At 70.2% G+C, this 115,343-nt stretch carries 48 protein-coding genes and 1 tRNA gene (1 of these 49 running past the window's edge); 32 read left to right on the top strand and 17 right to left on the bottom strand.

What is annotated here, in order from left to right; translation table 11 throughout:
* Positions 1 to 129 precede the first annotated feature (129 nt).
* The 4 genes from ACLJRL_RS22660 to ACLJRL_RS22645 all read left to right on the top strand — a co-directional run bounded on the left by ACLJRL_RS22660 (position 130) and on the right by ACLJRL_RS22645 (position 5,404).
* The gene (locus ACLJRL_RS22660; RefSeq protein WP_410658239.1) at positions 130 to 615 is read left to right on the top strand and encodes a hypothetical protein; all 486 of its coding nucleotides are present in this window, start codon (positions 130 to 132) and stop codon (positions 613 to 615) included.
* Entirely contained in the window at positions 612 to 1,727 is a 1,116-nt protein-coding gene (locus ACLJRL_RS22655; RefSeq protein ID WP_410658238.1) for an MAB_1171c family putative transporter, read from the top strand. Before ACLJRL_RS22660 ends, ACLJRL_RS22655 begins: the two co-directional genes overlap by 4 nt.
* A 176-nt stretch (positions 1,728 to 1,903) precedes the next feature.
* Positions 1,904 to 2,365: a helix-turn-helix domain-containing protein gene (locus ACLJRL_RS22650; protein ID WP_410658237.1), complete on the top strand. Its 462-nt coding sequence runs from the start codon at positions 1,904 to 1,906 to the stop codon at positions 2,363 to 2,365.
* 216 nt (positions 2,366 to 2,581) lie between these two features.
* On the top strand, positions 2,582 to 5,404 hold the full coding sequence (locus tag ACLJRL_RS22645) for a helix-turn-helix transcriptional regulator (RefSeq protein WP_410658302.1): 2,823 nt from the start codon (positions 2,582 to 2,584) through the stop codon (positions 5,402 to 5,404).
* A gap of 60 nt (positions 5,405 to 5,464) precedes the next feature.
* Here the strand turns inward: ACLJRL_RS22645 and ACLJRL_RS22640 are convergent, their stop codons facing one another.
* Positions 5,465 to 6,280: a class I SAM-dependent methyltransferase gene (locus tag ACLJRL_RS22640; protein WP_410658236.1), complete on the bottom strand. Its 816-nt coding sequence runs from the start codon at positions 6,278 to 6,280 to the stop codon at positions 5,465 to 5,467.
* 157 nt (positions 6,281 to 6,437) lie between these two features.
* Here ACLJRL_RS22640 and ACLJRL_RS22635 point away from each other — a divergent pair, with 157 nt between their 5' ends.
* Complete coding sequence (locus ACLJRL_RS22635; protein WP_410658235.1) at positions 6,438 to 7,124, top strand: VC0807 family protein; 687 nt, start codon at positions 6,438 to 6,440, stop codon at positions 7,122 to 7,124.
* Positions 7,125 to 7,233: 109 nt separating this feature from the next.
* The gene (locus ACLJRL_RS22630; RefSeq protein WP_410658234.1) at positions 7,234 to 8,895 is read left to right on the top strand and encodes a flavin monoamine oxidase family protein; all 1,662 of its coding nucleotides are present in this window, start codon (positions 7,234 to 7,236) and stop codon (positions 8,893 to 8,895) included.
* A gap of 89 nt (positions 8,896 to 8,984) precedes the next feature.
* Here ACLJRL_RS22630 and ACLJRL_RS22625 read toward each other — a convergent pair whose 3' ends face one another.
* Complete coding sequence (locus ACLJRL_RS22625) at positions 8,985 to 9,521, bottom strand: DUF1453 domain-containing protein (protein ID WP_410658233.1); 537 nt, start codon at positions 9,519 to 9,521, stop codon at positions 8,985 to 8,987.
* A 151-nt stretch (positions 9,522 to 9,672) separates the two neighbouring features.
* Here ACLJRL_RS22625 and ACLJRL_RS22620 point away from each other — a divergent pair, with 151 nt between their 5' ends.
* Positions 9,673 to 10,344 carry a response regulator gene (locus ACLJRL_RS22620; RefSeq protein ID WP_410658232.1) on the top strand — a complete coding sequence of 224 codons (672 nt, stop codon included), beginning with the start codon at positions 9,673 to 9,675 and terminating at the stop codon, positions 10,342 to 10,344.
* A 166-nt stretch (positions 10,345 to 10,510) separates the two neighbouring features.
* Here the strand turns inward: ACLJRL_RS22620 and ACLJRL_RS22615 are convergent, their stop codons facing one another.
* Complete coding sequence (locus ACLJRL_RS22615; RefSeq protein ID WP_410658231.1) at positions 10,511 to 11,674, bottom strand: sensor histidine kinase; 1,164 nt, start codon at positions 11,672 to 11,674, stop codon at positions 10,511 to 10,513.
* Positions 11,675 to 11,872: 198 nt separating this feature from the next.
* Between ACLJRL_RS22615 and ACLJRL_RS22610 the strand changes: the two genes are divergently transcribed.
* Entirely contained in the window at positions 11,873 to 12,628 is a 756-nt protein-coding gene (locus ACLJRL_RS22610) for a thioesterase II family protein (protein ID WP_410658230.1), read from the top strand.
* 59 nt (positions 12,629 to 12,687) lie between these two features.
* Here ACLJRL_RS22610 and ACLJRL_RS22605 read toward each other — a convergent pair whose 3' ends face one another.
* Positions 12,688 to 13,179 carry a hypothetical protein gene (locus tag ACLJRL_RS22605; RefSeq protein ID WP_410658229.1) on the bottom strand — a complete coding sequence of 164 codons (492 nt, stop codon included), beginning with the start codon at positions 13,177 to 13,179 and terminating at the stop codon, positions 12,688 to 12,690.
* 304 nt (positions 13,180 to 13,483) lie between these two features.
* Between ACLJRL_RS22605 and ACLJRL_RS22600 the strand changes: the two genes are divergently transcribed.
* From ACLJRL_RS22600 to ACLJRL_RS22550, 11 genes are all read left to right on the top strand, one after another.
* Positions 13,484 to 14,806, top strand: a complete 1,323-nt coding sequence (locus ACLJRL_RS22600; protein WP_410658228.1) for a UDP-glucose dehydrogenase family protein — start codon at positions 13,484 to 13,486, stop codon at positions 14,804 to 14,806.
* A 35-nt stretch (positions 14,807 to 14,841) separates the two neighbouring features.
* Complete coding sequence (locus ACLJRL_RS22595; protein ID WP_410658227.1) at positions 14,842 to 16,050, top strand: glycosyltransferase; 1,209 nt, start codon at positions 14,842 to 14,844, stop codon at positions 16,048 to 16,050.
* A gap of 93 nt (positions 16,051 to 16,143) precedes the next feature.
* Positions 16,144 to 17,733, top strand: a complete 1,590-nt coding sequence (locus tag ACLJRL_RS22590) for an AMP-binding protein (protein WP_410658226.1) — start codon at positions 16,144 to 16,146, stop codon at positions 17,731 to 17,733.
* Positions 17,730 to 18,938, top strand: a complete 1,209-nt coding sequence (hemA, locus tag ACLJRL_RS22585) for a 5-aminolevulinate synthase (protein ID WP_410658225.1) — start codon at positions 17,730 to 17,732, stop codon at positions 18,936 to 18,938. Before ACLJRL_RS22590 ends, hemA begins: the two co-directional genes overlap by 4 nt.
* A 13-nt stretch (positions 18,939 to 18,951) precedes the next feature.
* Positions 18,952 to 20,481, top strand: coding sequence for a long-chain-fatty-acid--CoA ligase (locus tag ACLJRL_RS22580; protein WP_410658224.1), 1,530 nt, complete (start codon positions 18,952 to 18,954; stop codon positions 20,479 to 20,481).
* A gap of 349 nt (positions 20,482 to 20,830) precedes the next feature.
* Entirely contained in the window at positions 20,831 to 32,488 is an 11,658-nt protein-coding gene (locus ACLJRL_RS22575; protein ID WP_410658223.1) for an SDR family NAD(P)-dependent oxidoreductase, read from the top strand.
* Between the two features lie 21 nt (positions 32,489 to 32,509).
* On the top strand, positions 32,510 to 49,672 hold the full coding sequence (locus ACLJRL_RS22570; protein WP_410658222.1) for an SDR family NAD(P)-dependent oxidoreductase: 17,163 nt from the start codon (positions 32,510 to 32,512) through the stop codon (positions 49,670 to 49,672).
* A 3-nt stretch (positions 49,673 to 49,675) separates the two neighbouring features.
* Positions 49,676 to 54,901 (top strand): SDR family NAD(P)-dependent oxidoreductase, encoded by a 5,226-nt coding sequence (locus ACLJRL_RS22565; protein WP_410658221.1) that lies wholly within the window; start codon positions 49,676 to 49,678, stop codon positions 54,899 to 54,901.
* Positions 54,902 to 55,108: 207 nt separating this feature from the next.
* A complete protein-coding gene (locus ACLJRL_RS22560) occupies positions 55,109 to 64,852 on the top strand; it encodes a type I polyketide synthase (protein WP_410658220.1) in 9,744 nt (3,247 codons plus the stop codon).
* A 27-nt stretch (positions 64,853 to 64,879) separates the two neighbouring features.
* On the top strand, positions 64,880 to 80,236 hold the full coding sequence (locus ACLJRL_RS22555; protein WP_410658219.1) for an SDR family NAD(P)-dependent oxidoreductase: 15,357 nt from the start codon (positions 64,880 to 64,882) through the stop codon (positions 80,234 to 80,236).
* Between the two features lies 1 nt (position 80,237).
* Complete coding sequence (locus ACLJRL_RS22550; protein ID WP_410658218.1) at positions 80,238 to 86,033, top strand: SDR family NAD(P)-dependent oxidoreductase; 5,796 nt, start codon at positions 80,238 to 80,240, stop codon at positions 86,031 to 86,033.
* Here the strand turns inward: ACLJRL_RS22550 and ACLJRL_RS22545 are convergent.
* Genes ACLJRL_RS22545 through ACLJRL_RS22525 form a run of 5 tightly spaced genes read right to left on the bottom strand, consistent with a single transcriptional unit; the run spans position 86,030 to position 89,953 of the window.
* Positions 86,030 to 86,503, bottom strand: a complete 474-nt coding sequence (locus ACLJRL_RS22545; protein ID WP_410658217.1) for an SRPBCC family protein — start codon at positions 86,501 to 86,503, stop codon at positions 86,030 to 86,032. The two genes, ACLJRL_RS22550 and ACLJRL_RS22545, sit on opposite strands and share 4 nt — an antisense overlap.
* A 31-nt stretch (positions 86,504 to 86,534) precedes the next feature.
* Positions 86,535 to 87,467 carry an ACP S-malonyltransferase gene (locus tag ACLJRL_RS22540; protein ID WP_410658216.1) on the bottom strand — a complete coding sequence of 311 codons (933 nt, stop codon included), beginning with the start codon at positions 87,465 to 87,467 and terminating at the stop codon, positions 86,535 to 86,537.
* A gap of 4 nt (positions 87,468 to 87,471) precedes the next feature.
* Entirely contained in the window at positions 87,472 to 88,908 is a 1,437-nt protein-coding gene (locus tag ACLJRL_RS22535; protein WP_410658215.1) for a class I adenylate-forming enzyme family protein, read from the bottom strand.
* Between the two features lie 56 nt (positions 88,909 to 88,964).
* The gene (locus tag ACLJRL_RS22530) at positions 88,965 to 89,174 is read right to left on the bottom strand and encodes a DUF5988 family protein (RefSeq protein WP_410658214.1); all 210 of its coding nucleotides are present in this window, start codon (positions 89,172 to 89,174) and stop codon (positions 88,965 to 88,967) included.
* 14 nt (positions 89,175 to 89,188) lie between these two features.
* Positions 89,189 to 89,953 carry a thioesterase II family protein gene (locus ACLJRL_RS22525; RefSeq protein WP_410658213.1) on the bottom strand — a complete coding sequence of 255 codons (765 nt, stop codon included), beginning with the start codon at positions 89,951 to 89,953 and terminating at the stop codon, positions 89,189 to 89,191.
* Positions 89,954 to 90,288: 335 nt separating this feature from the next.
* Between ACLJRL_RS22525 and ACLJRL_RS22520 the strand changes: the two genes are divergently transcribed.
* On the top strand, positions 90,289 to 90,777 hold the full coding sequence (locus ACLJRL_RS22520) for a hypothetical protein (RefSeq protein WP_410658212.1): 489 nt from the start codon (positions 90,289 to 90,291) through the stop codon (positions 90,775 to 90,777).
* On the opposite strand, the gene ACLJRL_RS22515 is transcribed toward ACLJRL_RS22520, so the two are convergent.
* The 3 genes from ACLJRL_RS22515 to ACLJRL_RS22505 form a co-directional block, all read right to left on the bottom strand.
* Positions 90,755 to 91,756, bottom strand: coding sequence for an aliphatic amidase (locus tag ACLJRL_RS22515; RefSeq protein WP_410658211.1), 1,002 nt, complete (start codon positions 91,754 to 91,756; stop codon positions 90,755 to 90,757). The genes ACLJRL_RS22520 and ACLJRL_RS22515 overlap by 23 nt on opposite strands.
* Positions 91,743 to 92,360, bottom strand: a complete 618-nt coding sequence (locus tag ACLJRL_RS22510; RefSeq protein WP_410658210.1) for an AmiS/UreI family transporter — start codon at positions 92,358 to 92,360, stop codon at positions 91,743 to 91,745. The genes ACLJRL_RS22515 and ACLJRL_RS22510 overlap by 14 nt, the downstream gene beginning before the upstream one ends.
* Positions 92,361 to 92,446: 86 nt before the next feature.
* A complete protein-coding gene (locus ACLJRL_RS22505) occupies positions 92,447 to 93,517 on the bottom strand; it encodes a substrate-binding domain-containing protein (protein WP_410658209.1) in 1,071 nt (356 codons plus the stop codon).
* A gap of 87 nt (positions 93,518 to 93,604) precedes the next feature.
* On the opposite strand from ACLJRL_RS22505, the gene ACLJRL_RS22500 reads away from it, so the two are divergent.
* Positions 93,605 to 94,015, top strand: a complete 411-nt coding sequence (locus ACLJRL_RS22500) for a MarR family winged helix-turn-helix transcriptional regulator (protein WP_410658208.1) — start codon at positions 93,605 to 93,607, stop codon at positions 94,013 to 94,015.
* A 212-nt stretch (positions 94,016 to 94,227) separates the two neighbouring features.
* Here the strand turns inward: ACLJRL_RS22500 and ACLJRL_RS22495 are convergent.
* From ACLJRL_RS22495 to ACLJRL_RS22485, 3 genes are all read right to left on the bottom strand, one after another.
* Positions 94,228 to 94,301: transfer RNA gene (locus ACLJRL_RS22495), tRNA-Arg, on the bottom strand.
* Positions 94,302 to 94,542: 241 nt separating this feature from the next.
* Positions 94,543 to 94,932, bottom strand: coding sequence for a peptidase inhibitor family I36 protein (locus tag ACLJRL_RS22490; RefSeq protein WP_410658207.1), 390 nt, complete (start codon positions 94,930 to 94,932; stop codon positions 94,543 to 94,545).
* A gap of 188 nt (positions 94,933 to 95,120) precedes the next feature.
* Complete coding sequence (locus tag ACLJRL_RS22485) at positions 95,121 to 96,170, bottom strand: LacI family DNA-binding transcriptional regulator (protein WP_410658301.1); 1,050 nt, start codon at positions 96,168 to 96,170, stop codon at positions 95,121 to 95,123.
* Positions 96,171 to 96,291: 121 nt separating this feature from the next.
* On the opposite strand from ACLJRL_RS22485, the gene ACLJRL_RS22480 reads away from it, so the two are divergent.
* Both ACLJRL_RS22480 and ACLJRL_RS22475 read left to right on the top strand, forming a co-directional pair.
* The gene (locus ACLJRL_RS22480; RefSeq protein ID WP_410658206.1) at positions 96,292 to 97,470 is read left to right on the top strand and encodes an MFS transporter; all 1,179 of its coding nucleotides are present in this window, start codon (positions 96,292 to 96,294) and stop codon (positions 97,468 to 97,470) included.
* A 101-nt stretch (positions 97,471 to 97,571) separates the two neighbouring features.
* Positions 97,572 to 98,771, top strand: coding sequence for a sensor histidine kinase (locus ACLJRL_RS22475; protein WP_410658300.1), 1,200 nt, complete (start codon positions 97,572 to 97,574; stop codon positions 98,769 to 98,771).
* On the opposite strand, the gene ACLJRL_RS22470 is transcribed toward ACLJRL_RS22475, so the two are convergent.
* Positions 98,745 to 99,383: a histidine phosphatase family protein gene (locus ACLJRL_RS22470; protein ID WP_410658205.1), complete on the bottom strand. Its 639-nt coding sequence runs from the start codon at positions 99,381 to 99,383 to the stop codon at positions 98,745 to 98,747. The two genes, ACLJRL_RS22475 and ACLJRL_RS22470, sit on opposite strands and share 27 nt — an antisense overlap.
* Before the next feature lie 42 nt (positions 99,384 to 99,425).
* Between ACLJRL_RS22470 and ACLJRL_RS22465 the strand changes: the two genes are divergently transcribed.
* The 8 genes from ACLJRL_RS22465 to ACLJRL_RS22430 all read left to right on the top strand — a co-directional run bounded on the left by ACLJRL_RS22465 (position 99,426) and on the right by ACLJRL_RS22430 (position 113,095).
* Positions 99,426 to 101,480, top strand: a complete 2,055-nt coding sequence (locus ACLJRL_RS22465; RefSeq protein ID WP_410658204.1) for a cytochrome c oxidase assembly protein — start codon at positions 99,426 to 99,428, stop codon at positions 101,478 to 101,480.
* A 180-nt stretch (positions 101,481 to 101,660) separates the two neighbouring features.
* The gene (locus tag ACLJRL_RS22460) at positions 101,661 to 102,110 is read left to right on the top strand and encodes a single-stranded DNA-binding protein (protein WP_410658203.1); all 450 of its coding nucleotides are present in this window, start codon (positions 101,661 to 101,663) and stop codon (positions 102,108 to 102,110) included.
* 97 nt (positions 102,111 to 102,207) lie between these two features.
* The gene (gene ettA / locus ACLJRL_RS22455; RefSeq protein ID WP_410658202.1) at positions 102,208 to 103,884 is read left to right on the top strand and encodes an energy-dependent translational throttle protein EttA; all 1,677 of its coding nucleotides are present in this window, start codon (positions 102,208 to 102,210) and stop codon (positions 103,882 to 103,884) included.
* A 16-nt stretch (positions 103,885 to 103,900) separates the two neighbouring features.
* Positions 103,901 to 106,387 (top strand): hypothetical protein, encoded by a 2,487-nt coding sequence (locus ACLJRL_RS22450; RefSeq protein ID WP_410658201.1) that lies wholly within the window; start codon positions 103,901 to 103,903, stop codon positions 106,385 to 106,387.
* 345 nt (positions 106,388 to 106,732) lie between these two features.
* A complete protein-coding gene (locus ACLJRL_RS22445) occupies positions 106,733 to 111,706 on the top strand; it encodes an NAD-glutamate dehydrogenase (protein WP_410658200.1) in 4,974 nt (1,657 codons plus the stop codon).
* Positions 111,706 to 112,125 (top strand): acyl-CoA thioesterase, encoded by a 420-nt coding sequence (locus ACLJRL_RS22440; RefSeq protein ID WP_410658199.1) that lies wholly within the window; start codon positions 111,706 to 111,708, stop codon positions 112,123 to 112,125. The genes ACLJRL_RS22445 and ACLJRL_RS22440 overlap by 1 nt, the downstream gene beginning before the upstream one ends.
* The gene (locus ACLJRL_RS22435; RefSeq protein WP_410658198.1) at positions 112,118 to 112,753 is read left to right on the top strand and encodes a hypothetical protein; all 636 of its coding nucleotides are present in this window, start codon (positions 112,118 to 112,120) and stop codon (positions 112,751 to 112,753) included. Before ACLJRL_RS22440 ends, ACLJRL_RS22435 begins: the two co-directional genes overlap by 8 nt.
* Positions 112,754 to 112,816: 63 nt before the next feature.
* Positions 112,817 to 113,095: a hypothetical protein gene (locus ACLJRL_RS22430; RefSeq protein WP_410658197.1), complete on the top strand. Its 279-nt coding sequence runs from the start codon at positions 112,817 to 112,819 to the stop codon at positions 113,093 to 113,095.
* A 77-nt stretch (positions 113,096 to 113,172) separates the two neighbouring features.
* Here the strand turns inward: ACLJRL_RS22430 and ACLJRL_RS22425 are convergent, their stop codons facing one another.
* Positions 113,173 to 113,814: a DUF305 domain-containing protein gene (locus ACLJRL_RS22425; protein WP_410658196.1), complete on the bottom strand. Its 642-nt coding sequence runs from the start codon at positions 113,812 to 113,814 to the stop codon at positions 113,173 to 113,175.
* Between the two features lie 87 nt (positions 113,815 to 113,901).
* Here ACLJRL_RS22425 and ACLJRL_RS22420 point away from each other — a divergent pair, with 87 nt between their 5' ends.
* On the top strand, positions 113,902 to 115,343 hold the 5' portion of the coding sequence (locus tag ACLJRL_RS22420; RefSeq protein ID WP_410658195.1) for an LVIVD repeat-containing protein. 7 nt of this gene lie beyond the right edge of the window; the window shows 1,442 of its 1,449 coding nt (coding positions 1-1,442); the start codon lies at positions 113,902 to 113,904; its stop codon lies off the right edge, out of view.

Below are 115,343 nucleotides of genomic sequence, written 5' to 3'. Positions count from 1 at the left end.
TAGGCTCACTTTTCACTGCCGATTTCCTGCGGTTTCGCAGGTATCGGCATGGGTCATCCAGGGGGCATTTTGGAATCGTTCCGGGAGCTCGTGAGAGTCGCGGGCAGCGAGCGGAGACTCCGGCGGGGTTTGCGTAAAGAACTGGTGCGCCTCGGGGTCGATCGCCCGGTCGGCATGGTAGAACTCTGCCGCGTCCTGGGGGAAAGCCGGGGCAGGGCGATCCGGCTCGTCCCCTTCCCGATGGAGGTGCCGGGGCCCTACGGGCTGTGGATGAGCACGGCCTCCGCCGACTACATCGTGTTCCAGGCCGAAACGACCAAAGTTCACCAAGAACACATCATCGCGCATGAACTCGGCCACATTCTCGCCGGTCACCAGGGGGAAGAGGACGATGAGGAAATATGGGCGCGGCTGATGCCGGACATCGCTCCGGGCGTATTACGACGGTTGTTGAAAAGAACACATTACGACTCCGCCCAGGAACGTGAGGCGGAGACGATCGCGACCCTATTGCTCGAACGGTCGCTGGTCGCCGGGCTGGTCACCGGCCCCGGCCATTCCCTCAAGGCCCGGCGGATGCAGCGCGCCCTGGGTGATTCCCGGAGCTGGTTGTGAGCCTGGCGAAGGAATTCCTCGTCGTCGCGCTCGTCTGGTTCACCGTCCGCCTGCTGCGCTCGCCGCGTGACCTCGCGATCGGTGTGCTCGTCGGCTGCCTGGTGCTGCGGCTGGTGAGCGCGCCGTCGACCATCGTTGCGATCCACGAGTTCGCCGGCGGGACCCTCAACGCCGGGAACGTGAAGCTGGTCCAGAACGTCCTGCTCGACATCAGCTGGTTCTGCCTGCTGCTGTTCTTCCTTCTTTCCGCAGGGGGAACCCGGCGCCGCGCCTGGGTGGAGGCCCTAGTGCTGGCCGCTGTCTGTGTGACGTCGGCGATCTCGATGCTCGCGATCCCGGCGGACGTCCGTGCGCAGGATTTCGCCGCCGGATCGGCGCTACCGCAGGCCTTTCCCGAACCGGAGATGGCCTGGTTCTACCTGATCGACGCCGGTTATGGCGCGTACGTCACGTTGCAGGCGGGGGCGTGGGCTCTGCGTGACGCGGCCGAATCGCCGCCGCGGGTCCGCTGGGGCCTGCGGGTCGCCACGGCAGGGCTGGTGCTCCTGGCGGCGAGCGCGGCGGGACGGTTCACCGCGGTGGTCGTCCGCTGGACCGGCGGTGAGGTTTCCGCCGGTGCGCTGGCCTGGACGAATTCGTTCGTCCACATCGGAGTCATCCTGTTCATGGCAGGCATCACCCTGGTCGGGATCCTGGCGGCGATCACCGCGTCGTGGGTGTGGCTGCGGAACCGGCGCCGGTACCAGGACCTCCGTCCACTGTGGGATCAGCTGCACGATGTCTTCCCCGACGACGCTTTGTACGCCGCTCCGAACCACGCCTGGCTCGACAGGGTCGCGTTCTGGCGGGTGCACCGCCGGTACTGGCGCCGGGTCGTCGAGATCCGGGACGGGCTGGTGCGGTTGAGCCCGTACCTGGCCGACTGCGGGTTCACCGGCCGCGAAGAGCGAGGGAAACCACCGCCGGACATCTTCCGCGAGGCGTTGACGAGGGTGCGCTCGGGGGAGCGGCCGACCTCGCGTCACGCCGTGCTGGTCGCCAGGCCGGACCGGCCGGATCTCGAGGCCGACGTCGGCGAACTCGTCGCGTTGTCCAGGGCGCTGAAGGCCTGATCAGGTGGGTGTCCGATTTTCACCCAGATGCACGAAGTCGAAAATCGGCCCTTCATCTCAGTTGGTGGACGGGGTGATGGCGTCTATACTCCGGTCCATGGGGGGACCTGCTCCGGCACACAGACATCGTGCGGCTCGGGTTCGGTGGAGCCCGGCGATGTTCCTTGGAGGGAAGCATGTCCCGGCAGGAGAATCCAGGTCGGAGCCTGGCCGAAAAACTTGATCACCTGTTCGCGAACGTCACTCGTCGCAACGGTCACGAGTTCAGTTACGAGGAGGTCGCCTCCGCCATCACGGCCGCGGGGGTGACGATCTCCCAGAGCTATGTTTGGCAGCTGCGCAAGGGAAAGAAGGACAATCCCACGCTCAAGCACCTGCAGGGCCTGGCGGACTTCTTCGGCGTGCCGGTCACGTACTTCTTCAACGAGGACGTGAGCGACCGCGTGGACCGGCAGCTGGAATTTCTGCGGGCGGAACAGGCGCGGCTGCGGGAGATGGTGGACACCGACGAGGTCCGCCTGATGGCCATGCGCGCCGGCGAACTCACGACCGATCGCCGCGAACTGGTGAAGAACCTGCTCGACGTCGTCTGGCGTGATCAGCAGGCGATGCGGGAGCGAGAGTCCGAACAGGACTGACGGTTGCCGTTGCCCTGCTGGGATTTTTGCCCCCGGGATACCTGTCGGAGACCCGAAATTCACTCAGGAAAATCGGACTTATCCCCCCATCTGTTCTTGTGGGTCGACACGATGGGGTGACGTCCTCTAGGCTCGCGGGCAAGAGTTCTTGGTGTGGAACGAGAGTCGACTCGCGTCCCTCAGCTCCATGCTGTGGCTTTCTGGGGGCACAAAGAAATGTATTTGAAATTTACACCGACAATAGCCGAAGGCGACCCGGCACGGGCCTATCCCAGTGCCGAATTGGTCGCACTGCAAGGTTTCTTAACAGAATGTGAACAAGGGAACGCGGTGGCCGCGGTGGTCACCGGTACCGCGGCCAGCGGTAAAAGCGAACTGTTACAAGCGTTCACCGAACTGTGCGCCGAAGCGGATGCCACGGTATTGAGCGCGCTTTGCGTGGAAGCGGAGAAAGACCTTCCTTTCGCGGCGGTCCTGCAGCTCTTCCACAGTCCGGCGCTTCCGCCGGCCCTGCGCGGGAGAGCGACGGAACTCCTGGCGGAGGCGGAACGAGCCGGGCTGACCGGGCGGCCGAGCACGCAGCTCATGCTCGACCTGTTCGACCTCGTCCGCGACCTGGCCGACACGCGCCCGGTCGTCGTCACGGTCGACGACTTCCACCACGTGGACACCCCGTCTCTGCACTGGCTCGTGTTCCTCATGCGCCGGATGCGGACGATGAAGGTCGTCGTCGTGCTCACGGAGTCCTTGTCCGCCAAGCAGTCCCTGCCGCTGCTCGGCGCCGAGTTCCTCCGGCTGCCGCACTGCCGCCGGATTCGCCTGAAGCCCTTGGGAAAGGACGAGATCGCGGGTCTCGTCCCACTCGACGGGAATACCGGTGAAGCGAACACCCTAGTAACGAGCCTGCATCAGCTCAGCGGCGGCAACCCGTTGCTGGCACAGGCTTTACTCGAAGATCTCCGGGTTTCGGGCATCCCCCTCGCGCCCGAAACCCGGCCGATCCCCGGTGACAACTACCACCAGGCGGTGGCCGCGTGCCTGCAGCGCGGCGACCAGGACACCCGGGCGCTCGCCGGGGTGCTCGCGGTACTGGGCAAGAGCGAGGCGGTGTGCCTCGCCGTGCGGGTGGCCGGAATCGACCAGCACACCGCGGGGCGCGCGATCACCCTGCTGCATCAGGTGGGCCTGCTCGACGCGGGCCGGTTCCGGCATCCGATGACGGTGACGGCGGTCCTCGCCGACGTCCCCGTTCCGGAGCGGGCGCACCTGCACGAGCGCGCGGCCGTGCTCCTGCACGAGGACGGCGCCAGTGTGCTGGACGTGGCCCGTCATCTCGTCGCGGCGGACCGCGCCGGGCAGCCGTGGGCGATCACGGTGCTGCGCAACGCGGCCGAACTGGCCATGGCGGACAACAAGACGTCGTTCGCCGTGCAGTGCCTGAAACTCGCCTGCCGGGTGAGTGACGACGAGGCACTCGTGATCGAGATGGTGACCCAGCTGGCCGGTCTCGAATGGCGGAACAACCCGGCCATCGGAGCCGCCCATCTCGACCGGCTGTACGAGGTGTTCCGCGCCGGTGAGCTGCCCGTCCGTGCGGCGGCGATCCTGGTGCGGTTCCTGCTCTGGCACGGCCGGGCCGCTGAGGCCACCGAGGTCCTCGACAGTCTCGGCGAGACGGACGGGGACGGTGACGAGCGCACCGAGGCGGAACTGCGGATCACGCGGCTGTTCATCCTCTGTTCGTATCCCACGCTGCGGGGCAAGCTGCCGCAGCCGACGGCGGCCGAACGCGTGCCCGCGCGGTCCTACGATCCGAACGTCCAAGCCGCGATGTCACTGGGCCGGATCGTCACGAGCGGCCCGGACGACGACGCCATCGCTTCGGCCGAGCACGTGCTGAAGAGCATCCAGCTCGGCGACACGATGGTCGAATCCGTGCGCAGCGCGCTGTTCGCGCTCATCTACGCGGACAGGCTGGACAAGGCTGTCCCGTGGTGCGACCTGCTGCAGCAGGAGGCCGCCGACTGCGACGCGCCGAGCTGGCAGGCCGTCTTCGCCGCGGCGAGGGCGGAAATGGCGCTGCGCCAAGGCGATCTGGTGACGGCGGAGAAGCAGGCCAAGGCCGCGCTGACCTACATCTCCCCGCAGAGCTGGGGGGTCGCCGTCGGGGTGCCGCTGGCCACGCTGTGCCTGGCGGCGGCCGGGATGGGCAAGTTCGAGGAGGCGGCCGCGCATATCAATCAGCCGGTGCCCGCCTCGATGCTGCAGACCCGGTTCGGCCTGCACTACCTGCGTGCCCGCGGCCGGCTGTACCTGGAGACCGACCGCGTGCACGCGGCATTGGGCGATTTCGTCCTGTGCGGTGAGCTGAGCAAGAGGTGGGACTTCGATCTGCCGGTGCTGGTGCCGTGGCGCAGTGACACGGCGGAGGCGTATCTCCGGCTCGGCAGGCCGGACAAGGCCAGGGCGCTGAACGAGGAGCAACTGACGAAGCTCACCACCTCGACGTCGCATGTGCGCGGGATTTCCTTGCGGCTCAAGGCGAAGATGGCCGAGCCGCAGAAGCGTCCCGAGTTGCTCCGCGAGGCGGTGAAGATCTTCCAGGCCGGCGGGATCCGGCTCGAACTCGCCCGCGCGCTCGGCGACCTCAGTCGCGCGCACTACACGCTGGCGGAATCGGGCCGGGCGCGCACCGTGGCGCGGCAGGCCTGGCATATCGCGAAGGGTTGCCACGCCGAGGTGATCTGCCGGGATCTGCGACCCGACGGCAACGGCGGTGACGAGCATGCGGCCCCGGCCGCGCTCGAATCCGCCGAGTTGACGGCGGAACGGGAGCTGATCGAGTCGCTGAGCGAAGCCGAACGCAGGGTCGCCGGGCTGGCGTCGTTGGGGCATACCAACCGGGCGATCGCGAGCAAGCTCTACATCACGGTGAGCACCGTCGAGCAGCACCTGACCCGGGTGTACCGCAAGCTGGACGTGAACCGCCGCCGGGATCTGCCGTCCTGGCTGCAGGTCTCGGTCGCGAACAGCGCCTGAGGACGACGAAAAGGGCGGGTGGCGATCAGCCGATCGCCACCCGCCCTTTCGGCGTGCGCCTCATTTCACCGCGGTCACGGCCGCCATCGTGGTGGCCCACCAGTAAGTGCAGTCGGCCGGAGGACGCAGATCGCGGACGACCTCCACCCGGAACGAACTGAAGTGCTCGAACAGCGCGCGCTGGTGAGCGCGGCTCAGCGAGTCGATCTCGTTGGTGTAGTAGGAGAAGATCCCGCCCGGCCGGAGGTGCGCGGCCGCGTGCTCGAAGAAGTCGGCCGCGAGGACGATCGCCTTCGGGCCGAGTGTCCGGACGAATTCCCGTTCATCGGTCGGATACGTGTCGTACAGGATCGCGTCATACTGACCCAAGCCGCTCAGCACGTCCTGCCAGGCGCCGAGTTCCAGCCGGATGTCACGCTCGGGCCATTGCTCACGCCATTTCTCGAACTCCGCCTTGACCTCGGCGTTGATTTCGATCAGCGTATGCGACCTGACTCCGGCCTCCTGGACATAGGTGGCCGAAATGCCCATGCCGAAACCGACTTCGAGGACGTCCCCACCGTGGGCGGCGGCGTTCTCCGCCAGCACCTTCATCAACGGCTGCTCCCAGTTCTGCATCACCTGCTGACCCTGGATGAGCAGTTGCGAAGGATCGCTGTAGTCCGCGCCGCTGTCTTCCCAGTCCTTCCGGATCAACGGACGAGGGGAGCCCTCGACGAACTCCTGCTGGATGGTGTCCAGGTGCTCGAGGTCGCTCGCGAACTCGAACACCGCGCGGCCGAGCAGGAGATTACGCTGGCCGGGTCCTTTGGCCCGTAGGAAGTCCTCCCGCTGGGGGCTCACCGTGATCTCGAATTCCTTGAACTTTCGCTGCATTGCCTCACGGTAACCGGGAATCGGGCGGGGTCTCCGAAATGCAGGGGGTACGTTCGCGGAGAGCGGCGCTCATCGCGGGAATAGGGGTTCATGAATAGGGGGTGAGAGTTTCGTTCACGGCGCCGGGCCGATGTTCGGAATGTGGTAGGAACTTCCCATGCCGGGGGAATCGAAGAACCAGGACGACAGCCGCGGTGCGCGCACGCGCTCCCTTGTTTCGCTGATCGCCGACATCGCCGTACCGATGGTCGTCTACTACGTGCTCGTCGCTTTCGGCTGGAGCAGCGGATCCGCCTTGGTCGCGGCCACGATCGCGATCGGCGTCCTCGTGCTCGCCGTCGCCCTGAAAGACCGGAAGGTCGACGGATTCGGCATTTTCGTGCTCGTCGTCTGCGCGGTCACCCTGCTGGTTTCCCTGGTGAGCGGCGACGAACGCGTCCTGCTCGCGAAGGACCCCGCCACCAGTGGCCTGGCCGGACTCGTCTTCCTGGGCAGCATCTTTCTCGGCAGGCCCGTGACCTTCTTCATCTCACGGCGTATCCGGGCGCTTTCCCCGGCCCGCAAGGCGAGTTGGGACCGGCTCTACGCGGCGGAAGCCGATTTCCGGCGCATGCACCGGGTTTCGACCCTGGGCTGGGGCATCGTCCTCGTGGCCGAGGCGGTCGTCCGGCTCACCCTGATCTACCTGCTGCCGGTCAGCGTGATGGTCGCCCTCTCCACCGCGATCGAACTGGTCGCGATCACCGGCGTCGTCGTCTGGACCGTCTGGTACCGGCGCCGCTCCGCCGGCGGCAATCTGGAGAAGGCGCTCCGCTCGGCGGTTTCCGTACCTGCGGCCGTCTAAAAAGGACCTAGGGGCGCGTAGGGGCGTTTCAGGGGTTGGCGCTTTCCCGGCCCCGCCGTAATTTCCGGGTGAACCAGTGTGGCACCGATGACCAGGGAGATCTGCCACGATGACTTCAGCCGGCTCCGCCCCGCCCTTGACCACGCTCTGTCCCGATTTCCCGTTCGCCTATGACGATTGGCTCGCACATCCGGCCGGCCTCGGTGAAGTTCCCGCCGAAGCGCTCGGCCAAGAGATCGCCGTCGTCGGCGGTGGGATCTCCGGGGTGGTGGCCGCGTACGAACTCCTGCGCCTCGGCCTGAAACCGGTGGTCTACGAGGCCGGCCAGATCGGCGGCCGGATGCGTTCGGTGCCGCTGGCCGGAGAGGCGGGCGCGGTGGCGGAAATGGGCGCGATGCGGTTCCCGCCCTCGGCCACGACGTTGTACCGCTACCTCGACGAGGTCGCGCTGGAGACCAAGCCGTTCGCGAACCCGTTGTCCAGCAGCACTTCCACCACGGTGATCAACCTGGACGGTGTCACCTACCGGGCCCGGACCCCGGCCGACCTGCCGTCGGTGTTCCACGAGGTCGACGACGCCTGGCACAAGGCGTTGCAGGAACTGGCCGATCTGTCCACGATGCACGACGCCATCCGGTGGCGGGACACCGCGACGGTGAAGGCGATCTGGAACCGGCTGCTGCCCGAACTCGACGACCAGTCGTTCTACGGGTTCATCTCCCGGTCGACGGCGTTCGCGTCGTTCCGGCACCGCGAGATCTTCGGCCAGGTCGGCTTCGGTACCGGCGGCTGGGACACGGACTTCCCCAATTCGGTGCTGGAGATCCTGCGCGTGATCTACACCGGGGTCGAGGAGGGGCCGCGCCGGATCGTCGGCGGCTGCCAGCAACTCCCGACGCGGCTCTGGGCACACCAGCCGGCGTCGCCGCGGTACTGGCCCGAGGGGACATCGGTCGCGTCACTCCACAAGGGATCGCCGAGGCCCGCCGTCGTCGGGCTCCGGCCCGCCGGTGACGGGTTCGCCGTCGAGGACGTGAACGGTGAGGTGCGGCACTACCCGGCCGTGCTGTTCACCGCCCAGCACCGGGTCCTGCTCACCAAGATCTCCGGCGCGCGCCCGTTGCTGCCCGCGAACGTGTGGACCGCGCTCGAACGCACGCACTACATGGGTTCGTCGAAGCTGTTCGTCCCGGTCGACCGGCCGTTCTGGCACGACCTCGATCCCCGCACCGGCGAGGAACTGATGGGGATGACGCTGACCGACCGGACCCCGCGCAGTGTCTACCTGTTCGACGACGGCCCGGATTCCCCGGCCGCGCTTTGCCTGTCCTACACGTGGAACGACGATTCGCTCAAGTTCGCCACGCTCACGCCCCAGGCCCGGCTCGAACTGGCGCTGGACGCGCTGGCCGACATCTATCCCGGGGTGGACATCCGCTCGCACATCATCGGTGATCCGGTCACGATCACCTGGGAGAACGAGCCGAACTTCCAGGGCGCGTTCAAGGCGAACCTGCCCGGTCACTATCGCTACCAGCGCCGCCTGTTCACCCATTTCCGCCAGGACGATCTGCCGTCGTCGCAGCGTGGCCTGTTCCTCGCGGGCGACGACATCTCGTGGATGGGCGGCTTCGCCGAGGGCGCGATCACCAGTGCGCTCAACGCGGTGTGGGGAACGGTGCGGCATCTGGGTGGGGCCACCCATCCCGAGAACCCCGGTCCTGGTGACGTTTTCGACGCCATCGCGCCGTTCGAGCTTCCCGAAGCCTGACAGTCCTTAGTAGACAATCCGGTATAGGCGACAAGGCCTGGCCCGGCAAGTGGGGGTGACTTGCCGGACCAGGCGGGGACGGACAGCGCTCAGCCCACGTAGCTGGGAGCCTGAGCCTGCCGGAGTACCTTGGCCCGGTAGACCCAGACCCCCGCGGTGCGGAAGATGACCATCGTCAGCGCCATGGTGACGAAGAACGCGGACACCCCGCCGGCGTCTATCCCGGTGTCCATCAGGAACTTCCCGAAGTTCGCGGCGAACGAGTGGCTGTGCTCGAGGGTGTAGACGAAGATGAGCCGTCCGACCAGGACGAAGAGCCAGAGTCCCAGGTAGACCCATCCCGCTCGCGTGTAGACGGCGGATTTGTCGCGGTCCCACTCGACTTTCGTACCTTTCAGCAGGCCCCAGCCGATGGCGATACCCGCCGCGATGCCGACAAGTCCGGCCATACTGTTCGGTGTGGTCAGCTTGAGGTCGTAGAGGACCGCCCAGCCCACCAGCGCGCACGTGAAGAACGGCAGGATCAGGATGACCAGGTGGGCCTTGTGGCGACCGATGTGCGTGAACAGCACCAGCGCCAGCAGTACGCCGCTCAGGATGAGGGCGTTTCGCATGGCTTCACTCATGAAAACTCCTTCGAAAGTCTCCCCATCCGGCAGTTGAATGCCGGTGACACTGCGAAGATTAGGGCGGCGCGGCGAAAGGAACATCCGCGCGCGGGTGGGATTCCGGGTGTAGATCCGGTCCACCTCGAGGTGGAGGTGCCATGATGCAGTCATGGTCGAAGAAGTGCCTCCTGTCCGGATAGTGATCGCCGAGGATCAGGCGGCGGTACGCGAAGGGCTGGCCCTGCTGGTGGGCACGGTCGCCGGGATCACCGTGGTCGGCCAGGCGCCCGACGGCGACGTCGCGGTGCGGCTCGCCGGGGAACTGCGCCCGGACGTCGTGCTGATGGACCTGAGCATGCCGAGGTGCGACGGCGTGGAGGCGACCCGGCGGATCAAGGAGAACCACCCGGAAATCGAGATCGTCGTGCTGACCACGTATGCCGACGACGACTGGGTGCTGCGCGCGCTGGAGGCCGGCGCGCTGGGCTATCTCACCAAATCGGCGAACAAGCACGAAATCGGGCGCGCGATCCACGCCGCGGCCGCCGGGCAGGCCTTGCTCGACCCGCAGGTGCAGCGCCGCGTGCTGGGAGCGGCCGCCGCCCCCGCCGCACCGCCGCCGTCGCCACCGGAAGACGAAGCCAGGCTCACCAAACGGGAAGTCCACGTGCTGACCCTGATCGCCGCCGGGCGCAACAACAAGGAGATCGCCGCGGAACTGTTCGTCAGCGAGACGACGGTCAAGAGCCATATCAACCGGATCTTCGCCAAGACCGGCAGCCGCGACCGCGCGCAGGCCGTTCGCTATGCCTACCAAGCGGGCTACGTCGAGAAGGACTAGCCGCGCTTCGGGCACCGCACTCGCGTGATCAAGCACCGCACTCGCGTGATCAGAGGCGGAACTCACGTGGTCAGACGACGTACACACGAGTGCGGCGTCCAGTCACGTGAGTTCCGCCTCTGATCACCTGAGTCACGCCTCTGATCACGCGAGTCACGCCTTCGACCTAGCCGGGCACGCGGGCGGAGACGTCCCAGAATCGGTGGCCCGGTTCGCCGCCCAGGCCGGTGACCAGGCTGCCGTCGACCAGTTCGATCCGCTCCCGCATACCGGTCAGGCCGTACCCCGGCGCGCGATCGGGATCAGGCACTGAATCGATGGCATTGCGGACATGCAGGCGGACCTCGCCTTCCGGGTACGTGAGTTCGACGCTCACCGCCTTGCCCGTGGCGTGTTTCCCGGCGTTGGTCAGGGCTTCCCGGCAGATCCGCAGCAGGGCGATCGTCGCGGCCGAAGGCAGATCCCGGTGCTCGCCCACGAGGGTGAATTCGGCCGCGGTGTCGTGTTCGCGGCGGAAAGTGCGGACCAGGTCGCTCAAAGCGTCCGGCAGCGCGCGGACGTCCTCGCGGAGCGCGGCCACCGCATCCCGGACGTCGCTGAGTCCCTGGTCGGCCAGGCTCTGGGAAAGCGCGAGCGAACGCAGCGCGCCCGGTGTGTCGTTCTCCTCGACCAGCAGGGTGTGCATGACCTCGAGCTGGACACGCAGCGCGCCGAGGGAATGCGCGACGACGTCGTGGATCTCGCGCGCGATACGGGTCCGCTCGTCGAGGGTGGCCGCCCGGACGCCTTGGGTGTGCGCCAGCCGTTCCTGCTGCAGCAAGCGTTCCGCCTGCGCGACACGGGCCAGATGCCCCCGGCGGGTGAACCCGACCAGCACCACGATGACGAGGGCGCCGAGCGCGCCGAGCCAGGCGCCCGACGGGCGGTGCCCGAGCAGGCTGGAGACCACGATCGCGGCGGCGTCGAAGGTCATCAGCGCGATGATCGCCACCGTGCCCGGTTCCAGCCGGGAGGCGAACGCGGCCAGGGCGATGCAGGTCATGATCACCGCGGTGCCGTCGGTGGCGGCACCGGCGCCGAACGCGGGCACCGCCGTCGACAGCGCGAGCAGGACCAGCGCGGGGCGGGGGAACCGTTCGTTGAGCGCCACCGAAAGCAGCCAGCTCGCCGAGGACACCGCGTAGAGCGCCCACAGCCAGCCGGACCCCGAAGGCACCGTCGCCGTCAGCTGGGTGACGGCGAGCAGCGCGGTACCGGCGGCCGGCGCCGCCCACCTCCAGCGCCGCTCGCGTTCGCTGACTTCGAACTCGTCGGCCCCTGCTTCCGTCATGGGCTTGATCGTAGAGGCTTCGGTTCTTTTCGATTGACCGTGATCATTCCGGGGGTGGAAATCCGGTCACCGTTGGTACGAGGTTGATCTCCGAGGGTTGTTCCCGCCGGAAGCGGGCGGTTAGTGTTCGCCGAGGCGAAAGAATGCGGTCACCTTGGCCCTCGCGCCGAACTCATCCCTTTTCGGAGGAATACCACGATGACCGCTCGGAGTGGCGGCGCCGCGAACTGGGTCCGCGTTTTTCATCCCGGCGGGCCGTCGGCACCGCGATTGGTATGCCTGCCCGATGCGGGCGAGGCCGCGAATGCGTTCTTCCCGCTTTCCGGCGCGCTCGCGCCCGAGGTCGAAGTACTCGCCATGCAATATCCCGGTCGGCAGGACCGGGCCGCCGAACCGTGTGCGCGGGATATCGCGGAATTAGCCGATCAGGTGACCCACGCGCTCAGCCCGTGGGACGCGGACCCGGTCGCGGTGTACGGCCACGGGATGGGCGCGCTCGTAGGGTTCGAGGTCGCCCGGCGTCTCGAGCAGGTGCTCACCGGGAGTCCGGCGGCGTTGATCGTGTCCGGCTGCCGGGCCCCGTCCCGGCCCCGCGAAGTGGGTCTTCACCTGCTCTCCGACCACGACCTCGTCGTGGAGTTGTCCTCGGCGGGCGAAGCCACGGCACCTCAGGACGAGGTGCTGCTCAAGGCCGCTTTGCCGGTCATCCGGGCCGATTTCCGGGCGTTCGCCGCCTATCGCCCCGAGCCGTCGCCACCGCTGCGCTGCCCGGTCACCGTGCTCGTGGGCGACAGCGATCCGACGGTGTCGATCGACGAGGCGCGGGCCTGGCACGAACACACCACCGGCGCCTTCGACTTTCAAGTCTTCCCCGGTGGCCACAGCTGCCTGGACGCCCAGCGGGAGGAACTCGCCGAGGCCGTCGCGGCGGTGATCGAGGGAAACCGCTGGTGAAACGCCGAAAGGCCTCCCGCTCGGCAGCGGGGAGGCCTTTCGACGTACGAGCCGGGGGATCAGCGCTGCTGCATGCCGCCGCTGATGGCCTTCGTCCCGCCGACGCGGGCGGACAGCACCAGCGTCAGTGCCATCAGGTTCGCACCGAGCGACAGCAGGATGGTGCCGCCGCCGGAGGTCAGCGTCGCGCCGGCGAAATGCCCGATCACGCCGAGGATCCCGCGGACCAGCAGCAGGCCCACCCAGACCGCCAGGCCCAGGGCGCCGATCCGCTGGAAGATCTTGTCCCCGCGCCGCTGGAGCTGGGTCATCGCGCCCATCACCGCTCCGCCCAGCAGCGAGACGAGCAGGCCCACGCCCAGGAAGACGATGTCGGTGGCGCTGATCGACGCGTCCAGGTGCCGCATCTGGATGACGCCGATCGCGACCAGCGTGAGCGGGCCACCCCAGATTTCGACGTTCTCCAGCGGCTTCCAGCTCATGCGCTGGTAGATCACGTAGATCACGACCCCGATGGCGACCGCGATGTTGATCAGCGTGCTGGTGTCCACTGCGCACTCTCCTCGGCTGTGGGCGACCGGTTTCTTCGGTATCGCTTCAGAGCGTAGGAGGCGGGGCCTCGGGCGACGACCAACCACGGGTTGACGTCCGGGTGGAATTCTCCGCTCCACCCGGCCGGGTCGCCCCTGATTAGGGGTGGGCTCCGGTCGCTAGGGGTTGTTGGCCCGCGGAACCCGATTCTAGGGTCGGAAACATCGGCCGGGTTGGAATTCCCTCGTCCCGAGCGGCTATCGCGATCGAAATCGTTCGTGCGGAATTCGCAGCCGGATTTCGCCGCCTGAAAGGTGTCTCGCGTTGCATTCCTACCAAGTGGCCGTCGTCGGTGCCGGATATGTCGGCCTGACCACCGCGGCGTGTCTCGCCTCGCTGGGGCACCGGGTCAGGTGCACCGATTCCGACCGGGCCAAGCTCGACCGGCTCCGGCGGGGTGAAGTCGACATTCTGGAAAAGGACCTGCCCGAACTGGTCGCCGAAGGCATCGCCGCGGGCAGGCTCACGTTCGTCGCGTCCGCCGCCGACGCGGTGGCCGACGCGGAAGCGGTCTTCCTCTGCGTGCCGACGCCGATGGGGGAGGGCGGGATGGCCGACCTCTCCGCCGTCATCGCCGTGGCGACCGAGGTCCGCGACGTGCTTTCGGTGGGGTGCGTGCTGGTGAACAAATCGACCGTGCCCGTCGGCACCGCTGCCCGGGTCGCCACGCTGCTGGGCAGGCCCGATATCGCGGTGGTGAGCAATCCGGAGTTCCTCCGCGAGGGCACCGCCGTCCACGACTTCCTGAACCCGGACCGCATCGTCGTCGGTTCGGACACCCGCGGCCCGGCCGAACGGGTCGCCGCGCTCTACGCCCGTCTGGGCGCGCCCACGGTGCTGACCGACGCGGCCAGCGCGGAGATGGTGAAGTACGCCGCCAACTGCTTCCTGGCCACGAAACTGTCCTATGTGAACGCCATCGCCGAATTGTGCGAGCGGCTGAACGCCGACATCGGCGACGTCACCGAGGGCATGGGCTACGACCGCCGGATCGGGCCGACGTTCCTCTCGCCGGGGCCCGGCTGGGGCGGATCGTGCCTGCCCAAGGACACCATGGCGCTCAAGCAGGTCGCCGACGTCGCGGGCTTCGGCTTCGGCCTGCTCGACGAGGTCATCGCCGGCAACGCGCAGCAGGCCGTCCGGGTCGTCGAGCGGGTCGCCGTCGCTTGTGGACGCGAACCCGGCGCCGAGCTGACCGGGCTTCGGATCGGCCTGCTTGGGCTGACCTTCAAGGCCAACACCAACGATCTGCGGGATTCGCCGGCGCTCAGTGTCGCCCGGCTGCTCGCCGCGCGCGGCGCCGAACTGACCGGCTACGACCCGGGTCTCACCGGCAACGAACCGCCGATCGACGGGGTACGCGTGGTCGACGACCCCTACTACGTCGCGAAAGACGCGGCGGCCTTGGTGCTGCTGACCGAATGGCCGCAGTTCCGCGCGCTCGACTGGCCGCGGATCGCCGGGCTTCTCGAAGGCGCTGTCGTGATCGATACCCGCAACCACCTCGACCCCGACGCGCTGAGCCGCTCCGGGATCGCGTGGCGCGGCTTCGGCAGGCCGCCGGTCGACCCGGTTCTCGTTCCCTGAACATCCTCAAAGGACAGACACGAAAGGTGGACCCCATGCGGGTTTTGTGCACCGTGACGGGCTCGCAGGGCCACGCGCGGGCGGTGCTGCCGCTGGCGCGCGCGGCGGCGAAGGCGGGCCACGAGGTCCTGGTCGTCACCCCGCCGGAGCTCGCCGACGTCTTCGAGCCGGGGCTGATGCGGATCGAGCCGGTGCTGCCGGGGATGGTCGAAGCGATCGGCCGGATGGTCCAGGAACGCGAACAGGCCGAAGCGGGCGGCGCCCCGCGCAGGAAGCTGGACACGCGCGAGCAGCTGATCGCCACCGCGAGCGGCCCGCACGTCACCACCGCCTACCAGAAGCTTTACCCGCTGGCCAAAGAGTTCCAGCCGGACGTCGTACTGCGTGACGGCGCCGAACTGTCCGGCGCGCTGGTCGCCGAGCAACTCGGCGTTCCCTACATCAGCGCACCTTCGGGCGCCGGCAACATGATCGACCCGGCCGGCCTGGTGGATCCGCTGAACGAGCGGCGCCAGGAACTGGGCCTGGCCTCGGAACCGGACGCCGGGATGGTGCACCGGTACGGCCGGTTCGACTGCCTCCCGGTCGCTTCTTCGTTCGCGGCCTTCGACCTGGGCGAGCCGTTCACGTATCGCCAGCCGTCCGAAGTGGCCACCGGCGAGGTGCTCCCGCCGGAGATCGCCGCGCTGCCCACGGACCGGCCGCTCGTCCTCGCGTCGGTGGGGACCGCGCTCCCGATGCTCGGCGCGTTCAAGGCGTTCAACATCGAGCCGCCCGAAGAGATGGAAGACCCGGACGTCACCGTGCGGGCCCTCATCGGCGGTCTGTCCCGGGTGGACTGCTCCGCCGTCGTGGCGACCGCCGGTTTCCCGATCGGCGACGTCGAGGTCGGCGAGAACGTACTCGTGGTCGAGCGCATGCCGCAGCCGCTGCTGCTCGAATGCGCGCAGCTGTTCCTCACCCACGCCGGGTACAACAGCATCCGCGAGTCGCTTCGCGCCGGGGTGCCGATGGCGGCGCTGCCGCAGTTCGGTGACCAGCCGCACAACGCGAAGCGGATCGAGGAACTCGGGTTCGGCAAGCAGATCCCGGCCACCACACCGGAAGCCGTCGCCGAAACCTGCCGCGCCGTGCTGGCGGACGCGTCGATCGCCGCGACCGTCGCCCGCGCCCAGCGGCGGAGCCTGACCCTGCCCGGGGTCGAAGCCGCGGTGGCGCACCTGGAGTCCCTCGCACGGGGCTGACTAGGGGGCCTAAGGGGTGTCGGCGCGTCTCGGCCGACTTTACGTTGAATCGGCGGACCGAACACGGGCGATCCGTGGAAATGGAGCAGAGCGGTGCAGATCGATCACTACGTCGGCCAGTTGCTGGAGGTGCTCTCCGCGCGCCCGGACGAAGTCGCGCTGCGGGCCGGTGACGAGGTGCTGACCTCGGCCGGGCTCGCCGCCGCGATCACCGGCGCGGGGGCCGCGTTGCGGGAGCGGGGGATCGGCGAGACCGGTGTGGTGGCGCTGCTGACCGTGGGGAACAGCCCGGCGACCCTGATCGGCCGGTACGCGGCGAACCTGATCGGCGCCACCGTGGTGCACCTGCGCGGGATCAACGCGGCCGACCCGCTGGACGAACTGCCGGTCGCCACGCAGGTCGACATCGTCGACGACACCGGTGCCACCGTCCTGCTCACCGACGCGGCGAACCTGGCCCGTGCCAGGGAGATCCGCGATCGGATGGCGGAGCCCGCGATCCTGGTGGCGTTCGGGGACTTCGGGGAAGACGTCGCCGACATCACCGGTACCGCAGGCGAGGTCGAAGCGAAGGCCGACGGAACCGCCGTCCTGACCTACACCAGCGGGACGACCGGGCGGCCCAAGGGAATCGGCCGCGGTTTCGGCGGCCTGGGCGCCGTCGTGGCCAAGGCGCGGCATATGACCCAGCGGTGCACGATGCTCGTCACCACCCCGCTCAGCCACTCCGTCTCGTCCACTGTGGACGACGCGGTCGCCTCCGGTGGCACGGTGATCCTGCACGAGGGGTTCGACGCGGGCGAGGTTCTCGCCGCCGTCGAGCGCCACCAGGTCAACCGCGTGTACCTGGCCACCCCGCAGCTCTACGACCTGCTCGACCACCCCGCGCTGGCCGGTACCGACCATTCCAGCCTGCGCGAGCTCTACTACGGCGGCAGCCCCGCTTCCCCGGTGCGGCTTTCCCAGGCGGCCGAGGTGTTCGGCGCGAAACTGATCCAGATCTACGGCACCACCGAAAGCTGGGTGATCGCCGCGCTCTCGCCGGAGGAGCACCTCAAGCCGGAGTTGCTGACCACGGTGGGCAAAGCGGTCCCGTTCGTCCAGGTGAGCATCCGCGATCCGTATGTGCGGCACGAGGTTCCCGCCGGGCGGATCGGCGAGATCTGCGTCCGCTCGCCGATGATGATGGACGGCTACTGGAAGCAGCCCGACCTGACCTCGCGCGTGCTCATCGACGGTTGGCTGCACACCGGCGATGTCGGCTACCTCGACGCCGACGGCTACCTGTACCTGGTCGACAGGCTCGCCGACATGATCAAGACCAACGGCATCAAGGTCTATCCGGCCGAGGTGGAGAACGTACTGCTGGCACATCCGGACGTCGCGCAGGCCGCGGTGTTCGGGGTCGCCGACGAGGACAACGTCGAGTACATGCACGCGATCGCGGTGCCGCGCCGGGGCCGGGACGTCGATCCCGCCGACCTGGCCGCGCACGTCGCCCGCGGGCTTTCCCCCAGCCACGTACCGGCGGAGATCCGTCTCCGCGCCGAGCTTCCGCTGACCGACGCCGGCAAACCGGACAAGCTCCGCCTGCGTGAAGAGGCGAGCACCCGGACGAAGACGAACCGGCGTCCGGTCACGAACCCCAGTCACGCCAAGCCAGAGAGCGAGATGACGTCATGACCACGTACCTGGAATCCTTCCAGAGCACCATGCGGGGCGAGACCCTCCAGAAACGGGACTTCCTGGAGATCGGCAGGCAGGCCGGGCGATTCCCGACGGCCAGCCGGTACGACCAGGGCGACGAGCTCGCCGAGATCAACGTCTGGTGCAGCAACGACTACCTCGGCATGGGCCAGCACCCGGACGTGCTCGCGGCGATGAAGCGCGCCGTCGACACGTTCGGCGCGGGCGCGGGCGGTTCGCGCAACATCGCCGGTACCAACCACTTCCACGTGGCGCTGGAACGTGAACTGGCCGAACTGCACGGCAAAGAGGACGCGCTGCTGTTCACTTCCGGCTACACCGCCAACGACGGTTCGCTGTCGGTGCTCGCCGGCCGCCCGGAGAACTGCATCGTCTTCTCCGACGAGAAGAACCACGCCTCGATCATCGACGGGCTGCGGCACAGTGGCGCGGAGAAGAAGATCTTCCGGCACAACGACGTCGCGCACCTCGCCGAACTGCTCGCCGCCGCACCGGCGGACCGGCCGAAGATGATCGTGTTCGAGTCCGTCTACTCGATGAACGGTGACGTCGCGCCGCTGGCCGAGTTCGCCGCCCTCGCCCGCCAGTACGACGCGATGACCTATATGGACGAGGTGCACGCCGTCGGGATGTACGGCCCCGAAGGCGCGGGAATCGCCGCACGGGAGGGAATCGCCGACGAGTTCACCGTCGTCATGGGCACCCTGGCCAAGGGTTTCGGCACCACCGGCGGGTACATCGCCGGGCCGTCGTCGCTGATCGACGCCGTCCGCACTTACTCGCGGTCGTTCATCTTCACCACCGCGCTCCCGCCCGCCGTGGCCGCGGGCGCGCTCGCCGCCGTCCGGCACCTCCGTGCCTCGGACCGGGAGCGGGAGATCCTCGCCGACAACGCGCAGTTGCTGCACAAGCTGCTGGCCGAACGCGGGATCCCGTTCCTGTCCGACGAATCCCACATCGTCTCGATCCTGGTGGGCGACGACGCGCTGTGCAAGAAGGTGCACGAGCTTCTGCTGGAGCGGCACGGTATCTACATCCAGTCGATCAACGCGCCGAGTGTCCCGCTGGGACAGGAGATCCTGCGCACGGCGCCGTCGGCGGTGCACACCGGTGCCGACGTGCAGAAGATGGTCGACGCGCTGGACCAGATCTGGCTGGACGTCGGCCTTTCGCGTTCGTAGCCCGGAGGCTCACATGTCGTTGTCCGTGGCCGCCGTCCTCGCCGATTCGGCGGGCAGGCGGCCGGAACACCCGGCGCTGGTCTTCGACGGCGAACCGTTCTCCTACCGGGACCTCTGGGCAGGGGCGAGGCGGTACGCCGCCGCGTTCCGGGACCAGGGGATCGACGCCGGCGACCGGATCGTGCTGCTTCTGCCGAACACGCCGGAATTCCCGATGGTCTACTTCGGAGCGTTGGCGCGCGGTGCCGTGGTGGTACCGGTGCACACGCTCCTGGTGGCGGACGAGATCGCCTACATTCTCACCGATTGCGACGCGCGCGCCTTGGTCTGCGGAGCCTCCTTGCTGGAGCAGGGAGGCAAAGCGGCGGAGGCAGCGGGTGTGGATGTCCTGACCTTGCTGGAAGAACGCGATTCCGGACGGCCCCGGCTCGACGCGCTCGCCGCCGACGTCGAACCTGTCGAGCACTACGAACCCCGGGATCCGGCCGATCTGGCGTTGATCCTCTACACCTCGGGGACCACCGGCAAGCCCAAGGGCGCGATGCTGACCCATTTCAGCATCGTGATGAACGTGGGTACCACCATGCTGTCCCCGTTCGATTTCCACGCCGACGACGTCCTCCTCGGTGGTCTTCCGCTGTTCCACACCTTCGGCCAGATCTGCGGGATGGCCACCTGTTTCCGGGCGGGCGCGACGATGGTGCTGATGTCGCGCTTCGACGCGCGGCAGGCGCTGGAGCTGATGGTGACCCAGAACTGTTCGCTGTTCATGGGCGTGCCGACGATGTACGTCGCGCTGCTCGAAGCGGCGGCCCAAGACCCACGGCGGCCCAAACTCGACCGGGCCTTTTCCGGCGGCTCCTCGCTTCCGGTGGCGCTGCTGGAGAAGTTCGAGGCCGTCTTCGACTGCCCGATCTACGAGGGCTACGGCCTGACCGAGACCTCGCCGGTGGTGGCCTACAACCAGCGCGCGTGGCCCCGCCGCGCGGGCACGGTGGGCAGGCCGATCTGGGGCGTGGACGTCGAGATCGCGCGGGCCGAGACCGAGGAGCGGATCGAGCCGCTGCCCGCGGGCGAGGTCGGCGAGATCGTCGTGCGCGGGCACAACGTGATGGCGGGCTATCTGAACCGGCCGGAGGCCACGGCCGCCGCGATCGTGGACGGCTGGTTCCGCACGGGCGACCTCGGATCGAAGGACGCCGACGGTTATCTGTCCCTTGTGGATCGTAAGAAGGACATGATCCTGCGCGGCGGCTACAACGTGTACCCGCGCGAGGTGGAAGAAGTGCTGGCGCGACACCCGGCGATCGCCCAGGTCGCCGTCGTCGGCGTTCCCGACGACCGGTACGGCGAAGAGGTCTGCGCCGTGGTGATCGCCCGGCAGGCCCCCGGCGTGGACCTCGAGGCGGAACTCATCGCCTGGAGCAAGGAGCACGTCGCCGCCTACAAGTACCCCAGGCGCGTCGAATTCGTCGACGCCCTGCCCTTGGGCCCGAGCGGCAAGGTGCTCAAGCGAGAGCTGGCCGCCCGCCTCGCCCGCTGACCGCCCGCTGGGTGACCCTGAGGGCTGGATGGACGGAACGCGTGTCCAGATGGACGACACGCGTGTGTGGATGGACGACACGCGTGTGTGGATGGACGACACTAGGAGGAACTCCGGCTGCGGGTGTGCCGTCCCTCTGGTCACGTGCGTCGTCTGCCTCGGTACAGGGATCCACGCGGACCATGAATGACCCCGGCAGCGAGTTCGCCAACAGCATCATGCGACGCCCCGAAAGTGGCTTTCGCGGCAGGCCCACCTCTCGCCCGCTGCCCCCTCAAAAGCGCGGAAAGCAGCTCGGTAAGGGGCGCATAGGGGTGCGAAAGGGGTCGGTTCCCGGGCTAGCTTCGGTGTGTCGGAGGCCCGAACCGGCCGAGTCCCCACCCTCGAACCCGAAATGCGGACCATGCGAGACGAACTGATTGTGCGACCTCGGCGTGTTCGGCCGGAGTGGGCCACGGTGCTGGCCGAATTCGACCGGACCGCCGACGGGGAACGACACCGGCTGCTCGCCGCACTGATCGTCGCCGAGACCGAGACGGTGCTGGCCGGCAAGCCCGGCGGCGGGTACGACGGCGCTGTCGAGGCCGGGACGCCGTTCGCCGATCTCGGGTTCGATTCCCTGGCCGCCGTGGAACTGCACCGGCGCCTGACCGAGGCGACCGGGCTCGATCTGCCGGTGACCCTCGCCTTCGACCACCCGGCTCCGGCGGCGCTCGCGGGGTTCCTGCGCGACGAGCTTTCCGGCGAGACGGAGACCGTGGCCGAGGTGTTCGTCCCGGTGGTGGACGACGAGCCGATCGCGATCATCGGGATGGCCTGCCGCTATCCGGGTGGGATTTCTTCGCCCGAGGACCTCTGGCGTCTGCTCGCCGAGGGTGGTGACGCGACATCGGAGTTCCCCGGGGACCGCGGCTGGGACGTGGAGTCGTTGTACGACCCCGATCCCGGTGTGCCCGGCAAGACCTACACCCGGCGCGGTGGTTTCCTCGACGGCGCCGGGGATTTCGACGCGGAGTTCTTCGGGATCTCGCCGCGTGAGGCGCTGGCGATGGACCCGCAGCAGCGGCTGCTGCTCGAAACCTCTTGGGAGGTCTTCGAACGGGCCGGGATCGATCCGGCCACCCTGCGGGGGAGTGCCACCGGGGTCTTCGTCGGCGCGGAGACGCAGGAGTACGGGCCGCGTCTCGGCGGTGCGGAAGAAGGACTCGAGGGTTACCTGCTGACCGGCAACGCGGCGAGCGTCGCGTCCGGCCGCATTTCCTACGCCTTCGGTTTCGAGGGACCGGCCGTCACCGTGGACACCGCGTGTTCGTCGTCGCTGGTGGCGCTGCATCTGGCCGGGCAGGCCCTGCGGCTGGGCGAATGCCCGATCGCGGTGGCCGGCGGTGTCGCGGTGATGTCGAGCCCCGGCGGGTTCCTCGCGTTCAGCCGTCAGCGCGGGCTGGCGCCGGACGGGCGCTGCAAACCGTTCTCGGCGGCGGCCGACGGCACCGGCTGGTCCGAAGGCGTCGGAATGCTCTTGCTGGAGCGGCTTTCCGACGCCCGGCGCAACGGGCACACCGTACTCGCGGTCGTCCGCGGCACGGCGATCAACTCCGACGGCGCGAGCAACGGGCTCACCGCGCCCAGCGGTCCCGCGCAGCAGCGGGTGATCCGCCGGGCACTGGCGAACGCGCGGCTCCAACCGTCCGAAGTGGACGTCGTGGAGGCGCACGGCACCGGGACCGTCCTGGGTGATCCCATCGAGGCACAGGCGCTCCTGGCCACCTACGGTCGCGGTCGCGAATCCGGACGGCCGTTGCTGCTGGGCTCGGTCAAGTCGAATATCGGGCACACCCAGTCCGCGGCCGGTGTGGCCGGGGTGATCAAGATGGTGCAGGCGATGCGGCACGGACTGCTGCCGCGGACGCTGCACGCCGAGGAGCCCACGCGCAAGGTCGCCTGGTCGTCCGGAGACGTCGAGCTGCTCGCCGAACCCACGCCGTGGCCGGAGACCGGGGCACCGCGCCGGGCCGGGGTGTCGTCGTTCGGGATGAGCGGCACCAACGCGCACGCCGTCCTCGAACAGGCACCGGTGGAACCCGAACCGGAAGCGACTCCCGCGGACTGGCCGGCCTGGCTGTTCGCGGTCAGCGGTCGGGACGAGAACGCGGTGCGGCGTCAGGCGATCCGGTTGCGCGAGCGAGTCGGGCCGGACACCGACCTGCCCGCCGTCGCCGCGGCCCTGGCCACCACCCGTTCCGCGCTCGAACGGCGGGCAGTCGTGGCGGCCTCGGACCGTGAGGGATTGCTGGCGGGACTGGACGCGCTCGCGGCCGGAACTGATCTCCCCGGTGTCGTCCGGGGCAGTGCGAAAGGACCGGCCCGCGTCGGGATCGTCTTCACCGGCCAGGGCAGCCAGCGATCCGGGATGGGCCGCGAACTCCACCGCCGGTTCCCGGTTTTCGCCACTGCCTTCGACGACGTCTGCGACCATCTCGACCTGCAGCTGGACCGTCCGCTCACCGAGGTGTTGTTCGCCGAGGAGGGCACTGAGGAAGCCGAACTGCTGCACCGCACCGAATACGCGCAGTGCGCGCTGTTCGCCGTCGAGGTCGCGCTGTTCCGGCTCTATGAGCATTGGGGTCTGCGCCCCGATTACGTCGCCGGGCATTCCATCGGCGAGCTGTCGGCCGCGCACGTCGCCGGTGTGCTTTCCCTCGCGGACGCCGCCGCGCTCGTCGCCGCGCGAGGACGTCTGATGCAGGAGACGCGCGAAGGCGGCGCGATGCTCGCCGTCCAAGCGCAGGAGTCCGAAGTCCTGCCGCTGCTGGGCGACCGGCTGTCCCTCGCGGCCGTCAACGGTCCCCGCTCGGTGGTCGTCTCCGGCGACGAGGACGCGGTGACGGAGTTCGCCGAGGCCTTCGCCGGGCGCAAGACCAAACGGCTCAAGGTGAGCCACGCCTTCCACTCACATCAGATGGACGGGATGCTGGAGGAGTTCCGGCGGTTCGCCGAGGTGCTCACCTTCCACCCGCCGAAGATCCCGCTGGTGTCCACTGTGTCCGGTGAGCTGATCACCGAGACGTCGCCGGAGTACTGGGCGGAGCACGTCCGCCGTCCGGTGCGCTTCGCCGACGGAGTGCGGCGGCTGTACGAACTGGGCGTCGGCACGATCCTCGAACTCGGGCCGGACGCCGTGCTGACCCCGATGGCCGCCGAATGCGTCGAGGAGTTCACCGACGAATTCACCGAGAGCCCGGTTCTGGTCCCGAGTCTGCGCGGGGACCGGCCGGAAGCGCTCAGCCTCGCCGGTTCGCTGGCGGCACTGCACGTCCGCGGCACGACGTTGGAGTGGAGGAACGTCTTCGGCGAGCTGACGAAAGTCGACTTGCCGACATACGCCTTCGACAAGCAGCGCTACTGGCTGACGACCCCGGACGCCACCGGCGAGCCCGCCGCGTTCGGTCTCGGCGCCACCGGGCACCCGCTGCTGCGTGCCTCGATCACCCGCGCCGAAGACGGCGCCCTGGTGCTCACCGGCAGGCTTTCCCCGCTCACCCAGCCCTGGCTGGCCGACCACGTGGTGGCCGGCGAAGTGGTGCTCCCCGGCACGGCGCTGCTCGAAGTGGCGTTGCGGGCCGCGGAACTGGCGGGTTTCGCCGGGGTCGAAGACCTGGCCTTGGAAGCACCGCTGGTCATTCCGCCCGCCGGAGTGCAGGTCCAGGTTTCGGTCAGCGACGACGCGGTCCAGGTGTTCTTCCGTGCCACGGAAGACGACGACTGGACGCGGTGCGCTTCCGGTTCTTTCCCGGTCACCGCGGCGGAACCGGCGTTCGGGTTCGCGGAATGGCCGCCCGCCGGTGCGGACGCGCTCGACCTCTCCGACGTCTACCAGCGGCTCGCCGACTCCGGTCTCGACTACGGTCCCGCCTTCCGCTGCTTGCGCGCGGCGTGGCGTTCCGGCGACGAGATGTACGCCGAAGTCGCCGCTGTCCCGGAGATCCAGGGTGAGCTGAGCGCCTTCGGGATACACCCGGCGTTGCTCGATGCGGCGTTGCACGCCCTGGAACTCGGCCCCGCCGACGGGGGTGGGCCCGCCGCGCTGCCGTTCATCTGGTCCGGCGCGACCCTGCACGCCCACGCCGCCGACGTCCTCCGAGTGCGGTTGGGTGACTACTCGCCCAGCGGTGAACCCGGCACGTACTCGGTTTCGATGCAGGTGGCCGATGGTGCGGGCACCGCGATCGCGACCGTCGAGAGGCTGTCGCTGCGCCCAGCGCCGTCGGGACGCCGTGCTCGCGACGGCGCTTTGTTCGGCGTCGACTGGATTCCGCTCCCCGAAACCGTCGCGGCCGTGGAGTACCGGGTCTACCCGGATCTCGACGCCGTGGGGGAGACCGTGCCCCCGGTGGTGGCGATCCGGTGCGACGACGGCGATCCGGCCGAGACGACCGGCCGTGCTCTCGACCTCGTCCGGTCCTGGCTGGCCGAAGAACGGTTCTCGGCGGCGAAACTGGCGCTCCTCACCGATGGCGCCGTCGCCACCGACCTTCCTCGCCCCGGGCTGGCCGCGGTATGGGGGCTGGTGCGCTCGGCTCAGGCGGAGAACCCCGGACGGCTGGTGCTGGCGGACGTCTCCGGCGAATCCCAGCTGGCCGCCGCGTTGGCTTCGGACGAGCCCGAAGTGGCCGTCCGCGAGGGTTCCGTGTTCGCGCCCCGCGTGATCCGGGTGCCGAGCCCGGAACCCGCGGGATTCGACGCGACGGGAACGGTGCTGATCACCGGCGGTACCGGGGGTCTCGCCGGGTTGCTGGCCCGGCATCTGGTCGAGCGGCACGGTGTCCGGCGGCTGGTACTGGCGAGCCGCCGGGGCCTCGCCGCAGACGGCGCTCGGGACCTTGTCGGCGAACTCGCCGCGCTCGGCGCGGACGTCACCGTCGCCGCCTGCGACATCGCCGACCGCGCCGCGGTCGCGGGCGTACTCGCCGCGATCCCGGGGGAACACCCACTCACGGCCGTCGTCCACACCGCCGGTGTGCTCGACGACGGGACCGTCACCACACTCGACCGCGGCAGGCTCGAAGCCGTTCTGCGGCCCAAGGTGACCGGTGCGCTCGTCCTTGACGACCTGACCCGGGATCTCGACCTCTCGGCGTTCGTACTGTTTTCCTCCTCTGCGGCCACTTTCGACGGCGCCGGGCAGGCCAACTACGCCGCCGCGAACGCGTTCCTCGAAGCGCTGGCGACCCGCCGCCGCTCAGACGGTTTCCCGGGAATCGCACTCGGCTGGGGTCTGTGGGCCGAGGCCACCGGCATGGGCGGCCGCCTCGACGACGTGGAGCTGCGCCGCATCGAGCGGTCCGGCCAGGGCGCGTTGTCCGAAGTGGACGGACTCGCGCTGTTCGACGCGGCACTCGCCGCGGACCGGCCCGTGCTGCTGCCGATGCGGATGGACCTCGCCGCCCTGCGTGCCCGGGCCACCGCCGAAGGACTTCCCGCCGTGCTCACCGGACTGGTCCGCGTCGCCCGGCCCACTCCGGCGGCCAAGAGCGTGCTCGACGAGGCCGGCCTGCTCGACCTCGTCCGGGCCACCGTGGCCGCGGTGCTCGGCCACCCGAACGCGAACGCCGTCGAACCGCTGCGCGCGTTCAACGAAGTCGGCTTCGATTCGCTCGCCGCGGTGGAACTGCGCAACCGGCTCAGTGTCGCGACCGGGCTGCGGATCACCCCGACCCTGGTGTTCGACCACCCGAATCCCCAGGCGGTCGCCACGTTCCTGGCCGCCGAACTCGGCGGCGGCACCGCTGCCGAAGAGGTCACAGCGCCTACCGTGACCGACGAGCCGATCGCGATCATCGGCATGGCCTGCCGCTACCCGGGCGACGTCACCACCCCCGAGGACCTGTGGCGGCTGGTCGCGGAGGGAGACGACGGCATCTCGCGGTTCCCGGAGAACCGTGGCTGGGACACGGCCGGCGTCTACCACCCCGATCCCGATCACCGGGGCACGACTTACGTGCGTGAGGGCGGGTTCCTGCACGAGGCCGGACAGTTCGATCCCACGTTCTTCGGGATCTCGCCGCGTGAGGCGCTGGCGATGGATCCGCAGCAGCGGCTCTTGCTGGAGGTCTCGTACGAGGCCGTCGAGCGGGCCGGGATGGATCCGCATTCCTTGCGCGGCAGCACGACCGGTGTCTTCGCCGGGGTGATGTACCACGACTACGCGACCGGCCTGAACCGCGTGCCGGACGACGTCGAGGGCTACCTGGGCAATGGGACGTCGGCCAGCATCCACTCAGGACGCGTCTCCTACACCTTCGGGCTGGAAGGTCCGGCGGTCACCATCGACACCGCCTGCTCGTCCTCGCTGGTCGCTCTCCACCTGGCCGCGCAGGCGTTGCAGCGCGGCGAATGCTCGATGGCGCTGGCGGGCGGGGTGACCGTGATGGCCACGCCCGAGGTCTTCGTGGACTTCAGCCGTCAGCGCGGGCTCGCGCCGGACGGTCGTTGCAAGTCCTTTTCGGACGGTGCCGACGGCACGGTGTGGAGCGAAGGCGTCGGCATGCTTCTGGTGGAGAGGCTGTCCGACGCCCGGCGCAACGGCCACCAGATCCTCGCGGTGGTCCGGGGCAGCGCGGTCAACCAGGACGGCGCGTCGAACGGCCTGACCGCGCCCAGTGGCCCGTCCCAGCAGCGCGTGATCCGGCAGGCCCTGGCGAGCGCCGGTCTGTCCACACAGGACGTCGACGCGGTCGAGGCGCACGGTACCGGCACCCCCCTGGGGGATCCCATCGAGGCGCAGGCCGTGCTGGCGACCTACGGCCAGGACCGCGAGCGGCCGCTGTGGCTGGGCTCGCTCAAGTCGAACCTCGGCCACACTCAGGCGGCGGCCGGGGTCGGCGGGATCATCAAAATGGTGCAGGCCATGCGTCACGGTGTGCTGCCCCGCACGCTCAACGTCGGCACTCCGACGACCAAGGTGGACTGGACGGCCGGCGCGGTGTCGTTGCTCGTCGAGCCGATGCCCTGGCCGGAGCACGACAGGCCGCGCCGGGCGGCGGTGTCGTCGTTCGGGATCAGCGGGACCAACGCGCACGTGATCCTCGAGCAACCCTCGGCCGAGCCGGTGGAGTCCACTTCGGACACTGGGCCGCTCGGCAGTGACGTGTTCCCGTTCGTACTGTCCGGCAAGACCGCCGCCGCGCTGAGCGCTCAGGCGGCGAGGCTCGCGGATCACCTCGACGAGGCCGCGCTGCCCGCGGTGGCCCGCGCGCTGGCCGTGTCGCGGCCGTCGCTGGAACACCGGGCCGTGGTCGTCGCCGGAGACCGTTCCGGGCTGCTGACCGGACTGCGTGCCCTGGCGGACGGCGAGCCCGCGGCGCAGGTGGTGACCGCGGTCGCCGAGACCGGCAAGACCGCCTTCGTCTTCCCCGGGCAGGGTTCCCAGTGGACCGGGATGGCCGTGGACCTGCTGGGCTCCTCCTCGGTCTTCGCGGAGTCGATGGCCGAATGCGAAGACGCGCTGTTGTCCCATGTGGACTGGAAGCTGACCGATGTCCTGTCCGACACCACCGCGCTGGAACGCGTGGACGTCGTCCAGCCCGTGCTGTTCGCGGTGATGGTCTCGCTGGCCCGGCTGTGGCGTGCGTGCGGTATCGAGCCCGCCGCGGTGATCGGGCATTCCCAGGGTGAGATCGCGGCGGCGTACGTGGCCGGTGCCCTCTCGCTCGACGACGCCGTCCGCGTGGTGTGCCTGCGCAGCAAGGCGATCCTGGCGCTGTCCGGGCTCGGCGGCATGGTGTCGGTCGCGGCGCCGGAACAGCGCGTCCGGGAACTGCTGCCCGATGGCGTCTCCGTGGCCGTGGTGAACGGCCCGGCCGCCGTGGTCGTGTCGGGAGACATCGCCGGGCTGGACGCCCTCGTCCAACGCTGCGAAGTCGGGGACGTGCGGGCGAAACGCCTCCCGGTGGACTACGCGTCGCACTCGGCCTACGTCGACGCGATCGAACAGGACGTGATGGCCGCTTTGACCGGTATCGAGCCGCGTGAGGCCACCGTGCCGATGTACTCGACGGTGACCGGCGAACCGATCGACACCACGACACTCGACGCGGGCTACTGGTTCCGCAATCTCCGCCAGACCGTCCACTTCGACCAGACCGTGCGCCGCCTGCTGGCCGACGGGTTCCGGTTCTTCGTCGAGTCGAGCCCGCATCCGGTGCTGACCGCCGGGGTCACGGAGATCAGCGAAGACGCCGTCGCCTTGGGCAGCCTTCGCCGCGAGGAAGGCGGCCCGACCCGGTTCGTCACGTCGTTGGCGGAGGCGCACGCGCACGGGCTCAGCCCCGAGTGGGACACCGTCCTGCCGGAAGCCGGCCGGGTCGACCTGCCGACGTATGCCTTCCAGCATCAGGAGTTCTGGCTCACCGACGCCGGAGGACCGGGCGACGCCGCCGGGTTCGGGCTCGGCGCCACCGGCCATCCGCTGCTCACCGCCGCGACCGCACTGCCGGGCTCGGGCGGAACGCTGCTCACCGGCAGGCTGTCGACGTCGTCCCAGCCGTGGCTGGCCGACCACGCGGTACTCGACACCGTTCTGTTGCCGGGTACGGCGTTCGTGGAACTCGCGTTGCAGGCCGGGGCGCAGGTCGGCTACGGCCGGATCGACGAACTCACCCTCGAAGCCCCGCTGGTCCTGCCCGCCGAGAGCGGAGTGCGGATTCAGGTCGTCCTGGGATCCGAAGTGGACGGACGACGAGAGATCACCGTCCACTCCCAAGACGGCGAAGTCTGGACCCGGAACGCCTCCGGTTTCCTTTCACCCGGCGGAAGCGACGGCGAGAGCCTGACCGAATGGCCGCCCGCCGGAGCATCGCGGATCGATCTCGACGGCTACTACGACGACGCGGCCGAGCAGGGTTACGGCTACGGTCCGGCGTTCCAGGGCCTGCGAGCGGCCTGGAGCCGCGACTTCTCCGTCTTCGCCGAGGTCGCGTTGTCCGAAGCCGAGACTTCCGACGCCGACAGGTTCGCGCTGCACCCGGCTTTGCTCGACGCCGCCCTGCACGCCATCGGCGCCGGTCAGCCCGGCGGCGCGGCGGAACTGCCGTTCGCCTGGACCGGTGTCACGGTGCACGCCGTCGGCGCCACCGCACTGCGGGTCCGGCTCACCCGCGCCGAGGACGCGGTCTCGCTGACACTGGCGGACCCGGCCGGAGCACCGGTCGCCACGGTCGAAGGCCTGGTCACACGGCCGGTCGACGCCGGCCGGCTCGGCACCCGGCAGCCCGATTCGCTGTTCCGGGTCGGCTGGACGCCGGTGACCGCGCCCGAGAGCACGAGCACGCCGTCCATCACGACGCTGGCGAACGGCGACCTCACTTCCCTCGCCGAGGTTCCCGACGTGGTGGTCGTGCCGGTGAAGTCCGAGACCGGTGACCTGACCGAGGTCGTGCACCGCGCCACCGCGCGAGTGCTGGACCTCGTCCGGACCTGGCTCGATGACGACCGTTTCGCCGGCTCACGGCTGGTCTTCCTCACGTCGGGTGCGGTGGCGGACGACGACGTCCGCGACCTCGGGGCCGCCACGGCCTGGGGCCTGGTGCGGTCCGCGCAGGCGGAGAACCCCGACCGGTTCGTCCTTCTCGACGCCGATGGTGAGCCGGACTTCGCGGAAGTCCTGGCCACCGGCGAAGCCCAGCTGGCCGTGCGCCACGGAGAACTGCTCGTTCCCCGGCTCGCCAAGGCTTCCGCCGACGGCACACTGACCCCGCCCGCCGAACCCGCCTGGGCCCTGGACGCCACCCGGCGCGGCACCCTGGAAGGCCTGGCGCTCGTCCCGGCACCCGACGCCGTCCGGCCGCTCGCGGAAGGCGAAGTCCGCGTGGCGGTGCGTGCCGCCGGGATCAACTTCCGTGACGTGCTGATCACGCTCGACATGTACCCCGAGGACAACGCGGTCATGGGCAGCGAGGGCGCCGGCATCGTCACCGAGGCCGGTTCCGCCGTCACGGATCTGAAGCCGGGCGACCGCGTTTTCGGCCTGTTCGACGGCGCGTTCGGCCCGCTCGCGATCGCCGACCGGCGCACCGTGGCGAAGATGCCCGCCGGCTGGTCGTTCACCGACGCGGCCGCGCTGCCGGTCGTCTTCCTCACCGCGCACTACGGGCTCGTCGACCTCGGCGGCCTCGGCCCGAGCGACAAGGTGCTGATCCACGCGGCGACCGGCGGCGTCGGGATGGCGGCGATCCAGCTCGCCCGGCACCGGGGAGCCGAGGTGTTCGCGACGGCCAGCCCCGGAAAGTGGGCTGTACTGCGGGAACTGGGCTTCGACGACGACCACATCGCGTCGTCCCGTTCGGTCGACTTCGAAGACCGGTTCGGCGCGATGGACGTCGTGCTGGACTCGCTCGCCAAGGAATTCGTCGACGCCTCACTGCGGATGCTCGGCCCGGGCGGCCGGTTCGTGGAGATGGGCAAGACCGACATCCGCGACGCGGGCAAGGTGGCCGCCGACCACCCCGGCGTCACCTACCGGGCCTTCGACCTGCTCGACGCCGGACGGCCGCGCATCGGCGAGATCCTCGCCGAACTGCTCGCGCTGTTCGACGCCGATGTGCTGACGCTGCCGCGGACCACCGCCTGGGACGTCCGCCGCGCGCCGGAGGTGTTCCGGCTGATGAGCCAGGCCAAGCATGTCGGCAAGAACGTCCTGACCCTTCCGTCCACCATGGACTCCGAAGGAACCGTGCTGGTCACCGGCGCCACCGGGACCCTGGGCGCGCTGGTCGCCCGGCACCTGGTCGCCGAACACGGGGTGCGGCATCTCCTGCTCGTCGGGCGGCGTGGCCGGGCCGCCGGGGGAATGGCGGAACTGGAAGCCGACCTGACCGCCGCCGGAGCCACCGTCACGATCGCCGCCTGCGACGCGGCCGACCGGACCGCGCTGGCGGCCTTGCTCGCCACCGTCCCGGCCGGGCATCCGCTGACCGGCGTCGTCCACGCGGCCGGTGTTCTCGATGACGGACTGGTCGCGGCACTCACTCCGGAACGGCTGGCGAAGGTGTTGCGGCCCAAGGTCGACGCCGCGGTCAACCTGCACGAACTGACCCGCGACGCGGACCTCGCCGAGTTCGTGCTGTTCTCCTCGGCCGCGGGTGCGTTCGGCGACGCCGGACAGGGAAACTACGCGGCGGCCAACACCTTCCTGGACTCGCTGGCCCGGCATCGTCGCGCGCTCGGCCTGCCCGGCGTGTCCTTGGCCTGGGGTTTCTGGGCCCAGCTCAGTGGAATGACCGGTCACCTCGGTGAAGCGGACCTGGCCCGGCTCAAGCGGTCCGGGATGGCGCCACTGTCCACAGAGGACGGCCTGGCCTTGCTCGACGCCGCACGGGTGGGCTACGAACCCGCACCGCTGCCGATGCACATCGACCTCGACGCGCTCCGCGGCGCCGACGAGGTGGCGCCCCTGTTGCGGGGACTCGTCCGGGCACCGATGCGTCGCGCGGCGGTCGCCGCGGAGACGTCGGGGCTGGCCGACCGGCTCGCGCTCTTGACGCCCGCCGAACGCGGTCGCGCACTGCTCGATCTCGTGCGAGGCCATGTCGCGGCCGTGCTCGGTTTCGCCGCGCCGGATCAGGTCGGCGTCCGGCAGGCGTTCCGTGAACTGGGTTTCGACTCCCTGAGCGCGGTCGAACTCCGCAACCGGCTGAACGCGGCGACCGGGCTGCGCCTGCCCGCCACCGTCGTCTTCGACCACCCCACGCCCACCGCGCTCGTCGAGCTGCTGGGTGAACACCTGGTCCCGGACACCGGGAGCGCCGAAGACGGCGAGGTGGCCAAGATCGGCGCCGCGCTGGCCGCGGTGCCGCTCGATCGGCTTCGCGATGCCGGTGTCCTGGAACTGCTGACGCGCCTGGCCGATCCCGGCTACCGGCCCGCCGAAACCCCGTCCGGGGCGGACATCGACGAGATGGACGCCGACCGGCTGATCGAACTCGCTTTCGACGCTTCCGAACCCGCCTGACGCGAACACCCTGGAGCTGCGATGTCTACGTCCGAGAACAAGGTCGTCGAGGCCCTTCGGGCGGCACTGAAGGAATCCGACCGCCTGCGCGGGGAAAACCGGCGGCTGACCGGTGAGCCCCTCGCGATCATCGGGATGGCGTGCCGCTATCCGGGCGGGGTCCGCTCGCCGGAAGACCTGTGGAGCATGGTCGCCGAGGAACGCACCGGGCTCACCGGATTCCCGGTCGACCGCGGCTGGGATCTCGACGGGCTCTATGACCCCGAGCAGGGCAAGCCGGGCAAGAGTTATGTGCGCGACGGCGGTTTCCTGCACGACGCCGCGCGGTTCGACCCGGCGTTCTTCGGGATCTCGCCGCGTGAGGCGCTGGCGATGGACCCGCAGCAGCGGCTGTTGCTGGAGATCTCGTGGGAGGCGATCGAACGGGCGGGAATCGCCCCGGATTCCCTGCGCGGCAGCCGGACCGGAGTTTTCGCGGGCGTCATCCACAACGAGTACTCCGCCATCGCGGGCACCCCGCCCGCCGATCTGGAGCCCTACCTGGGCAACGGGAGTTTCGCGAGCATCGCCTCCGGGCGGGTGTCCTACACCCTCGGGCTCGAAGGCCCGGCCATGACCGTCGACACCGCGTGCTCGTCGTCGCTGGTGGCCCTGCACCTGGCGGCACAGGCGCTGCGGCAGGGCGAATGCTCGCTCGCGCTCGCGGGCGGTGTCACCGTGATGGCCAACCCGGCGGCCTTCGTGGACTTCAGCCGTCAGCGCGGGCTGGCGGCGGACGGCCGGATCAAGGCGTTCGCCGACGCCGCCGACGGGACGGCCTGGGGTGAAGGCGCCGGCATGCTGCTCGTCGAGCGGCTTTCCGACGCGCGGCGCAACGGCCACCGCGTGCTGGCCATCGTCCGCGGCAGCGCGGTGAACCAGGACGGGGCGTCGAACGGGCTCACCGCGCCGAACGGAGGTGCGCAGCAGCGGGTGATCCGCCAGGCACTGGCGAACGCCCGGCTGACGCCGTCCGATGTGGACGCCATGGAGGCGCACGGGACCGGGACGAAACTCGGCGACCCGATCGAGGCTCAGGCCCTGCTGGCCACCTACGGCCAGGACCGGACCTCGCCGCTCTGGCTCGGTTCGGTGAAGTCGAATATCGGGCACAGCCAAGCGGCGGCCGGGGTCGCGTCGATCATCAAACTGGTCGAGGCGATGCGCCACGGTGTCTTGCCGCGGACGCTGCATGTCGACAAGCCGACATCGCAGGTGGACTGGGCCGAGGGCGCGGTGTCGTTGCTGACCGAGGCCCAGCCTTGGCCGAAGTCGGATCGCCCCCGGCGCGCGGCGGTGTCGTCGTTCGGCATCAGCGGGACCAACGCGCACGTCGTCCTCGAACAACCGGCCACCGATACCGAGACATCCTCCGAAGGACCGGCGCTGGTGCCGTTCGTGCTGTCCGGAAAGACCGAGGCCGCGCTGCGTGAGCAGGCCGTGCGCCTGAGGGATCTGCTCGCCGGTGCGCCGGACCTGGCGGCCGCGGATGTCGCGTTCTCCCTGGCGACGTCGCGGGCCGCGCTGGAACACCGGGCTGCCGTCGTGGGGGAGCGGGACGAGCTGTCGGCCGGGCTGGAAGCCCTCATCGGAGGCGGAGGGCTCACCGGGCGCGCCGTCGACGGGCAGACCGCGTTCCTGTTCACCGGGCAGGGAAGTCAGAGGCTGGGGATGGGCCGGGAACTGGCTGAGATCTTCCCGGTGTTCGCGGAGTCCTTTGAGGACATTCGTCAGCGGTTCGGCTTGCCGGACAAGCTCTCTGTGGAAGAACTGAACCAGACGGCTAACACGCAGTGCGAGTTGTTCGCGCTTGAGGTTTCGTTGTTCCGGTTGGTGGAGAGCTGGGGTGTCCGGCCTGATTTCTTGGCGGGGCATTCGATCGGTGAGATCGCCGCCGCGCACGTGGCCGGTGTGTTGTCGCTGGATGACGCCGTGACTTTGGTGGCCGCGCGGGGCCGGTTGATGCAGGCCTTGCCGTCCGGTGGGGCGATGGTGGCGGTGCAGGCGACCGAGGACGAGGTCGCGCCGCTGCTCACTTCCGGTGTCTCCATCGCGGCGATCAACGGTCCGAATTCCGTGGTGGTTTCCGGGGACGAGGACGCCGTCGCCGCGGTGGTCGCCGCGTTCGAGGGGCGCAAGACGAAGAACCTAGTAGTCAGTCACGCGTTCCACTCGCCGCGGATGGATCCGATGCTGGCGGAGTTCCGGGCGGTCGCGGAGGGCCTTTCCTACACGGCGCCGCAGATCCCGATGGTCACCGGCGGGCGGGAAGACGTCGCCACCGCCGACTACTGGGTCCGGCACGTTCGCGAGGCCGTCCGTTTCCGGGACGTGGTCGGCTTCCTCGAAGCCGAAGGGGTCACGCGGTTCCTGGAACTCGGACCCGACGGCGTCCTGACCGCGATGGCGCAGGACAGCCTGGAGCACGACGCGGTGCTGGCCCCGGCGTTGCGCCGGGATCGGCCCGAGGTCGCGAGCCTGCTCACCGCGATCGCGGGACTGCACGTCCACGGCGCGGAGGTCGACTGGGCGCCACTGTTCACCGGTGCCCGCCGGGTCGACCTGCCGACGTACCCGTTCCAGTACGAACACTTCTGGCTCGAAGCCGGCGCGGCGGATCGCGACGTTTCGGCGGCGGGGCTGACCGCGTCCGGGCACGCGCTGCTCGCCGCCACCGTGCGCCCGGCGGGGTCGGACGAACTTCTCTTGACCGGCCGGATCTCCTTGAGCGGCCAGCCTTGGCTTGCCGACCACACCGTCGCCGGTGCCGTTCTGCTGCCCGGCACGGCGTTCGTCGAACTCGCCCTGGCCGCCGCGGACGAAGCCGGTTGCGCGGCCGTGGAAGAACTGAACCTCGAAGCGCCGCTGGTGCTCCCGGATCGTGGTGGTGTTCAGGTGCAGGTCGCCGTCGGCGCGGCCGACACCGCGGGCAAGAGGTCGATCGCCGTGCACTCGCGACCAGAAGGCGACGACCTCTGGACGCGGCACGCCACCGGTCTGCTCGGCGCCGGACAGGCCACACCGTCCACCGAGGATGATCTGACCGTCTGGCCGCCTCAGGGCGCCGCATCGGTCGACGTCGAAGACTTCTACCCGAGGCTGGCCGCCGAAGGTCTCGACTATGGCCCGGCCTTCCAAGGCGTCCAGGCCGTGTGGACCCTCGGTGCCGATGTGTTCGCCGAGGTGCGGCTGGAGGAGACCCGAGGCTCGTTCGGGATCCACCCCGCGCTCTTCGACGCCGCATTGCACGCCATCGGTGTCGGCGAGTCACGGGCACTCGAGGTGCCGTTCGCCTGGTCGGACGTCCGGCTGCACGCCGACGGCGCGACCGTGCTGCGCGTCCGCCTCAGCCCTGCCGGAAACGGGGCCGTGTCGGTCTTCGCGGCCGATCCGGCCGGTGCCCCGGTGCTGTCGGTGGGCTCGCTCAGCCTGAGGGCGCCCGCTGCGGAAAAGGCCAAGATCCCCCGGGACGCGCTGTTCCGCGTGACGTGGACGCCTGTCGCGATCCCCGCCGGTGAGGACGAAGTACACGTCGAGTCCTTTGTGGACGTAGATGACATTCGGCAAGCCGTCCTTCGGGCGCGAGAGATCGTGCTCTCCTTCGCCGAGGCCGCCGGACCTGAGGTCGTCTTCCTGACCAGCGGAGCCATCGCGGAATCCCCGGCGCAGGCCGCGGTCTGGGGCCTCGTGCGGTCGGCGCGCGAGGAGTACCCCGGCCGGTTCGTCCTGGTCGACGTCGACGACCCGGCCGAGGTCACCCCTGCCGTGCTGGCCGGGATCGTCGCCTCCGGCGAGCCCGAGGTCACCGTCAAGGCCGGGGAGACCCAGGTCCCCCGACTCACTCCGGTCCGCTCGGGCAGCACCGGCGACGGCTGGGACCCCCAGGGCACGGTGCTGATCACCGGCGGCACCGGGGCGCTCGCCGCGGAACTGGCCCGGCACCTCGTCACCGAGCGAGGCGTGGAAAACCTTGTTCTCGCGAGCCGTCGTGGCCCGGCGGCCGAAGGTGCTGAGGAACTGGCCCGGCTCGGTGCCCGCGTGGTCGCCTGCGACGTCGCGAGCCGGGACGACCTGGCGGCTCTGCTCGACGGAATCCCCGCTGACCACCCGCTGACCGCGGTCGTCCATGCGGCGGGTGTCCTCGACGACGGTCTTCTCGCCGACCTGACCCCTGAACGCTTCGAGACCGTCCTGCGATCCAAAGTGGACGGTGCGCTCCTGCTCGACGAACTGGTCGGCGACGCGGCCGAACTCGTGTACTTCTCCTCCGCGTCGGGCGTGCTCGGCAGTGCGGGGCAGGCGAACTACGCCGCCGCCAACGCGGTGCTCGACACGCTGGCGCACCGACGTCGCGCGCGGGGACTCGCCGCGACGTCACTCGCGTGGGGACTCTGGGAATCCTCCGGCGGGATGGCCGCGGCGCTGGCCGAGACCGGCCGCGCGCGGATGGCCGGCTCCGGCCTGGTGCCGTTGTCGATCGAAGACGGCTTGGCGCTGTTCGACTTCGCCGTGAGCGCGGGTGAAGCGCTGTTCGTGCCGATGCGTCTCGACGTGCCCGCGTTACGCGCGAGCGCCACGGAAGTCCCCCTGTTGCGGGCCTTCACGGGCAGGTCCCGGCGAACGGCGTCCTCGGCCGTCGGCGCCCACGACCTGCGCGAGCGCCTGGCCCCGCTGACCACCGCCGACCGGGACCGCGCACTACTGGCACTCGTCCGCGCGCAGGTCGCCGAGGTGCTCGGCCACCAGGGCACGGAGTCCGTCGAGGCCGGCCGTTCCTTCCGTGAACTGGGCTTCGACTCGTTGACCGCGGTGGAACTGCGGAACGGGCTGAACACCGCGACCGGGCTTCGGCTGCCCGCGACCGCGGTCTTCGATCACCCGAGCCCGCGGGCGCTCGCGGATCTGGTGAGCGCCGAACTGTTCGGCGCCGACACCGCGCCCACTCGCGCGGTGAGCGCTGTGAGCACGGTGGGCGCGGACGAGCCGATCGCGATCATCGGGATGGCCTGCCGTTACCCCGGCGGCGTCTCGTCGCCCGAAGAGCTTTGGCGGCTGGTCGCGGAGGGTCGCGACGGTATCTCCGGCTTCCCGATCGACCGCGGCTGGGACCTGGACGGACTGTACGACCCCGACCCGGGCAAGGCTGGGAAGAGTTACGTCCGGGAGGGCGGTTTCCTGCACGAGGCCGGGGACTTCGATCCCGGCTTCTTCGGGATCTCGCCGCGTGAGGCGCTCGCCATGGATCCGCAGCAGCGTCTGCTGCTGGAGGTTTCGTGGGAGGCCTTCGAACGCGCCGGGATCGACCCGGGTTCGTTGCGAGGCAGCGGTACCGGCGTCTTCGCCGGGCAGATGTACCACGACTACATCACCGGCGCGACGGCCGTTCCCGACGACGTCGAGGGCTACCTCGGCACCGGGAACTCCGGAAGTGTGCTGTCCGGCCGGATTTCCTACACCTTCGGGCTCGAAGGCCCCGCTGTCACCGTCGACACCGCGTGCTCGTCCTCGCTGGTCGCGCTGCACCTGGCCGCCCAGGCGCTGCAGCGCGGCGAATGTTCGCTGGCGCTGGCGGGTGGCGTGACCGTGATGGCGACGCCGGAGACCTTTGTGGACTTCAGCCGTCAGCGTGGGCTGGCGGCGGACGGCCGCTCCAAGTCCTTCTCCGACAGCGCCGATGGCACTTCGTGGTCCGAGGGTGTCGGCATGCTGCTGGTGGAGCGTCTGTCGGACGCGCGGCGCAACGGTCACCGGGTACTGGCCGTGGTGCGCGGAAGCGCGGTGAACCAGGACGGCGCGTCCAACGGTCTGACGGCGCCGAACGGTCCGTCACAGCAGCGAGTGATCCGACAGGCACTGGCGAACGCGCGGCTCGAACCGTCCGAAGTGGACGTTGTCGAGGCGCACGGCACTGGGACGACGCTGGGTGATCCGATCGAGGCGCAGGCCTTGCTGGCGGCTTATGGCCAGGAGCGCGAACGCCCGCTGTGGCTCGGTTCGATCAAGTCGAATATCGGCCACAGCCAGGCGGCGGCCGGGGTGGCGGGCGTGATCAAGATGGTCGAGGCGATGCGGCACGGGGTGCTGCCGAAGACCCTGCACGTCGACGAGCCTTCGTCGCAAGTGGACTGGACGGCCGGCGCCGTCTCACTGCTGACGGAGTCCCGGCTCTGGCCGGAGGCGGAGCGTCCGCGGCGCGCGGCGGTGTCGTCGTTCGGGATCAGCGGCACCAACGCCCACATCGTGCTGGAGCAGGGGCCCGCAGAGGTCGCCGGAGCCGGTGAGGGCCCGGCTCCGGCGCCGTTCCTCCTGTCCGCCAAGACCGAGGCCGCTCTGGTCGATCAAGCGGCCCGGCTGCGGGATCTGCTCACCGGAGCCCCGGACCTTACGGTCGCGGATGTCGCGTTCTCGCTGGCGACGTCGCGGGCGGCGCTGGAACACCGGGCCGCCGTCGTGGCGGACGACCGGGACACGCTGCTGACCGGACTCGACACGCTTGCCACCGAGGGAATCACCGGGCGCGCGGCCGAGGGACGGGTGGCGTTCCTGTTCACCGGCCAGGGAAGTCAGCGGCTCGGGATGGGCCGGGAACTGGCCGTGGCTTTCCCTGTGTTCGCCGAGTCCTTTGAGGACATACGCCGACGGTTCGGTCTGCCGAATGATCTCTCGGCGGAGGAACTGAACCAGACGGCTAACACCCAATGCGAGTTGTTCGCGCTCGAAGTGTCGCTGTTCCGGTTGGTGGAGAGCTGGGGTGTCCGGCCGGACTTCTTGGCGGGGCATTCGATCGGCGAGATCGCCGCCGCGCACGTGGCCGATGTGCTTTCGCTGGATGACGCCGTGACTTTGGTGGCCGCGCGGGGCCGGTTGATGCAGGCCTTGCCGTCCGGTGGAGCGATGGTGGCGGTGCAGGCGACCGAAGACGAAGTGACTCCGCTGCTCACCGAAAACGTGGCGATCGCGGCGATCAACGGGCCGAATTCCGTGGTGGTGTCCGGCGAGGACGACGCCGTCGCCACCGTCGTGGCCGCGTTCGAGGGCCGCAAGACGAAGAACCTAGTAGTCAGTCACGCGTTCCACTCGCCCTTGATGGACGCCATGCTCGACGACTTCCGCACCGTCGCGGAAGGGCTTACGTACCAGGCGCCGCGGATCCCGGTGATCTCCGGGAAGCTCGCCGAGACCGGCACCGCGGAGTACTGGGTCCGGCATGTCCGTGACGCCGTCCGCTTCTGCGACACGGTGAAGTTCCTGGAGGCCGAGGGCGTCACCCGGTTCCTGGAACTTGGTCCCGACGGTGTCTTGACCGCGATGGCACAGGACTGCCTCGAGACCGACGCCGTCCTCGTACCGATCCTGCGGAAGGGCCGCGACGATGCGCGCACCGCGATGACCGCGCTCGCCTCGCTGCACGTCCACGGGGTCGCGGTCGAGTGGGCGACGCTGTTCGCCGGGGCCCGCCGGGTCGACCTGCCCACCTACGCCTTCCAGCACCGCCGGTTCTGGCTGTCCTCCGCCGCGGGCCAGACCACCACCGGCCACCCGCTGCTCGATGCCACCGCGGAACTGCCCGACGGCAACGGTTTCCTGCTCACCGGCAGGCTTGCCGGCCACGTCCAGCCCTGGCTGGCCGACCACCGCGTCGGCGACGCGGTCCTGCTGCCCGGCACCGCTTTCGTCGAACTCGCCTTGCGGGCGGGCGACGAGGCGGGCTGTGACCATCTCGACGACTTGACCCTGGAAGCCCCGCTGGTCCTGCCCGAACGCGGCGCGACCCAGCTGTCCGTCCTGGTCGGCGACGAGGGCGGTTCGGGACGGCGGACCGTCGAGATCTACTCGCGCCACGAGAACGAGGGAGGCTGGGGCCGGCACGCCACCGGTCTGCTGTCGGCTTCCGGCGGCACCGAACCGGCCGGGCTGACCGCATGGCCGCCCGCGCACGCCGAGCCGGTCCCGGTCGACGCGGTCTACGACGAACTCGCCGCCACCGGTCTCGAATACGGCCCGGCTTTCCGTGGTCTCCGTGCGGCTTGGCGAGCCGGGGACGATCTCTTCGCCGAGGTTGAACTCCCCGAGGAACAGCACACTGACGCCGCGCGTTTCGGCCTTCACCCGGCGTTGCTCGACGCCGCGCTGCACGCGATCGGCATCGCGGCCGACGACACCGGGACCCGGCTTCCCTTTGCCTGGGCGGGAGTCCACCTGTACGCCGGGGGAGCGACCCGGCTCCGCGTCCGCCTGCGGCGCACCGGCGCAGACGGATTCGCGGTGCTGGTGACCGACGCCGCCGGCCGTCCGGTCGCGTCGGCCGACGAACTGACGCTGCGCGAGGTTTCCCCGGAAGCCAGGCCTGCTACGAACTCGCTGTACCGGCTCGACTGGCGTCCCGTCCCGCTCGCCGAGAGCGGGAAGCCGATCGACGACGTGTTCTCGGTTCCTGCCAGCGACAACACGGCGGCCGGAGTCCACGCGGCCACCGCCGCGGTCCTCGACGTCGTCCAGCGCCGGCTGGCCGACGAGTCGTCCGCGCCGCTGGTCGTGCACACCCGCGGCGCGGTCGCCGCGGCAGACGGGGAGACCGTCGAAGATCTCGCGCACGCCGCCGTCTGGGGGCTGGTGCGGACGACGCAGGCGGAGAATCCCGGCCGGTTCGTCCTGGTCGACTCGGAAACCGTGCCGGACGACCGGGTGACCGCGGGCGACGAGCCGCAGCTCGCCCTGCGGGACGGCCGGGCGTTCGCGCCCCGCCTGACCGCGACCGGGGCCACCGAGCTGACGCCGCCCGCCGAAACCGCGTGGCGGCTGGACATCACCGGCCGCGGCACGCTGGAGAACCTGGCGCTGGTGCCGTCGCCGGAAGCGGTCGCGCCGCTGGCCGAGGGTGAGGTCCGGCTGGCCGTGCGGGCGGCCGGGCTCAACTTCCGCGACGTGCTGATCGCGCTGGGCATGTACCCCGGCGCGGCCACGCTCGGCAGCGAGGGCGCCGGCGTGGTCACCGAAATCGGCCCCGGCGTCACCGGCCTCGCGGTCGGGGACCGGGTGTTCGGCCTGATGTCGAACGGCTTCGGCCCGCTGGTCGTCACCGATCACCGGACGCTCGCGAAGATGCCGGACGACTGGACCTTCGCCACCGCGGCCTCGGTGCCGATCGTCTTCCTCACCGCCTACTACGGCCTGTTCGACCTCGCCCGGCTGAGCGCCGGGGAATCCGTGCTGGTGCACGCGGCGGCCGGCGGTGTCGGCATGGCGGCGACCCAGCTGGCACGCCATGCCGGCGCCGAAGTGTTCGGCACGGCCAGCCCGGGCAAATGGGAAGCTTTGCGCGCCAACGGCTTCGACGACGCGCACCTCGCCTCTTCCCGCAGCCTCGGTTTCGAGGAGAAGTTCCGCTCGGGTACGCACGGACGCGGTGTCGACGTCGTCCTGAACTCGCTGGCGGGGGAATACGTCGACGCGTCGCTGGAGTTGCTGGCCCCGGGCGGCCGGTTCGCCGAGATGGGCAAGACCGACATCCGCGAACCCGGTACGACCGGCGCCGAGTACCACCCGTTCGACGTGATCGACGCCGGTCCCGAGCGCATCCACGAGATGCTGGCCGCTCTGCTGGAGCTGTTCGCCGCCGGTGCGCTGACCCCGTTGCCCGTCACCGCGTGGGACGTCCGGCGTGGGCCCGACGCCTTCCGTTTCCTCAGCCAGGCCAAGCACATCGGCAAGAACGTGCTGAAGATGCCGGTCGCGCCGGACCCGGCGGGCACCGTGCTGATCACCGGGGGCACGGGTGCGCTGGGCGCGCTCTTCGCCCGGCACCTGGTGCGGGAACGCGGCGTCCGGCATCTGCTGCTGACCAGCAGGCGTGGCCGGGACGCGGCGGGCGTACCGGAATTGCTCGCGGAACTGGCGGAACTGGGCGCTTCCGCGTCCGTGGCGGCCTGTGACGCGGCGGATCGTGACGCGCTGGCCGAGGTCCTCGCCGGGATTCCCGCCGAGCATCCGCTGACCGCCGTGGTGCACACGGCCGGGGTGCTGGACGACGGCCTGGTCGAGACGCTGACGCCGGAACGCCTCGCGAAGGTGTTGCGGCCCAAGGTCGACGCCGCGCTCAACCTGCACGAACTGACTCGGCACGCCGATCTCGCCGAGTTCGTCGTGTTCTCCTCCGCGGCCGGCGTATTCGGCAACGCGGGGCAGGCGAACTACGCCGCGGCCAACGGTTTCCTGGACGCGCTGAGCACCCACCGCGCCGCGCAGGGTCTGGCGGCCCGGTCGCTGGCCTGGGGTCTGTGGGCCGAGGCCGGGGGAATGGCGGGTTCACTCGGCGAGGCGGAGCTGACCCGGATGGCGCGCAGCGGAACCGCCGCTCTGTCTACAGAGGACGGTGTCGCGCTGTTCGACGCGGCGAGCGCGCTCGCGGAACCGGTGCTGGTGCCGATGCGCCTCGACGCCGCCGCGATGAGCGCGAGCGCGAGGCCGGACGGGCTCCCGCCGTTGCTGCGTGGCCTGGTGCGCGGACCCGCCCGGCGTTCGGCGTCGGCAGGGGTGGCCGGGAATGCGGACTCGCTGCGGGACAAGCTGCTGGCCATCCCGGCGAACGATCGCGAGTCGCTGCTGGTCGATCTCGTCCGCACACATTCCGCGACCGTCCTCGGGCACACCGGGGCGGACGCCGTCGAGGCGGCACGGTCGTTCCAGGAGATCGGGTTCGACTCGCTGACCGCCGTCGAACTGCGGAACCGGCTCACCGCGGCCACCGGCCTGCGGCTGCCGGCGACGCTGATCTTCGACTACCCGACCCCGGAAACGCTCGCCGCCCACATCTTCGAAGGCGTGCTCGGTTCGGCGACCGTGGCCGAGACCGAACAAGCCGCGTTCACCGCCGACGAGCCGATCGCGATCGTGGCGATGAGCTGCCGGTTCCCCGGAAGGGCGAACACCCCCGAGGATCTGTGGCGGCTCCTGGCCGCCGGCGAGGACGCGCTGGGCGAGTTCCCCGCCGACCGTGGCTGGGACCTCGACCGGCTCTTCGACGCCGACCCGGACCGCCGGGGTACCTCGTACTCCCGGCGGGGCGCGTTCCTTGAGGTCGCGGGCGACTTCGACGCGGGATTCTTCGGGATCTCACCGCGTGAGGCGCTGGCGATGGACCCGCAGCAGCGGCTCCTGCTGGAGACGTCGTGGGAGGCGTTCGAGCGGGCCGGGATCGACCCGGCGACGCTGCGCGGCAGCCGCACGGGCGTGTTCGCCGGGGTGATGGACAACGAATACGTGTCCAGTTCGGCGGAAGTCCCCGACGGCGTCGAGGGCTACCTCGCCACCGGTACGTCGGCGAGCATCGCGTCGGGCCGGGTCTCCTACACCTTCGGGCTGGAGGGCCCGGCGGTCACCGTCGACACGGCGTGCTCGTCATCGCTGGTCGCCCTGCACCTCGCGGCGCAGGCGCTGCGCCAGGGCGAATGCACGCTCGCTCTGGCCGGCGGTGTCACCGTGATGGCCACGCCCGGGACCTTCGTCGAGTTCAGCCGTCAGCGCGGGCTGGCCCCGGACGGCCGGTGCAAGGCGTTCGCGGACGGCGCGGACGGCACCGGCTGGGGTGAAGGCGCGGGAATGCTGCTGGTGGAACGACTTTCCGACGCCCGGCGCAACGGGCACCCGGTGCTCGCGGTCCTGCGGGGCAGCGCGATCAACTCCGACGGCGCTTCCAACGGCCTGACCGCGCCGAACGGTCCGTCGCAGCAACGGGTGATCCGGCAGGCGCTGGCGAACGCGCGGCTCACACCGTCCGATGTGGACGCCGTCGAGGCGCACGGCACCGGCACGACACTCGGCGACCCGATCGAGGCGCAGGCGCTGCTGGCGACCTACGGCCAGGACCGGGAACGGCCGCTGCTGCTCGGGTCGATCAAGTCGAATATCGGGCACACGCAGGCCGCGGCCGGTGTCGCCGGAGTGATCAAGATGGTGCTGGCGATGCGGCACGGGACCTTGCCCCGCACGCTGCACGTGGACACGCCCAGTTCGCGGGTCGACTGGTCGGCCGGGCAGGTCGCGCTGGCGACCGAATCGACGTCGTGGCCGGAGTCCGGCGGGCCGCGCCGGGCGGCGGTGTCGTCGTTCGGCATGAGCGGCACCAACGCTCACGTGGTTCTCGAACAAGGGCCCGCGGAGGAAGCGGTCGCACCGCGGCCCGGTGTGCTCGGCGACGTCGTCGCCTGGCCGCTGTCGGCGAAGGAACCGGAGGCGCTGGCCGCACAGGCCGCGCATCTGAAGTCCTTTGTGGACGACCTGCACGCGACGGATGTGGCCTACTCGCTCGCGACTTCACGGACGACGCTGGACCACCGCGCGGTGGTCGTCGGCGCGGACCGCGCGTCGCTGGGCGACGGTCTGCGCGCGCTGGCCGCGGGCGAACCGTCGGGTGCGCTGGTCGAAGGGACCGCGCTCACCGGGAAGCCGGTGTTCGTCTTCCCCGGCCAAGGTTCGCAGTGGGCCGGGATGGCGGTCGACCTGCTGGCGTCCGCTCCGGTGTTCGCGGAGTCGATGGCCGAATGCGAGGACGCGCTGTCGGCTTATGTGGACTGGAAGCTGACCGACGTCCTCTCCGACGCGGCCGCATTGGAGCGCGTGGACGTCGTACAGCCGGCGTTGTTCGCCGTGATGGTGTCCCTGGCCCGCCTGTGGCGTGCCAGTGGGATCGAGCCGGCCGCGGTGGTGGGCCACTCCCAGGGTGAGATCGCGGCCGCCTACGTGGCCGGGGCACTGTCCCTTGCGGACGCCGCACGCGTCGTCTGCCTGCGCAGCAAGGCGATCACCAAGCTTTCGGGCCGGGGCGGAATGGTCTCGGTCGCCGCCTCCGAACAGCGGGTCCGGGAACTGCTGCCCGACGGCGTCTCGGTCGCGGCGGTGAACGGTCCCGCCGCGGTGGTGGTGTCGGGCGACGTCGCCGGGCTGGAGACGGTGATCGAAGCCTGTGAGTCGGCCGGGCTCCGCGCGAGGCGTATCCCGGTGGACTACGCGTCGCATTCGGCGCACGTCGACGCGATCGAGCAGGACGTGCTGACCGCTTTGGAAGGCATCGAACCGCGGACGCCGTCGATCCCGTTCTCTTCGACGGTGACCGGCGAGCCGAGTTTCGACGCGGCGTATTGGTTCCGCAATCTGCGTAGCACCGTCCACTTCGAACAGACGGTACGACGGCTGCTGAAGGACGGGTTCCGGTTCTTCGTGGAGATGAGCCCGCATCCGGTGCTGACCACCGGAGTCACCGACACGGCACAGGACAGTGGTGAACGCGCGGTCGCCCTTGGCAGTCTCCGTCGCGACGAAGGCGGATCCCAGCGGTTCCTGACCTCACTGGCCGAAGCCCACGTCCACGGCCTCAGCCCGGACTGGGCGGCGTTGTTCCCCGGTACCCGGGTCGCTCTGCCCACTTACGCCTTCCAGCACGAGCGCTACTGGCTGCGGGTGAACACCGCCGCCGATCCCGCTCAGGCCGGGCTGGACGCGGGCGGTCACCCGCTGCTCGGCGCCGCGGTCCCGCTCGCCGGGAGCGACGGCCTGGTCTGCACCGGCCGGGTGTCCGCGCGTGGCCAGACCTGGCTGCCCGACCACGCCGTCGGCGGCGCGTTGTTGCTGCCGGGTGCGGCGTTCGTCGAACTGGCGATGTCGGCCGGGGACCGGGTCGGCTGCGGCCGGGTCGCCGAACTGACCATCGAAGCGCCCCTCGTGCTCGGGGAGACCGGTGGCGCGCGGCTGCAGGTCACCGTCGGCGCGCCCGGGGAGGACGGGACCCGGGAGGTCACCGTGCATTCGCGCGACGAAGCCGGTGGCACGGACTGGATCCGCCACGCGACCGGGCTGCTGTCCGCGGAAGAACCGGTCCTGGCCGACCTGACGCAATGGCCACCGGCGGGTGCCGAACCGATCTCCGTCGAGGGCCACTACGACGGCCTCGCGGACCTCGGATACGGCTATGGCCCGGCGTTCCGCGGTCTGCGTGCGGCTTGGCGGCACGGCGACGACGTCCTCGCCGAGGTCGCGCTGCCGGAGGACCGGATCGCCGAGGCGGCCGCGTTCGGGCTGCACCCCGCGTTGCTCGACGCGGCCCTCCACGCGCTGGGCTTCGGTTTGCTGCCGGACGACGGTCAGCTGCGCCTGCCGTTCAGCTGGAACGGGGTTTCGCTGGCCGCGGTCGGCGCGCCGAGCCTGCGGGTGCGCTTGTCACCCGCCGGACCGGACGCGGTGTCGCTGACCCTGGCCGATTCGACCGGTGCGCCGGTCGCCTCGGTGGAGTCCGTGGTGTTCCGGCCGGTCGCCGCGGCCCAGCTGGCCGGCGCCCGGCGTGATCCGGCCGAGTCCCTGTTCTGTGTCCAGTGGACGGATCTGTCCACAACGGACTCCCCGGCGCCGTCCGTGGTGGTGCTCGACGACCTGAGCCTGGACGAGCTGGCCGACGCAATCGCACCGGGCACCGTGGTCCTCACGACTTGTGCATCCACGGCCGGAGGCCTCGCGGAGGCGGCACATATTGCTGCCCAGCAAGCACTTGCGCTCATCCAGGCCTGGCTGGCCGACGACCGCTTCGCCGGGGCCAAGCTGGTCTTCCGGACTTCCGGCGCGGTTTCGGTGGCGGCGGACGAACCCGTACGCGATCCGGCGACCGCGACCGTGTGGGGTCTGTTGCGGTCCGCGCAGGAGGAGAACCCCGAGCGATTCGGGCTCCTCGACACCGACGGGACCGAGGAATCGGACCGCGTCCTGTCCGCCGCGCTCGCGCTCGACGAACCGCAGATCGCGCTCCGCGCCGGAACGGTGCTCGGCGCCAGGCTGGTCAAGGCGTCCGCGGACACCACGCTCGTCCCGCCCGCCGGAAGCGGCGCGTGGACCGTGGACACCCTGGGCGGCGGCACGCTGGAGAACCTGGTGCTGCGGGACCGGCCCGAGCTGCTCGCCCCGCTCGCGCCCGGCCAGGTACGGATTTCCGTCCGAGCCGCCGGGCTCAACTTCCGCGACGTCGTCGTCGCGCTGGGCCTGGTACCCGGACAGGAAGGCATCGGCGGCGAGGGTGCGGGTGTGGTCACCGAGGTCGGCGCCGACGTCACGGATCTGGTGCCGGGCGACCGGGTGCTGGGCATGTTCGACGCCTCCTTCGGCCCCATCGCGGTGGCGGACCGGAACCTGATCGCACCCGTGCCGCACGCGTGGTCGTTCACCGAGGCCGCGTCGGCGCCGGTCGCGTTCCTGACCGCGTATGTCGGTCTGGCCGACCTCGGCAGGCTCGAACCCGGCCAGACGGTGCTGATCCACGCCGCCGCCGGCGGGGTGGGGATGGCCGCGGTACAACTGGCCCGCCACTTCGGCGCCGAGATCTACGTGACGGCGAGCCCCGCCAAGTGGGACACGCTGCGGGCCATGGGCTTCGACGACGAGCACATCGCGTCCAGCCGCACGCTCGACTTCGAGGACAAGATCCGCGAGGCTACCGGCGGACGCGGTGTCGACCTGGTGCTGGACTCACTGGCCCGGGACTTCGTCGACGCTTCCCTTCGGCTGGTGCGCGAAGGTGGCCGGTTCGTCGAGATGGGCAAGACCGACATCCGCGACGCGGACGAGGTCGCCGCCGCCCATCCCGGCGTGACCTACCGGGCGTTCGACCTGATCGACTCGGGGCACGACCGCATCCAGGAGATCCTCGGCGAACTGCTCGCTCTGTCCGAAAAGGACGTGGTGCGACCGCTGCCGACCACCGGCTGGGACGTCCGCCGCGCGCCGGAAGCGTTCCGGTTCCTGAGCCAGGCCAAGCACACCGGCAAGATCGTGCTGACCCCGCCCGCCGTCCTCGATCCCGAGGGAACGGTGCTGGTCACCGGCGGTACCGGCGTGCTGGGCGGACTTTTCGCCCGGCATCTGGTGGCCGAACGAGGCGTCCGGCACCTGCTGCTCACCAGCAGGCGCGGGCTCGCCGCCACCGGCGCCGAGGACCTGGTCGCGGACCTGACCGGGCTCGGCGCCACGGTCACCGTCGTCGCCTGTGACGTCGCCGAGCGCGACGCCGTCGCCGGGCTGATCGACTCGGTTCCGGTCGAGCATCCGCTCACCGCCGTCGTCCACACCGCCGGTGTGCTCGACGACGGCCTGATCCCGGCGCTGACCCCGGGCAGGCTCGATGCCGTCCTCCGGCCGAAGGTCGACGCGGCGGTGCACCTGCACGAACTGACCCAGGACCTCGACCTGGCCGCGTTCGTGCTGTTCTCCTCGTCCGCGGCGACGTTCGGCACGGCCGGACAGGGCAACTACGCGGCGGCCAACGCGTTCCTCGACGCGCTGGCGCAGCACCGCCGGGCTTCCGGGCTCGCCGGACAGGCGCTCGCCTGGGGATTCTGGGAAGAGCGCAGTGCGATGACCGGCCACCTCGACGAGGCGGACCTGGCCAGGATGAAGCGGTCCGGGGTCAGCCCACTGTCCTCTGTGGAGGGGCTGGCGCTGTTCGACGCGGCGAGCGAACGGGACGCCGGAGCGCTGGTTCCGCTGCACCTGGATACCTCGGTGCTGCGGGGGCAGACCGAGGTCCCGGCGCTGCTGCGCGTACTGGCGGGCGCTCCCGCCAAGCGGGTCGCAGGGGGAGGAGCCGCCGCCGGTGGTCCCTCACTGGCCCAGCGGCTGGCGGCGATCCCCGTCACCGACCGGGAACCATTCCTGCTCGACCTCGTGCGCTCGCACGCGGCGGCGGCGTTGGGGCACGCGTCGGTCGCCAAGGTCGGTCCCGAACTCGCGTTCCGCGATCTCGGGTTCGACTCGCTGACCGCCGTCGAACTGCGCAACCGGCTCGGTGCGGCCACCGGGCTGCGGCTGCCGTCCACTTTGGTCTTCGACCAGCCGAGCCCGGTCGCGCTCGCCCGGTACCTGCGCACGGAACTGGGTGGGCCGGAAGAAGAAGCCGCTCCTGAAGCCTTGGTACTCGCCGAGCTGGACCGGCTGGAGTCCGCGCTGGCCTCGGCCGTCACCGACGACGAGACCGCGGACCGGATCACCGACCGGCTGCGGGCCGTGCTCGCCCGGTGGACCGACTCGCGGGACGGCGGCGACGGCGATCTGGCCGACGCCAGCGCCGACGAGCTGTTCGACATCTTGCACAAGGAATTCGGAAGGTCGTGACCTGTGTCAGGCGAGGACAAACTGCTGGAGAACCTGAAGTGGGCGACCGGCGAGCTGCGGCGGACCCGGCGCAGGCTGGTCGAACTGGAGGAGGCCGGGCACGAGCCGATCGCCATCGTCGGGATGAGCTGCCGGTTCCCCGGCGGCGTCCGGTCGCCCGAACAGCTGTGGGATCTGGTGGCCTCCGGGGGCGACGCGCTCTCGGAATTCCCCACCGACCGCGGCTGGGACCTGGCCGGGCTCTTCGACCCCGATCCGGACACGCCGGGCAAGACCTACGTGTCCGAGGGCGGCTTCCTCTACGACGCGGGTGATTTCGACGCCGGGTTCTTCGGGATCTCGCCCCGTGAGGCGCAGGCGATGGACCCGCAGCAGCGGCTCCTGCTCGAGGCCGCGTGGGAGGTGCTCGAACGGGCCGGGATCGACCCGGCCACGCTGCGCGGCAGCCGGACCGGCGTGTTCGCCGGGGTGATCCACAACGACTACACCGGTGTGCTCACCGACATCCCGCCGGATCTGGAGCCCTACCTCGGAAACGGCAACTTCAGCAGCGTGGCTTCCGGGCGCATCGCCTACACGCTCGGGCTGGAGGGCCCGGCAGTGTCGGTGGACACCGCGTGCTCGTCGTCGCTGGTCGCCCTGCATCTCGCCGCGCAGGCGCTGCGGCGCGAGGAGTGCACGCTGGCGATGGTCGGCGGGGTGAACGTGATGACCCACCCCGCCGCGTTCGTCGACTTCAGCCGTCAGCGCGGGCTCGCCGCCGACGGTCGCTGCAAGGCCTTCTCCGAGGCCGCCGACGGCACCGGCTGGGGCGAGGGTGTCGGAATGCTGCTGGTGGAAAGGCTTTCCGACGCCCAGCGCAACGGCCACCAGGTGCTCGCCGTGCTGCGGGGCAGCGCGATCAACCAGGACGGCGCGTCGAACGGGCTCACCGCGCCGAACGGACCCGCGCAGCAGCGGGTGATCCGCCAGGCCCTGACCGACGCGCGGCTTTCCGCGGGCCAGGTGGACGTCGTCGAAGGCCACGGCACCGGGACGACGCTCGGCGATCCGATCGAGGCGCAGGCGCTGCTCGCGACCTATGGCCAGGAGCGGGAACGGCCGTTGCTGCTGGGCTCGCTGAAATCGAACATCGGGCATACGCAGGCGGCCGCCGGGGTCGGTGGCGTGATCAAGATGGTGCAGGCGATCCGGCACGGGGTCGCCCCGCGCACCCTGCACGCCGACGCGCCTTCGTCGCATGTGGACTGGACGGTGGGTGAGGTCTCCCTGCTGTCGGAGGAACAGGCTTGGCCGGAGACGGGCGAACCACGCCGAGCCGCGGTGTCCTCGTTCGGGATCAGCGGCACCAACGCCCACGTGATCCTGGAGCAGGCGCCGCCCGTCGAACCCGAGTCCACGTCGGATGAACGGGTCCTCGTGGGGGCCGCGTTGCCGTTCGCGCTGTCGGGCCGGACCGAGGAGGCGTTGCGCGGGCAGGCCGGGAATCTGGCGGCTCACCTCGCCGGCCACGACGTCGCGGCCGTGGCCCGGGCGCTGGTGAACTCGCGTTCGGCGTTGGAACACCGGGCGGTCGTCCTCGCCGACAGGGTCGATGACCTGCTCGGCGGACTGCGCGCGCTGGCCGATGGAGAACCCGCCGCTCGCGTCGTGACCGGTGTCGCGGAGGCCGGGAAGCCGGTGTTCGTGTTCCCGGGTCAGGGTTCGCAGTGGGTCGGGATGGCCGTGGAGCTGATGGCGTCGTCGTCGGTTTTCGCGGAGTCGATGGTCGAGTGTGAGCGAGCGCTTTCGTCCTTTGTGGACTGGAAGTTGACCGGCGTGCTGTCGGACGCTGCCGCGTTGGAGCGGGTCGATGTGGTTCAGCCGGTGTTGTTCGCGGTGATGGTGTCGTTGGCGCGGTTGTGGCGTGCGTGCGGGATCGAACCGGCGGCGGTGGTGGGGCATTCGCAGGGTGAGATCGCGGCGGCATATGTCGCCGGCGCCTTGTCGTTGGAAGACGCGGCTCGTGTGGTGTGCCTGCGGAGCAAGGCGATTCTGGCGTTGTCCGGCCGCGGCGGGATGGTGTCGGTCGCGGCGTCCGAGGACCGCGTCCGGGAACTGCTGCCGGAGCGTGTCTCGGTGGCGGCGGTGAACGGGCCGTCGGCGGTGGTCGTGTCGGGTGACGTCGCCGGGCTGGACGCGCTGAGCAAACGCTGCGAACTGGTCGACGTCCGCGCGAAACGGATCCCCGTGGACTACGCGTCGCATTCGGCGTATGTCGACGAGATCGAACAGGAGGTGCTGACCGCGCTGGAAGGCATCGAGCCGAAGACGCCGGTCGTGCCGTTCTATTCGACGGTGACCGATGAGCCGGGTTTCGACGCGGCTTACTGGTTCCGCAATCTTCGTGGCACTGTCCACTTCGAACAGACGATCCGACGGCTTTTGGACGACGGGTTCCGGTTCTTTGTCGAGTCGAGTCCGCATCCGGTGCTGACCACCGGGATCACCGAGATCAGTGAGGACGCCGTCGCGCTGGGAAGTCTGCGCCGGGACGAGGGCGGCCGGTTCGTGACTTCTCTGGCCGAGGCTCATGTGCGGGGATTGAGCCCGACGTGGTCGGCGGTGCTGCCCGCTGCCGAGAGGGTCGACCTGCCGACGTATGCCTTCCAGCACAAGCGGTTCTGGCTCGAACCCGGCGCGGCGAGTGGCGACGCCTCGGCGTTCGGGCAGGCGGTGGTGGACCATCCGCTCCTGGGCGCCGCCGTACCGCTCGCGAGCGACGGCGGTGTCCTGCTCACCGGCAGGCTTTCCCCCGCCACGCAACCGTGGCTGGCCGACCACACCGTGCTGGACACCGTACTACTGCCGGGGACGGCGTTCGTGGAACTCGCGCTGCGGGCCGGATCCGAGGTCGGCTGCGAGACGATCGACGAGCTCACCTTGGAAGCGCCGCTCATCCTCGACGACGTCGCGATGGTGGTGCAGGTCGCGGTGGGCGAACCCGACGAACACGGCCGCCACGCGGTGTCGGTGCATTCCCGGCCGGAACACTCGGACGAGCCGTGGACCCGCAACGCCCAAGGCGCACTCGCCAGCGGACCCGCTCCGGCGGAACCGCTCACCGAGTGGCCGCCTCCCGGTGCCACCGAGGTTCCGGTCGTCGATCTGTACGACCGGTTCGCCGAACTCGGTCTCGGCTATGGGCCGGTGTTCCAGGGACTGCGGGCCGCATGGCGCAAAGGTGACGACGTCTTCGCCGACGTCGACCTGCCTGACGGCGAAGAGGCCGGCAAGTACGGGGTCCACCCCGCGTTGCTGGACGCCGCGCTGCACACGCTCGGGCTCGGCTCGCAGGACGAGCGCGTGCGCCTTCCGTTCACCTGGTCCGGCGTGACCCTGCATTCCCGGGGCGCGTCGAAGCTGCGCGTGCGGCTCTCGCCCTCGCCCGAGGGCGGCGCGCTCACCGTGGCCGACGGCTCGGGCACGCCTGTGCTGACTGTCGGTGAACTGGGCCTGCGACCCCTTTCGGCGGCACAACTGGGCCGCCACCAGGAGTCGCTGTTCCGCATCGAGTGGGTCCCGGCCGCCGCGAGTCAGGCGGTGCCGGAAGACCCGGTGCTGTGGGACTGCCCGGCCGGCGAGCTGCGCGCGGTACTCGACGAGGTCCTGAAGCGAATCCAGGCTGCGTTGAGTGAGTCAGGCACGACGGTTCTGGTGACGTCGGGCGCGGTGGCGGCCACGTCGCCGGATCCGGTGGCGGCCGCCGTGTGGGGATTGGTGCGATCGGCGCAGGCGGAACACCCCGGCCGGTTCGTGCTGGTCGACGCCGTCACCGCCGCCGACGTCCGGATCGCGCTGGCCACCGGCGAACCGCAGGTCGCCGTCCGCGACGGGAAACCGTTCGTGCCCAGGCTCGCGCGAGTGCCCGCCGCCGAGGCGGGCGAACCGGACTGGGCGGCGGACGACGTCGTGCTGATCACCGGTGGCACCGGACGGCTCGGCCAGGCGCTGGCCCGGCACCTCGCCGTCCGGCACGGAGTCCGCGGGCTCGTCCTGACCGGGCGCTCCGGCTCAGGCGCCGAAGAATTGGTCCAGGAACTGAAAGAACTCGGTACCGACGTCACCGTGGCGGCCTGCGATGTGTCCGACGCCGAAGCGGTGCGCGCCCTGCTCGCGGCGCACCCGGTGACCGCCGTGGTGCATGCGGCGGCGGTGCTCGACGACGGCCTGATCGACGGGCTGACCCCGGAACGCCTGGACACCGTGCTGGCCCCGAAGGCCGACGGTGCGCGGAATCTGCACGAACTCGCCGGGCAGGTGCGGCGGTTCGTCGTGTTCTCCTCAGCGGCCGGGGTGTTCGGCAACCCGGCGCAGTCGGGTTACGCGGCGGCCAACGCCTACGTCGACGCGCTCATGCTCCGGCGCCGGGCCGAGGGGCTGCCCGGGGTTTCGCTGGCCTGGGGTTTCTGGGCCGAGCGCAGCGCGCTGACCGGCGGTCTCGGCGACACGGACGTCCGCCGCATGGCGCGGTCGGGGATCACCGCTCTGTCCACAGAGGACGGGCTCGCACTGTTCGACGCCGCCGTCGCCGGGACCGACGGACTGCTCGTACCCGCCAAGATCGACCTCGCCGCGTTCCGGGGCCGCCCGGCCGCCGAGGTACCCGCGTTGCTGCGCGGTCTCGTCCGCGTGCCGGCACGGCGGACCACCGAGGCGGCCGGGACCGCGGACGCGCTGCGGCGTGACCTCGCCGGGAAACCAGAGGACGAACGCGTCCGGCTGCTGCTGCACCTGGTGCGCACCCGCGTCGCGGCGGTGCTCGGGCACGAGTCGGCCGACGCGGTGGCCGAAGACCGGGGATTCCTGGAACTGGGCTTCGATTCCCTGACCGCGGTGGAACTGCGCAACCGGCTCGCCGAGACCACCGGTCTCCGGCTCCCGCCGACGCTGGTCTTCGACCGGCCGAACGCGGGCGCGCTGGCGGCGTTCCTGGCGGCCGAACTGACCACCGAGACCACGGCACCGGACGCGGGACAGGTGCTGGACGCGGAACTGGACCGGCTGGCCGCCGCGCTGGCTTCCGCCCAGCCGGACGAGGCGGGCCGGGCCCGGATCGCGGCCCGGCTGCACAGCCTCCTCGGAGTCGTCCGAAGCGGCGAAAGCGACGGCGGGGAATTCGCGGACAAATTGGAATCGGCCGACGATGACGAGATGTTCGCGTTCATCGACAACGAACTGGGCTCGTAAGTCGCGACTCACGTGATCAGAGGCGGATCTCGCGTGATCAGAAGCCGTACATACGAGTGCGGTGTCCAGTCACGTGAGTTCCGTGCCTGATCACGTGAGTCACGCCTTGGTCGCGCTAGGGGACCGTAGGGGTTGTCCGCCTCCTCTCCGCTCGCATAGCGTTTTTCTCGGAGCGGTTCGATTCCGGCGCGAAGAGGTTGGCTACTGATGCTGAACGAGGAGAAGCTGCGCGACTACCTCAAGCGGGTGTCGGCCGATCTGCACCGGACCCGCACCCGGTTGCGCGAGGTCGAAGCGCGCGAGCACGAACCGATCGCGATCATCGGGATGAGCTGCCGCTATCCTGGCGGCGTCCGGACACCGGAGCAGTTGTGGGACCTGGTCGCGGCGGGCACGGACGCCGTCGGCGGATTCCCCGTCGAACGCGGCTGGGACGTCGAGGCACTGTACGACCCCGACCCGGCCAGTCACGGCAAAACCTATACGCGCGAGGGTGGTTTTCTTTACGACGCCCACGAATTCGACGCCGGCTTCTTCGGGATCAGCCCCCGTGAAGCGCTCACCGTGGACCCGCAGCAACGGCTGCTGCTGGAGACCGCGTGGGAGGTCTTCGAACGGGCGGGGATCGACCCGGGTTCGTTGCGGGGCAGCAAAACCGGCGTCTTCGCCGGGGTGATGTACAACGACTACGGCTCACGGCTGGATTCCCGTGCCGAGGAACTGCGCGAGTTCGAGGGCTATCTCGGCAACGGCAGCGCCGGCAGTGTCGCCTCGGGCCGGGTCGCTTACACCTTCGGGCTGGAAGGTCCCGCGGTCACCGTCGACACCGCGTGCTCGTCTTCGCTGGTCGCGCTGCATCTCGCGGCACAGTCGTTGCAGCGCGGCGAGTCCACAATGGCCTTGGCGGGCGGGGTGACCGTGATGGCCTCGCCGGAGACGTTCGTCGAGTTCAGCCGTCAGCGGGGGATGGCGCCGGACGGCCGGTGCAAACCCTTCGCCGACGCGGCCGACGGCACCGGCTGGGCCGAGGGCACCGGACTTCTTTTGCTCGAAAGGCTTTCTGACGCGCGACGGCTCGGACATCCCGTGCTGGCCGTGGTTCGCGGCACCGCGGTGAACCAGGACGGTGCGAGCAGCGGGCTGACCGCGCCCAACGGGCCGTCGCAGCAGCGGGTGATTCGGCAGGCGCTGGACGCCGCAGGCCTGGCCCCGCGCCAGATCGACGTCGTCGAGGCGCACGGCACCGGGACGACGCTCGGCGACCCCATCGAGGCACAGGCCGTGCTCGCCGCGTACGGGCAGGACCGGGATCGCCCGCTGTGGCTGGGTTCGCTGAAGTCGAACATCGGGCACGCGCAGGCCGCCGCCGGGGTCGGCGGGGTGATCAAGATGGTGCAGGCCATCCGCGCCGGGATCCTGCCGCGCACCCTGCACGTCGACACTCCGACGTCGAAGGTCGACTGGGCGGCGGGTTCGGTCGAACTGCTCACCGAAGCGCGGCCCTGGCCGGAAACCGGCGAGCCGCGCCGGGCCGGGGTGTCGTCGTTCGGGGTCAGCGGCACGAACGCGCACACGATCGTCGAACAGGCCCCGGACGCGGAAATCGCTGAGGCTACAGCGGTTTCGCCCGTAGGTACCGGTGTGACGCCGTTGGTGCTGTCGGCCAGGAGCGCCGAGGCGTTGCGCGCGCAGGCCGCCCGGCTGCGCGACCACCTCGACGGGGCTTCGGATCTCATCGACGTCGGCTATTCGCTCGCGACGACACGGGCCGCGCTGGACCATCGTGCCGTCGTCGTGGCTGAGGATCCCACGGCCGCGCTGGATGCCTTGTCCGCCGGGCTCCCCGCCGCGGATCTCGTCGAGGGGACCGCGCTTCCCCCGGGCAAGGTCGCGTTCGTCTTCCCCGGCCAAGGCTCACAATGGGCCGGGATGGCCGTGGAGCTTCTCGCGGCGTCCCCGGTGTTCGCCGACTCGATGTCCCGTTGCGAAGAAGCTCTTTCGTCCTTTGTGGACTGGAAGCTGACCGACGTTCTCGGCGACGCCGCCGCGCTCGAACGGGTCGACGTCGTGCAGCCCGCTCTGTTCGCGGTCAACGTCTCGCTGGCCGCGCTGTGGCGCGCCTGCGGGGTGGAACCGGCCGCGGTGGTCGGGCACAGTCAGGGTGAGATCGCCGCCGCGTACGTGTCCGGTGCCCTGTCGCTGACCGACGCCGCGCGCGTCGTCGCCTTGCGTGCCAAGGCGATTCTCGCGCTGTCCGGTGGCGGCGGCATGGTCGCGGTCGCTCTCGGTCGCGACGAGATCGCCGCCAAGCTCGAAAACCGGGGTGACCGGGTCGCTTTGGCCGCGGTCAACGGACCGGCGTCGGTCGTCGTCTCCGGCGACCCGGAAGCACTCGACGGCCTCATCGAGACCTGTGAGGCCGAAGGCGTACGCGCCCGCCGCATCCCGGTGGACTACGCGTCGCACTCGGCGCAGGTGGACGTCCTGCGCGGGGAACTGCTCGATGTGCTGGCCGGGATCGAACACCGTGCCGCGGATGTCCCGCTCTATTCCGCGGTGACCGGCGAGCCGATCGACACCACCACGCTGACGCCGGAGTACTGGTTCCGTAACCTGCGCACGACCGTCCACTTCGAACAGTCGATCCGGCGCCTGCTCGACGACGGCCACCGGTTCTTCATCGAGGCCAGCGCCCATCCGGTGCTGACCGGCAGCGTCACCGACACCATCGAGACCCACGGTGTCCGGGCGACCGCGGTCGGTTCGCTGCGCCGCGACGAGGGCGGCCCTCGCCGGTTCCTGACCTCGCTGGCCGAGGCGCAGGTCCGCGGTCTGCGACCGGACTGGACCGCGCTGTGGCCCGGCGCGGCCCGCGTCGACCTGCCCACCTACGCCTTCCAGCGCACCCCGTATTGGCTCGACGCCGCCGTCGTCCGGCAGGGCGGCACCACCGACGCCGCCGAACTGCGGTTCTGGGAAGCCGTCGAGCGCTCGGACACCGGTGCGCTCGACGCCACCGTGCCCGCCGGTGACGGCGCCTGGGACGCGGTACTGCCCGCACTGTCGGCCTGGCGGCGTTCCGGCCGTGAGAAGTCCACTGTGGACGACTGGCGCTACCGGATCAGCTGGGTCCCGGCGACCGGGACGCCCGCGCCGTCACTCGACGGCACCTGGCTGCTGGTGGTCCCGCCCGGCGAGGTGCCCCCGGTCGCCGACGTGCTCACCGGGCACGGCGCCCGGGTCGTGACCGTCGAAGGCGGGACTGATCTGCGCGACGTCGTCGAAGAGCCGATCAGCGGTGTGCTTTCCCTGCTGGCACTCGACGAAAGCCCGCACCTGGACCATCCGGTCGTGCCCGCCGGGCTCGCCGCCACGGCGGAACTCCTCCGCGAACTCGACGTGGACGCTCCACTGTGGATCGCCACCCGCGGCGCGGTCGCCGTCGGCCGCTCCGAGACGCCGAACGCGCAGGCCGCCGTGTGGGGGCTCGGCCGGGTCGCCGGTCTCGAACATCCCGAACGCTGGGGCGGTCTCGTCGATCTGCCGCCGGAACTGGACGAACGGTCCGGGGCCCGGCTGGCCGCCGTCCTGACCGGTGAAGAGGACCAGGTCGCGGTGCGGACGTCCGGGGTGTACCTGCGGCGGCTCGTGCGCGCCCCGCTCGGCGACGCGGCGGTGCCGGAGTGGCGGCCGCGCGGCACCGTCCTGGTCACCGGCGGCACCGGCGCGGTGGCCGCGCATGTCGCGCGCTGGCTGGCCGCGAACGGCGCCGAACACCTGGTCCTGACCAGCAGGCGCGGCGCCGCGGCCGAGGGCGCGGAAGACCTGCGCGCCGAACTCGGTTGCCGCGTGACCCTGGCCGCCTGCGACGTCGGCGATCGCGAAGCGGTGGCCGCGCTGCTCGCGGAACACCCGCCGAACGCCGTTGTGCACGCAGCGGGTGTCGGCACGGTCGGCGCGCTCGCCGAGACCGGTCCTGCGGAACTCGCCGACGCGCTTTCGGCGAAGGTGGGCGGCGCCGCCCACCTCGATGAACTGCTCGAAGACCTCGACGCTTTCGTGCTCTTCTCGTCCAACGCGGGGGTGTGGGGCGGAGCGGGCCAAGGTGCCTACGCCGCCGCGAACGCCGCTCTGGACGCACTCGCCGAACGTCGTCGCGCCCGGGGTCTGCACGCCACTTCGGTGGCGTGGGGCCTGTGGGGCGGTGGCAGTGGGCTGGCCGGCGCGGAGGACGTCGAGCGGCTCCAGCGGCTCGGGCTCGGCGCGATGGACCCGGCGCTCGCCGTTTCCGCGCTGGTGCAGGCGGTTTCGCACGACGAGACCTTCGTCGCGGTGGCCGACGTCGACTGGGCGCGGTTCGCTCCCGGGTTCGCGCTCGCCCGCCCGCGACCGCTGCTGGACGCGCTACCCGAAGTCCGCCAGGCCCTGGAAGCGGAACCGACCGGGCAGAGCACCGAGTTCGCCACCGGACTGCTGTCCGCGCCCGAGGCCGACCGGGCGCGCATCGTGCTTGACCTGGTGCGCGCCCAGGCCGCCGCGGTGCTCGGCCACTCCGGGGCCGCCGCCGTCGAACCCGACCGCGCTTTCCGCGATCTGGGCTTCGACTCCCTGACCGCGGTCGAGGTCCGCAACCGCCTCGCCGCCACCACCGGCCTGCGCCTGCCCGCGACGCTGGTCTTCGACCATCCCTCCGCGGCGGTGCTCGCCGACCACCTACTCGCCGAACTCACCGGCGACGCGCCCGAGGTCACCCAGGCCAGTGTCGCCGTGACGGACGACGAGCCGATCGCGATCGTCGCGATGAGCTGCCGTTTCCCCGGCGGCATCGAAAGCCCGGAGGACCTCTGGGAGTTCGTGGCGCGCGGCGGCGACGCGATGGCCGAATTCCCGGGCGACCGCGGCTGGGACCTCGACGCGCTCTACGACCCGGACCCCGCGCACCTCGGCACGACGTACGCCAAGGAAGGCGGATTCCTCGACGACGCAGGCGGTTTCGACGCGGCCTTCTTCGGGATCTCTCCGCGTGAGGCGCTGGCGATGGACCCGCAGCAACGGTTGCTGCTGGAGACGTCGTGGGAAGCCTTCGAGCGCGCGGGAATCGACCCGGCGACGCTGCGGGGGAGCGCCACCGGCGTGTTCGTCGGCGCGTCCTTCCAGAACTACGGCATGGAGCCCGGCGAGGCGCCCGAAGGCACCGAGGGCTACTTCCTCACCGGCACCGCGACCGCCGTCGTCTCCGGCCGCCTCTCCTACACCTTCGCGCTGGAGGGGCCCGCGGTCACGATCGACACGGCGTGCTCGTCCTCGCTGGTCGCGCTGCACCTCGCGGCGCAAGCCCTGCGGCGCGGGGAATGCTCGCTGGCGCTGGCCGGGGGTGTGACGGTGATGGCGAACCCGGCGGCGTTCGTGGAGTTCAGCCGTCAGCGCGGGCTGGCCCCGGACGGCCGCTGCAAGGCGTTCGCGGACGCCGCCGACGGCACGGCCTGGTCCGAGGGTGCCGGAATCCTGCTCGTCGAACGGCTTTCCGACGCGCGCCGCAACGGACATCCGGTGCTGGCCTTGGTGAGCGGGTCCGCGGTGAACCAGGACGGCGCGTCGAACGGGCTCAGCGCACCCAACGGTCCCTCGCAGCAGCGGGTGATCCGGCAGGCCTTGGCGAACGCCGGTCTCGACCTGTCCGATGTGGACGCCGTCGAAGCGCACGGCACCGGAACCACGTTGGGCGACCCGATCGAGGCGCAGGCCTTGCTGGCGACCTATGGCCGGGATCGCGACCGTCCTTTGTGGCTCGGTTCGGTCAAGTCGAACCTGGGGCATACCCAGTCGGCGTCGGGGGTGGCCGGCGTGATCAAGATGGTGCAGGCGATCCGGCACGGCGTACTGCCGCCGACGCTGCACGTCGACGCGCCGACCACCGAAGTGGACTGGACCGAGGGCGACGTCCGGCTGCTCACCGAACCGGCTGATTGGCCGGACACCGGCCGTCCGCGCCGCGCCGGGATCTCGTCGTTCGGGGTCAGTGGCACCAACGTGCACACGCTGATCGAACAGGTCCCCGCTCTTCCCGAATCGGCCGCTCAGGACACCTGGGTTCCGTGGGTGCTGTCGGCCAAGACCGAGGACGCCTTGCGTGCCCAGGCGGCGCGACTGCGTACCCATCTCGAGAAATACCCGGAGATCTCCGACCTCGATGTCGCGTACACGCTCGCGACCGCCCGCGCCGGACTCGACGTCCGCACGGCCCTGACCGGTGACCGTGACGAGCGGCTGACTGAACTGACGCGGCTGGCGGACGGAACCTCGCTGTGCGGTAAGGCCATCGGCGGACCGGTCGGCTTCCTGTTCACCGGTCAGGGCAGCCAGAAGCCGGCGATGGGCTTCGAACTCGCCGACCGTTTCCCGGTGTTCGCGGCGGCGTTCGACGAGGTGTGCGGCCACCTGGACCCGCACCTGGAGATCCCGCTGCGCGAGGTGCTCACCACCGAGCGGCTGCACGAGACGGCGTTCGCGCAGTGCGCGCTGTTCGCGATCGAGGTCGCGCTGTTCCGGTTGCTGGAGAGCTGGGGCGTCCGGCCGAGCCTGCTGGCCGGGCATTCGGTCGGCGAGATCGCGGCCGCACACGTGTCCGGGGTGCTGTCGCTGCCGGACGCGGCCACGCTGGTCGAGGCGCGGGGCAGGCTGATGGGTGCCCTGCCGGACGGCGGCGCGATGATCGCCTTGCAGGCCACCGAGGACGAGGTCACCGCATTGCTCACCGACCGCGTCTCGCTCGCCGCGGTCAACGGCCCGGAGTCGGTGGTGATCTCCGGCGACGAGGACGCCGTCGAGGCTGTGATCGCCGCCTTCCCTGGCCGCAAGCACAAGCGGCTCGTGGTGAGCCACGCGTTCCACTCGCCGTTGATGGAGCCGATGCTCGCGGAGTTCCGGCGCGTCGTCGACGGCCTTTCCTTTGCCGAGCCCCGGATCCCGGTGGTGTCGACGGTGACCGGCCGTGTCGAACCCGAGATCGCTTCGCCCGGGTACTGGGTGCGGCACGTGCGCGAAACCGTGCGCTTCCAGGACGCTGTCCGCTTCGCCGAGGCCGAAGGTGTGCGCGCGTTCGTCGAACTCGGTCCCGAGGGCGTCCTGTCGGCGATGGCCCGCGACTGTCTGGAAGACGAGGCCGTCGCGCTGATCCCGACCCTGCGGGGCGACCGCCCGGAAGTGGCCGCGCTGGCGACCACGCTCGGCCGGCTGCACGTCCACGGCACCGAGATCGACTGGAAACCGATTTTCGACGGGGCTCGCCTGGTCTCGTTGCCGACCTATCCCTTCCAGCATCAGCACTTCTGGCTCGCGGGCACCGGCGTGCCCTCGGGTGACGCGGCCGCGTTCGGGCTCGGCGAGGCCGGGCACGCGCTGCTCGGCGCGGCCGTCCCGGTGCCCGGCGGCAGCGCGGTTTCTTTCACCGGCAGGCTTTCCCTGAGGACACACCCGTGGCTTGCGGAACACGTCGTGCTCGGTTCGGTGCTGCTGCCCGGAACGGCGTTCGTCGACCTCGCACTGCACGCGGGGGATCGCGTCGCTTGCGGTGTCCTCGCGGAGCTGACCCTGGAAGCGCCGCTGGTGCTGCCGGAAACCGGTGACGTCCGGTTGCACGTCACCGTCGGCGAGCCCGGCGACGACGATCTGCGCACGGTGGAGATCCATTCCCGCGCCGGGAACGCCGCCGACGACGAGCCGTGGACTCGCCACGGAACCGGTTTGCTCGCGCCCGGCGCACCCTCCGGACCGGAAGCCCTGAGTGCCTGGCCGCCCGAGGGCACCGAGATCCCGGTCCAGGACTTCTACGACCAGTTGACCGGCACCGGTTTCGAGTACGGACCGCTGTTCCGAGGACTGCGCGCTGCCTGGCGCTCCGGGGACGACGTCTACGCCGAGGTGTCCCTGCCCGAAGACCGGTTCCGGGCCGCGGAAGGCTTCGGTGTGCATCCCGCACTGCTCGACGCCGCCTTGCACGCCTCGAAGCTGCTTCTCGAGGGCGACACCGAGGGACCTTTCCTACCGTTCACATGGAAGGGTGTTTCCCTTTCCACGACCGGTGCGCCGGTGCTGCGGGTGCGGCTGTCGTCGCCGTCGCCGGACACGATCTCGCTGGTACTCGCCGACGGCGCGGGTGTCCCGGTGGCGTCGGTCGATTCGCTGGTGTTCCGCCGGATCTCGCCCGAACAGCTCGACCGCGGCCAGGACAGTGGCTCGCTGTTCCGAGTCGACTGGACGGCGGTGGCCGCGGAACCGGCGTCCACAGAGGACGTCCGGCTGCTGGACTGCCCGACCGGGGACACGGCGGAAGCCGTCCATCGCACGGTTTCCTGGGCACTGGGCGAAGTCCAGGACTGGCTCACCGGCGAAGGCGGCAGGCTCGTCCTGCTCACTCACGGCGGCGCGGCGGACCTCGCGCAGGCGGCGGTCCAGGGCCTGTTCCGGTCGGCTTGCTCGGAACATCCCGGTCGCTTCGGGTTGTTGGACCTCGAAACAGCCGGCGACCCGGTCACCGTACGGGTCTCCGACGACGATCCCGAACTGTCCATGAAGGACGGTGTCGCGCACGCGCCCCGGCTGGTCAGGATGGCCGCGTCGGCGGAGCCCACCCCGCTCGACCCTGACGGAACGGTGCTGGTCACCGGCGGTACGGGAGCGCTCGGCGCGCTCGTCGCCCGGCATCTGGTCGCCGTCCGCGGCGTCACGAAGCTGCTGCTGGTATCGCGGCGCGGGCTGGAGGCCGAGGGTGCCAAGGATCTGGTGACGGAACTGACCGCCGCCGGCGCCGACGTCACCGTCGAAGCTTGCGACGCCGCGGATCGAGACGCACTCGCGGCCGTGGTGGCCGGTCATTCGCTCGCCGCGGTGGTGCACACGGCGGGAGTGCTGGACGACGGCGTCGTCGGCGCGCTCACTCCGGAGCGGCTGGCCACCGTGCTGCGGCCGAAGGTCGACGCGGCGCTGAACCTGCACGAACTGGCCGGGGACGTCGCCGAGTTCGTGCTGTTCTCCTCGGCGTCGGCCACCTTCGGTAACCCTGGGCAGGCGAACTACGCGGCGGCGAACGCCTTCCTCGACGCGCTCGCCCGCCACCGTCACGCGCAAGGCCTGCCGGCCACCTCGCTCGCCTGGGGCCTGTGGGCCACCGACGGCGGCATGACCGGCGAACTGACCAGCGCCGATCTGGCGCGGATGGGCCGCTCCGGGATCACCGCGCTGACACCGGAAACGGGGCTGGCCCTGTTCGACGCGGCCTCCGGTACCGAACCCGTGGTGCTGCCGATGGGGCTGACGCCGTCGACCCTGCGCGGTATCGACCCCGCGCTGCTGCCGCCGCTCATGCGTGGCCTGGTGCGGACGTCGTCCCGTCGTGCCGCCGGTGGTCCGGCGCCGACCGCGTCCGACGGATCGGTGCTGCGGGCCAGGCTCACCGGACTGACCGGCGCCGAACGCGACGACGCTCTGCTGGAAGTGGTGCGTGAGCAGGTGGCGACCGCCCTCGGTTACCCGGGCGCCCGCGCGGTGGATCCCGGCAAGGGTTTCGTCGAACTCGGGCTGGATTCGCTGAGCGCGGTCGAACTCCGCAACCAGCTTTGCGCGCTGAGCGGCCTGAAGCTATCGACGACCGTGGTGTTCGACCACCCGAACCCGGCCGCGCTCGCCGGTCACCTCGGTGCGGAACTGCCGCAGGACGGGGTGGCCACCACCGCGTCCGTGCACGCCGAACTCGACCGTCTGGAGGCCGCGCTGGCCACCGCGGCGCCGTGGAACGGCGACCGGGCGGGGATCACCGCCCGGCTGCGGACCCTGCTGGCCACCTGGAACCCCGAACCCGGTAGCACCGAGCCCGGCGGTACCGACCACGCGCTCGAAACGGCGACCGCGGACGAACTGTTCGATCTGCTGGACCACGAACTCGGCGCGTCCTGACCCGCCTGACCTGGGAGTGACTTTTCCGTGGCGAACGAAGACAAGTACCTCGACTACCTCAAGCGCGCGACCGCCGACCTGCGGGAGACCCGGCGACGGCTCAAGGAGGCCGAGGACCGCAACCGGGAGCCGATCGCGATCGTCGGGATGGCCTGCCGGTTCCCCGGCGGCGTGCGTTCGCCGGAGGATCTGTGGGATCTCGTCGCCGAGGGCCGCGACGGGATCTCGGAGTTCCCCGCCGACCGCGGCTGGGACTTGGCTTCGCTCTACGACCCGTCCGGCGAGAGGCCCGGGACGTCCTATGCCCGCGAGGGCGGTTTCCTGCACGGTGCCGGGGAATTCGACCCGGGATTCTTCGGGATCTCGCCGCGTGAGGCGCTGGCGATGGATCCGCAGCAGCGGTTGCTGCTGGAGATCTCGTGGGAGACCTTCGAACGGGCGGGGATCGACCCGGGTTCGTTGCGGGGTAGCAAGACCGGCGTGTTCGCCGGGGTGATGTATCACGACTACGTCTCCCGGCTCGCCGCCATCCCGGAGGAACTGGAGGGCTACCTCGGCACCGGAAACTCGGGCAGCGTCGTCTCCGGCAGGGTCGCCTACACCTTCGGACTCGAAGGTCCGGCGGTCACCGTGGACACCGCGTGCTCCTCGTCGCTCGTCGCCTTGCACTTGGCGGCACAGGCTTTGCGGCAGGGCGAATGCACGATGGCACTGGCCGGTGGTGTCGCGGTGATGTCCACACCGGACACGTTCATCGACTTCAGCCGTCAGCGCGGGCTCGCCGCCGACGGCCGCTGCAAGTCCTATTCGGACGGTGCCGACGGCACGTCGTGGGCCGAAGGTGTCGGGATGCTCCTGGTGGAGCGGCTTTCCGACGCGCAGCGCCTCGGACATCCGGTGCTGGCCGTGGTGCGCGGCAGCGCGGTGAACCAGGACGGCGCGAGCAGCGGGCTCAGCGTGCCGAACGGTCCGTCGCAGCAGCGCGTGATCCGGCAGGCGCTGGACAACGCGCAGCTCTCGGCAGGCCAGGTCGACGTCGTCGAAGGCCATGGCACCGGGACCACACTCGGGGACCCGATCGAAGCGCAGGCGCTGCTGGCCACCTATGGTCGGGAGAAGAGCGCCGAGCGGCCGCTGTGGCTCGGGTCGCTGAAGTCGAACATCGGGCACTCGCAATCCGCGGCCGGGGTCGGTGGCGTGATCAAGATGGTGCAGGCCATCCGCAACGGGGTGCTGCCCCGGACCCTGCACGCCGGGGAAGCGTCGTCCAAAGTGGACTGGTCGGCCGGTGCGGTCGAACTGCTCACCGAAGCGCAGCCATGGCCGGAGACGGGACAACCGCGCCGAGCCGGGGTGTCGTCGTTCGGGGTCAGCGGCACGAACGCGCACACCATTATCGAGCAGGCACCCGACGCCGAACCGGAAGCACTCGCGCCGCCGTCCGGTGCGGTGCCCGCGGTGCTGTCCGCCAAGACCGCCGAGGCGTTGCGAGAGCAGGTCGTCCGGCTTCGTTCGCACGTGCTGGCTCGCCCGGAACTGGCCGTGGCCGACGTCGCCGCGTCGCTCGCCGGCACTCGCACGCTCCATGACCACCGCGGCGCGATCGTCGCCGCCGACCGAGCCGACTTACTGGCCGGGCTGGACATCCTCGCCGCCGGGGCCACCACCTCCGGAGTCTCTCAGGGTGCCGCCGGTGCGGGCGGGCTGGCGTTCTTGTTCACCGGACAGGGAAGTCAGCGGCTCGGGATGGGCCGTGAACTGGCGGAACGTTTTCCGGTGTTCGCTTCGGCCTTCGACGAGGTGTCCTCTCGTTTCGACTTGCCGGCCGACCTTTCGGCCGGCGAACTGAACGAGACGGCGAACACACAGTGTGCGTTGTTCGCACTGGAAGTCTCCCTGTTCCGGTTGGTGGAGAGCTGGGGTGTCCGGCCGGATTTCCTGGCGGGGCATTCGATCGGTGAGATCGCGGCCGCGCACGTGGCCGGGGTGCTTTCGCTGGATGACGCGGTGACTTTGGTGGCCGCGCGTGGTCGTTTGATGCAGGCGTTGCCTCGCGGCGGGTCGATGGTGGCGCTGCAGGCGACCGAAGCCGAAGTGGCCCCGTTGCTCACCGGAAACGTGTCGATCGCGGCGATCAACGGTCCGAATTCTGTGGTGGTGTCCGGGGACGAGGACGCCGTCGCTGCTGTGGTCGCCGCGTTCGAGGGGCGCAAGTCCAAGAAGCTCGTGGTGAGTCACGCGTTCCACTCGCCGTTGATGGACGCCATGCTCGACGACTTCCGCGCGGTCGCCGAGGGCCTGACGTACCAGGCACCGCGGATTCCCGTGGTCTCCGGCGTTTCGGGAGACCTGGCGGACCTCGCCACCGCGGACTACTGGGTGCGGCATGTCCGCGAGGCGGTCCGCTTCCGTGACGTGATCGGTTTCCTGGAAGCGGAAGGCGTCGACCGGTTCCTCGAGATCGGGCCGGACGCCGTCCTCGCCGCGATGGCGCAGGACTGCTTGGAAGGCGACGTCGTCGTGGTCCCGGCCTTGCGGCGGAACCGGGCGGAGGACGTCACCCTGCTCTCGGCGATCTCCGGCCTTCAGGTGCACGGCGTGCCCGTCGACTGGACGCCGCTGCTCACCGGCGCGCGTCGCGTCGACCTGCCCACCTATGCCTTCCAGACCCAGCGTTACTGGCTCGACGGCCCGCTCCTCGCCACCGGCGACGCGACCGGATTCGGCCTCGGTGCCACCGCCCATCCGCTGCTCGGCGCGGTCGTCACGATGGCCGACGCGAACGGGGTCCTGCTCACCGGGCGGCTTTCGCGCGCCGCCCAGCCGTGGCTCACCGGGCACGTCGTCGCCGGGCACGTCCTGTTGCCGGGGACGGCGTTCGTCGATCTCGCGCTGCACGCGGGCGACAAGGTGGACTGCGGGATCCTCGAGGAGCTCACGCTCCAGGAACCGCTGGTCCTGCCCGAGCACGACGCGCTCAGCCTCCAGCTGATGGTCGGCGCGCCGGAGGAGGGCGGCAGGCGCACGGTCGGCGTCTACTCCCGGCCCGAAACCTCCGACGGCGAATGGTCCCGCCACGCGTCCGGCGTCCTCGCCCCCGGATTCCCCGCCGCCGACTTCACCCTGGCCGCTTGGCCTCCCGCCGGTGCGGAGCCGGTCGAGATCGACGGCCTGTACGACGCGCTCGCCGAGGTCGGCCTCGACTACGGCACCGCTTTTCAAGGCGTCCGCGCGGCGTGGACGCTGGATTCGGCCGTGTACGCCGAGATCGAACTCGCCGAAGCGGAGAAGGCCGATGCCGCCCGCTTCGGACTGCATCCCGCGCTGCTCGACGCCGCCCTGCACGCGGTGGGGCTCGGCGCGCTGATCGCCGACACCACTCAGGCGCGGCTGCCGTTCTCGTGGTCCGGCGTGAGCCTGCAGGCCGCCGGCGCGACCAGCCTGCGGGTGCGGCTCACCTCGGCGGGCCCGGACACGGTGGCGCTGGCCGTCGCGGATCCGGACGGGCAGCCGGTGCTCGTCGCCGACGGGCTCACCCTGCGGGCGATTCCTTCCGGCGCCCTGGAATCCGCGCGAAACCAGGATGAGCTGTTCCGCGTCGACTGGCACCCGCTCGCGATCCCGGCCGCCGACGAGACCGAATACGTCATCGAGTCCTTTGTGGACTACAAGACCGACGCTCACGCGGCCGCGGCGCGAGCGCTGGAACTCGTCCACGCGCACACGGACGGACCCAAGCTCGTCTTCCTCACCCAAGGTGCTGTCGGCGGGGCAACCCCGGCGCAGGCGACCGTCTGGGGTCTGGTGCGCACCGCGAAGGAGGAGTTCCCGGACCGGTTCGTCCTCCTCGACGTCGATGCCGAGCCCACACCCGACCTCGTGGCCGCCGCGGTGGCGACCGGCGAACCCGAGCTGGTGATCCGCGCCGGCGCGCTGTTCGGTGCCCGGCTCGTCCGTGCCCCGCAGGCCGGCACGGAGACTCCCGCGCTTTCGGGGACTGTGCTGATCACCGGCGGAACCGGCGCCCTGGGCGCGGAACTCGCCCGGCACCTGGTGCGCTCGCGCGGTGTCCGGCAGTTGCTGCTGACCAGCCGTCGAGGACTCGCGGCACCAGGAGCCACCGAACTGGCGGAAGAGTTGACCGCTCTCGGCGCGGAGGTGCTGATCGAAGCTTGCGACGCTTCCGACCGCGACGCCGTCGCCGCGCTGCTGGCCGACCATCCGGTGACCATGGCCGTGCACGCGGCGGGAGTGCTGGACGACTGCCTGCTCGGAGATCTGACCCCGGAACGGCTCGACACCGTCCTGACGGCCAAAGTGGACGCGGCGCTGCACCTGCACGAACTGCTCGGCGACGCCGAACTCGTTCTGTTCTCTTCTGCTGCCGGGGTCTTCGGCAACGAGGGTCAGGCGAACTACGCGGCCGCGAACGCCTTCCTCGACGCGCTCGCCGAGCACCGCCGGGCGGCCGGACTGCCCGCGACGTCGTTGGCCTGGGGGATGTGGGCGTCCGGAATGGGCGGCACGCTCGCTTCTCGGCCCGCCTTCCCGGCACTGTCCACTGAGGATGGTCTCGCGCTCTTCGATCTCGCGGTCTCTCATGACGACGCCGCGCTCGTGCCGATCCGGCTCGACCTGCCCGCGCTGCGTGCCCAGGTGGGTGGGGACGTGCCGCCGTTGCTGCGTGGCCTCATCCGGCCCGCGCGCCGCGCCGCCGTCACTGGTTCGTCCGGTGCGCTGGCGGGCAAACTGGCCGCCCTCGCCCCGGCGGAGCGGCACCGGGAACTGCTGGAGATCGTGCGCACGCAGGTCGCCATCGTGCTCGGGCACGTCGGATCCGAAGCGGTCGACGCCTCCAAGCCGTTCCAGGAACTCGGGTTCGACTCGCTGGCGGCGGTCGACCTGCGCAACCGGCTGACCGCGGCCACCGGGTTGCGGCTGGCCGCGACGCTGGTCTTCGACTATCCGACCCCCACGGTGCTCACCGAGCATCTGCTGGAGGGATTGCTGGGCGACGCCGTGGCCGCCGCGACCGCGCCGGTGCGGACGACCCCGGTCGACGAGCCGATCGCGATCATCGGGATGGCGTGCCGCTATCCCGGCGGGGTCGGTTCCCCGGAAGAGCTGTGGGACCTGGTGTCCGCCGGGCGGGACGGCGTCTCGGGGTTCCCGGTCAACCGAGGCTGGGACGTCGAAGGGCTTTACGACGCGGATCCCGGCAAGGCAGGCAAAAGCTACGCCCGCGAGGGTGGCTTCCTGCACGACGCGGGGGAGTTCGACGCCGCGTTCTTCGGGATCTCGCCGCGCGAGGCCTTGGCGATGGACCCGCAGCAGCGACTGCTCCTGGAGACGTCGTGGGAGGTGTTCGAGCGCGCCGGAATCGACGCCGACGCGGTGCGGGGCAGCAAGACCGGCGTGTTCGCCGGGGTGATGTACCACGACTACGCGGCCCGGCTGCACTCTGTGCCGGAGGACGTCGAGGGTTATCTGGGCACCGGGAACTCGGGCAGCGTGATCTCCGGCCGGCTGGCCTACACCTTCGGGCTGGAGGGTCCGGCGGTCAGTATCGACACGGCGTGCTCGTCGTCGCTGGTGGCGATGCACCTTGCTGGACAGGCGTTGCGGCAAGGCGAGTGCTCGCTCGCGCTTGCCGGTGGCGTGACGGTGATGGCGACCCCGAATACTTTTGTGGAGTTCAGCCGTCAGCGCGGAATGGCCGTCGACGGCCGGTGCAAGTCGTTCGCCGATGCGGCTGACGGCACCGGCTGGGGCGAGGGTGTCGGCATGCTCCTGCTGGAGCGTCTGTCGGACGCGCGGCGGCACGGCCACCAGGTGCTGGCCGTGGTGCGCGGCAGCGCGGTGAACCAGGACGGCGCGTCCAACGGGCTGACGGCGCCGAACGGCCCGTCGCAGCAACGGGTGATCCGGCAGGCGCTGGCGAACGCCGGCCTCGGACCGTCCGATGTGGACGCCGTCGAGGCGCACGGCACCGGGACGACGCTCGGCGATCCGATCGAGGCGCAAGCGTTGCTGGCGGCTTATGGCCAGGAGCGCGAGCGTCCGCTGTGGCTGGGTTCGGTGAAGTCGAACCTGGGCCACACGCAGGCCGCGGCCGGGGTGGCGGGCGTGATCAAGATGGTCGAGGCGATGCGGCACGGGGTACTGCCGAAGACCCTGCATGTCGACGAGCCTTCGTCGCATGTGGACTGGGCCGAGGGCGCGGTCTCGCTGCTCACCGAGTCTCGGGAGTGGCCCGAAACCGGCCGTCCTCGCCGGGCCGGGATCTCCTCGTTCGGCATCAGCGGCACCAACGCTCACACCATCATCGAGTCCGCCGAGCCGGAACCGTTCGAGTCCGTCGAGGTTCGCGGTGGTTTACCGTGGCTGCTCTCGGGTAAGACCGAGGAATCCTTGCGGGCACAGGCGGCTCGCCTGCATGAGTACCTGGTCAGCACGCCGGACCTGTCCGCCGCGGACATCGGCTTCTCGCTGGCCGCCCGGACGGCGCTGGAACACCGTGCCGCGATCGTGGCCGACGACCGGGGTGCTCTGTTGGCGGGGCTCGTCGCCGCAGGGATCACCGGGCGCGCGGCAGAGGGACGGGTCGCGTTCCTGTTCACCGGACAGGGAAGTCAGCGGCTCGGCATGGGCCGTGAACTGGCGGAACGGTTTCCGGTGTTCGCTTCGGCCTTCGACGAGGTGTCCTCTCGTTTCGATCTGCCGGACAACCTTTCGGCGGAGCAACTGAACGAGACCGAGTACACGCAGTGCGCGTTGTTCGCGCTGGAAGTCGCGCTGTTCCGGTTGGTGGAGAGCTGGGGTGTCCGGCCGGACTTCTTGGCGGGACATTCGATCGGTGAGATCGCGGCCGCGCACGTCGCCGGGGTGCTTTCGCTCGATGACGCCGTCACCTTGGTCGCTGCCCGTGGTCGTCTGATGCAGGCCTTGCCTCGTGGCGGATCGATGGTGGCTTTGCACGCGACCGAGGACGAAGTCGTACCGCTGCTCAACGGAAACGTGTCGATCGCGGCGATCAACGGTCCGAATTCCGTGGTGGTGTCCGGTGCTGAAGACGCCGTCGCCGCCGTGGTCGCCGCCTTCGAGGGGCGCAAGTCCAAGAAACTCGTGGTCAGCCACGCGTTCCACTCGCCGTTGATGGACCCCATGCTCGACGGCTTCCGCGCGGTCGCCGAGGGCCTGACCTACCAGGCACCGCGGATCCCGGTGGTGTCCGGCGGACTCGTCGACTTGGCGACACCGGAGTACTGGGTCCGCCACGTCCGTGACGCGGTCCGGTTCTCCGACACGGTGAAGTTCCTGGAGGCCGAGGGCGTCACCCGGTTCCTGGAGCTGGGTCCGGACGGCGTCCTGACCGCGATGGCACAGGACTGCCTCAACGCCGACACCGACGCCGTGCTGGTCCCCGCCCTGCGCCGCGATCGGGCGGAGGTGTCGGCCCTGCTCACCGCGATCTCCGGGCTGCATGTCCACGGGGTCGCCGTCGACTGGACGCCGCTGTTCGCCGGGGCCCGGCGGGTCGACCTGCCCACCTATGCCTTCCAGCGTCAGGAGTTCTGGCTCGACGCGGGCGCCACCGCCGGTGACCTCTCCGCCGCGGGCCTGGCCGACGCCGACCATCCGCTGCTCGGCGGCGCGGTGACCCTGCCGGACTCCGGCGGGACCGTGCTCACCGGCAGGCTGTCGCTGTCCGCGCAGCCTTGGCTGGCCGACCACGCCGTCGGCGAAACCGTGCTCCTGCCCGGCACCGCGTTCGTCGAACTCGCCCTCACCGCCGGGCGTCGCCACGGCCGCGCCCTGCTCGAAGAACTGACTCTCGAAAGCCCGTTGGTCCTGCCCGAACACGGCGATGTCCGGCTGCGTGTCTGGATTCGCGAGCCGGATGAGGCCGGAGTGTGCGCGGTCAGCGTGTACTCCCGCGCCGAGGACGACGAACCTTGGACCCGGCACGCCACCGGAACACTCGTCGAGGACACCGGTGCCGAGCCCGTCGACCTCACCGCGTGGCCGCCCGCCGGTGCCGTAGAGGTCGACATCGACGGCCTCTACGACGCCCTCGCCGACGCGGGCCTGAACTATGGCCCCGTTTTCCAGGGCGTCCGCGCGGCCTGGCGCACCGGCGGGACGGTGTGCGCCGAGATCGACCTCGGCGAACAGCAGGCCGACGCCGCCTGGTTCGGGCTGCACCCCGCGCTGCTGGACGCCGCACTCCACACGGCCGGACTCGGTGCGCTTGATACCGAAGACGGTCGGGCCAGGCTTCCGTTCTCGTGGTCCGGTGTCTCGCTCGCCGCCCAGGGCGCGACGGCGCTGCGCGTCCGGCTCACCGGCGAGGACGGCACGCTTTCCCTCGCGATCGCCGACGGGACCGGTGCGCCGGTGGCCACGGTCGACGGGCTGGTCGTGCGCCCGGTCGATCCCGCGCAGCTCGCGGGCGGGGACGGTTCGCTGTTCCGCGTCGACTGGGTGCCCGTCCGCGCGCGGGCCGACGCCGACGAACTCGCGATGGTCTCATCCCTCGCGGAACTGGATTCGGTGCCTTCGGTGGTCGTTCTGTCCGAAGTGGACGCCACGAATGTCCATGACGCGACCGCCCGTACGTTGTCCGCGCTCCAGACTTGGCTGGCCGACGACCGCTTCGCCGACGCCACGTTGGTCGTGCGGACGAGCGGTGCGGTCTCGGTGGCCGGTGAGGACGTCACCGATCTGGCGGGCGCCGCCGTCTGGGGACTGGTCCGTTCGGCGCAGTCCGAGCACCCGGACCGGTTCGTGCTCATCGACGGCCCGGTGGCGGCCGGCGCGGTGGCCACCGGGGAAGCGCAACTTGCCGTGCGGGAAGGGAAAATCTGGGCACCGCGGCTCGCCAAGGCCGTTCCGTCCGGTGCGGGCCCGGAGTTCGACCCGGCCGGGACCGTGCTCCTCACCGGCGCCACCGGCGCGCTGGGCGGTCTGCTCGCGCGCCACCTCGTCACCGCACACGGTGTGCGGCATCTGCTGCTGGTCAGCCGCCGGGGCGCGGACGCCCCCGGTGCCGCGGAACTGCTGGCGGACCTGACCGCGCTCGGCGCACAGGCGACGCTGGCCGCCTGCGACGTCGCCGATCGCGCCGCCCTCGCGAACCTGCTGGCCCGTGTCCCCGCCGACCACCCGGTGACCGCCGTGGTGCACACGGCGGGCGTGCTCGACGACGGTCTGGTCGACACGCTGACCCCTGAGCGGCTCGACACTGTCTTGCGCCCCAAGGCCGACGCCGCGCTGAACCTGCACGAACTGGCCGGCGACGTCGCCGAGTTCGTCCTGTTCTCCTCCGCCGCGGGTACTTTCGGCAACGCCGGGCAGGCGAATTACGCCGCCGCAAACGCTTTCCTCGACGCGTTGGCCCAGCACCGGCGGGCGAACGGGCTTCCGGCCCGCTCATTGGCCTGGGGGCTCTGGGAAACAGACGACGGTATGGACGCCTCGGCCGCCGTCGCCCGGCTGACCGGGTCCGGACTCAGTGCCGAAGAGGGCCTGCGCTTGTTCGACACCGCCGGTGACGAAGCAGTGCTGCTGCCGATGAAACTCGACCTCGCCGTGCTCCGCGCCGAACTGGGTACCGACGTGCCGTCGTTGCTGCGTGGCCTGCTCAAGGCACCGGCTCGCCGGGCCGCCGGTGGGTCCGCCTGGAAACGACAGCTCGCCGGACTGTCCGAAGTGGAGCGCGACACGCGTCTCCTCGAACTGGTACGGACGCAGGTCGCGGCGGTCCTCGGCTACTCCGGCCCCGACGACGTCGCCGAAGATCGCGCCTTCACCGAACTCGGCTTCGACTCGCTCACCTCGGTGGAACTGCGGAACCGGCTGAACTCCGCGACCGGGCTGCGCCTGCCCGCCACCCTCGTGTTCGACCACCCGAACTCGGCCGCGGTCGTCTCCCGGCTGCGGGAGGAACTGTCCGGCGCCGTGGCGACGGTGGCGGCGGTGACGACAGCGCCGGTCGACGAGCCGATCGCGATCGTCGGGATGGCCTGCCGGTTCCCCGGCGGCGTCCGTTCCCCCGAGGACCTTTGGCGGCTGGTCACCGACGGGCGCGACGGCATCTCGCTGTTCCCCTCCGACCGAGGTTGGGACGTCGAAGGCCTGTACGACCCCGAACTCAGCAAGCCCGGCACGTCCTGCACCCGCTACGGCGGCTTCCTGCACGACGCGGGGGAGTTCGACGCGGGGTTCTTCGGGATCTCGCCGCGTGAGGCGCTGGCCATGGACCCGCAGCAGCGGCTCCTGCTGGAGACGTCGTGGGAGGCTTTCGAGCGGGCGGGCATCGACCCGGCCACCCTGCGCGGCAGCGGGACCGGCGTGTTCGCCGGGGTGATGTACCACGACTACGTTTCGCGGCTGACCAGCGTTTCCCCGGATCTGGAAGGGTATCTGGGCACCGGGAACTCGGGCAGCGTCATCTCCGGCCGGCTGGCCTACACCTTCGGGCTGGAAGGTCCGGCGGTCAGCATCGACACGGCCTGTTCGTCGTCGCTGGTGGCGATGCACCTCGCCTCGCAGGCGTTGCGCCAGGGTGAATGCACGATGGCACTGGCCGGCGGTGTGGCGGTGATGTCCACACCGGACACCTTCGTCGAGTTCAGCCGCCAGCGCGGAATGGCGCCGGACGGCCGGATCAAGGCGTTCTCGGAGTCCGCCGACGGAACGGCCTGGGGTGAAGGCGTCGGCATGCTCCTGCTGGAGCGGTTGTCGGATGCCCGGCGCAACGGCAGGCAGGTCCTCGCCGTGCTGCGGGGGACGGCGGTCAACCAGGACGGCGCGTCCAACGGCCTCACCGCACCGAACGGCCCCTCGCAGCAGCGAGTGATCCGGCAGGCCTTGGCGAACGCAGGTCTGCGACCGTCCGATGTGGACGCGGTCGAAGCGCACGGCACCGGCACCACCCTGGGCGACCCGATCGAGGCGCAGGCCTTGCTGGCCACCTACGGGCAAGACCGCGAGCGTCCGCTGTGGCTCGGTTCGGTGAAGTCGAACCTCGGGCACACACAGGCGGCCGCCGGGGTGGCAGGCGTGATCAAGATGGTCGAAGCGATGCGGCACGGAGTACTGCCGAAGACGCTCCACGTCGACGAACCTTCGTCGCATGTGGACTGGACCGAAGGCGCCGTCTCGTTGCTCACCGAGTCGCGGGAGTGGCCGGACACGGGGGGACCGCGCCGCGCCGCCGTGTCGTCGTTCGGTATCAGCGGTACCAACGCCCACGCCGTCCTCGAATCCGCCGACATCGCTGTGCCGGAGTCGGCCGAAACGCCGGACATCCTGGTCGTCCCGCTCTCGGCCAAGACTCCGGAAGCGCTGCGCGGTCAGGCCGCCCGGCTCCACGCGTATCTGGCATCGAACCCGGATCTCGCCCTCACCGATGTCGCGCACACCCTTGCTTCCCGGGGCCTTTTCGAGCACCGGGCGGTACTTCCCGCCACCGGTGTGCTCGACGGGCTGGCCCGGCTCGCCAAGGGAGAGCCCGGCGACGACATCGTCACTGGTGTCGCCAAGCCGAGTGGCAAACTCGCGTTCCTCTTCACCGGCCAGGGCAGCCAGCGGGCAGGGATGGCGGACGAGCTGTCGGCCGCGTTCCCGGTCTTCGCCCAAGCCTTCGACGAGGTCTGCGCGCGGTTCGACGCGGTGCTGGACCGTCCGCTGCGGGAGGCGATCGCCGGAGAACTGGTCGACCAGACCGAATACACGCAGTGCGCGCTGTTCGCCGTCGAGGTCGCACTGTTCCGGCTCGTCGAGAGCTGGGGTGTGCGGCCCGACTTCCTTGCCGGGCACTCGATCGGCGAACTCGCGGCGGCTCACATCTCGGGGGTCTGGTCGCTGGACGACGCGTGCACGGTCGTCGCCGCCCGCGGCAAGCTCATGCAGGCGTTGCCGCCGGGCGGGGCGATGGTCGCCCTCCAAGCCACCGAAGAAGAAGTGCGGCCGCTGGTCGACGACGTGGCCGTCTCGATCGCCGCGATCAACGGACCGGTCTCCGTGGTCATTTCGGGCGAAGAGGCCGCTGTGACCGTGCTGGCCGCGGAATTCGGCGAGCGAGGCCGCAAGACGAAGCGGCTCACCGTCAGCCACGCCTTCCACTCGCCGCTGATGGACGGGATGCTCGACGAGTTCCGCGCGGTGCTCGACGGCGTCACGGCCGCCGCCCCGGTCATCCCCCTCGTCTCGACCCTGACCGGCGAGCCGCTGACCGGGGACGAGGCCAAGTCCAGCGAGTACTGGGTGCGTCACGTGCGGGAGGCGGTCCGCTTCTGCGACGCCGTCCGGCGGCTGGAAGCCCAGGGCGTCAAACGGTATCTGGAACTGGGGCCGGACGCCTTGCTGAGCGCGCTCGGCGAGCACTGCGTCACCGAAGAGTCCACAGTGGACGCACCGATGTTCGTCCCGGCGCAGCGCTCGGACCGGCCCGACGCCGCGACCTTCGTGACCGCGCTGGCCCGGCTGCACGTCCACGGCGTCCGCGTCGACTGGGCGACGGCCTTCCCCGGTACCTCGGCGGATCTGCCCACCTACGCTTTCCAGCGCGAGCGGTACTGGCTGCGGCCCGCCGCCCCCGCCATCGGGGACGTCGCCGGTCTCGGTCAGCGGCCGGCCGGGCATCCGTTGCTGGGCGCGGCGGTCGAGTCGCCGGACAGCGGCGCGGTGCTGTTCACCGGCCGGTTGTCGCCGCAGGACCAGCCCTGGCTCGCCGACCACGTCGTCGCCGGAACGATGCTGCTGCCGGGAACCGCGTTCGTCGAACTCGCCCTGCGGGCCGGGGAACTCACCGGCTGCGGTGCCGTGGACGAACTGACCCTCGAAGCGCCGCTGGTACTCGCCGACCACGGCGGCACGGTGCTCCGGATGGTCGCCGCCACGCCGGACGAGACCGGCAGGCGAGCGCTGGACGTCTACTCGCGTCCCGACGAGGACGACGCCGAGTGGATCCGTCACGCGACCGGGATCCTGTCGCCGTCGGTCCCGAGCGCGCAGTTCGACCTCTCCGCTTGGGCGGCCGCCGACGCGGAAGCCGTCGAAATCGAGGGCCTGTACGACGAACTGGCCGCGGCCGGGCTCGAATACGGGCCGGTCTTCCAGGGGCTCCGTTCCGCTCAGCGGCGCGGGGACGACGTCTGGGCCGAGGTCGATCTGCCGGAAGGCACCGAAACCGAAGGCTTCGGGCTGCATCCGGCCCTGCTCGACGCGGCCCTGCACGCGATGGGTTTCGGTCCCTACAACGATCCCGAGGCCGACGTCGCCGCCGGCCGGGTGCGGTTGCCGTTCGCGTGGTCGGGTGTCCGGCTCTACGCCTCCGGCGCCCGTGCCCTGCGGGTGCGGTTCTCCCCGGCGGGCGAGAACGCGGTGTCGCTGGTCGCCGCCGACGAGACCGGCAGGCTCGTGGCCACAGTGGACGCTTTGACGCTGCGGCCGGTCTCGCTGGAACAACTCGGCGGGGGCCGCCGAGGTAGTCACGAGTCGTTGTTCGGTCTCGACTGGGCGCCGGTCACGCTCGACCCCACGGCGATCACGCCCGCGGGCTGGGCCGTCGTCGGCATCGACGACTTCAAGCTCGACGCAGCCTTGGCCGCCGCGGGCTACCACGGCCAGACGCAGGCGAGTTTCGAGACGCTGGCCGCGTCGCTCGGCCAAGGCACGCGGGCGCCGGAACTGGTGTTCGTGTCCTGCGCGCCGGAACCGGGGGACGACCTGGCCGGAGCGGTCCGCGCGGCCACGCACCGGGCGCTGGACCTGGTCCGGTCCTGGCTGGCCGAAGACCGGTTCGCCGCGTCCCGGCTGGTGCTGGTCACCGGCGGTGCGGTCGGCGTCGGCGACGAGGACGTGCCGGATCTGGCCCAGGCCGCGGTCTGGGGGCTGGTGCGCTCGGCGCAGTCGGAACATCCCGGCCGGTTCGTCCTGGTCGACCTCGACGAACAGGACGCCTCTTACCGCGCTCTGTTGCCCGCGCTGGCTTCCGATGAACCGCAACTGGCTCTGCGCGGTGGTGCGGTGAAGGCACCCAGGCTCGTCAAGCCGACGGTGTCCGGAAAGGACAGTGGAGCGCTGCCCGACGGCACGGTGCTGATCACCGGTGGCACCGGGGCGCTCGGCGCCACGCTGGCCCGCCACCTGGTGACCGCACGGGGTGCTTCCCGGCTGCTGCTCGCGAGCCGCCGGGGCCCGGACGCGCCGGGCGCCGGTGCGCTGACCACCGAACTGCGGGAACTGGGCGCGGACGTCGAGGTGGTGGCCTGCGACGCCGCCGATCGTGAAGTCCTGCGCGAGGTCCTGGCCACGCATCCGGTGACCGCGATCGTGCACGCCGCCGGTGTCCTGGACGACGTCGTGCTCGACGGCCTGACCCCCGAGCGGCTCGACGCCGTCCTGAGGCCGAAGGTCGACGCGGCGGTGAACCTGCACGAACTGGCGGGAGACGTCGACGAGTTCGTCCTGTTCTCCTCCGCCGCTGGTACGTTCGGCAACCCAGGTCAGGCCAACTACGCCGCCGCCAACGCGTTCCTGGACGCGCTCGCCCGGCACCGCCGCGCGCGGGGCCTGCCGGCGTCGTCTCTCGCGTGGGGGCTGTGGGCGGGCGACGGAATGGGTGGCGGGATGGCCGAACGCGATCTCGACCGGATGACCGCGTCCGGCGTCGGCGCACTGTCCACAGAGGAGGGACTGGAATTGTTCGACCTGGCGACATCGGCCGCACAGCCGGTGCTGCTGCCGATGCGGATGGACCTCGCGGCTCTGCGCGCCGGGCTCGGCGCCGAGGTCCCGCCGCTGCTCCGAGGGCTGATCCGCAGCGCGGGAAAGCGGGTGGAGACGGCGGGTTCGCCGACCGGTGACGCCTTGAAGGCCGAGCTGGCCGGAATGTCCGAAGAGGAGCGTGCGGCGGCCTTGCTGAACCTGGTCGCCACGCACGTCGCGGCCGTGCTCGGCTACCCGGGCCCGGACCAGGTCGATCCGGCCAAGGCGTTCACCGAGCTGGGCTTCGATTCACTGGCGGCGGTCGAACTGCGCAACCGGGTCAACGAGGCCACCGGCTTGCGGCTGCCGGCCACGCTCGTGTTCGACCACCCGACCACCGAAGCGGTGGCGGAACTCGTGGGCACCGAACTCGGCAGTGCCGAACCGCCACCGCCGTTGGGAGTGCTCGCGGAACTCGACCGGCTCGAGGCGGCTTTCGCCGTCGGGGGCCCGGAAGACACGATCCGCGGCAAGGTCAAGGACCGCCTGCGGGCCCTGCTGGCGGCTTGCGACGGCACGGACGACGCCGAATCCGTGGCGGACCGGCTCGAAACGGCGTCGGACGACGAGATGTTCGATTTCATCGGCAAGGAACTCGGGATCTCCTGACATGGGGGCAGCAGCTATGGACAACGCCGGAACGGGAACCGAGGACAAGCTCCGCTATTTCCTCAAGCAGGTCACCGCCGATCTGCACGAGACCCGCAAACGTTTGCGGGAGGCGGAATCCGCCGACGCCGAGCCGATCGCGATCGTCGGGATGGCCTGCCGCTACCCGGGTGGCGTGACTTCGCCTGAGGAGCTGTGGCGGCTGGTCGAAGCAGGGGGCGACGGGATCTCCGGGTTCCCCGTCGACCGCGGCTGGGATCTCGAAGCCCTGTACGACCCCGATCCCGAGAACCAGGGCACGAGTTACGTGTCGCAGGGCGGGTTCCTGCACGACGTCGCGGACTTCGACCCCGCGTTCTTCGGGATCTCGCCCCGTGAGGCGCTGGCGATGGACCCGCAGCAGCGGCTGCTGCTCGAATCCTCGTGGGAGGCGATCGAGCGGGCCGGTATCGACCCGGCTTCATTGCGGGGCAGCAAGACCGGCGTGTTCGCCGGGCTGATGTACCACGACTACGTGTCCGGGCTGACCGAGATCCCGGACGAGGTGGGCGGATTCCTCGGCACCGGCAACTCCGGAAGTATCGCCTCGGGACGGATCTCCTACACGTTCGGGCTCGAAGGCCCGGCGGTCACCGTCGACACCGCGTGCTCCTCGTCCCTGGTGACGTTGCACCTGGCCGCACAGGCTTTGCGACGCGGGGAATGCGACCTCGCGCTGTCCGGTGGCGTGACGGTGATGTTCACCCCGGGTACGTTCGTCGAGTTCAGCCGCCAGCGTGGAATGGCGCCGGACGGCCGCTGCAAACCCTTCGCGGACGAGGCCGACGGCACCGGCTGGGCGGAGGGCGTCGGCATGCTGCTCGTCGAACGTCTTTCCGACGCTCAGCGCAACGGACATCCGATCCTGGCGGTGCTGCGGGGGTCGGCGGTGAACCAGGACGGCGCGTCGAACGGGCTGACCGCGCCGAACGGCCCTTCCCAGCAGCGCGTGATCCGCGAGGCCTTGGTGAGCGCGCGGCTCACCACCGCGGACGTCGACGTCGTCGAGGCGCACGGAACCGGCACCACGCTGGGCGATCCGATCGAAGCCCAGGCGCTGCTGGCGACCTACGGCAAGGGCCGGCCGGCCGAGCGGCCGCTCTGGCTGGGGTCGATCAAGTCGAACCTCGGGCACACGCAGGCGGCCGCCGGGGTCGCGGGCATCATCAAGATGGTCCAGGCCCTCCGGCATGGTGTGCTGCCCCAGAGTCTCCACGGCGGCACGCCTTCGTCGCATGTGGACTGGACGGTGGGGGAGGTGTCCCTGCTGGCCGAAGCCAGGCCGTGGCCTGAGCTGGATCGTCCCCGCCGCGCGGCGGTGTCGTCCTTCGGGATCAGTGGCACCAACGCCCACGTCATCCTGGAAGAGGCGCCCGCGGCCGACGACGTCGAGACCGCGCCCCCGATCGTGACCGGAGCGGTGCCGTGGCTGCTGTCTGCGCGAACTCCGGAAGCACTGCGTGCTCAGGCTGTTCGGCTGAAGTCCTTTGTAGACGATATTGACGGGGTCGCCGCGACACTGGCCTCACGGCCGCTGTTCGCGCATCGCGCCGCGATCGTCGGGGACCATGCGGCCGGGCTGAACGCTCTCGCCGCGGGGGAGCCGTCGGGCGTCTTGGTGGAAGGGACCGCGCTGCCGGGCAAGCCGGTGTTCGTGTTCCCGGGTCAGGGTTCGCAGTGGGTCGGGATGGCTGTGGAGCTGATGGAGTCGTCGTCGGTGTTCGCGGAGTCGATGGCCGACTGCGAAACCGCGCTGGGTTCCTTTGTGGACTGGAAGCTGACCGGCGTACTGTCGGATGCCGCCGCGTTGGAGCGGGTCGATGTGGTTCAGCCGGTGTTGTTCGCGGTGATGGTGTCGTTGGCGCGGTTGTGGCGTGCGTGCGGGATCGAGCCTGCGGCGGTGGTGGGGCATTCGCAGGGTGAGATCGCGGCGGCATACGTGGCCGGCGCCTTGTCGTTGGAAGACGCGGCTCGTGTGGTGTGCCTGCGGAGCAAGGCGATTCTGGCGTTGTCCGGCCGTGGCGGGATGGTCTCGGTGGCCACGTCGGAGGAACGTGTTCGGGAGTTGCTGCCGGAGCGTGTCTCGGTGGCGGCGGTGAACGGGCCGTCGGCGGTGGTGGTCTCGGGTGACGTTGCCGGGCTGGACGACCTGATCAAACGGTGCGAACTGGTCGGCGTCCGGGCGAAGCGGATTCCGGTGGACTACGCGTCGCACTCCGCGCATGTCGACGCGATCGAACAGGACGTCCTCAGCGCACTGAAGGACATCGAACCGCGGACGCCGGCCGTCCCGTTCTATTCGACGGTCACCGGTGAGACGAGTTTCGACGCGGCCTACTGGTTCCGTAACCTTCGTGGCACTGTCCACTTCGAACAGACCGTGCGTCGCCTGCTGGCCGACGGGTTCCGGTTCTTCGTCGAGTCCAGCCCGCATCCGGTGCTGACCAACGGAATCGCCGAGATCAGTGAGGACGCCGTCGCGCTGGGAAGTCTGCGCCGGGACGAGGGCGGCCGGTTCGTGACCTCGTTGGCCGAGGCTCATGTGCGGGGATTGAGCCCGACGTGGTCGGCGGTGCTGCCCGCTGCCGAGAGGGTCGACCTGCCGACGTATGCGTTCCAGCGCAAGCGTTTCTGGCTGGAGGTAGGCGCGGCGAGTGGCGACGCGTCGGCGTTCGGGCAGGCGGCGGTGGATCATCCGCTGCTCGGCGCCGCGGTCCCGGTTCCCGGAACCGGCGGCCTGCTGTGCACCGGCCGGATCTCGCTGGAGACGCACGCTTGGCTCGCCGACCACGCCGTCGCCGGGACCGTTCTGCTGCCGGGCACCGCGTTCGTGGAACTCGCGTTGCGCGCGGGAGCCCAGATCGGCTGCGATGCGCTCGACGAGCTCACCCTCGAAGCCCCGCTCGTCCTTACCGAGCGCGGAAGTGTCCTGCTCTCCGTCGAACTCGGGGAGCCGGACGCGGACGGCCGGTGCGAGGTCGGCGTGTACTCCCGGGACACGGACGAGCCGTGGACCCGGCACGCGCACGGACTGCTGGTGCCGGCACCGGACCGTGGATCGCCGCTGGTGGAGTGGCCCCCGACGGGTGCGGAACGGATCGATGTCGACTCTCTGTATGACCAGCTCGCGCAGGCGGGCCTCGAGTACGGCCCGGCGTTCCAAGGGCTCCGGACCGCCTGGCGGCGCGGGTCCGAGGTGTTCGCGGAAGTGGACCTGCCCGAGGCGCAGACCGCCGATGCGGCCGGCTTCGGCCTGCACCCCGCCCTGCTGGACGGCGCGCTGCACGGCATCGCGCTGGGCGAATTTTCGGCAGGGGAAGGGATCCGGCTCCCGTTCGCGTTCACCGGCGTCACGCTGATTTCCCGTGGCGCGTCGAGCCTGCGGGTACGGCTGTCGCCCACGGCCGACGGCGTCGCGTTGAGCCTCGCCGACGGCGAAGGCTCGCCGGTCGCGGAGATCGATGGCCTGGTGCTGCGGCCGATGGCGGCGCCCGGCCATCGCGAGTCGTTGTTCGGCCTGGACTGGGTCCCGGCTCGCGTCGGTACAGCCTCTCCGGTGACCGCGACCGTGTGGGAGTCCGAGACCGGCGAACTGCGTCCCGTACTGGGCGCGGCGCTGGAGCGAGTCCAGGCCTGGATCGAATCCGGCGACGGCCCGCTCGTGGTCGTGACCAGGGGCGGGATCGAGGATCCGGTGACCGCCGCGGTGTGGGGGCTGGTGCGGTCCGCGCAGGCCGAACATCCCGGCCGGTTCGTGCTGGTCGACACGGATTCCGACGAGGTGGGAGCCGCGCTGTCCCTCGGCGAGCCGCAGGTCGTCGTCCGTGACGGTGTCGCGCTCGTGCCCCGTCTCGTACGCGTTCCCGAGCCAGGCGCCGCCGCGCCGTGGAGCCCCGACGACGTCGTCTTGATCACCGGCGGCACCGGTCTGCTCGGCGGTGCGGTGGCACGGCACCTGGTGGAGGCACACGGCGTGCGGAACCTGGTGCTGCTCAGCCGGTCCGGTGCCGAGGCACCCGGGGCCACCGCGCTGACCGCCCTCGGCGCCGACGTGCGGATCGTGGCCTGTGACGCGGCCGATCGCGAGGCACTGCGCGAAGTCCTGGCCGCGTATCCGGTGACCGGCATCGTGCACGCCGCCGGTGTGCTGGACGACGGACTGGTCTCCGCGCTGACCCCGGAACGGCTGGACCGCGTGCTCGCGCCGAAGGTCGACGCCGCGGTGAACCTGCACGAACTCGCGCCCGGCGCCGCACCCTTCGTGGTGTTCTCTTCCGCGGCAGGGGTCTTCGGCAATCCCGGGCAGTCCGGGTACGCCGCGGCCAACGCGTTCGTGGACGCGCTCGTCGAGCGACGCCGGGCGGCCGGGCTCGCGGGTGCGTCGCTGGCCTGGGGTTTGTGGGCCACCACGAGTGCGATGACCGGCGACGCCGACGTCGACCGGATGGCCAGGTCCGGCGTGACCGGACTGTCCACAGAGGAGGGTCTGGCGCTGTTCGACGCCGCACTGGCCGATGGCCGGCCGGTGACCGTTCCGATGCGGCTCGACCTCGCCGCGCTGCGAACCGAACTCGACGGCGACATCCCGCCGTTGCTGCGCGGTCTGATCCGGGCCCGCGCGCGGCGAGCGCCCGCCACCGGCGGCGCGTTCCGCGAACGGCTCGCCGGGCTGAGCGGTCAGGAACGCGACACCGCGATCCTGGATCTGGTGCGCGGTCAGGTCGCGGCGGTGCTCGGCCACGACGAAGCCGTCGACGCCGAGGCCGCGTTCCTCGAACTCGGTTTCGACTCGCTCACCGCGGTGGACCTGCGCAACCGCCTCGCCACCGCGACGGGGCTCCGCCTGCCGCCGTCGCTCGTCTTCGACCACCCGAACCCGCTCGCCGTCGCCGACCGGATCGCCACGGACTTGAAGACACCTGAACGGACCGTCGAGGCCCCACGGCCGGACGGGGTGTTCAGCGCGATGTTCGCCCGCGCGGTGGAACTCGACGAGGTCGGGCAGTTCATCGCGCTGGCCGCGCAGGCGTCCCGCTACCGTCCGGCGTTCACCGTGGACACCGCGGAGGAGCAGAACCTCCAGGCGGTCCGGCTCGCCAAGGGGCCGGGTGGCCCCGAACTGGTCTGCGTCCCGTCCCTGCTCGCCGGCTCGGGGCCGCACGAGTACGCGCGGTTCGCCGCGTCGTTCCGGGACGTCCAGGACGTCTCCGTGGTGCCGGTGCCCGGGTTCGGCCCAGGGCAGCCGCTGCCGGATTCGGTCGAGGCCGTGCTGCGCGCGCAGGCGGACGCGATCCTCCGCGAAGACCGCGGCCCGGTCGCGCTGGTGGCCCATTCCTCGGGCGGGCCGCTGGCCCACGCTCTGGCCACGTATCTGGAGCAGGCCGGAGCGGCGCCGCGCGCGCTGGTGCTCATCGACGTCTATCCGCAGGACCAGCACGCGCTCGACGGGATCCGCGACAGGCTCACCGACGGCGTCGCGCAGGCGCTGGACGACACCCGGCTCACCGCGATGGGCGCTTACCTGCGGCTGTTCGCCGAGCAGGTGCCCGTCGAGACCGGTGTCCCGACGCTGCTCGTGCGCGCGTCGGAGCCGTTGGAGGCTTGGCGGGATCGGACGGAGTGGCGGTCGGGCTGGGCGCTGCCGCACGACACGGTGGACGTCGCGGGGGATCACTTCACGATGCTGGAGGAGCACGCCGCGACGACCGCTGAGGCCATCCGGACGTGGCTGGCCACCAACCCGCGATCAGAGGACTAAACGCGGGTGGGGTTTTCGACGTACGCGGCCAGGTTGGCCAGCGAGGACGTGATCCCGTCCTCGTGGTCCGCCTGGCCGATCCCCGGCGGCACGTCCGTGGCGGTGACGGTCACCTCGGTCCCGTCACCGGCCGCGGCGAGGTCCCAGGTCATCGTCATGGTGCCCGCGAAGGCCGGGTCGTCGGCCTCGAACACCGCCCGCTGCACCACGCGCTCCAGCGGCACGAGATCGGCGAAACCGACCTCGACGACGTCGGTCGCGTCCGAGGATTTGCCGGGGTTGTCGGTGGCGTCGAGGTAGGTGAGGACCATCCGGAAACCGCCGCCGGGCCGTGGATCCCACTGCTCGATCCGGCCGCTCATGCCTTCCGGCGGCAGCCAGGCTTCCAGGGACGCACGGTCGAGGAGTGCGCTGTAGACGGTCTCCGGTGTTGCCCTGATGACCCGGCCGACGCGATCGATCCTGTCCATGGCCCGATACTAGGGCCAGGGACGGACACTTTCAGGGGAGTCGGCGGCGCGGGGTGAGGGCCATCGCCGGGGTGACCGTTCGCACCTCGAAGTTCGACACGGTGCTGTCGACCCGGTGGAAGAGGTTGTCCGGCCCGGCGAAACACAGCGACGTCACGCCTTGTGCACGCAGGGTGGCGACCATCGACGGCCAGTCGATCGGCCGGTCGAAGGTGTCCAGCAGCATGCGCCGTACGCCGTCGGCCGTGTCGAGCAGCGCGCCGTCCTGATCGGCGACCACCGGCAGTCCGGGGTCGGCGAGGGTGAAACCGGCCAATACCTCGGCCTCGGCCCGGCGGCGCAGGCCACCGAAGAAGGTGGAGTGCACGGCGGGGCGCATGGTGTGCATGGAATAGCCGCCGACGGCGCGGACCCGGCTCTTCACGTGGTCCAAAGCGCTCTCCCGCAACGAAAGCAGGTAGAACCCGCGATCGATGACCCCGGAGACGTCGTGGAACTCGCCTTCGTCCGCCAGTTCGGCCAGTACGGCGGAGAAACCCTCTTCGGGTGTCCGCACGAAGCAATGGGTGACGACGTCCGAGTATTCCCCGGAGAAATAAGAGATCTCGCATCGCGAGAGTTCCGCGGTGAGCCGGACGGCCTCCTCGAACGGGAGCACGCCGGTGTACGCGGTCATCGCCTTCTGGCCGAAACAGGGGCCGGCGCACACCTCGGGTTTGATCCCGAGGGCGTCCTCGGCCCAGTCGGCCAGGGAAAGACAAGTCAGCATGAAGACGACCTGCGCGGCCTCGCCGTACTCGGCGCCGGGCTCGCGGGCGCGATCCAGCAGGCGGTAGCCGAGTACGTCCTCGGCCACCGCCAGCCGCTCGCGGGCGGTCCGGTTGATCATCAGGAACCGGCCGAGATCGGCGGCCCCGGTCGGGGCCATCCCCGGGAAGATCAGCGCGGTGCGTTCTTCGGTCATTCCGTCAGCCGGCCTTCGGCTCGGCGGAAAGTTCGGCGTCGGCCAGCGCCACTTCCGTCAGCCGTCGCTTGTCGGGCTTTCCGTTGCGGTTCAAGGGGAAACGGTCGACGACCTGGATCCGGTCCGGCCGCTCGAACTCCGGCAGTACTTCACCGATCCGGGCCCGCCAGTGCCGCGTGTCATGGCCGAGCGGATCTTCGACGAAGAACACCAGCTGACAGCCGCGCCGGTCGTCGGGCAGCGGGATCACCTTGACCGAGCACAAGGTTTCGGTGACCTTGTGCTCGATGATCTCCGGGTAGAGCGTGTGTCCCTTGCGGTGGACGGCGAATTTGCGGCCCACCACGAAAAGGTTGTCGTCCTTGTCGAGGTAACCGAAATCGCCGGTGTGCCGCCAGCCCTGCTCGGCGACATCCAGCGAACCGTCGGTGGCGAGGTAGCCCGCCATCATGTCCGGGCAGTACATCACGATCTCGCCGGTTTCCCCGGCGGGCAGGCGATTTCCCTCGTCGTCGAGGATGTGCAGCTCGTGGCCGGGCAGGGCCCGGCCGCAGCCGACCGGGTTCTCGGGGTTCGCGAACGCGAGGTTCCCGAGTTCCGTGCTGCCGTAACTGTCCAGCAGCGGCAACCCGAACTGCGCCACGTAGTCGTCGCTGAGGGTGGAACCCAGTGGCGCCGCGCCACTGCAGAACATCCGCACCGTGGCCAATTCGGCACTGTAGCCGGGATTGCGCTTCACGATGTTGAGGATGCTCTGGTACGTCGAGGGAGTCCCGTCGGTCACGGTCACCCCGCACTGCCCCGCCATCCGCACCGCCCGGTCGACCCGGCGATAGGGCGCGACCACCAGCGAACACCGCACCAGCCAGGCGATCAGCACCATGGACAGGCCGTACTGGTGGGAAAACGGCAGCATCGGCATGAGCACGTCGCGGCTGTGGTGCCCGACCTGCTCGGCGTTGCGCTCGAGGTTCTTCAGGAACCGGCCGCCGTTCTTGACGACACCCTTGGGTACCCCGGTCGAGCCGGACGAGTACATGATCAGCCCGTCCGGCAGGTCGCACCACGGGCCGATCCGCAACTCCGGGTCCCGGGCGGTCTGGGTGGCCCCGGCGACCAGGAGTTCGTAGAGCAGCGCGTGCGCCCCGTCGGTGACCAGCGGGGCGTCCTCGTCGACGAGGCTGATCTTGACCCCGGCCTGGTCGAGGACGCGCTGGGTCTCGTCGGCGTGCTCCTGCTGGTCGACCAGCACGATGGACGCGCCGGTGTGCATCAGCGCGAGCAGCGTGGTCACATAGGCGGCGGAATTCCCGGCCTTCAGCATCACTCGGGTCCCAGGAGTGACGCCGCGTTCCCTTAACGCTTCCGCCACACCGAGTGCGCGGTGTTCGAGTTCGTCGAAGGTCTGCACGGAATCGGTGGCGAAGAGTCTCGCGGACATGGACTCACCCCTTCTTCGTCTTGCTGGACAAGGATTCTCCGGATTTCACCTTCGAGTCACTCCGCGATCTTGGTGCGCCCCGACCAGCGGAAGACCGCGACGTTCACGTCGTCGACCTTCTGGAATTCCCCGGCGTGAGAGAAGTGTTCGTACCCTCCGTTGACACAGATCTTGAGGTCCTCGGTCAGGTCTTCGACCTTCAGCCGGGTCTCCAGATCCGACGGCAGCGCGCGCGATCCCGTGGGGTCGATCTTGATGGGCATCATGGCAGGGCTCCTTCTCAGTGAGCGTTGTGGAACTCGGAAGGCGTGAGGACCTCGGCGATCGACTGGATGACCGCGGCTGCGTGGGTGGTGAGGTAGAAGTGACCGCCGGGATAGGTGGTCAGGGTGAACCGGCCGCTGGTGCGTTCCCGCCAGTCCCGGACCTCGTCGACAGTCGCTTTGGGATCGTCGTCGCCGACGTGGGCGTGGATCGGGGTTTCCAGCAGTGGTCCCGGTTCGTAGCGGTAGGTCTCGGCGGCGGTGTAGTCCGTGCGGATCGAGGGCAGGACCATCTCCAGCACCGCTTCGTCCTCGAAGACCTGGGAGTCGGTGCCCCCGAGTGCCTTGACCGCGGCGATGAGACCGGCGTCGTCGCGCAGGTGCACGGTTTCGTCGCGGGCGCGGGTGGGTGCCACGCGGCCGGAGACGAACAGCGCGTGCGGCTTGGTGCCGGCGGATTCGAGCCTGCGGGCGACTTCGAAGCCGAGGGTGGCGCCCATGCTGTGACCGAAAAGGACGGTCGGCCGGTCCAGCCAGGGCCGGAGCGCTTCGGCCACACGGTCGGCGAGCCCGGCGATGGTGTCGATGCCCTTTTCGGTCCGGCGGTCCTGCCGCCCCGGGTACTGGATCGCGAGGACGTCGGCGACCCGGCTCAGCGTTTTCGAAACCGGGAAGAAGTAGCTCGCGGAGCCACCCGCGTGCGGAAGGCAGACGACCCGGTAGGCCGCGTCGTCCGCGGGGTGGAACCTCCGTACCCAGAGACCCTCGTCTTTTCCGGCCACCCGGACCCTCCTGCGCATCGATGACGGGCGAATGCCCGTGTCATCGAGCGTGCGGGCGGGGGACCGGCCGGAACAACCCCTACCGACCCGGCGAGACCCCTAGGGCGTGTTTCACAAGTCAAGTTCGCGGTCTTCGCGCCCAGGTGTCCCCTGGCGGCACGGCGGGATGCGCCCGAGTACGACCCGGTACGAGGGCGATCCCGCCGCATCGCCAGGAACCACCTGGATCACGAAGCCCATCGAACAGACTTATGAAACACGCCCTAGGGCGGGACGGCGCAGGAAGCAATACGCTGGCCGGTGGGGATCACGATCATCGGTGGTCCGAGAAGAGGGTGATCGACATCGAATACGCCATCGCCTGGTCCGCCTTCCTCGGCGGCTGGCTCCTGGTCGCCGGGCCGATGTACCAGGGCGCCCTGGAACTCCGCGCGGAAAGCGAGCAGTTCGACGACCTGCGCTCGGTCAGGACGCGCGTTCCCACCGGCCGAAGTGGCGTCTCCCGCTGGTGGTGGTTGCTGCCGCCGGTGGCCATCGCCAAGGAACGTCGCCGCCGGGACAAGGTGCACCGCGAGATCATGGAGTCGCTCACCGCCCAGCAGCGGCGCACCATGACCACCTTCGCCAACAAGGCCCGCGGCTGGTTCATCGTCTGTGCGGGCGCGTTCTTCATCGCCCTCAAGGAGACATGGCACCTGCACGAGCTGTACCACTGGTCATTGTGGACCTACATCGCGCTCGTGCTCGTCCCGCTGGTGCTGAGTCTCGTTCACACGACGCGCGGTGTCCGCCTCACCGTGCTCATTCTGGGTGACGCGGACTGATCGTGTCGCGGGTGATCGATTCCACCTTCTCCTGCGCTTTCTTCGCGTCGGTGACCCAGAGCTTGTAGAAGTCGAAGGGGCAGTCCGCCACGCCCTTGTCGCCCTCGCCCGAGTCCCGCACGCCGGTGTACCCGCGGTGCAGCAGCTTGAAGATGTGGTTCTGCGACTGGTCGTAGGTCCGTGCGTCGCGGATCGCCGAAACCGACAGTTGTGCGTACTGGATCCCGTACTCCTCCTCGCCGGTCTCGCCGAGAGTGCGCCCGTCGAAGCCGATGATGGCGGAATGGCCGAAGTAGGAATAGACGCCGTCGAACCCGGCGGCGTTCGCCACGGCCACGTAACAGTTGTTGGCCCACGCCATCGCCTTGGCCATCAGCACCTGCTGCTCCTTGGCCGGGTACATGTACCCCTGGCAGCGCACGATCAGTTCGGCGCCCTTCATCGCGCAGTCGCGCCAGATCTCGGGATAGTTCCCGTCGTCGCAGATGATCAGCGAGATCTTCAAGCCCTTGGGGCCGTCGCTGACGTAGGTCTCGTCCCCCGGGTACCAGCCCTCGATCGGGCACCACGGCAGGATCTTGCGGTACTTCTGGACGATCTCGCCTCGATCGTTGATGAGCACGAGGGTGTTGTACGGCGCCTTGTCCGGATGGTTCTCGTGCCGCTCTCCGGTGATGGAGAAGACGCCCCAGGTCTGGGCCTCCCGGCAGGCCGCGGCGAAGATTTCGGTCTCCTCGCCGGGAATGGTGGCCGCGGTCTCGTACATCTCCTTCGGGTCGTACATGATGCCCTGGGTCGAGTACTCCGGGAACACCACCAGGTCCATACCCGGCAGCCCGCTCTTCATGCCCACCACCATTTCGGCGATCTTGCGGGCGTTGTCGAGGACTTCGGTCCTGGTGTGCAGGCGCGGCATCTTGTAGTTGACCACCGCGACGCCGACCGTGTCCGGGCTGGCGGAAATGTCACCGTGTCGCATGAGGACTCCTCTTCTCCTGGTGGGTTTTCTGGAGCAGGGCGGCCGCCGCGACCAGCGCGACGGCGATCGTGGCGGCCAGCAGCGCGGTGCCGCCGTCGCTGCGGTAGCCGCCGGTGAGGCCGAGAAAGGCGGGCACCGAACAGGTCGGCTGGCTGAGCAGGAGGACGGTCCAGCCGGTGAACCTCGTCAGCCGGTCCATGCCGAGCCCGAGCACCAGGAAGAACAACGTCCACAACAGGGCCCAGGCCAGCCAGATGACCCCGAACACCGGATCCTTGTCGTGCCAGAACGAGATTCCCGCGTACACCACGGCGGCGCCCGCCACGAAGAGCGAGAACCAGCCGATGCCTTCGGACGGGAGACCGGCGAGGTTCGCGATGCCGACGTACAGGTAGGTGAAACCGAACAGGTACAGGCCCGACGCGCCGAGGATCGCGTCCGGATTCCCGTCGGCCTGGACGATCAGGACAGTGGGGGTGACGCACTGCAGCGCCCCCACGAAGAGGTTGAGCACCGCCGCCGAACGGGGCGGTATCCGGCCGAGCAGCATCAGGCCGTTGACCATGAGGGCGGCGCCGACGTAGAGCAGGCCCACGTTGCCCATGCTCACCTCCCTCGTAATGTGCATCACCTGAAATAGTTCCAAATGAAAGTATGTGAGCTACCGGAGCCCGTCAAGCCCGGGTTGTTCTACAGGCGGGTGAGGACTTCGAAGTCGTAGCCGTCGGCGATCGCGAGATGGACGTGCTGATCGGCCTGCTGCCCGCGGAACTCGATCGTCCCCCGCGGCCCGTGATAAGCGACGCCGTCGATCGCCGCGTTGAGCGCGGGAAGATCCGGCTTGCCCGCCCGGCGGACGAGTTCCGCGAGTGTGTGCAGCCCCTCGTAACAGGATTCGGCCGCGTTGTTCAGCGCCGGCGCTCCGGGCCCATTCCGGTCGACGTAGCGGCCGAGCAGGTCCATGGCGTCCGCCGTGACCATGGACCGGAAGTAGGCCGCGGAGACGTAGAGGTTGTCGGTGGCGTGCGCGCCGCTGGCGAGGAGCATGTTCTCCTCCATCAGCGGGCTGAACCGGACGAGGCGTTCGCTGAGACCGCGCGCGGCGAAGGCCCGGTTGAAGCGCACCGCGTCCTGCCCGACCAGCAACATGAGGACACCGTCGCTTGTGGACTGTTCCACCGCGCGGACCACTGTGGACATATCGCCGGTGCCGAGCCCGACGAACGCCTCGCCGGTGATCCGCAGGCCGAGGTCCCTGGCGTAGTGCCGGATCGCCTGTGCCGACCGGCGGGGCCAGACGTAGTCGTCGCCGACGACGAACCAGCGCCGGGCGCCGAGGTGGTCCCGGAGCCAGCGCAGGGCCGGTTCGATCTGGCAGCGCGGTGTCTCGCCCGTGCAGAAGATGCCCGACCTGCGCTCGCCGCCTTCGTAGAGTGAGGTGTACACGTACGGCAGCCTGTCGGCGACCACCGGCGCCAGCGCGTGCCGGACCGAGGAGATGTGCCAGCCGCTCACCGCGTCGATCTGCCCGCTGTCGACGAGCCGCCGCAGGTCCGCGGCCACCTGTGCGGGGGCCGCGCCGCCGTCGACCACCTCGGCCTCGACCTGCCTGCCCAGGATTCCGCCGGATTCGTTGAGTTCGTGGACGGCCAGTTCCGTGATGGCCTCGCAGGACGGGCCGAACAGCCCGGCTGGCCCCTGCAGCGGAAGCACCATGGCCACGCGCCAGGTGTCGTCGCCGGTGGCGAGCTGGAGGGGCATGGCGCTCCGTGCGGTGGCCCGGTAAGGTCAAATTGCTTTCACCTGGAAGTATTGCGGCGGGGTCCGGTTTTGGCAAGGGGACGGGATATGGGGTCACGTGGGGCGGCGACCGCGGGGATGTCGCTCACCGGCTCGCTCACCCGTGCCGCGCGGAGCGTCGCGGCCAGGGCGGATCAAGTGCTCGCCAAGGAGGGGCTGACCCTGGACCAGTGGCTGGTGCTGGACGCGTTGAGCGGAAAGGGTGGCCTGTCCATGGCAGACCTCGCCGACCGCACGCTGACCACCGGGCCGACCCTGACCAGGGTGGTCGACAAACTGGTGACCACCGCGCAGGCCTATCGCGAGGTCGACGTCGCCGATCGGCGCCGGGTGCTCGTCCATCTCAGCGCCCGTGGCCGTACGACGCACCGGCGCGTTGCCTCGAAGGTGGCAGACGTGGAAGCCCGCCTCGGCGTGCCGGACGAGGTGCTCGTCGTGTTGAGGAGTCTTGGCGGCTGAAGCCCGTTCGGCCTCCCGGAGCCGAGGGTGGCCGGACGTGATCTTTCTTACGACGTGCGCGCACCGGGAAGACCGGCGTGTGGGGAAAAGTCGACGAACTGCTCCCCGGAGAGGTCAACGAGCGTCATGGCGAACTCAAGACGCCCGGCCCGAGTTCTGAGAGTCCCGCCGCGAAAGCGCGTTCGCGCTTCGCAGCGGGACCGTCTGTGACGTGCCCCCGGCAGGACTTGAACCTGCGACCTAGAGATTAGAAGGCTCTTGCTCTATCCAGCTGAGCTACGAGGGCCGGCGTCGGCGACGTGGGAGTCGCCCAGCTTCGGCAGCTTAGCCGTCACCAACCTGTCGATCGTTCGACACCGCCAGATCGTTTCAGGTCCGGCCCACCGTTTTTTGGAACACCCGTGAGCGCGTCACAACGCGCGGTGACGCGCTCACGGGCCGGGGCCGCCTCGGGGGAGCGGCCCCAGGGTTCGCGCTGGTCGCGAGTCGACTCTCCTGCAAGCGACCAGCGCGAACCGTCGGGGTGGTCAGTCCCAGATCTTGAGGGCGCGGATCACGAACGGTCCCTGGGGCACGTAGGTGCCGCCACCCGGATAGGTGATGAAATCTCCCTCCGTGGTGCACTCTTCGCTCTGGTAAATCGTGACGTCGCGGCTCAGCCGGTTCACGAACGAATGACCGTCGAAGCCTTCGGGCAAGGGAATGCATTCCTCGGGATTCGAGGTGCGCAAGTCGAATCTCTGCGCGGTGCCGCTGAACGATTCTTCCGGCCACACGCAGAACTCGCCCTTCTGGCAGGCGGGTGCGGGCGGTGTGGTGGCGGCGCTTGCGACTCCAGTGCTGGTCAGCAGGCTGAGCATGGCCAGGAGGAGCACGTGCGGAAGGCGTGCGCGCAGGTTCGTCAAACGTCGGTGCATGGCTGGGTTCTCCCCCGTGAATCAGCGGCTCGATGGCCGCCGGTGAATGTGTGATTCCACGATGACGCGCCATGCCGGCTTTGTCTGCCCGCATTTCTACTTCTGTGGATAAGTAGTTGTGCGCCGCTCGATCGGGCCGAGTTGTCCACATATCACCGGAACCGCCTTGTGCTCTCCGGAGTGGGGTGCTAAACGGGCGCGGTGGAGTCTCGGACGACCAGTTCAGCGGGCAGTTCGGCGGGTGCGGGTGTCTTGGTCCCGCGCAGCAGGCCGAGCACCAGTTCGCCGGCGGCCCGTCCCTTGGCCGAGAGATCCTGCCGGACCGTCGTCAGCGGTGGTTCGGACCATCGGGCGGGCGGGACGTCGTCGAAGCCCACCACGGAAAGATCACCCGGAACGGACAGTCCGAGCTGCCGCGCCGCCGAGATCGCCGCCAGCGCCAGCAGATCCGACATGCACAGCAGCGCCGTCGGCCGCGGCTGCCGGTCGAGCAGGCCGAAAGCGCTCGGGAGGGCTCCCCCCACCGACAGCCCGGACGCCTCCCAGATCGGTACGTCCGCCATCGGGACACCCGCCTCGGCCAGCGTTTCCAGGTAACCGGCCATCCGCTCGCGGTTGTCGTGGAAACGGCTGTTCCCGGCTTCCTCCGGGCTCAGTTCGCCACCGCGCGGCGCCGAGAGACATTGCGCCGACAAGATCCCGATCCGCCGATGGCCGAGGTCGAGCAGGTGCCGGGCCGCGGCGGCCGCCCCCGCCCGATCTTGGACTCCGATGCGGGCGGCGCCGCGGACGTGCGGCTGATCGATCACCACCAGCGGGAGCCCCCGGTCGCGGACCGCCGTCAGCGCCGGCGCGCCGTCGGCCAGCGAATACGCGACGGCGATGTCGGCCTGCGCGGTCAGGATCCGCTCCGCGCGCGGCCCGCCGCTCTCGCCATCGCCGGGGAGCAGCAGGAGGGCGTGGCCTTCGGGATCGACGACGGTCGCGAGCGCGTCGAGGGTGACCGACAGCGCGGGATCCGAGAACGCCGTCGACAGGTTCGTGTCCAGCATGACGGCGATCGCGCCGTTGCGGCTGGTGGCCAGGCTGCGCGCCGTCGGGTTCGGCCCCGCGTAGCCGAGTTTCTTGGCCGCGCGCAGCACCTCTTCCCGCAGCCGGGCGGACAGCTGGTCGGGCCGGTTGTAGGCGTTCGAAACGGTCGCCCGCGACACGCCGACGGCGTCGGCGACATCGTCCAACGTCGGTCGTCGCCGTCGCGTGCTGGTCACCGGGCGAGTCTAGTCACTGAAGGAACCGGTGGACTTTCTGAAGCGCTTAAGTCATTCTGGGGGAACAGGAATCGAAAGGGGACTGGGGTCTATGCGTGACCGTACGGCCGTTTTCGTCGTGTTCGCGCTCAACGGGGCCGCGCTCGGCTCGTGGGCACCGCGGACACCGGCGCTCTCGGAACGAGTGGGTGCTTCACCGGGTGTGTTCGGCCTCGCCCTGCTGGGGGCCAGCGTCGGCATGCTGATCGCGGCGTCGGTGTCGGGCAGGCTGATCGAGCGGCACGGCGCCCGCGCGGTGGTCGCGGGCAGCACGATCATCGCCTGCGCCGCCCTGCCGATGATCGGCTTTTCGTCGTCGGTCGCCCTGCTGGCGGGGGCGTTGTTCGTGCTCGGCGCGAGCGTCGGCGCGCTGGACGTCGCCATGAACGTCGCCGGCGTCGAGGTGGAAAGGCGCCTCGGGCGCGCCATCATGCCGACCCTGCACGCAGGGTTCAGTTTCGGCGCGCTGGCGGGTTCGGTCGCCGCCGGGTTCGCCGCCTCGCACGAGTGGTCGCCGGGCAGGCATCTCACCGTCGCCGCGTTGAGCGCGCTGGTCGTGCTCGCCTTCGTCGTCGCGGCCGTGCCCGGTGCGCGGCCGGCGCACGCCGAGCCGATCGAGAAACCGCGGATACCGCCCGCCAAACGTCCCGTGCTGTGGCTGCTGGCCGCCGTCGCGCTGTTCTCGGCGATCGCGGAGGGCGCGAGCTCGGACTGGTCGGCGTTGCTGATGACGTCCGCCCATGGCGTCGGTGAAGGCCCGGCCGCGTTCGCCTATGCCGGGTTCGCGCTGGCCATGGGACTCGCCCGGCTTGCCGGCGCCTGGCTGCAAGAACGCTTCGGCGCGACCCGCGCGCTGGTGATCGGCGCCGGGATCGCCGCCGCCGGATTGGTGCTCGCCGCGCTCGCTCACCTGCCGGTGTTCGGCTTCGTCGGTTTCGCGCTGGCGGGCGCCGGACTGGCCGCGGCCTTCCCGATCGCGTTGAGCCTCGCGGGTGCTTCGGGCAAACGCGCCGACGGCACCGGAGGGGAACGGGAACTGGCCTTCGTCACCGCGATCGCCTACACCGGATTTCTCGCCGGGCCGCCGCTGATCGGCGGAATCGCGCAGGTGACGTCGCTTTCGGTGTCGTTCCTGTTCGTCGGCCTCACCGCCGCGTTGATCGTCCCGGCCGCCCTGGCCGCCGCACGGGCGAAGAAACGGGAGGAGGAGTCCGCGCCGGTCGCCCGTTGACATCCTCGCCGACACGCGGGCAAGCTTGTCCTCATAAACTGAAATGAATGCGATTCGTTCGCTGTTTCAGGGTGGCTGATCCGGGGAGGAGCGGCGTGAGGGTGCTGATGCTCGGCGGTGGCGTAGGGGTCCTGACCGGCCGTCACCAGGTCCCCGGGATCCCGGCCAGGCTGGTGCAGACCACGTTGCCCCGGCTCGTGCTGGTCCCGGTGGTGTTCCGGCTGGCGATGCTGGTGCAGGCGCTGTGGACGGGCGGTGCCGGCACGTCGCCGGCGCTGTGGGCCCTCGTCGCGGCGCACCTGGTGCCGAGCCTCGCCGAAGTCGTCTGGATCTTCCGCCGGTCCACCCGCGACCCGGCGAGCGCGCGGCTGGTGCCGGTGGCCGACGCCGGGTTCGCGGTGCTCCTGACCGTCGGGGCCGCGCTCGTCGCGACGCCCGGACAGGACGACGCGATCACGTCGATCACCTGGACTCACCTGATGGGCACGGTGATGGTCTGGACCCTGCTGCGCGGCGCGCTGGCGGGGGCGCTCGTCATCGGCGGTGCGGTGGCGCTGCACTACGCGGTGGCCGCGGTCTCCGGCGCCGCACCGCTCGTGCTCGCCGTCTTCCTGACCCTCGGGACCGCGCTGGCGGCGTCGCTCGCGATCGTCGGCCTGCTCGGCGCGTCGATGCGGTTCGCGCTCGGGTTCGGGGAACAGCAAGGCCGCGCGGCGGAACGGGAACGGCACCGCCGCGACGTCCACGACACCGTCCTCCAGGTGATGGAGTCGTTCGCGATCCCCGCGCCCGCCGACGAACTCGACCCGGCCGCCAGCCTCGACCGGGTCCGCCGCACCGCCCGCGCCCAGGCGATGCGCCTCCGGATCAGCCTCGAACACGAACCCGCGACGTCCACCGGGCTGCACCAGCGGCTACGGCTGCTCGCCGCCGAGATGGCCGCGGAAGGACTTCGGGTCGAGGTCGTCGTCCAGGACGACTGCGGTCCGGGCCTCGCCGAGGAAACGGCCATGGCCCTGCACGACTCGGCCAGGGAAGCCCTGCGCAACACGCTGAAGCACTCCGGGACCAGGCGCGCCGTCGTCAGCATCGAGGAGATCGGCGGCGGGATCTCGCTGACCGTGCGCGATCACGGCGCCGGATTCGACGTCGGCGCCCGCCCGTCCGGGTTCGGCCTGGAGAACTCGATCATCGCGCGGATGGCCGAGATCGGCGGCCACGCGCGAATCGAGTCCACCCCCGGGCTGGGGACCCGGGTGTCGCTCCTGGCGCCTTCAGTCCTGAGTCTCCCCGTCGGGTGAGTCCCGCCACTGACGGAACGGGCGGTTCAGCGTCCACTTGTCGCCTTGCCGCTCGACGACCCGGTATTCGCAGGTGGTCGGGTTGGACAGGGACTCGAAAAGCTCAATGCTCCAGCCGAAGAGCCGACGGCACAGCAACCGGATGGTCAGCCCGTGCGAGACGACCAGCACGGTCTCGGGGTGATCTTCGCCGCAGGCCGCCAGCTCGCTGAGGAAGGCCGCGACCCGGTCGTCGACGTCGGCGCCGGATTCGCCGAAGGGGAGCCGGTAGAAGAAGTGCCCGAACTCGTGACGGCGCTGCTTCTGGACCTCCTGCTCCAGCGGTTCCTGAAGGTTGCCCCAGTCCTGCTCCCGCAGCCTCGGCTCCGGCACGATCCGTTCGCAGGCGCCGCGGATGTCCAGCAGCCGCAACGTTTCCCGCGTCCGCAGGTACGGGCTGACGTAGACCGCCGGGCGCTCGCCGCCGAGGAGTTCCCGCAGCTCAGGGCCGGCGCGGCGCGCCTGTTCGCGGCCGACGTCGGTCAGCGGGAGGGCGTGGTCGGGGATCCGGGTGTAGGCGAGCTCGTCGACGTTGCCGAGTGACTCGGCGTGCCTCAGCAGGATGATCCGCACGCCGCCATCTTGCCCCTTGCGCGTCCGGCATACCCTCGTGACGTGCCTGCAGACCCCGTGACGAAACCGGCCGCACCCTCGCGGAAGGCCGGTGTCCTGCCGCTGGTGTCCATCGGGGCGCTCCTCGCCGCGGTGGTGGCCGTCGGCCTGGTCGCGCTGACCGGCGGCGCCGGGTACGTCATCGCCGGTCTGCCGGATCCGGGGCTGGTGACGCGCTACGGCATCACCGTCGCGCGAGTGCTCGCCGAGGCTTCGTCGATCCTGTGCGTGGGTTCGCTGCTGCTCGCCGCGTTCCTCGTCCCGCCGCAGAAGTCCGGCACGCTCGCGGCGGACGGGTACGCCGCCATCCGCGTCGCCGGTATCGCCGCGTGGGTGTGGTTCGCCGCCGCCGCCTCGTCCATCGTGTTCTCCGCGGCCGACGGCGCCGGTCGGCCGTTCGCCGAGGTGCTCTCGCCGGAGGTGCTGGTCGCCCTCGTGGACGCCATCGAGCAGCCCAAGGCGTGGCTGTTCACCGCCCTGATCGCGCTGCTGGTCGCCCTCGGCTGCCGTCTCGCGCTGACGTGGGGCTGGACGGCGGTGGTGTTCTTCCTGTCCGTCGGCGGGCTGATCCCGGTCGCGGTCACCGGGCATTCCGCGAGCGGCGGCTCGCACGACATGGCGACCAACAGCCTGCTGTACCACCTGATCGCCGCCGCGCTGTGGGTCGGCGGCCTGGTGGCGCTGCTCGCGCTCGGCTGGCGCCGGGGCGAGAACCTGAAGCTCGCCGCGACCCGCTTCTCCAAGCTGGCGCTGGTCTGCTGGATCGTGATGGCGATCTCCGGCGTGGTCAACGCGCTGGTGCGGATCACGATCGCCGACCTGTTCACCACCGACTACGGCCTGCTCGTGATCGCGAAGGTCGTCGCGCTGCTGCTGCTCGGCGTTTTCGGGCACCAGCAACGGCAGCGCGGGGTCGCCGGGCTGGTGAACGGCGCGGGCGGCGGGCAGCTGCTGCGGCTGGCCGCGGTCGAGGTGCTGATCATGTTCGTCACGATCGGCATCGGGACGGGACTCGCGAAGACCCCGCCGCCGCAGGAGTCGTTCGTCCAGCCGTCGACGACGGAACTGCTGATCGGCTACGACCTCTCCGGCCCGCCGTCCGTCTGGGCGCTGCTCACGGACTGGCGGTTCGATCTCGTCTACGGCACCCTCGCGATCGTTCTCGCCGGTCTGTACCTGGCCGGTGTCCGGCGGCTGCGACGTCGTGGCGACGCCTGGCCCCCCGGCCGGACGATCGCGTGGCTCGCGGGCTGTTCCGTCCTGCTGATCGCGACGTCGTCCGGGATCGGGCGGTACGCGCCCGCGATGTTCAGCGTGCACATGGGCAACCACATGCTGCTGTCCATGGTGACGCCGGTGCTGTTCGTGCTCGGCGGGCCGGTGACGCTGGCGCTGCGCGCGCTGCCCGCCGCGGGCAAGGACGGCCCGCCCGGGCCCCGCGAATGGCTGCTCGCGGCCGTTCACTCGCCGATTTCCCGGTTCTTGACACATCCGGTGGTCGCGCTCCTGCTGTTCGTCGGCTCGTTCTACGGCCTGTACTTCTCGGGCCTGTTCGACTCCGCGCTGAACTACCACTGGGCGCACCTGGCGATGAACGCGCACTTCCTGCTGGCCGGCTACGTCTTCTACTGGCCGGTGATCGGCGTCGACCCGGCGCCGCGCCGGATCCCGCCGCTGGGACGGCTGGGGATGATGTTCGCCGCCATGCCGTTCCACGCGTTCTTCGGCATCGCGCTGATGAGCATGCAGACCGTGCTCGGCCAGGACTTCTACCGCTCGCTGAAGCTGCCTTGGGTCACCGACCTGCTGACCGACCAGCGGCTCGGCGGCGGGATCGCGTGGGCGTCCGGTGAGGTGCCGGTGCTGCTGGTGCTGGTCGCGCTGCTGGTGCAGTGGGCGCGTCAGGACGAGCGGGAGGCCCGGCGGCGGGATCGCCGCGAGGACGCCTCGGGTGACGCGGATCTGACCGCGTACAACGCGATGCTGAAGAAACTCGCTGATCCGGTCCGGGGCCCGGATCAGGACGAACGCAATGAGAGGACCCAACGCGGCTCGTAGCACATCCCCCTGACGGTTCCGGGTTTTCCGGCCGAGTTGTCCACAGGAAGCCCCCATCTCCCGGAGTTGTCCACAGATCCGGATCGGGCCCCCTTCCGTCCCTTGATCCACGGCAGGCTGGGTTCCAGCGAAAACGCCGGGATCGGCCCGGATCGAGGGAGAAAGGCGAGTGTGATGGCGATGGGCGAGACGTGGGTGACCATGGTCGGCAATCTGACGAGTGAACCGGTCCACCATCCGGAACGCGTGCACGGGCACGACATCGTGTCGTTCGGCCTGATGAGTGTCGAACGTCGGTATGACAAGGAAAGAGGGGAGTGGGGCGAGGGGCGGCAGCTCGCGGTCAAGGTCACCTGCTGGCGCAAGCTGGCGATGACGACGTTCTCCTGCCTGAGCAAGGGGGATCCGGTCATCGTGGCCGGGCGGCTTCGCGGCGCCGAGACGGCCGAGGAGATCCCCGCACCTCTCGGTCTACCTGAGCTTGAGGCCTTCTCCATCGGCCCCAACCTCGCGCGGTGCTCGGCCGAGATCCGGCGGCCGGCCCGTGACCAGGTACGGCGGGCGCCGGTACCCTCGCCACCTCCGGGGAATCCCATGGTCACCGCGCTGGAAGACGCACCCGCGGCCTGAGGGAACCGATGCTCACTCAGTGATATCGGGCTGACTGACGGTAGTTCGGTGGTGACCGCCGTCAAGGCCGGGATCGGCTCGCTCTACGATCGCGGGTATGGCCGAGTTCATCTACACCATGAAGAAGGTGCGCAAGACCGTCGGGGACAAGGTCATCCTCGACGACGTCAGCACCGCGTTCTACCCCGGCGCCAAGATCGGCGTGGTGGGTCCCAACGGCGCGGGTAAGTCCACCGTTCTGAAGATCATGGCGGGGATCGAGCAGGCCAGCAACGGCGAAGCCTTCATCCAGCCTGGCGCGAGCGTCGGCATCCTCATGCAGGAGCCCGAGCTCAACGAGGAGAAGACGGTCCGCGAGAACGTCGAGGAAGGTCTCGGCGAGATCAAGGTCAAGCTCAATCGCTTCAACGAGGTCGCCGAGCTCATGGCGACCGACTACAGCGACGAGCTGATGGAGGAGATGGGCAAACTCCAGGAGGACCTCGACCACGCCGACGCGTGGGAGATCGACTCCGCGGTCGAGCAGGCGATGGACGCCCTTCGCTGCCCGCCGCCGGAGGAGGAGGTCACCCACCTCTCCGGTGGTGAGCGACGCCGTGTCGCGCTGTGCAAGCTGCTCCTGTCCGCGCCCGACCTGCTCCTGCTCGACGAGCCCACCAACCATCTGGACGCCGAAAGCGTGCTGTGGCTGGAACAGTTCCTCGCGAACTACGCCGGCGCCGTCCTCGCGGTCACTCACGACCGGTACTTCCTGGACAACGTCGCGCAGTGGATCATGGAGCTCGACCGCGGCCGCGTCGTCGGCTACGAGGGCAACTACTCGACGTACCTGGAGAAGAAGGGCGAGCGTCTCGCCATCCAGGGCAAGAAGGACGCCAAGCTCGCCAAGCGGCTGAGGACCGAACTCGACTGGGTCCGGTCGAACGCCAAGGCGCGCCAGACCAAGTCGCGGTCCCGTCTCGACCGCTACGAAGAAATGGCGGCGGAGGCGGACAAGCACCGCAAACTCGACTTCGAAGAGATCCAGATCCCGCCGGGCCCGCGTCTGGGCAGCGTGGTCGTCGAGGTCGACAAGCTGCGCAAGGGTTTCGACGACCGCGTGCTGATCGACGGGCTGTCGTTCGACCTGCCGCGCAACGGCATCGTCGGCGTGATCGGGCCGAACGGTGTCGGCAAGACGACGCTGTTCAAGACGATCGTCGGGCTCGAGGAGCCGGACGACGGCGTGGTCAAGATCGGCGAGACGGTCAAACTGTCCTATGTGGACCAGAACCGTGGCGGTATCGACCCGAAGAAGACGGTATGGGAGGTGGTTTCGGACAAGCTGGACTACATCCACGTCGGGCAGACCGAAATGCCCTCACGTGCCTACGTCAGCGCGTTCGGTTTCAAGGGTCCGGACCAGCAGAAGCCGGCGGGCGTGCTCTCCGGTGGCGAGCGCAACCGGCTGAACCTGGCGCTGACCCTCAAACAGGGCGGGAACCTGATCCTGCTCGACGAGCCGACGAACGACCTGGACGTCGAGACGCTGGGTTCGCTGGAGAACGCTCTCGAGCAGTTCCCCGGCTGCGCCGTGGTCATCTCACACGACCGGTGGTTCCTCGACAGGGTCGCGACGCACATCCTTGCCTGGGAAGGTACCGACCAGAACCCCTCGCAGTGGTTCTGGTTCGAAGGTAACTTCGAAGGCTACGAGAAGAACAAGATCGAGCGTCTCGGTGCCGAGGCGGCTCGTCCGCACCGTGTCACCCACCGCAAGCTGACCCGCGACTGACGGCCGGGGGTTCCCCGTGGAAGCCAGCAAGCGCCAACGGCCGGGCCCACCCACCGCCATGGTGGGTGGGCGCACGGCTGCCACCGGGGGAACCTTGTCCGCTGTCGGAAGGCTGATCGAGCGAGCGGACGCCCTGCATCTGAGGGCGCCCGAACTCGCGCTGGTCCTCGGGGAGCGCGCGGCCGCGCTCGCCGAGGCTGCCGGTGCCGACGAGCAGTGGATCCGTGCGGAAAGCCTGGTGGTGACCGCTCGGGTCCGGCTCGGTGGCCGCCCCCGGACGGTCGGCCGGGCGGTGGCCGCGTTGCGGGCCGCCGAACACGCGGGCTACGGCGACATCGCCGCACGGCTGCGGATCGACCTCGCGGTCTGTGCGCGCAGTGTCGGCGTCCCGCTGACGGGTCTTGCCGCGCTCCGGCCGCTGCTGGCGGATCCGGCGGTCTCGCCGGTTCACCGGGCCGAGGCGCTGTGTCATCTCGTGGGCTGCCTCGCGCAGTTCGGCCGGAAGGCCGAGCTGGACCGGGTGCTCGCCGAGGCGGACAAACTCGTCCTCGGCGACGGCTCGCTGTCGGCGGATTCGCAACTGATGCTTCGCGCCATGCTGCGGGTCGGGGTGTCGGCGCACCGCCGTCGTCACGGCGACCTGACGTCGGCGGCCGACGCCGCGCGGACCGGGCTGGGCATGCTGGAGAAGCTGGGCAACCCCGGCGACGACGGTGGTCTCGTCCGGATCAGGCTGGCTCTTCAGCTCGTGTGCACGCTGCTGGACCGCGGCGACGCCGAGATGGCGCTCGAGATCGCCCAGCCGATCCTCGCCGCGCCCGTCCGGGCCGCCGGGATCGCGCCCGCCGCCTGGCTGCGGCTGGCGGTGGCCACCCGTGTCCTGTTGCCTTCGGGATCCGGTGAGGCCGCGGGCATGCTCGTGCGCGAGGCGGTCGGCGCCACCGAGGACCACCGGCTGCACGCGGTCACGGCGCGGCTGTGGCTGGAACTCGCGCAGATCGAAGAACGACTCGGCCGGGCCGAAGAGGCCATCGGCTGCCTGCACCGTTCGCGCGCCGCCGAGCACCTGCACGCGCGGGCGCGACGGCAGGCGTGCAACGTCCTGATCGGTGAGTTCGGCACCACCGAGAACACCGAAGTCGACCTCGACGACGTCCTGCGAGTCGTCGCTTCGCGTCCTGCCCGCAGCGAGGTTCCCGCGCCCGCGCCGGCCGAGGTGACCGCGGTGATGCCGCCGATCGTGGAGCCCGTCGAGCCGCCGAAGCGGCATACGGCCGAGCCCGTCGAGCCGTCGCGTCCTGTGGAGAGTCCCGCGCCTCCGGTGAAGAAGGCCGTCGCCGAGGCGCCGGTGCTGAAGCCGCCGACCCGTCCGGAGCCGCCTCGTGAAGCCGCGGCCTCGGCGAGCGACTGGCGACGACGGGTCCCGGAAAAGCCGCCGCAGCCCAAGCCGACGATCAGGTACGAACCCAGTTTCGAGCGGACCCCGCCGCCCGAGCCGAAGCTGATGCCGCCGCCGAAGCCTCCCCGTGAGCCGGCACCACGGCCCGAACCGGTGTCCAGGCCCGAACCCGCGCCCGGTCGCCGGAGCCGTCCGGAGGCCCCGGCCGCTCGCGACACTCCGGTCATCCGGTCCGAGCCAGCGGTCCCCGCCGCGCGCCGGCGCCCCGAAGTGCCCACCCGTCACGCAGAGCCCACGCCTGCGCCCGTACCCGCGCCTGCCCCGGAGCCGATGGTCCCGGAACTGCTCCTGGCCCCCGAGCCCGCCGCCGAACCCCGGCCGCGGATCGCCCGGGAGTCCGAAGTGCTGCGCCCGCCGGGGACGGCCGCCCCGTTGTGGGAGAGCGACGAGTGGGCGGCCGAGGAACGCGCCCGCCGGTCCGCCGCGCCCGTGTCACGGAAGACCAGGCACGACGCCGAACACGGTTCGGTGGCGGCGAAATCGGTGCTGGACCGGCTCGGGATCTCGGGCAGCGGCGCACAAGGTGGCGGCCGCCGTCGCGCGGACCACAGCGCCGACCACGGGGCAGACCACAGCGCCGACCACCCAGGGGAGCCCGAGGACCACACGGCGACCGAACCGGTCCGCCGGGAGCCGGCACCCCCGCCACCACCGCGCGCCGAACCCGCCGTCCCCCTCGCGCCGCCGCCCCGGGAAGACCCGCCCGCGCCGCCGCGCTACGCCGCCGCCGCTCAGCAGCCGGTCCAAGACGAGGTCGCGGACCCGTGGCTCCCGCGCCTGCGGATGCCGCCCGCGCTGGATCCGCTCACCGACACCGGTTCCTGGCGGCCGATCACCCCCTTCCCGGAGAGCTACGCCCGCGCGATCGCGGAAGACGAGCCGCCGCCGGACGCCGGTCTCGCCGACCTGCTCGCCCGCGCGCTCGCCGAGCACCAGGCGGGGACCGCGAGCGCCGCCGCGCTCGTGAAACAACTCGGCTCCCAGGACTCGGGAAAGCGTCCCGTCAACGGCCGGGATCGCCACCGCACCAACGGAAGCGACTGACCGGCGAGAGCAAAGGTCCCTTGCTCCCACCGGGGTTCGGATCGATCGAAACTAGAACGATTCAGTTCGCCCGGATCGAGAATTCGAGGTTTCTCCGAGCGGGAATGGGGCGCTGGTCATGCCCGGTGCGGCCGGTCGCGCGCGGGGCCGGACAGACCGCGTATGTGACCCGCCAGTAGCTGAACCGATCACGGCGATTCCGCTATCTGAGCAGGGAAATCTTCGACGACCGGGAATGACCGGGCCTTGTCGGGCCGACTGTCCAAAGCTGTAGGTTGGGTCTGGTCCGGCACAGAGTCGTGCCGGTCGCGGTGTCAATCTCGCTACAGTGGAGAGTTGTCTCAAATGAGCTCGACGGGAGTCTCGTCCCTGCCCGGAAAAGATGTCGGCACCGAAGACGGCGCTCGGCGCCGGTCGGCGAACCCGGAGCAGATCCGGGACGATCTGATCGATGCCGCCGCCGCGTACGCGCCCGAGATCGGCGACCTGATCCGCCTGTACTACCGGCATATCCCGGCCGAGGAGATTCTCGGTGACGACCCGGTCGACCTCGTCGGAGCCGTCCGCTCGCATCTGCAGCTGGCCAAGGACCGGATGCCCGGCCGGCCCGCGGTACGTCTGCTGAACCCGACCGGCCCGGAAGACGGCTGGACGCGTGAGGCCACCGTCGTGCAGGTCGTCACGGACGACATGCCCTATCTGGTCGATTCCGTCGCCGCCGAGTTCGCTCGCGACGGGGTCCAGGTGCAGCGCATCGTGCACCCGATCGTCGTGGTCAGCCGCGATCTCACCGGCGAACTGCAGGCGGTCCACCCGGACGCCGACCCGGCCGAGCCGCCGGCGAATTCGGCCGCCGAGTCGTGGATGTACATCGAGATCGATCTGGTGACCGACCCGAACCGCGCCCGCGAGCTGGACAACCGGCTTTCCTCGGTGCTGGGCGATGTCCGCGAGGTCGTCGAGGACACCGACAAGATGGCGGAGACGGCGCGCCGTCTCGCCGACGAACTGGACGAGGCCCCGCCCCAGCTGCCCACACGTGAGGTCGCCGAAGGCGCCCGGCTGCTGCGCTGGCTGGCCGACGGCCACTTCACCTTCCTCGGCTACCGCCGCTACGAACTGATCGACAGCCCCCACCCCGACAGCGACGAGCCGGCCTTGCGCGCGGCGCTCGCTTCCGGTCTCGGCGTCCTGCGGCAGGACAGCCTGGCCGCGCGCAGCCTCACCGCCGGTCCCGACACGGCCTCGACGGCGCTCGCGCCGACGCTGCTCGTGCTGACCCAGGCGAGCGCGCCGTCCACGGTCCACCGCCCGGTGTACCCGTACTACGTCGGCGTGAAGACGTTCGACGACAACGGGACCGTCACCGGCGAGCACCGCTTCCTCGGCATGTTCACCACCACCGCCCTGCACGAGAACGTGCTGGACATCCCGGTGGTGTGCAACCGGGTCCGCGAGGTCATCCACCGCGCGGGCTTCCCGATGGAGTCCTTCTCCGGCCAGCGGATGCTCGAGGTGCTGCAGAACTGGCCGCGTGCGGACCTGTTCTCGGCCGACACCGACTCGCTGTACTCGACGACGACCGGCGCGATCACGCTGTCGGATCGCCGACGGCTGCGGCTGTTCCTGCGCCGTGACCCGTACGGCCGCTTCTTCTCCTGCCTGGTGTACCTCCCGCGTGACCGCTACACGACCCGTTCGCGGCTCGCGATGCAGGAGGTCCTGCTCGAGGAACTCGAAGGCACACAACTGGAATACAGCGCGCGCATCGGTGAGACGGTGCTCGCGCAGGTGCACTTCATCGTGCACACCGATCCCTCGCAGCGGTCCGAGCCGGACACCCTGCGCATCCAGGAACGGCTCAACGAAGCCGTCCGCGGCTGGGACGACCGGATGGTCGAGGCGATCCTCGCCGAGCGCCGCGAGCGCGCCGGCGACAGCGGCGTCGCGATCGGCCTGCTGGGCGAGGAGTCCGCGGGTGAACAGGGTCAGCGGTTCGCCGCGGTGTTCCCCGAGGGCTACAAGGAGGACTTCAGCGCACTCGAAGCGCTCGCGGATCTGCGCGCCCTGGAGGCGCTGACCGACGAGGGCGACCTCTCGATGTCGTTCTACCTGCCGGCCGACGCCGAGGCGGGGGAGCGGCGCTTCAAGCTGTACCTGCGCGGCGAGGGCATCACGCTCTCGCAGGTGTTGCCGGTCCTGCAGCGGATGGGCGTGGAGGTCGTCGACGAGCGGCCCTACGAACTGCGCCGCGAAGACGGCGGCCGGTCCTGGATCTACGACTTCGGCCTGCGGATCGACCCGCAGGTGCTCGACCACGCCGACCTGGACCTGCGCGTCCGTTTCCAGGACGCGTTCCACGCCGCCTGGCGGGGTGATTGCGAGGTCGACGGCTTCAACGGGCTCGTCCTGCGCGCCGGGCTGACCTGGCGCCAGGCGGCCATCCTGCGGGCCTATTCGCGCTACCTGCGCCAGACGAAGATCCCGTTCTCGCAGGAGTACATCGAGAACACCGTGCTCGCGCACACCGACATCGCGACCGCGCTGGTGCGGCTGTTCGAGACCCGGTTCGACCTCTCGCTCGGCGACGAGGTGCGCGCCTCGCAGGGCGAGCAGCTGACCGCCGAGATCGGCAACCTTGTCGACGAGGTGACCAGCCTGGACGAGGACCGGATCCTGCGGCGGCTGATGGCGGTCGTCCTCGCGACGCTGCGGACGAACTACCACGTCACCGACGCCGACGGGAATTCCCGGCAGTACCTGGTGCTCAAGCTCGACCCGAGCGCGGTGCCGGAACTGCCCGAGCCGCGGCCGAAGTACGAGATCTTCGTGTACTCGCCCCGGATCGAGGGTGTGCACCTGCGCTTCGGCGACGTCGCGCGCGGTGGGCTGCGCTGGTCCGACCGCCGGGAGGACTTCCGCACGGAGATCCTCGGCCTGGTCAAGGCGCAGGCGGTCAAGAACGCCGTCATCGTGCCCGTCGGCGCGAAGGGCGGATTCGTGGTGAAGCGCCCGCCGTCCCCGACCGGTGACCCGGGACTGGACCGCGACGCCCAGCTGAACGAGGGCATCTCCTGCTACCGGATGTTCATTTCCGGCCTGCTGGACGTGACCGACAACCGCGTCGAGGGCAAGACCGTGCCCGCGCCGGGCGTGGTCCGCCACGACGGCGACGACAGCTATCTCGTGGTCGCGGCCGACAAGGGCACCGCGAAGTTCTCCGACATCGCGAACGAGGTCTCGGGGATCTACGACTTCTGGCTCGGCGACGCCTTCGCCTCCGGTGGTTCGGTCGGCTACGACCACAAGGCCATGGGCATCACCGCGAAGGGTGCTTGGGAGAGCGTCAAGCGCAACTTCCGTGAGCTGGGCAAGGATTCCCAGACCGAGGACTTCACCGTCGTCGGCATCGGCGACATGGCGGGTGACGTCTTCGGCAACGGGATGCTGCTTTCGGAGCACATCCGGCTGGTGGCCGCCTTCAACCACCTGCACATCTTCCTCGACCCGAGCCCGGACGCGGCTTCCTCGTTCGCCGAGCGCCGGCGGCTGTTCGACCTGCCGCGCTCGTCGTGGGAGGACTACGACCGCGCGCTGATCAGCGAGGGCGGCGGCATCTTCTCGCGGTCGGCGAAGACGATCCCGCTCAGCCCGCAGATCCGCGAGGCACTCGGTCTCGGCGAGGACGTCACCACGCTGGCGCCGAACGACCTGATGCAGGCGATCCTGCTGGCTCCGGTCGAACTGCTGTGGAACGGCGGTATCGGCACCTACGTCAAGGCCGAGAACGAGACCCACGCCGACGCGGGCGACAAGGCCAACGACGGCTTGCGCGTCAACGGCAATCAGCTCCGCGTCAAGGTCGTCGGCGAGGGCGGGAACCTGGGCCTGACCCAGCTCGGCCGGATCGAGTTCGCCCGCTCGGGCGGCAAGATCAACACCGACGCGCTCGACAACTCCGCCGGTGTCGACTGCTCCGACCACGAGGTCAACATCAAGATCCTCCTGGATCACCTGGTCTCGACCGGATTGTTCGGTGCCGAGCAGCGCAACGAGCTGCTGGAGCAGATGACCGACGAGGTCGGCGACCTGGTGCTGGCCGACAACTACCGGCAGAACGCGGTACTCGGGGTCAGCCGGGCACACGCCGGGCCGATGGTCTCGGTGCACCAGCGGCTCGTCGCGGCACTGGTCGCGAAGGGCGCTTTCGACCGGAAGCTCGAAGCGTTCCCGAGTTCCGCGGAGTTCCGGGCGCTGGAGAAGGCGGGCGACGGCCTCACGTCGCCGGAGCTGGCGACCCTGCTCGCGCACGTCAAGCTCGACCTCAAGGACGAGCTCCTGGCGAGCGAACTGCCGGAGTCCGAGGTCTTCTCCCGACGTCTTCCGGAGTACTTCCCGAAGCCGCTGCGGGAACGGTTCGGCGACGCGATCTTCCAGCACCCGCTGAAGCGCGAGATCATCACCACGATGGTGGCCAACGAGGTCGTCGACGGCGCCGGGATCTCGTATGTCTTCCGCCTGATGGAAGAGATGAACGCGACCGCGACCGACGCCGTCCGCGCGTACGCCGTGGTCACCCACGTGTACGACCTGCCGTCGCTGTGGGCGCAGATCGACGCGCTGGACAACGTCGTGCCGACCGAGGTCGCGGACGAGATGATGCTGGAGACCCGCAGGCTGCTCGACCGGGCCGCCCGCTGGTTCCTCACCAACCGGCCGCAGCCGCTGGCCCCGCTCGCCGAGATCAACCGGTTCGGCCGGGTCGTCGGCGAGCTGGCCCCGCGGGCACACGAACTGCTACGCGGGGTGGAGTGCGCGTCGGTGGACGCGAACGCGGAACGCATGGTGGAGAAGGGCGTCCCGGCGGAACTGGCCGAGCGCGTGGCGCTGCTGCTGCACACCTACGGCCTGCTCGACGTCACCGACGTCGCGGAGATGGCCGAGCAGCAGGCCGGGATCGACGCGGTGCACACCCCGGCGGAGACCGCGGCGCTGTACTACGCGCTGTCCGATCACCTCAGCGTCGACAAGATGCTGACCTCGATCAGCGGTCTCGAACGCGGCAACCGCTGGCACGCGCTCGCGCGGCTGGCGCTGCGGGACGACGTGTACGGCTCGCTGCGGGCGATCACGCTGGACGCGTTGAGGCACAGTGATTCGGGCACCGGCCCGGATGAGAAGATCGCGCACTGGGAGAAGACGAACGCTTCGCGGCTGCAGCGGGCGCGGGTCGCGCTGGACGAGATCAGCGAGTCCGGCAAACTCGACCTGGCGACGCTGTCGGTGGCGGCGAGGCAGATCCGGAGCACGGTGAGGTAGTGAGCTACATTTCCCTGGTCCGGCCACGCTGGTCGGACATGGACGTCTACGGGCACGTCAACCACGCGAATCTGGTGACCTTGCTCGAAGAGGCACGGATCCCGCTGCTGTTCGGTGACGCCGTCCGTGCCGGTCTCACCGAGCTGCCCAAGGGCATCGTCGTGGTGAAGCTGGCCGTCCATTACCGTTCGCCGATCGTGGTGTCCGATCAGGACATCCGGGTGGAGATCTCGTTGAAGGACTTGAAGCACGCCAGCTTCACCCTCGACTACAAGGTGCACGACGGGCCGGCCGGGACCGACAAGGTCGCGGTCACCGCGGAGACGGTGCTGGCCCCGTTCGACACCGGGTCGGAGCGCCCGCGGCGGCTGACCGAGGACGAACGCGCCTTCCTGGAGAAGGGGTTCGCGGATGCCTGAGCTCGTCATCCCGGACGCCGGTGACCGCGAGACCCTCGGGGCGTTCGTGGCCAGGGCGGTCCGGCTCGACCAGAACACGCTGGTGCGGCTGCGTCAGCGTGGCGACGGCGTCGTCGAGGCATGGAGCACGACCCCGTTCGAGGTCCTCGCGACCAGGGCCGTCGCCGGGGACATCACGCCGTCGGACATCACCGTGTCCGGGAACGAGCTGCTCGCCGCGCTGACCGTGGCCGGTGGCGTGCGGATGGATCCGGGCCCGGCCCGGGACCTGATGTGGCATTCGGAACTGCCCGCTCCGGGGCGCTGGCAGCTGGTGGACGAACTGCCGGCGACGCTGATCTCCGAACTGGCCGACCGCGGGGTCACCCTCGCCCGCGACAACGCCGGCCCGCACGGCAACCCGCCCGCGTCGCTGATGGACCAGGCGGTGCTCACCGTCACCGGCGGCGAGCAGGAGATCAAGGTCCAGATGCGGTGCCTGTTCGCGCTGTCCGGGATGGGTTTCCTCGACTCGTCGATCGCCGATGACGTCGTCCGTGTGACCGCGACGGAGTCCTGGATGCGCATCGACGCCCGCTACGGTGCCGTCCTCAAACGCCGCCACGCGCTCCTGCCGCTGCTGTTCTGACGGGTTTCTTACCGCCCCGCACCGCGGGTGGCTTCCGGCCGCCCGCGGTGTCAGGCTGTCCCCATGAGTGACAAGGACGGGGACGACCCGACCGCGGACTTCCTCGCCGAGGTCCGGCCGGAGGAGACTCCCTGGCGGACCGAGCGGCCGCCAGGCGAAGAGGCCGCGGAACGCGCCGAGCGCCCGGAGAAGTGGGGCCGCGCCAAGTCCGCCGGACGGGCGGCCGCGCAGGCCGCGCCCTATATCCAGGCCGCCGCGCTGACGACCTGGATCGTCTCGGGTGCCGTCGACGACTCAGGCGACTCCGGCTTCGGTGACATGGGCTCCTCCGGCGACGCCTGACCCCCCCGCGATTAGTCCTCTAGTCGCGGTAGTTCGCGATGCCAACCACCGCAACTAGAGGACTACTTGCGTAGGGGCTAGAGCTTTCCTCGCATCGTTCGCATGCGCTCGATCTCGGCGGACTGGCCGGTGATGACCTCCTGGGCCATCTCCTGGGCCTTGATCTCCACACCCTTGCCCAGCTGGGTCTCGGCCATGGTCAGCGCACCCTGGTGGTGCGCGATCATCAGGTCGAGGAACAGCTTCTCGAACGCCGGGCCGCTCGCCGCGCGCAGATCCGCCAGCTGGGCTTCCGTCGCCATCCCCGGCATGAGCGCGTGGTCGTGCCCGCCGCCGTGACCTTCGTGGCCGGCACCCGGCACCGGCTTGCCGCGGTCGGCCAGCCACGTCTTCATCATGGCGATCTCGCCGTCCTGGGCCACCGAGATCCGGCCGGCGATCGCCCGGATCTGCTCGTTCGCCGTCTTGCCCGGCACCAGGTCGGTCATCACCTTCGCCTGCTGGTGGTGGGGGATCATCATCGTCATGTACTCGACGTCGGCCTCGTTGGGCTGCTCCCGGTTCACCTGACCGGGAGCGACGGTGCCCGCCGGTTCACCCGGCTTCCCGGGCACGATCACCGGTGCGCTCTGCGCGGGCGCGGCGGGGGATTCCTCACTGGCGCAGCCCGAAACTACGAAAGCGGCAGCGACCAGCGCAGATGTCAAACTTTTTTTCATCCCGGGAGATCCTCCATTGGTCGGTATCTGCTGAGCCTAAATAAGTAATAAGGTGCGCGTAAAGCTGGGTGGAAGGAGAGCCATATCGTGCTGCAACCTGGGCTGAAACGTCGTTTGACCAGGGTCTTCGTGTCTGCGGCCGCCGTTGCCGCCCTCGGGGCCTCAAGTGCGTTCGCCGCGCCCGCCGTCATCGCGGAGCCTGCGGCGACCGCGATCCCGGGCGTGGACGAGATCGTTCACAGCCCGAATCTCCGGTCGATCGCGAACGTCCCGCAGCAGGGGCCGTTCACCAAGGACTCGACCGGTACCGACATCGCGTTCACCAAGGGTCACGCGATCATCGGCACGTACGACGGCTTCAACGTCTTCGACGTCCGTAACCCGTACCGCCCGAAGATCGTCAGCCAGGTCCTCTGCCCCGGTGGGCAGAACGACGTGTCGATCTCCGGGGACCTGCTCTTCCTGTCGACCGACGCCTCGCGTAGCGACAACTCATGCTCGAGTGTCTCGAAGCCCGCCTCGGACAAGACGTCGTGGGAAGGCATCAAGATCTTCGACATCTCGAACCTCGCGGCACCGAAGTACGTCGCGGCGATCGAGACCGACTGTGGTTCGCACACCAACACGATGGTGCCGGACAAGAACGGCAAGAACGTCTTCGTGTACGTCTCGTCGTACGCGCCGGCGGCCAACCTGCCCGACTGCCAGCCGCCGCACGACAAGATCTCGATCATCAAGGTCCCGGTCAAGAACCCGGCGAAGGCCGAACTCGTCGCGAAGCCGGTGCTGTTCCCGGACGGCGGCAACGTCGGCGGCCCGAACCCGGACGGCACCAACCGTTCGGCGACCACCGGTTGCCACGACCTCACGGCGCTTCCGGAGAAGGACCTGATGGCCGGTGCCTGCATGGGTGACGGCGTCCTGTTCGACATCTCCGACCGCCTCAAGCCGCGGGTCCTCAACCGCGTCCAGGACAACGTGAACTTCGCGTTCTGGCACAGCGCCACCTTCAACAACGACGCCAACAAGATCGTCTTCACCGACGAACTCGGCGGCGGCGGCATGGCGACCTGCCTGGAGAAGTTCGGCAGCACCCGCGGTGCCAACGGCATCTACGAGATCACCGGCCGCGGCGACAACCGCAAGCTGGAGTTCCGCAGCTACTACAAGATCCCGCGTCTCCAGTCCGAGACCGAGAACTGCGTGGCGCACAACGGTTCGCTGATCCCGGTGCCGGGCAAGGACATCATGGTCCAGTCCTGGTACCAGGGTGGCATCTCGGTGTGGGACTTCACCGACTCGACGAAGCCGAAGGAGATCGCGTACTGGGAGCGTGGCCCGCTCTCGAACGAGAAGCTCGTCGGCGGCGGAACGTGGTCGGCGTACTGGTACAACGGCCACATCTTCTCGTCCGACATCGTGAAGGGTCTCGACGTCCTGGACCTGAACGACTGGCGGACCTTCCCGGCGAAGTTCGTCCGGCAGAACGAGTTCAACGCCCAGACGCAGTACAAGCTGCACCCGGGCTT

It is taken from the genome of Amycolatopsis sp. lyj-112, assembly GCF_046549055.1.
Taxonomy (GTDB): domain Bacteria; phylum Actinomycetota; class Actinomycetes; order Mycobacteriales; family Pseudonocardiaceae; genus Amycolatopsis.
The sequence above is the reverse complement of the archived record's forward strand: the minus strand, read 5'-3'. Positions and strand labels throughout refer to the sequence as shown.

Excerpts from the sequence above, each read along its gene's own strand:
- ACLJRL_RS22610 (WP_410658230.1), top strand. The coding sequence starts at position 11,873 with ATGACCGCTCGGAGTGGCGGCGCCGCGAACTGGGTCCGCGTTTTTCAT.
- ACLJRL_RS22650 (WP_410658237.1), top strand. The coding sequence starts at position 1,904 with ATGTCCCGGCAGGAGAATCCAGGTCGGAGCCTGGCCGAAAAACTTGAT.
- hemA (WP_410658225.1), top strand. The coding sequence starts at position 17,730 with ATGACCACGTACCTGGAATCCTTCCAGAGCACCATGCGGGGCGAGACC.
- ACLJRL_RS22645 (WP_410658302.1), top strand. The coding sequence starts at position 2,582 with ATGTATTTGAAATTTACACCGACAATAGCCGAAGGCGACCCGGCACGG.
- ACLJRL_RS22640 (WP_410658236.1), bottom strand. The coding sequence starts at position 6,280 with ATGCAGCGAAAGTTCAAGGAATTCGAGATCACGGTGAGCCCCCAGCGG.
- ACLJRL_RS22430 (WP_410658197.1), top strand. The coding sequence starts at position 112,817 with ATGAGTGACAAGGACGGGGACGACCCGACCGCGGACTTCCTCGCCGAG.
- ACLJRL_RS22560 (WP_410658220.1), top strand. The coding sequence starts at position 55,109 with ATGCTGAACGAGGAGAAGCTGCGCGACTACCTCAAGCGGGTGTCGGCC.
- ACLJRL_RS22625 (WP_410658233.1), bottom strand. The coding sequence starts at position 9,521 with ATGAGTGAAGCCATGCGAAACGCCCTCATCCTGAGCGGCGTACTGCTG.
- ACLJRL_RS22510 (WP_410658210.1), bottom strand. The coding sequence starts at position 92,360 with ATGGGCAACGTGGGCCTGCTCTACGTCGGCGCCGCCCTCATGGTCAAC.
- ACLJRL_RS22540 (WP_410658216.1), bottom strand. The coding sequence starts at position 87,467 with ATGACCGAAGAACGCACCGCGCTGATCTTCCCGGGGATGGCCCCGACC.
- ACLJRL_RS22435 (WP_410658198.1), top strand. The coding sequence starts at position 112,118 with ATGCCTGAGCTCGTCATCCCGGACGCCGGTGACCGCGAGACCCTCGGG.
- ACLJRL_RS22490 (WP_410658207.1), bottom strand. The coding sequence starts at position 94,932 with ATGCACCGACGTTTGACGAACCTGCGCGCACGCCTTCCGCACGTGCTC.
- ACLJRL_RS22545 (WP_410658217.1), bottom strand. The coding sequence starts at position 86,503 with ATGGACAGGATCGATCGCGTCGGCCGGGTCATCAGGGCAACACCGGAG.
- ACLJRL_RS22580 (WP_410658224.1), top strand. The coding sequence starts at position 18,952 with ATGTCGTTGTCCGTGGCCGCCGTCCTCGCCGATTCGGCGGGCAGGCGG.
- ACLJRL_RS22630 (WP_410658234.1), top strand. The coding sequence starts at position 7,234 with ATGACTTCAGCCGGCTCCGCCCCGCCCTTGACCACGCTCTGTCCCGAT.
- ACLJRL_RS22635 (WP_410658235.1), top strand. The coding sequence starts at position 6,438 with ATGCCGGGGGAATCGAAGAACCAGGACGACAGCCGCGGTGCGCGCACG.
- ACLJRL_RS22535 (WP_410658215.1), bottom strand. The coding sequence starts at position 88,908 with ATGTCCGCGAGACTCTTCGCCACCGATTCCGTGCAGACCTTCGACGAA.
- ACLJRL_RS22620 (WP_410658232.1), top strand. The coding sequence starts at position 9,673 with ATGGTCGAAGAAGTGCCTCCTGTCCGGATAGTGATCGCCGAGGATCAG.
- ACLJRL_RS22595 (WP_410658227.1), top strand. The coding sequence starts at position 14,842 with ATGCGGGTTTTGTGCACCGTGACGGGCTCGCAGGGCCACGCGCGGGCG.
- ACLJRL_RS22550 (WP_410658218.1), top strand. The coding sequence starts at position 80,238 with ATGGGGGCAGCAGCTATGGACAACGCCGGAACGGGAACCGAGGACAAG.
- ACLJRL_RS22445 (WP_410658200.1), top strand. The coding sequence starts at position 106,733 with ATGAGCTCGACGGGAGTCTCGTCCCTGCCCGGAAAAGATGTCGGCACC.
- ACLJRL_RS22425 (WP_410658196.1), bottom strand. The coding sequence starts at position 113,814 with ATGAAAAAAAGTTTGACATCTGCGCTGGTCGCTGCCGCTTTCGTAGTT.
- ACLJRL_RS22500 (WP_410658208.1), top strand. The coding sequence starts at position 93,605 with ATGGGGTCACGTGGGGCGGCGACCGCGGGGATGTCGCTCACCGGCTCG.
- ACLJRL_RS22570 (WP_410658222.1), top strand. The coding sequence starts at position 32,510 with ATGTCTACGTCCGAGAACAAGGTCGTCGAGGCCCTTCGGGCGGCACTG.
- ACLJRL_RS22480 (WP_410658206.1), top strand. The coding sequence starts at position 96,292 with ATGCGTGACCGTACGGCCGTTTTCGTCGTGTTCGCGCTCAACGGGGCC.
- ACLJRL_RS22460 (WP_410658203.1), top strand. The coding sequence starts at position 101,661 with ATGGGCGAGACGTGGGTGACCATGGTCGGCAATCTGACGAGTGAACCG.
- ettA (WP_410658202.1), top strand. The coding sequence starts at position 102,208 with ATGGCCGAGTTCATCTACACCATGAAGAAGGTGCGCAAGACCGTCGGG.
- ACLJRL_RS22615 (WP_410658231.1), bottom strand. The coding sequence starts at position 11,674 with ATGACGGAAGCAGGGGCCGACGAGTTCGAAGTCAGCGAACGCGAGCGG.
- ACLJRL_RS22530 (WP_410658214.1), bottom strand. The coding sequence starts at position 89,174 with ATGATGCCCATCAAGATCGACCCCACGGGATCGCGCGCGCTGCCGTCG.
- ACLJRL_RS22505 (WP_410658209.1), bottom strand. The coding sequence starts at position 93,517 with ATGCCCCTCCAGCTCGCCACCGGCGACGACACCTGGCGCGTGGCCATG.
- ACLJRL_RS22515 (WP_410658211.1), bottom strand. The coding sequence starts at position 91,756 with ATGCGACACGGTGACATTTCCGCCAGCCCGGACACGGTCGGCGTCGCG.